This window comes from Streptomyces sp. NPDC047869 (genome assembly GCF_040704065.1).
In the GTDB taxonomy this organism is placed as follows: Bacteria; Actinomycetota; Actinomycetes; order Streptomycetales; family Streptomycetaceae; genus Streptomyces.
Genome location: NZ_JBEYRK010000011.1, coordinates 56,045 through 168,967, shown reverse-complemented (window position 1 = coordinate 168,967; position 112,923 = coordinate 56,045). Strand labels below are relative to the sequence as shown.

Below are 112,923 nucleotides of genomic sequence, written 5' to 3'. Positions count from 1 at the left end.
GCTCACCCACAGCGGAGCCCGGCTGCGCGACGATGTGAGCGAAGGCATCCTGATCCACGGCAGCGACACCGCGACTGCGGCCACGCTCGGCCTCCACGGGCAGGTCCCGCCGCGCACGGCGTTCCTGACCACGCTCATCTCGGCGGTGAACACCGCCCTGGCCATCAGCGCCACCGCCTCGCTCGCCAACTCCCCCGAGGACAAACCAAAGTGAACACGCAGTCCGGGGCCACTCCCCCGACCGAGACCGGCTTCGACTACGTCGTCGTCGGCGCCGGCGCCGGTGGCGGGCCGCTCGCGGCCAACCTCGCCGCCGCGGGCATGCGCACCCTCCTCCTCGACGCCGGCGGTGCGGAGGAGAACGACAGCTACCTGGTCCCCGCCTTCCACGCCGACGCCTCCGAGGACCCCGTCCAGTGCTGGAACTACTTCGTACGGCACTACGCCGACGAGCAGCGGCAACGGCGCGACAGCAAACTCGTACCGGACAGGGGCGTCCTCTACCCGCGTGCCGGGACAGTCGGCGGGTGCACCGCGCACCATGCGCTGATCACCGTCTACCCCTACAACCGGGACTGGGACGCCATCGCGGAGGACACCGGTGACGCGACCTGGCGGAGCACGGCCATGCGCCGGTACTTCGAACGGCTGGAGCGATGCACGTACCGCCCCCGGCCCAAGGAGCCGCCCGGCAACCCGCTGCTGGCCGCAGTCCTCCGGGCGCTGCCCTTCGTGTCGGACCGGTACCGCAACCGGGCCCGGCACGGGTTCGACGGCTGGCTGCCCACCGCACTCGCCGACCCCCGACTGGCCGTGCAGGACGAGCAGTTGCTGAAGGTCATCCTCTCCGCAGCGGAGGACACGCTCGCGGGTTTCCTCGACCGCCCGCTGTCCCCCCTCGAGGGCCTGGGCTCCCTCGTCGACCCCAACGACTGGCGGGTGCAGACCCAAGCGCTGCAAGGGCTGTGGCAGATCCCCGTCTCCACCGCCGACGGCCGCCGCAGCGCAGTACGCGAACGCGTCCAGGCCGTGCAGCGGAGCCATCCGGGGCAACTGGTGGTCCGCACCCACGCGTTGGCCGCACGGATCGTACTGGACGAGGGCAACGCGGCGACCGGAGTGGACTATCTGGACGCGGCGCACGCCTACCGGGCCGATCCCGGTGCCCGGCTGGCGTCCGGTACCCCGGCGCTGCGCCGGGTCGTCGCCTCACGCGAGGTGATCCTGGCCGCGGGAGCGTTCAACACACCGCAGTTGCTGATGCTTTCGGGCATCGGACCACCTGAGGAGCTGCACCGGCACGGCATCCCGGTGCGTGTCGGTCTGCACGGAGTGGGCGCCAATCTCCAGGACCGGTACGAAGTCGGCGTGGTCAGCCGGATGGACCGTGAGTTCCCCGTCATCAAGGACTGCTCCTTCCACGCTCCGCGGTCCGGCAGCGAACCGGACCGCTGCTACCGGGCCTGGCAGCAGGGCAAGGGCCTCTACACCACCAACGGCGCCGTCCTTGGCATCACCCGCAAGTCACGCCCCGACCTGGACGCCCCCGACCTGTTCATCTTCGGCGGCCCCTTCGACTTCCGGGGGTACCGCCCCGGCTACTCCCTAGACCTGACGCAGCACAAGGACCGGTTCACCTGGGCCATCCTCAAGAGCCGCACGCACAACAGCGGGGGCCGGGTCCGGTTGCGTTCCCCCGACCCCCGCGACACCCCACTGGTCAACTTCCACTACTTCACCGAGGGCACGGACAAGGAGGGCCTGGACCTCGAAGCGATGGCCGACGCCGTGGAGTTCGTGCGCGGGATGAACCGCAGGGCCGGCTCCGTGATCCAGAAGGAGCTGTGGCCCGGCGAGGACGTCGGCGATCGTGACGCCGTGCGCGAGTTCGTCCAGGACGAGGCCTGGGGCCACCACGCCTCGTGCACCTGCCGGATGGGACGCTCCGGCGATCCCACGGCGGTGGTCGACAGCAGCTTCCGGGTCCTCGGGGTGAACCGCCTGCGGATCGTCGACGCCTCGGTCTTCCCCCGCATTCCCGGGTTCTTCGTCGCCACGCCCATCTACATGATCAGCGAAAAGGCGAGCGACGTGATCCTCGGGGACGCGGCCGCCGCCTGACCCGTACGGACCTGCCCTCGCACGAGCGCGCACTCGACGCGCGCACGAACAGGAGCCACCCAAGGAGTACGCGATGAGCACGCACCGACGCGCCGCACGACGTTCCCCGGCCGGATACCGCACATCACTCCCCTGGCGGATCATCACCGGCGCCGCCCAGTACATCGACCGCCGCATCGGCTGGGACAAGCTTCCCGTCGCCGCGGGCCTGCTGACGCTCTTCGGACTGCGTGTCAGGCTCCGGCAGAAGAACCTTTACGACACCGGTGAGCTGCCCTCGGTCGACGGGCCCAAGCCCGCGCCGCCTTCCGCGGGCCACCGGGTCAACCGGACCGCCGACGGCAGCCACAACGACCTCGGCGACCCGCGCATGGGCATGGCGGGCACCCGGTTCGGCCGGAACATCCCGCTCGGGAACATCGCCCCGACCGCACCCGCGGACGTACTGTCCGCGCCCAGTCCGCGCGAGGTCAGCCGCACCCTGCTCACCCGCCATGAGCTCATCGCGGCCGAATCCGTGAACTCCCTGGTGTCCGCCTGGCTCCAGTTCATGATCCGTGACTGGTTCAGTCACGGCACGAGCCCTACGGACCGGCCCTGGGAGGTTCCCCTTCTCGACGACGACCCGTGGCCGGAACGCCCGATGAAGATCTTCCGGACCCCGGACGACCCGACCCGTGACCCGCAGGCGCCTCCCGGGACGCCCGACACCCGTGTCAACGTCTCCTCGCACTGGTGGGACGCCTCCCAGATCTACGGCAAGAACGAGGTCGAGCAGCACCAGTTGCGCACCGGGCGACTGGGCAAGCTGCACCTGTGGGACGACGAGCAGGCCCCCGTCCCCGCGGATCCCTCCCAGGACCCCACGCGCGTTCCCGGCTTCTGGCTGGGCCTCGCCATGATGCAGGACCTCTTCACCAGGGAGCACAACGCGATCTGCGACCACCTGCACGGCGCCTACCCCTCCTGGAGCGACGAGGAGCTGTTCCAGCGGGCCCGGCTCGTCAACGCAGCACTCCTCGCCAAGATCCACACCGTGGAGTGGACACCGGCCGTGATCAGCCACCCCACCACCGTCAAGGCACTCCGGGCCAACTGGTGGGGCGTCGCGGGCGAACGCGTCCACAACCTGTTCGGCCGGATCGGCGACAGCGAGGTCATCAGCGGCATTCCCGGCGGCAAGACCGACCACTACGGCGTCCCGTACGCCCTCACCGAGGAGTTCGTGGCGGTCTACCGGATGCACCCGCTGATCCGCGACGACTGGCATCTGCGCTCCCTCGCCGACGACACGACACTGCGCCAATGCACCCTGCGCGACATCTCGGGCCCGGGAGCGCTGAAGTTCCTGGAGACCACGCGGATGGCCGACCTGCTGTACAGCTTCGGCACGCTCCATCCAGGCCTGGTCACGCTGCACAACTTCCCCCGGTTCCTTCAGGAGTTCGAGCGGCCCGACGGCCATCTGCAGGACCTCGCCGCGACCGACATCCTGCGCTCCCGGGAGCTGGGGGTGCCCCGCTACAACGAGTTCCGGCGGCTGCTGCGGCTCAAGCCCGCCGAGAGCTTCACGGAGCTGGCGCACGACCCTGCGTGGGCCGAAGAGATCGGGCGGCTCTACGACGGCGACATCGAGAAGGTCGACCTGATGGTCGGGCTGTACGCGGAGAAGCTCCCGGCCGGATTCGCCTTCAGTGACACGGCGTTCCGCATCTTCATCCTGATGGCCTCGCGCCGGCTGAACAGCGACCGCTTCTTCACCACGTACTACACCCCCGAGGTCTACTCCAAGGCCGGCATGGCCTGGATCGACGACAACACCATGGTCACCGTCCTGCTGCGCCACCACCCCGAGCTGCGTACGGCACTGTCCGGGCTGACCAACGCCTTCGTGCCGTGGCACGACGCCGCGCGAAAGGACACCTGAGATGGCGGCCGTGGAAAGGCTCCGGCAGGAGCGCGCGCACCAAGTCGCCGCGGCCGCCCAGCGGTACCGCGAAACCGGCGACGAGCGCGAGGCCGTGGAACGGCAGCAGGACGCCGGCGTCCCCTTCCCGGACTCACGGCAGGCGCTCGCGGCGCGTGCCACGCGCCTGCTGGACCGGCACGCGGTGCCCGCCGCCATGGCCGTGGAGGCGGTGCGCGCGGAACCGCTGGCGGCGCCCGACGCCTACGAGCGCATCCTCGGTGTGTCGAAGGAACTGCAGGCGTGGAGCTTCCTTCCGCGCGGCGCCCGGGCGGCGCGTACCGTCGCCCGGATATCGACCCGGGAGAACGGCCGCGAACTGCCACTCGGCACCGGCTTCCTGGTGTCGCCGAGCCTGCTGATGACCAACCATCATGTGCTCCCCGACGCGGAGGCGGCCCGGCAGTGCTTCGTCGAGTTCGACGCCCAGGTGACCGTCGACAACACCCCGCAGCCCGCGACGCGGCTGGAGTTGATGCCGGACGGGTTCTTCGTGGCGGACCAGCGCCTGGACTACGCCCTGGTGCTGGTGGCACCGGGGCCGGACGGGCGGCCGCCGGGCGAGACGTTCGGCTGGAACCGGCTCAGCGTGCAGCCGGGCAAGCTGGTCATCGGCGAGCCGGTCAACGTGATCGGTCACCCGATGGGACGGCTGAAGGAGATCGCCGTCCGCGACAACATGCTGCAGGTCCGGCTCGACGACTTCCTCCAGTACAGGACCGACACCGAGCCCGGCAATTCGGGTTCCCCGGTCTTCAACGACCAGTGGGAGGTCGTCGCACTCCACCACAGCGGGGTGCCGAAGACCGATGAGCAGGGGCACGTCCTGCGCACGGACGGGCAGGTGTGGCAGCCGGGGGACGGCGACGACGCCGTCGACTGGGTGTCCAACGAGGGTGTGCGTGTCAGCTCCATCCTGCGGCACCTCGCGCGACTGCCGGCCGGCACGCGGTCGGGTCCGCTGGCGGAGATGGGTGCCGAGTCCGGGCTGGGGGTGGCGGAGTCCCTCGTTCCCGCTCCGGCGCCTGCGGCGGCCGCCCCCGGGCCGACCGCCGCGGCGGCAGTCACGCACACGGGCCTGCGCGCCCGGGACGGCGCGTTCGGCGGCGGACGTCATCTCGTGTTCCTGCACGGTCGCTCCCAGGAACACAAGGACCCGGAGGACCTGCGCCGCGAGTGGACGGCCGGACTCAATCAGGGACTCGTCCGCGCCGGGCTCCCGCCGGTCGACCCGGCCGACGCCTGGTTCCCCTACTACGGCGACCGGCTGGTGCGGATACTCGCCGCGCACGAGGCCGTTCCGCGGGTCACCGAGGCGGCGACGCTGTCCCCGGCCGAGGCCGTCGCTCCTGTCTCGCCCACCGCCCGAGCGGTGTACGAGGAGATGATCGGGGAGGCCGCCCACAGGTGGAATCTCCCCGAGGAGAGGCAGCCCGACCTCGAACGGATCGCCCTGGGCGACGTCGTCGGAGGTCTTCACCGGCAATTGGGCTGGCTGGCCGCGAGGAGCGACCTCGACGCATGGACGATCGCCCTGGTCCTGCGCGACGTCGCCGCGTATCTCGACGACCGGCCCGTCCGGGACGCGGTCCTGGACAGTGTGCTGGACACGCTGCCCGAGGAGGGCGAGGTGATCCTCGTCAGCCACAGCCTCGGCACGGTGGTCGGCATGGACCTCACCACACGGCTGTCCCCCGCCCTGCGCACCATCCACCTCACCACGGTGGGCAGTCCGCTGGGGCTGGACAGCGTGTACAAGAGGCTGCTCATCGGCGGGCCGAAGCGCCCCGACGTGGTGGCGGACTGGCTCAACGGGTGGTCGCCGTCCGACGCGGTGGCCATCGGCTGCCCGCTGGCGGACGAGTGGGCGGGCACGGTGACCGACGTCGCCGTCATCAACGCCCGCGACCGGGCCCACAACATCGCGGAGTACCTCTCCCACCCGGAGGTCGCCGGGGGGATCGGCAGCCATCTCGGGCTCATTGCGGGGTAGCTTCCGGAGGACCTGGCAGAGGTGCACCCGAGCGGGTGCACCTCTGCCAGGTCTCGGTCTACTACTGGCCGGCCGGGCAGACGCGGCTGGATAAGTAGTTCGGGAGATACTGCGAGCTTTCTTGAGAGGTGAGCCCGCGGTTGACGGCCTGGCAGACCTTCTTCATCAGGAAGGTCGGCTCGGGTACGACCGTGTTCCAGAGCCGTACGGTGCCGTCGTCACTGCCGGAAGCCAGAGTGCGGCCATCCGGACTGAACGCGACTGATGCCGCCGGGCCGGTATGACCCCTGAGCGTGCGCGCTCTACCTGTGGCCTTGTCGATCAACAACACATTGTCGCTGAAACTTCCGAAAGCATCCTGTACCGCATCACCCATCCGGCCCGCCTTGACCGGCCCGTCTCCCACGACGGTGGCCTCGACCAGAATCGCTCCGCCGCCGTCCAGCGGAATACGCGCCAGATGGGTCAAGTTCGCTCCGGGCATGCCTGGTTCAGGAGGAACGACCAGGGCGGAGCCCCAAGCCCCGCCCGATGTCGGACTCTAGTTCTTCACTCCGTTGATACCGCCCGCGAAGGCGACCAGTTCGGCCTTGGAGGCGAACTTGCACACGTTCGTGTCCAACGGCTTGTCGGTGTACTGGTGAAACAGCCACGCGCTCTGGATGCCGGGCTTGCCCGCGGTCACGCCGTACACGGCGATCCACAGGAAATCACCCGCGTTGCCGGTGGTGTCCCGGTGCCGCCAGAAGTCCCGGTTGCAGTACAGCCCGATCTTGTGGCTGGAGCCGCGCAGCCGCTTGACCTCTGCGATGAAGGCGTCCTTCTCCGCACAGGTCGCCGCGGTGCCGTCCGGGTTGGTCTCCCAGTCGACGACCATCAGGTCGTACTCGATGCTCGCGCTGCCTTGCGCGAAGTGGGCCGCCTGCTCCTTGATGTGCCCTGGGTGCAGGAAATGGTAGAAGCCGACGACGAGTCCCGCGGCGCGGGCGTGCGCGGCCTGTTCCTTCTGCTTGGGGTTGACGTAGGAACGTCCCTCAGTGCCCTTGATGAACGCGAAACTGGTGCCGGCGGTGGGGAAGTTCACGTTCTGGAAGGCGGATACGTCATAGCCTTTGATCATGATGGGGATCCTCCCGATGTGTTGATCCGGAGGGAGCAGCGAGGGGCGGCCACGCGGACGATGTCGTCCTGTCCGAGGGGGAACCCGTCAACGATCGCGGCGTCTCCGAGGCCGAGTTGATGAACTCCGGGGGTCCCTGGTGAGCGGACCGGGTCCTCAGGATGCTCTTCCGCGTAGGCGAGCCCGCTCGGGCCGGTGATCTCCACGGCCGCCACCGCGTGCTTGCCGTGGTGGTCGTGAGTGCTGCCGCTTCAGATGCCAGGCGTCCGCGCGCCGGTCCGGCACGGTGCGGTCCTCCACGGTCTCTTTCTCCACGATCTGACCAGTGGCCGGATCGTGCAACTTGCGGATGGCGGCCCCGGTGAGATGATGCCGCCGCGCCGAGTGTCTCTGCACAGCGGCATGACACGGCCACGCCTGGCTTCGGGGGCACCTTCAACTACTTGATGCGTCAACATACTTCGGCTGGACATCCGACCACCGAGGAGAGACGCTTGCACCAGCAAAGCATGCGGAAGGTCACCGTGTAATCGACCCGCGATCCCACAGACCTCGTCCTCGACGGGAAGTAGTGGCCTGGACAACGCGGGGCCGGGTGCCGTCCGGCCCCTTGCTCGACCCAGAAGAACGTGGCGCCCTGGAAGGTCCCCACGGCGTGCGGTGTTCGGAACGGTGTCGCCGGGGACAAGGCGCCAGGAGACCAGGAGAGGGGCGCAGGGGCATGCCCTCCCTCAAACATCTCGGACATCTCACCAGAGAGACGTACCGCATCGCTGTCTCCGAGCCGTTCACCCCCGCCCGGCAAGCTCGGCGGATCTGCCTGCTGTGGGGTCGGGCGTTGGGCGGTGTGAACAAGATCCTGCTCGTGATGACGGTCGCGTTCGCGGTTCTGGTCGTGCTGCGGGCGACAGGAGCCGATCACCTGCGCGGTCTGTCACCTGTCGACTGGGCGATCATTGGTCTGGGTGTGCTGCTGGTGATCGCCGTCCTGTGCCGTAGCCGGCCGGTGCGGATCCTGCCGTTCAAGAACCTCGCCGACGGAGCCGGGAACCAGCAGGCGGCCGCTGTCGCCGCGGGCTTCGCCGAGCTGCTGGACGACGAGGTCCGCCGCATCGTCGACCTGGTACGGCAGGAACCGTTCCGGACGCCCGCGGACGTGCTCAATCCGGCCGGCCGGCGGGGTGACATGGTACGGCGGTCGTCCGCACGGGTGGCGTTCAAGACCGGCATGACAGCCACCGGCCTGCCCGGAGACATCAAGCCGACCGAGGTCGGCACCATCACCCTGGGTCCACTGAAACTCGAGGTCGGCACGGTGCTCGCCTGTCTGGAGCGGATCTTCGGCACGACGTTGCAAGGATCGCTGGTGGAGGCGGACGGAGTGCTGCGTGTGGTCGCGAGTCAGTCGGGGCTGCGAGGCGGCCGTACCTGGTCGGCACAGATACGGGTCGACGGCGACACCCGCTCGCCGGACGGGCGCCTTGCCAGGGAGCTGGCGCACCGCATCGAACTCGACCGTCCCTGGGCCTCGGAGTCGGGTGCCGACGTCGAGAGCTTTCAACGGCTGGGGGACGGACTCGAGAGCTACCAGCGCTTCCAGCAGGAAGGCGCGCTCCAGGACCTCGACGAGGCGGAGGACCACTTCCGGGCGGCCCTCGCCCACAGTCCCGAGTACGCCGCGGCCTACCACAATCTCGGCCTGGTCTACCGGGAACAGCAGCGCGTCCGGACCGAGCTCCGCCTGACGGTGTCGGAGGCGGTGGGGGACGGGTCGATACGCATGTGGCAGAAGGCGGTCGACCTGGATCCCACCCTGGCCCCGGCCCGGGTCCAGTTGGCCCGGGCATTCCTCGACAAGGCCAGCCCACCGGGGGTGGCGGACGACAAGCGGGCCGACCTCCTGCAGCAGGCCGTCCAGTCCGCCCGCAGTGCGCTGGAGCAGCCTTCCGGTGCCCACTCCATGGAGAGCACGCTCGCCCGATACTGGCTCGGATACGCGCTACGGAAGCAGGGTGGCCAGCAGCATCCTGACGGCACGCGCCGGTCGGACGACATGACGTGGGAGGCGCTGGCCAGTTTCCGCCGTACGGAACAGGATCTGATCGACGAGCGTGCCCGAAGGCTGATGCGTGACGGGACCACGACTTCGGTTCGGCCATTGGCGGAGCGGATCGCCCAGGTCATCGGCCAGCAGGCCAAGTGCTGGGCCCAGCTCGCGGACGAAGCGGTCGGCTCGGACCGGCGGCGATACGTCGGCAAGGCGAAGAGCCGGGTCGGTACCGCGATCGGCTGGGCTCCCGGTCTGCCCGAGCTGCACGCCCTGCGCGGCAGCATTCTGCTGAGGTACGACCCGGGGGACGGCGCGTGGCACGCGTTCATGGAGGCCCTCCAGCGGGACCCGCAGAACCATCACATCACGCCTGGGGATCTCGATGTATTCACCGCCATGACCAGCGGAAGCAGCGAGGACTGCGCACTGGCCGCGGACCTGTTCGTGCTGGCCGCCCACCGGCGTCCGGACGATGCCATGGCCTGGCTCCTGCTCGCGTTGCTCGCATCCGAAGACCGCCACGCCCGCTCACTCGCGGGCAAGGGGCTGGCCCTGGACCCGGGCAGTGACGAGGTACGCAGAATGGTCGACGCCCAGTGGCCGGCCAACGGCACCGCCGACGGCACGAAACAGTTCACCCTGGTATGGGCGCAGGCCTGGGACGCCGCCCGTCGGGCGCAGCGCAGCGGCAACGCGACCCGTCTGCGTGAGGCACTCGGCGACATCGGCCGGCTCTGCGTCCAGCACGGCCGGACGCATCCCGAAGTCACCTATGTGTCCCGGGAGATCGGACTGCTGCACACATCACTGGCGTTGATGACGGATCCCTCCGGAGACCAGCGAGCGCAGTTCCGCCTGGCGATCCGTCACCTCACGCGGGCCGTCGCGCTCAAGCCGCCGCCCGGGGTGGAGGTGCCCCCGTTGTGGTACGTGGAACTCGCCGACGCGCACGCCGCCCTCGCGGACTCCCTGTCCGGCCGGAGGCGCGGCCACAAAGCCGCGGCCAGGGACAAGGTCGCCGCGGCGAAGAACTACGAAGAGGCGATCCGGAACTACAACGAGGCGATCAACAAGTCACCCAAGACGGTCCGTCCCCGATACCACACCGGGCGCGGGGGCCGGGAGCGGTTCACGGAGCTGACCGCCGAACCGCCGGACCTGTCCCCGCGAGCGCGTGCGGCGGCGGGCCGAGCGGCGGTGTACGCCAGTCAGGGGCGCGTGAACGACGCCATACACGACTGCCGCGACGCCCTGAAACTGGCGCCCCTTTATGCCTATCCGCGCTTCACACTGGCGGTTCTGTACCGGGAGCAGAGAGCCCAGTACGACCTGGCGCGGCAGACACTCCTCAGGTTGATCGAGCTCCTGCCGGCCGGTGAGGAGCGGGATCGTGGCCGCCTGGAGCTGGCACGCACGTACCGCATCCACGCCGAGGCATCGCCGGCCGACGACAGCGAACGGCTCCTGGACCTGGCCCTGGAAGGCTTGGGGAAGGCCACTCGCGAGGCCTCGCTGAGCAAGGATCTCGAGGCGGAGATCTACGAGGAGCTGGCTACCGTACTGAGTCTCCTGGGCCGTTCCAGGGAGGCCATCACCGCGCTGCGCTCCATCACTGACGCGCTCGACCGTACGCACCGCGTTCAGCACCATGAGCGCATCGCTCGCCTGATGGCCCGCGGTGAGCAACCGCTGGAGGTGGAGCGGGAACTGATCATGGCTCAAAGGGCCTGCCGTGACCGGCTGAGGCAGGCGCGTGGTACGGACGAGGAGCAGGTGCTGGACGCCGCGCTCGTCAGTCTGAAGGCCCAGCTCGCCATGTTCTACGCGGAGCAGGGCATCAAGCTCAGGAAGGCGCACCGGATGGCGAGGAATGCCCTGAGGACCGCCCCGAGCTCGCTGGACCCGGTCAGCCGGGCGTTGTGCGAGGACGCCCGCGGATGGGTCGCCTACCGGGAGGGAAGGGTCCGTAAGGCGGTCCGCAGCCTCGAGGACGCCGTGGAACACTCAGCCGGTGACGCGCGGGAATGGGCCCATCTCGCGCTCGCGCTCGAGGCACGCTCGACGTCCCTGCTGGGCCACAAGGAGAAACATCTCGACCGCGCGCGGGACATCTGGCAGCAGATCCTCGAGCAGTGTCCCCGGAGTCCCGCGGCCGAACAGGCCAGACAGCACCTGAACCTGCTGCCCGACCATCTGCACCGCCCGAGGCCGCTGGCGTCCCGCGGCCTGGGTGCGGGATGAGAGGCGGGTGTGCCGGAGTCCGCTGATCGTGCGCCGACGGGTGATCAGACCGCCAGGCGGCGGATCGCCACCACGGCCGCGTCGTCGCCGAGATGCCCGTGGACGTGGGCCAGCAGGTCGTCCCGGAGGCCGCGCAGGAGTTCGTCGGGGTCGTCCTTGGTCCACTCGGGCGCCCGTTCGGTGAACGGATAGAAGAGCCCTTCGGCGTCGCGTGCTTCGATGACGCCGTCCGTGTAGAGGAGCAGCAGGTCGCCCACCTCGAACGGGAAGGTCTGGACGTCGTAGGCGGCGATGCCGAAGGGTCCGCCGAGTCCGAGCGGAAGGTGGCTCGCCTCGGGCACGAGTGAGGTGATGTGAGTCCCCCGTACGAGCAGCGGCGGTGGGTGGCCGCAGTTGATGAGGTGGACGACCGGCTCGTGGTCGGGGATGTCGAGCAGGATGGCGGTGGCGAAGTCCTCGTCGGTGTCCTGCTCTTCCTGTGGTCGCCACTGGCTGGTGTCCCAGCGGAACGCGGCGTCGAGGTGGACGGCGAGGCGGGGCAGGGTGGCCTGCCGGTGGGCGGCCGCGCGGAAGGCGCCGAGCAGCAGGGCGGCGTTGCTGATCGCGGCCAGGCCGTTGCCGCGCACGTCTCCGATGAGGAGCCGGGTGCTGTGGTGGTCGGTCCGTGCGGCCGCGTACAGGTCTCCGCCCAGATCGGCTTCTTCCTCGGCGGGGATGTACAGGCCGGCGATCCGAAGCGGGCCGGTGCGGGCGGGCAGCGGCCGCAGAAGGACGCTCTGCGCCGCCTCGGCGACGGACCGCACCCGGTGCAACTGGCGCTCACGCCGGTCCCGCACCACGCAGATGCTGACACAGACGACGGAGACGACGATCAGGGCGGTGATCTGCGCCTGGATGTTGGCGGTGGGCAGGACCCCTCTCAGCACACCGATCAGCACCTGGGCCGCCACCGCGAGCACTCCCATCAGCGCTGTCACGCGGGCGCCGGCGAAGGCCACCGTGATCGCCGGTGCCGCCACCAGCAGCGGGCCGAGATGGATGTGCGGCGGGGCCAGCACGTCCACCACGCAGATGGTGACGATCAGCCCCAGCGGGATCACCAGCAGCGCGGGGGCGTGATCCCGCCACCGAGGACACCGGAAGTCCCGCCACGGTCGAGAGGCCATGCCTCAAGCCTTCCACTCGCCTCCGCATACCGGAATGCGGCACTCCGGGATCGCGGGAGACGGGAGGCCTGGTTTTCTCACGGGCCGCGACCGGGCCTTAGGCTGCCGGTCATGAATCCGGCCACGACCAACGGTGCGACCGCTGAGCCCACCATCCTGACCGCTGTGGAGCTGACGTCCGATCAGGAGCTGAAGGGCGGGTTCGCGGGAGCGGCCCACCAGATCCTGGCGGACCTGGTCAGCGAAGGTGCCGCGCTGGGCTGGGTTGAACCACCCTCGCGGGACGAGGTGGCGGAACTCCTCGGCCACGTCGTCTCGGCGGTGCGAGCCGGGGATGCGGCCCTGCGTGCCGCTTACCTCGGCCACCGGCTTGTCGGGTTGGGTTACTGGATCCGCTACGTCCGGCCGACCCATCGGCCGCACGCCGATCTGGAGAAGCTCGCGGTGGCTGCCGCTGCCCATGGTCGTGGTGTCGGTCGGGCGCTGACTGCCGGTCTGATCGATGACGCCCGGGCGGCGGGCATCGAGGTCCTCACTCTGGACGTCCGCGGTGACAACACCGGTGCCCTGCACCTCTACCAGTCGCTGGGTTTCACCGAGTACGGACGTCTGCCCGCCTTCGTCGCCGTGGGCGAACGCCGCTACGACAAGGTCTTCCACATGCTGGACCTCCGGCTGCGGCGGGGCTAGGCGGTCGGCGGCGGCCGGTCCCCGTCCACCTGATCCGGCGCGCGCACGACCCGCACCCCACCACCCACACCGCGATCACCCTCGCCTCCTACCTCTACCGCAACGCGACTAGCGCACCGCCTGCTTCACGAGCGCGGCGATCCGTGTCTCCACCTCGGGTGTCACCTCGGTCAGCGCGAACCCGGCCGCCCACATGGGGCCGTCGTCCAGCTTCGCCTGGTCGCTGAACCCGAGCGTCGCATAGCGTGCCTTGAACTTCTCCGCGCTCTGGAAGAAGCAGACCACCTTGCCGTCCAGCGCGTATGCCGGCATCCCGTACCAGAGCTTCGGAGCAAGGAGCGGGGCACTGGCCGTGACGACGGCGTGCAGGCGCTCGGCCATGGTCCGGTCCGGGTCCTGCATCTCGGCGATCTTCGCGAGCACGTCCCGCTCCGCCTCCGCCGCCTTGTCCGCTCGCGAACTCCGGCGTGCCGCCTTCTTCAGCTCTTGGGCGTGGTCCTTCATCGCGGCCCGCTCCTCGGCCGTGAACCCCTTGTGCGCGCTGCCCTCGGTGCCGCTCATGACTGTGTCCCCCGCAGGATCTCGACTTACGGATCTGGAGAGGGACCATATACCAGCCCACCGACACCGAACCGGGGCCAGCACAGCACGAGTTCCGGGGGTCCGGCTTCCGGTTTCAGTGCGCCGACATGCTCTACAGCGGAGTGGGCCTGATCATGGCGAACGGGGCGCCCTGCGGGTCGGCTACCGCCGTCATACGCCCGGCCATCATGTCGAACGGCGGGGCGAGCACCGTGCCGTTGCGCTTGACCAGGGCGTCCACCGTGGAGTCGACGTCGCCGATACTTCCCAGCCGCCCGGCTGCCCGCGGTGCGTCACCGGTGCAGGGACTCGGCGACGGCCGGGTCCTCGAGCACGGTGACACACCAGGCGAAGTGCTCGTCACCGCCGCCCGGCGCGAAGGCGTCGCTCGTGGCCATCGCATAGGCGGCCCGGTAAAGCAGGAGGTCGTCGACCGCGTAGCCGAACTCGTCGGCGAACCGCGTGGTGAGCTGCCGGGTGATCTCCGGGGCGTGCTCGGTGCCCGCCGGGAAGATGGCCGCGGCCACGGCGGCGTCGAACCGGGGGTCCCCGCCCGTGGACAGGAAGCCGTAGTCCACGAGGGCGAGCGGCCGCAGGTCGTCGTCCACCAGCACGGTCTCCGGGAAGACGTCACCGTGGACGACCGCCTCGTCGGTACGGGGCAGCGAGCGCAGCTTCCGAAGCAGCCGGGCGCGCGTGTCGTCGAAGTCGCGGACATGCGTGGAGAGCCGGTCCGCGCACCGGCTGACCCGCCGGCCCACCAGGTCCGCCAGGGCGGATCCGAAAGTGGCGTGGTCTTCCCACAGCGGGCGTTCCTCGTCCAGCACAGGAAGGTGCTTGACCTCGTCGACGTCATGGGCGTCCGCGAGGGCGCGCAGCACGCCGACCAGGCAGTCGACCGCTTCGGGCAGCACCTCGTCCGGGTCGTCGGTGCGGATCCTGCCCGCCAAGGGCTCGCCGGTCAGCTCCCGCTCCACGGTCATCGGGACACCGTCGATGTCCTCGACGGCGAGGATCTCCGGGGCGCCGAACGGCAGGTGCGCCGCGGCATCGGCGTAGAAACGCTGCATCCGCCGCAGTTCGGATCCCCGTCGGCGCTCCCACACCTTGGCCACCGTTCCGTCCCCGAGTCGGTAGACGGCTCCCTCCACCGCCGCCTCGACGGGCCCGGCGTCGGGATATCCGGCGTCGACGAAATGTCGTACGCGCCGGGCCGTGGTGTCCCGTATCGCATCGGACATCTCGTGCCTCCTTCCGCCCCCGGCGTGAACGACCAGCCGGTCGGCGGGGCCGACGCCGGGACCACCTCCCACGGTAGGCCCCTCGCCCGCACGGCACCCGGTGACGGAGGGCTGCCGGGCGCCGTGCGGTCCGCCACGCGTATACGGCGGAACAGTGCCGGCGGATCCTGCGTATCCGGGAGCCGACAGTGGCTGTTCCTTCGTACACTGGCGGCCGTCGCCCGCCGAGGGCCGCGCCCGGCCACTGCTCGGGGACTCGCCGACGGGAACCACGCACTGCGGCGTCCGTCGGCCGCAGCCCCCTACCGCTAATCCGGCCGTGCCCCGCCCGGGACGCAGGCCGAACTCGACCTTGCAGGATCGTGGGCGGAGCGGGAGGCGGCCCTTGACCAGGGCGCACGGCGAAGGGCCGCCCGGGGCCCCGCAGTCCTGTCGTAGCAGGGCGTTCCCACCTTACTGATCATTATGAGTTTGGCTCACAGGCTTGGCAGTGGGCTGGCGGGCGGCAGAGTTCCGCGGTCGTCGGATGATCTTGTGCCTGATGATCTGTGGGATCGTGTCGCTCCGCTGCTTCCGCCTCGCCCGCCGCGGCGTCGGCGGTACCGGGGTCGGCTGCCGGCGGATGGCCGTGCGGCTCTGCGCGAGATCGTCTACGTGCTGCGCACGGGCGTGACCTGGGCACACGTGCCGACCGAGACGATCGGCTGCAGTGGGGTGGGCTGCGGGGTGCATACGTGCGTCGGATCTGGGGCAGCGGCGAGACGCCTGATTCGTCGAGGAAGACGATCCAGGCACGTTTGTTCATCGCCCCTTTTTGATGCGCGGCCACTTATGGGCGCGGGCGATCTCGGACTCGTCCCGCTCCACCGCCCGGCGCTCCGGCCGCTGCAGGCTCCATCCCAGCCGACTGGCCAGCAGACGCCAGACCGACGCCCGCGACAGGACTACTCCCGTCACTCGCTCGACCACCAGCGGGGAATGGCACGCGTACCTCGGCGGGCAGCTCCCGGTGGAACCATACGACCATGCCCGCCACGAACGAGGCGTCCGAGGCCACCGCCTGCCCGTCGGCGCCGACGGGCAGGGCCGCCGGGAACATTTCCTCGACCATCCCGGGCGCCGCCCCCGACGACCGCTCCACCCGGTGTTCGCGCACGGTGGCCCACGGCCCGCAGGCGGGCGCACCGGCACCGGGTCCACCCCGTGGCGCTGGGGCAGGGGAGGAGGAAGGACCCGGGTCTGGCGTCGCATCACGGCCCAGCGTACGAGGTGCCGCGACGGCTCAGGGGTCAGGATTCCGTGCCGGACTCCTGCGGGAAGAAGGTGATCAGCGTGGCGGTGCCGTCCTTGTCGACTGTCCGGACCGCCGGCTCGGGAATGCCCTGCGTGGCGACGTCGATCTCCCTGGGGTGCCACACCAGGTGCCGCAGGACGACGGGGTAGCGCGGCGACCGTCCGCCGACGGAGACGGCCACCACGTCGTCCTTCGGGTCGTACACGATGCTGGCGAAGGGCAGCCGGTTGGCTTCGTACTGGTGCCCGACCTCGGGGTCCAGTACCTCGATGGTGACGAACTCCCCCTGGTGTTCCTCGGTCATCTGGTTGAGGGCGGTCTCCCAGGTGCTGCGGTCGAGCGTTTCGGTACCGGCCATCGTCGTTCCTCCTCCGGTGGCAATCTGCTCTCCCGACGGTAGCCGCAGCCCTGAGCGACTGCCTCGGCCTGACAGGTCGAGCCGTCCGGCCCTGCTGGACCTGCCTGGACGAGTCCGGGCCGAAGCCCCACGGGGCGGGCTCCGGTACGGGCGGAGCGGGGGCGGGCACGGCCTGCCGGACCCGCGTAAGCCGCCACGCGCCCCCGAGGACCACCCGTGACCAGCAGGAACAGCACGGTGAACCACCGGAAGTACCAGTGCCCGCCCACCGGGTCGTACACCGCGGCGCGTGGCCAGGTTGGCGGTCATGAGCAGGCGATACACCATCGCATAGGCGAGATACAGCATCACGATGCAGGTGGTGCCGATGGCCAGGAACGCCTCCGGCGAGGCGAAGTCGAGCAGCAGCAGAGCCGCCGCCAGGACGCCGACGACCAGGGCGGGCGTGCTGGGCATGCCGGTGCGCGGATTGACCCGGCCGAGTCCGTCGGGGCGTGGCGAGGCGGCCGCGTTTCCTGCAGACCCTGTCGACGGGCGGGCGCGCCGTGGTGCACTCCAGTAATGGACGCAAGCCCATTCACCTGTTCCACTGGTACGAGTACGGCGGGGCTTCGGACTTCGTTCGAAGGGCCCACGGACAGGAGCGGCACACCCCCAACGCCCTGAAGCCGGTGATGCATGTGGCGCGCGGCCAGGCTGCCGAGGGCGGCTCCGATCAGTCCCTGGAGAACATCGCCAGGCCGCTGACCGCCGAGGAAGCCGACGCGGCCTGGCGGGGCGAGTGGGCGCCCCAGCACGAACGGGTCCGCCTCCGCCCCGCGGACGTACGGCAGGCCGCGCGCGGGCGGGACCAGCGGATCGCCAACGACCGCACGGCCGCGCGGCGACTGGATCACCAGACCGCCGATGTGGACGCGGCCCTGGCCAGGGCCGCGGAGAGCCTGCGCCTGAATCCGCGGGGACGTCCGGCACCCGGCGCCAGGCTGGTCCTGCGCAGCGGTCTGGACGCCGTAGAGCACTGCGCCGTCGGCCCGCGTTCCCTGTGCTGGACCTTCGCCGACCTACGACTCATGAACGAACTCAGACGCCTGCGCGCCTCGCACACTGAGGACCGCCCGGAACCCCGGCGCCGACGCGACCGGACAACGCTGGGAGGTCTGCTGCGTTCGCTGCGGTCCGGCGAGCTGCGGGGGTCGTAGGGCGGTCGCATGGATCCGAGCAGGAGCTGGCCGTTCGGCCGCTCCGGACGATGAAGAACACATCGCGAGCCGGGAGGAACAATGCGGAACCGGACATTGAGCAAGATCGGCACACGGCTGTTGCGTCTGCGCCACGACTCGTCGCAGAGCTCACAGGACCGGGCGGCGCCGGCCGACTACGGACTGGACCACGGGCAGGTCGCCGAATTCGTCGCCGGCACGCTGGATGCGGAGGGCGAGGCGGCGCTCGCCCATCAGGTGGCGCGGCTGCTGCCCTTCCACTGGACCTGGCCCAACCGGGTCGCGGAGGCGATGTCGCAGATCATGGACCACTTCGGTGATCAGCGTGAGCTGATGGCCTGGCTGGATCGGCACCCCGGCCTGCCACGGCTGGTGGCCCGCCTGTACGTCTTCATGGGCCTCCTCGACTGGTACAGCGCGGTGCCCGCGGTCGTGACCGCGATGCGTGAGTACCGGGAGCGGACACCGTATCCGCCGGGCCTGGAGTCCTACCTGGTGCCTGCCACCGATGACGACACGCTCGCGAGCATTGCTTTCAAGGTCGAGAAACTGCTCGGCGAGGAGCGGACCCGGGAGGCCGTCGAACTGGCCCTGGCCACTGCGGCATGGCTGCAGCAGATCGCGCCGCGCGCGCGGGAACTCTCTCCTGAGGTCGGCGACTTGGACGAGCTGATGGGGCAGGCGCGGCAGGACATCCGGGCGGCAGCAGCCGACATCTGAACACGACAGTCGATAGGGCGGTGAACGGCATGACGGTGAAACTGAACGCGAGGGCGTTCAACCACGCAAAGAAACTGACCGAAGAGGGCCGGATCGTCCTGGACGACCGGGACGAGTGGAGCGAGCACCGGCCTTCGGCAGCGGACGAGAATGCCTACCTCGAGGAGCACGGATTCGCCGAGTACGCCAGGTGGTACCTGGGCATCGACGACGAGATGGGAGAGGAGACCAAGGGCCGGTACAAGTTCCCCTACGGCGATTTCGATCGTGTCCACCGCTGCGGTGTGCTCTCCGCCGAGGTACGCGCCGGACAGCAGAAATACGCGGACATCGAGAACGCCGCCGCGCACCTGCACGGAATGCTGGACGGCAGGCGGGCCGGGAACCGGTGACAGCGCCGAAAAAAGTGCACCCTCACCCGGCCCCCGGCGACGGATTGTCCAGTGACGCTAGGCGTCGTCGCCCCGCTCGCCCTCCGCCTGGGACGGCTCGCTCCGGGGGACGTCCGGGTGCTGTTCCGTTGCGGTGCGCTCGCCCCTCTCGTCCCGCTCGCCCTCGGCCTGCGAGGGTGTGCGCGAGTACCAGGCGTCGTAATCAGGGGCTCCGGATTTCATGACGGGCCTCCTTCGTCGCTTACGTCCATCCTCCCCTCTCACGCCATGGTGGAACACCTGCGGCCTCACCCGTGCGAGCGGCAATCCAGCGTCGTCCAGAGAGGCGATCCGCGGCCGGACAGCGCCCGCACCATCGGCCGTCGCCAGGTCGTCGGCGCCGACGCTGCTCCCGTCCCTCATCAGTCTTCCAGCTCTGCCCTCCCGGCCTGCCGCGAACGTGCTCAATCGGTCAGGCCAAGCGCCCCCGCTGCCTGAATCGCCAGCCAGACCTCGGCCAGGGCCCCCGTCGATGTCAGATCACGGTCGGCGAGAGCACCGAAACGGCGTAGCCGGTAGGCGAGGGTGTTGGGGTGTATGTGGAGCGCCGCCGCGGCCGTCTCGGTGCGGCGGTCGCGCTCCATCCAGGTGCGGGCGGAGACCAGCAGCTGCGAGTCATGGGTTTCGTCGTAGCGCAGGACCGCGCCAAGCACGTACTCGACCAGCGCGGTCAGGGCAGCGGGGTCATCGGGCAGCCACCGGCCCGTCGAGTCGTCGCCGTATCGGACGACGGCGCGACCCGACTCCACGGCCTTGGCGACCGCCCAGAGCGCCTCGCGCTGGGCGACCTTCAGCGCGGCACCCGGCAGGAAGGTGCGGCTGACCCCGGCTGCCCCGGCCGGCAGCTCCCCGACGGCCACCGCCAGCTCCGATGGCCCCAGGACGTAGCGGTCCTCGCCCCGGGTGAGCAGCAGATGGGGTTGGTCCTGCAGACAGGACAGCAGCGCCTCGTCGGTGGTGTGGCGCACCACGAGGAGTACGGTGTCGCCCTCGATGGCGTGCCGAGCGAGCCGGCGGCGCGCCACCTCCGGGTCGAGCGCCTCCTGCAGTAGTTCGGCCAGTGTCTCCGCGCCCTCGCGGCGCAGCGTCTCGCGCTCGTTGCGTATCATCGCCAGCCGCAGCGCCGCCACCGTGGCGATGTGCTGGACGACGGCGAGTCCCGCGGGCTGGGCGCCCTGACGCTCGTATGCGACCAGAAATCCCGCCGGGCCGCCGGGCGCGGGCACCGGGAGGACGAATCCGCCGGGGATCGTCGGCGGGGCGTCGGTGGAAGCGGGCAGGACAGCGGGATCCGGTACGGGAACGCCGGGCAGGAGCGGGTGGCCCTGCGGTGTGCAGAGATAGACGTCGTAACCCGACAGGCCTTCGAGACGGCGCAGAAGTGTCGGCGTGTCGAGATCCTCGGCGACCAGCCAGCGCAGCGCGCCGAAGACCTGGAGTTGCGCGCCCAGCCGGTGCCGGGCGTCCTCCTGGGCCGCGGCCGCGACTTCCTGGGCGACCGCGATGAACGGGACGGCGAGCGGCACTTCGAGGACCGGGAAGCCCCGCTCCTCCGCCGCCTGGAAGAACGCATCGTGCAGCGGGGGCATGTGCAGCTGCGCGGAGAGAGCGAGAGCGGATACCCCGGCGTCGTCCAGCCGCTCCACGTAGGCGCGCTGTCCGGCCGCAGTACGGGGGACCGCCAGCCCCGCCGTCATGATCACCTCGGCCCCCAGGAGCCAGGGCGTCGGATCGGCAAGCTCGCTTGCGTGCGCCCAGGAGACGGACCGGTCCAGACCGGCACTGCCGGCCTTCACGGAGAGCTGGAGCGCCGGGAAGGAGAGCAGATCGCCGACGGTGAGTTTGTTGCTTGCCACACAAAACAGCGTACGGCTCTGGGGCAAACACAATTGTCGCTGGTCATTCGCGGGCCGCACACTGTGCACCATCCCCCCTGCATGACCGGAAGGTGGAGCACCCATGACGACCTCGATAACCGAGATAGAGACCTATGGTGTCGAGCGGATCCCGGACAAGGACCGGACAGCCCGCCCGATCGATCTGTTCCGGCTCGCCTTCGGCGGTGCCAACACTTTCGCGACCTGTGTGCTGGGCGCCTTCCCGATCCTTTTCGGCCTCTCCTTCTGGCAGGGTCTCGCGGCGACCGTCCTCGGTCTCGTGGCAGGTGCGCTCCTACTGGCCCCGATGGCGCTGTTCGGCCCCGCCAACGGCACGAACAACGCTGTCTCCTCCTCCGCGCACCTGGGCGTGCACGGCCGGGTCGTCGGCTCGTTCCTCTCCCTGCTCACCGCCATCGCCTTCTTCTCGATCTCGGTGTGGTCCTCGGGGGACGCGCTCGTCGGCGGCGCGCACCGGCTCGTCCACGTCCCGGAGTCGGACGTGACCTACGGCATCGCGTACGCGATCTTCGCCGGGCTCGTCCTGGTCGTCTGCATCTACGGATTCCGGTTCATGCTGCTGGTCAACAAGATCGCGGTGCTGGCGGCGTCGGCCCTCTTCGTGCTCGGCGCCTTCGCCTTCGTGGGCGACTTCGACCCCGGTTACGCAGGATCCTTCGCCTCCACGGCCGACCCACTGTTCTGGCCTTCATTCATCGGCTCCGCGCTGATCGTGCTCTCCAACCCGGTCTCCTTCGGCGCGTTCCTCGGTGACTGGTCTCGCTACATCCCGGCCGGGGCGCCGCGCCGCCGGGTGATGGGGGCCGCGTTCCTGGCCCAGATCGCCACCCTGCTGCCGTTCCTCTTCGGCCTGGCCACCGCGTCGATCATCGCGTCGAAGGCCGAGAAGTACGTCGACCCTGCCGCCCCCAACTACGTGGGCGGACTGCTCGCGATCTCACCCGGCTGGTACTTCCTGCCGCTCTGCCTGATCGCCCTGATCGGCGGCCTCTCCACCGGCACGACGTCCCTGTACGGCACGGGGCTCGACTTCTCCAGCGTCTTTACGCGCTTCAGCCGCGTCCAGGCCACCTTCTTCATCGGTGCCCTGTCCATCGCGTTCATCTTCGCCGGCCGCTTCGCGCTCAACCTCGCGCAGTCCATCTCCACCTTCGCCACGCTGATCATCACCTGCACCGCACCGTGGATGATCGTCATGACGCTCGGCTATGTCACCCGGCGCGGCTGGTACGACGCGGAGGCTCTGCAGGTCTTCAACCGCCGTCAACGCGGCGGCCGCTACTGGTTCACGCACGGCTGGAACTGGCGCGGCATGTCCACCTGGCTCGTCTCCGCAGTCGTGGCGCTTCTCTTCACCAACCTGCCCGGCCAGTTCGTCGGCCCGCTCGGCGATCTCGCGGGCGGCACGGACATCTCGCTGCTGGTCGGCCTCACCCTCGCGATCGTGCTCTACCTCGCCCTGCTCGCTGTGTTCCCCGAACCGCGCGCCGTGTACGGACCGGCCGGACCCCGATTCGTGCGGGCGTCGGATGCCCCCGTGCCACCGATCACCGGCGACACCGGGGAGACCGTCACCGAGCCCGCCGTGGCCCACTGAGGCCTCGCCGTCACCTACCGTAACCGAACGCCTGGCGTTCCGGCCCCCGACCGCCGAACGCCCGTGACCAGGAGCCGTACATGAGCACCACTGCTGTCCAGGAGGTCCGGACCGCTGCGGACGCGCTTGTCGCCGCCTTCGCCGAGGGCCGTCTCGACGACTACTTCGGCGCCTTCGCCCCCGACGCGACCTTCGTCTTCCACACCACCCCGCAGCGGCTCGGCTCCACGGCCGAGTACCGGGCGCTGTGGCAGCAGTGGGTGGAACAGGACGGCTTCCGGATCCTCGGCTGCACTTCGTCCGCACAGCTGATCCAGCACTTCGGCGACACTGCCGTCTTCAGTCACGACGTCGAAACCCGGATCGCCACCCATACCAGCCAGGAGACGGTCCACGAACGGGAGACCATCGTCTTCACCCGCGCCGACGACGGCCGCTGGGTCGCCGTCCACGAGCACCTGTCCGCCCGTACCGCCGCCTGACCAGGGGACACGATCCATGAGCACCACCTTCCGCAACTACATCGACGGTGCGTTCGCGGACGCCTCGGACAGCCGCACGCTCGACGTGGTGGACCCCACCACTGGTGACGTCTACGCGACTTCCCCGCTCTCGGGGGCCGCGGACGTAGACGCTGCGATGGCGGCCGCGGCCTCGGCGTTCCCCATCTGGCGCGACACCACACCGTCCGTACGGCAGCGCGCACTGTTGAAGATCGCCGACGTGATGGAGGCACGGGCCGACGAACTGGTCGCCGCGGAGAGCCGGGACACCGGCAAGCCGCTCCACCTCACCCGCAGTGAGGAACTCGCCCCCGCAATCGACCAGATCCGCTTCTTCGCGGGCGCGGCGCGCATGCTGGAGGGCCGCTCGGCCGGCGAGTACATGGAGGGAATGACCTCCATCATCCGCCGCGAGCCGGTCGGTGTGTGCGCCCAGGTCGCGCCATGGAACTACCCTCTGCTGATGGCGGTGTGGAAGTTCGCCCCGGCGCTCGCGGCGGGCAACGCCGTGGTCCTCAAGCCCTCGGACACCACCCCGGCCTCCACGGTTCTGATCGCCGAGATCATCGGCGGTGTCCTGGAGGAGCTGGCACTGCCCCGCGGAATCTTCAACGTGGTCTGCGGTGACCGTGAGACCGGCCGTCTGATGGTGGAGCACCCGACCCCCGCGATGGCGTCCATCACCGGTTCTGTACGCGCCGGCATCCAGGTCGCCCAGAGCGCGGCCAAGGACGTCAAGCGGGTCCACCTGGAGCTCGGAGGCAAGGCCCCGGCAGTGATCTTCGAAGACGCCGATCTGGCGAAGGCGGTCGAGGACCTGGTCATCGGCGGCTTCTTCAACGCCGGGCAGGACTGCACGGCCGCTACCCGCGTCCTGGTCCACGAGTCGGTCCACGACGAGTTCGTCGCCGCCCTCGCCAAAGCGGCGGCCGACACCAGGACCGGGTTGCCGGACGACGAGGACGTGCTGTACGGACCGCTGAACAACGCGGGCCAGCTCGCCCAGGTCAGCGGTTTCATCGAGCGCCTCCCCGAGCATGCCAGGATCGAGGCGGGCGGCCACCGGGTCGGCGAGCAGGGCTACTTCTACGCCCCGACCGTGGTCTCCGGCCTCCGGCAGGACGACGAAATCATCCAGAACGAGGTCTTCGGCCCGGTCATCACCGTCCAGTCCTTCACGGACGAGGCCCAGGCCGTGCGGTACGCCAACGGCGTCGACTACGCGCTGGCCTCCTCGGTGTGGACCAAGGACCACGCGCGGGCGATGCGGATGTCGAAGAACCTCGACTTCGGCTGTGTGTGGATCAACACCCACATGGCCCTCGTCGCCGAGATGCCGCACGGCGGGTTCAAGAAGTCCGGCTATGGCAAAGACCTCTCCGCATACGGCTTCGAGGACTACACCCGGATCAAGCACGTCATGACGTCGCTCTGAGGTCCGGCAACTCGTCGGCCGCCCCGGGCTGTCCCGGGGCGGCCGAGGGGTCCACACCAGCGACCCCGACACCCGGCAACTCCTCGCCCGCCTCATGCCCGGCGCCGGATCGGGCGGTTATCCCGGACACCGGGCGGGCCATGTCCCGCTTCCGTTCGTGTCGGCCGATCGTGGGCGCCGACACCGGCACGTGCTGCCAAGGACGGGAAAAGGCAGCCTCCGCCGGAATCCGCTGACGAACTGCTGCCCCAGCGTCACGGAAAGGGCACCATTGAACGGGGCCAGACGGTGGCGGTCAGCGGCCGGTGACCGCGCCGCGGCGGCGAACCGCTGGTCGAGAGAGTCCCACCGCGCCTTCGGGCTCGCTACCGGCGTCCGGCCACGGCGGGGCGAGCAGCGTGGCCCCCGGCGCGGGCAGCCTCCAGGTCCTCGGCACGCCACTGCAGGATGCAAGCTGTGCAAGGCGGCCTGGTGCGATCGACCGTGCCGGCGTGGCGTGGGGTGTGTGCCCGCGACGGGCCCGGCAACCCAGGCCGGGCCATGGAGGTCGGGTCACCCGGCGCGCTGGGTTGTCTCCCCGGCCTGAGCGGGTACGGCGGGCAGGGAGACGGTGCAGGAGGCGCAGCGTCGGGCCTGGGCGGGTACGGGGCTGAGGCATTCGGGGCAGTCCCGTTTGGGGGCCTGGACGTCTTGGTGCGGGGCGAGGCGTTCGTGGAGCTTGTTGATCGGGAGCACGACCAGGAAGTACAGGGCGCTGGCGAGGAGGAGGAAGCTGATCGCCGCGTTGACGAAGGCGCCGTAGGGGAACTCGGTGGCGCCTACGGTGAAGGTCTTGCGGCTCATGTTGCCGGTGGCGCCGGTGGCCAGCCCGACGAGTGGGGTCAGGAAGGCGCTGACGAAGCCGTTCACCACGGCGGTGAACGCTGCCCCGATGACGATGCCGACGGCCAGGTCGACCACGTTGCCGCGCAGGATGAAGCTGCGGAAACCCTTCACCTTCTCACCCCTAAGAGGCTCTTGACGTCGACGGGCGGCACCGAAAGCGCGGTCAGCCCACCCACTTCACCTCGGATGCCCTGTCACCCCTCACGCATGCCGGCTCCGCCGCGGGGCGCGGTGATGTACTAGGCGGCCTTCTGCGACGCGGCCGCACCGGGATGCAGGTCGTCGAGGGTGAGCTGGTGTGCCGGGGGATCCGGCAGGAGGATCTGGCGGTTGACGTGCAGGTCGGTGCCGACGTGGAGAAGTTCGCCGGGCTCCAAAAGGCGCCAGTCGGGATGGTCGTCCATTCGCTCGCTGGCGACGACGACGGCGGGGTGCTCGGCGAGGGACGCCGAGTGAACGCGCATACGGCCGTGGCTGCCGCTGTGATCGAGATGCCGGCTGCCGTGCTGGCCGCCCGCCGGACGCTCGAGGACGTACAGCTCATGGGTGTCCGGGTAGCGCAGCGCCCACAGCTCCTGGGGTGTGATGAGGATCAGGTTCATGGCGAAGACGGGCAGGTTCGCGGCGATCCAGCGGGCGGCCTGCCGGATGCCCTCGGTGACGTCACCGCCGTTCCGCCGGGTCTCTCGGGTGATCAGGGCGAAGAAGCGCTCGGAGTCCGTGTCGCCGCTGACCAGCGACCGGTCCTCGTCCAGGTGGTCGTCGAGCGCTTCGAGGTCCTCGATCACGCCGTTGTGCGCGAAGAGCCGCCCGTCCTGCTCGAAGGGATGGGTGTTGCGGATGTCGAGGCTGCCGGTAGAGGCGTAGCGCACGTGGGCGATGAAGGTGGCGGACTCGTCCTCGCGGGCCTCCTCGGCGAAGGCGCGGTCGCGGTAGGCGGCGATGGGGGCCTTGTCGACGCACGGGGTGCCGTCGGCGGTGAAGCGGCCGAAGCCGGTGCCATCGGGGTCACGGCGCTCTGCCGGCTGAGGCTGTCGGGGGCGTCCAGCAGCCAGAAAGTGGCATGCGTACGGAGTGGAGCGCTGCTGAGGCCGAAAAGGCGGCACATGGTTTCCTCCGTAACGGCCCGCTTCTCACAGGATGCCGACCGGGTTTCCCCTCGACGATTCGCCATGCGTCCGGTGAACCTCGTCTCGCTCTGGCCCAGCCCCCCCCTCAGCATGGAACAGGGCGGGAGCGTCGGCGAGCGGGCCTGGGGCGGAAGTCCCACGGTCGGCCGGGACTCGTGTGTCTCAGCAAGGGTGATCGGCTGAGCGATGCGGTCTGTGTCGACGAGGCCCTCGGCTGTCCCAGGTGACGCCGCAGCTAACCCTAAAGTTGAGGGTGAGGGTAGGCGCTCGGGCGGCCCGGCGATGTCGGCGCAGGACCCGGCCATGACGGCGCAGGAGAAGTCCAAGGTGGCCGTCCGGGGCGAGTGGGGCGCGCATCGGGGGCGTGTGAGGCGTCCGGCACCGGGCGGGCCACCGCGCCGCGTACGGGAGTTGCGAGGTCAGCCGGTGTGGCCAGGATGTCCCTGGGTCAACTGCTTGTTCCAGGCCGGGGCGAAGACGGGAACCCGAGTTCGGCCAGGCGAAGACGGGCAGCCTTGACGTTCACGCCCGTGGCGCCGGTGGCCGTCTCGACCAGCTCGACCACGTAGTACAGGTGAGTGCCGATCAGGGCGTACCTGCTCCGGTTCGGGCACGGGGCGGTCCCTGGACGTCGACCACCTCGCCGAGAATGGAATGGTGGCAGGTGACGAGAGCGAGATCGCGCTGAGTACGCAAGACCTTCGTGAGGTCACCGCGTTCGCCGCGGCGTGCGCGGAAGTGATGCTCGAGGTTTTCGAGGCCGATCAGCCGGACGATTCGCGGCCGCGAGACGCTGTCGGTGCCGCGTGGGACTTCGCCCGGGGTGGTGAGCGAGGGAAGTCCCTGCGCGACACGGCGTGGGCGGCCCTCAGAGCAGCCAAGAGTGCGGACACCGCGGCTGCGCGCGAGGCGGCCTGGGCAGCGATGTCCGCGGCAGGCGCCGCCTACTTGCATCCGCTGGCCAAGGCCACCCAGGTCAAGCACATTCTCGGAGCAGGCGCTCACGCGGCCAGGGCAGTGGAACTCGTCGCCGGCCACGATCCGCGCATCGGCGCCGACCACGCCGAGAGAGCGGTGCGGCGCGCGACTCCGGTCGTCGTGGAAGTACTCAGGCGCTTCCCACCAGCGCCCGACGGCGGTGGCCGGGTTGGAGAATTGATGCGCGTGATGGACGCCGCCCTTCGGCCGTACACCCCCGCCGAATGACTTGCACCGCCCCCGCCACTCCCGACAGATGTGCCGAGCAGGACGCCGGCCACGGGGTTGAGCAGTCCGATGGTCCGGCGGTCCCCGCCGACAGGCGGCGAAGACCGGCGCGATGGGTTCACCGTCAAAGCGTTCGTACCGACCGGGCTGAAGCCGGACCCGGCTGTGGCCACCGGGGCTGCCGGTGGGTGTCGCCACGATCGAGAAGCGTTTCGAAGGCGAGGTCACCGGTCGCGCGGCGACCCTGTTCACCGCCGCCTTCGACCATACGACCGGCGTGGGCACCTATGTGGCCATGGAATCGTTCGAAGGCTCGCTGTGCGGCCGGGCCGGCGCCTTCAACTTCGTGCACTCGGCGACGACGTCCCGCAGCGATCGCACAGCGGAGTTCTTCACCATCGTGCCCACGAGCGGCACGGGAGAGCTGGCCGGGATCTCCGGTGCCGGAGGGCCGGCCGTCGACGCTGACGGAACGCACCGGATCTGGTTCGACTACGCGCTGGAAGCGGGTCGATGACGGGCGGGCCGGCGGCCCGAAGAGGCGACCGGCTGCCGGCAGCGCACGGCTGAGAGCCGTGCTTCGGAAGATCTCCCGCAGGACGGCTCGCCGGCCGGGGAGGCACGCGTAGCGGCCGACAGCGGCACGCGCCCACCCCGGCCGACGACCGGCGTCCTCACGAAGTTCCGGTCAGCTTCCGCCCGGCTCCCCATCGCTGCGCACGATCTCCTTCACCTTGGCCAGCGCGAACCCCCAGCCCTGCTCGACGGTCGGCTTGGCCGGAACGGCGATCTCGTCCGGATTGGTGAGGACGTCGAGCAGCACCGGGCCCGGGCTGCGGAAGGCGCGTCGCACGGCGCTCTCCACGTCGGCGGGATCCGTCACGCGGATGCCGGTGATGCCCATGGCCTCGGCGACGGCGGCGAAGTCGGGGTTGTCGAGCACCGTGCCGAACTCGGGCAGACCGGCCTGCTCCTGTTCGAGTTTCACCATGCCCAGCCGGCGGTTGTCGAAGACGACGAGTTTGACGGGGAGCCGGTACGTCTTCAGGGTCATGAGATCGCCGAGGAGCATGCTCAGTCCGCCGTCGCCGCAGAAGGCGACGACCTGTCGCTCACGGTCCAGGCACTGGGCACCCAGTGCCTGAGGCATGGCGTTGGCCATCGAGCCCAGGTTGTACGAGCCGATGAGGCGTCGCTCGCCCCGCATCTCGACGAAGCGCGAAAGCCACACCGTGGCCATGCCCGTGTCCGAGGTGAAGACGGCGTCGTCCGCCGCCACCCGGTCGACGGCCGCGGCCAGGGCCTCCGGCCGGATGTCGTGAGCGCGGTTGTCCAGCGCGGAGCGGATACGGCCCACGACACCCTTGTCGTGCGAGGGGTCGGCCAGCCGGGCCTGACCGGTGCGCCACTGGTCGAAGCGTTCACGCGCCTTCTCCAGGTGCGAGCGGTCGCGTGCGCCGTCGGACCCGGCGGGCGCGGCGGTGAGACGGTCCAGAAGGTCGCGTACGGTGGCGCCGGTGTCCCCCACCAGCCCGACGTCGACCGGTACGCGGCGTCCGATGTGGGTCGCCTCGGTGTCCACCTGGATCACGTTCCGGCCCTCGGGATACCAGTCCCGGTAAGGGAAGTCCGTGCCGAGCAGCAGGAGGGTGTCCGCCTCCTGAAGGGCCTCCGCCGCCGCGGGGTTGCCGATCAGGCCCGTCTGGCCCACCTGGAAGGGATTGCCGTCTCCCTCGAAACCGGCCTTGGCCTTCAGGGTGAGCACCATGGGTGCGGCCAGACGGTCGGCGAGGGTGAGAACGTCCTGCCGGGCGGCCCGGGCTCCCTCGCCGACGAGCAGGGTGACGCGCTCGGAGCGGTCGAGGAGTTCGGCGGCGCGGTGGACGGCGGACTCGTCCGGCCGGCTCACCGGAGCGTTCAGGGAGAACCGGGACGGCCGGTCGGCGGTCAGCTCCCGCTCGCCCAGGTCGCCCGGCACGGTGAGGACGGCGACGCCCTTGCGGCCCAGCGCGTGGCGCACCGCGGTCTCCAGCATCTGCGGCAGCTGGTCGGGCGAGGTGACCGTCGCCCGGAAGACGGCCACGTCGCTGAAGAGGGCGTCGTTGTCGACCTCCTGGAAGTAGTCGCTGCCGAGTTCGGCGAGCGGTACCTGGCCGGCGATGGCCAGGACCGGGGCGTGGCTCTTGGCCGCGTCGTACAGCCCGTTGAGGAGGTGGACGGAGCCGGGGCCGACGGTGCCCATGCACACGCCGAGGGTCTGGGTGAGCTGCGACTGGGCGCTGGCGGCGAAGGCGGCCGCCTCCTCGTGCCGGCACCCCACCCACTCCAGGCCGTCGGTGGTGCGGATGGCGTCCGTCAGCGGGTTGAGGGCGTCGCCGACGACGCCGAACACCTGGCGCACGCCGAGTTCGCTCAGCGCGTCCACGATCACTTGGGCAACGGTACGGGGCACGTGAGTCTCCTCCTGGTCACACGGTGAAACGATCGGGGTCGGCGGCGTTCCAGTCGGCCGCCCAGGAAGCCGGCGGCTCGGCGAGCAACTGCCCTGGCCCGAGCCACTCGTACAGCTCCGCGTAGGAGCGTTCGGTGAGGGGGTCGACGCGTCGGCGGAGCATGTGCGGGCGCAGCTCCGCGGGGTCGGTGACGCCCATGGACGCCATGATCTGCAGTGCGCCGGCCACGGTCGCCTCCTGGAAGCGCTGGACGCGCGGCGCCTTGTCACGGACGTCGAGGGCACGGGCCCGGCGCGGGTCCTGGGTCGTGACGCCGGTGGGGCAGGTGTTGGTGTGGCACCTCTGCGCCTGGATGCAGCCGACGGCGAACATCATGGCCCGCGCGGCGTTGCCGTAGTCGGCGCCCTGCACCATGCGCTTGACGAGGTCGGTACCCGTGGCGATCTTGCCGCTCGCGCCGATCCTGATCCGGTCGCGCAGCCCCGCCCCCACAAGGGCGTTGTGCACCGTGAGCAGGCCCTCGGTCAGCGGGGTGCCCACATGGTCGGCGAACTCCAGCGGCGCCGCGCCGGTCCCGCCCTCGGCGCCGTCCACGACGATGAAGTCGGGTGCCGTGCCCTCCTCCAGCATGGCCTTGCAGACGGCCAGGAACTGCCGGCGCGAGCCCACGCACAGTTTGAACCCGGCGGGCTTGCCACCGGACAGCTCACGCATGCGGGCGATGAAGCGCACGAGTTCACGCGGGGTGGAGAACACCCGGTGGTAAGGCGGAGAGATGACCGTTCGTCCCTCGGGAACGTCCCGGACCCGGGCGATCTCGGGATTCACCTTGGCTCCGGGCAGCACACCGCCGATGCCGGGCTTGGCACCCTGCGACAGTTTCAGGGACACACATCTGACGTGGTCGTGCGCGGCCTTGTCGGCGAACTCGGCGGCGTCGAAGTCGCCGTCGCGGGTTCGACAGCCGAAGTACCCGGTGCCGATCTCCCACACGAGGTCGCCGCCCGGACGCAGGTGGTACTCGGACAGTCCGCCCTCGCCGGTGTCCTGGGCGAACCCGCCCGCCGCGGCACCGCCGTTGAGAGCCAGGACCGCGTTGGCCGACAGCGAGCCGAAGCTCATCGCCGATACGTTCAGCAGGGCCATGTCGTACGGCCGGGCGCAGTCCGGCCCGCCGATCCGTACGCGGGGCGGGGACTTCGGCACCGGGCAAGGCGCCATCGACGGAACCAGGAACTCGTAACCGGGCTGGTACACGTCCCGTTCGGTGCCGTACGGCTCCTCCGCGTCGGTGCCCTTGGCACGCTCGTAGACGAGGCTGCGCACGTCCCGGTCGAACGGCCGCCCGTCGAAGTTCCGCTCGATGAAGTACTGCTGCAGCTCCGGGCGAATGCGCTCCATGAGAAAGCGGGCATGGCCGAGGACGGGATAGTTGCGCAACACCGAATGCCGGCGTTGCAGCACATCCGACGTGGCCAGCCCGCCCAGCAGGATCAGGGGCACGGCGGCGAACAGCCACCAGGGGGAGATCCAGGCCGCTGCCAGGGACGCGAGCACACCCGCGACGAGGGTCAGGACGACGATTGCGATGCGTATCACCACTTGCTCATTGCCGGGTGATCGCTCTCCAGTCCTGCGGCCGCGTCAAGAACCCGCCAAGCACGGCGAGCGGGCGTGCCGCGGGTGACCAGCGGAAGCAGGATGCTGGGCATGGCCGGGTCCGGCTGGGACGATGTCCCGGTGAACCACTTCTCCTGCTCGGCCGACGATCCTGGTCACGACCGGCAGCATCCCCCGGGGCCGGGGCGGGCCGAGCCCGGCCGGTGGCCGAAGCTGGAGGCCGCACTCGCTGTGGTCAATCGCGATCTGACGGCGACCCTGCCGGGACAGGACGCGCTGATACTGATGGCCGAACCGCCTTGGCAGCCCATGTCGCCCGGCGGAACCGACAGGGGTCAGGTCTACGTGGCGATGCCCGACGGCCGTTGGCACGGCAACGCGGTGAACCCGTGCGACGTGGAGGAGGGCGACCCGCCGGAGCCGGACGATGCGGCGACGATCCTGGCCGTGGTCGCGGAGGCGGCGCAGTCGACCATCATGGAGTTGCTCTGGCAGGTCTGGCCGATCTGCCCGGAACACAAGATCGGAACGCATGCTCGTGCCGCGGGGGCCGCTGAGGGCTGGTCGCGGGGTGAAGGGGACGCGGCCGGTCCCCCGGTGTGGTGGTGCCGAGGCACCAGGGACAGCGATGGCCACGACGTCTCCCCTGTGGGTGAGTTGGCGGGCACCCTGCCAGGAAAGCAGCGTCGCGCACTGCGGCGCAGGGAGCGTGCGGGAGACGGCCTGCGACAGCCGCGGGGCCGGACGAGTGAGCGCTGACCGGCCCGGTCCTGTCGCCAGTCGCGGGCGGTCGCGGAGTCGGGGGTCATCAATGCGGAGGCTGAGGGTATGCGTCAGTGGCCCCAGTCGTTCGTACGAAAGTGATGCCCTGCCATGGCCGAGACACGGGACGTCGTCGAGCTCATCCTTCAGGACCACCGGCGCATGGAGGACCTGTTCCGACTGATGCGAAGCGTCGAAGCCGACCGCGCCGCCGCACTCCATGAGTTCGCGGAGCTGCTGATCGCCCACGCGCTGGCCGAGGAGGCCAAGGTCTATCCGGCCCTGAAGAGGTACAAGAACATCGACGACGAGGAACTCGAGCACGGCGAGCACGAGCACGACGAAGGCAACAAGGCCCTCCTGGACCTCCTGGAGGTGGAGGAGGTCGGCTCCGAGGAGTGGGACTCCAAGCTGGAGGGGCTGGTGGAGGCCATCACTCACCACGCCGACGAGGAGGAGCGCACCATCCTCAACGGCGCGCGCGAGAACGTGGCGATGGAGCGGCGGGAGGAGCTGGGGGTGGCCTTCCTGGAGGAGCGCGAGCGTCAGCTGAAGGCGGATTGCGGCTCGGTCGACAACGTCAGGCGCGTCGTCAACTCCTGACCGTGTCCCAGCGCGGGGGTCCTGGCCCGGTGGCAGGCCCCCGGCGCGGGGGCCGCTGTCGAAGAGGCCGCCATCTGCGGGAGGGCGGTCCGTAAGTCGCGGTCCGTAGGTCGCGAGTGACCGCAACCCGTGTTCTTACCAGGTGGGAATGAATCCTCCGTCGATGACCATGTCGCTGCCGGTGATGTTGCGCGCCTGGTCACCGGCGAGAAACAGAACGAGGTCGGCGACTTCCGCCGGTGTGGAGAAGCGGCCGGTGGCAGTGGAGCCGGCCGCTTGGGCGATCACGTCGGCCGGGGTGATGCCGGCGGCTGCGGAGACTGTGGCCGCGACGCCGTCCTGGGCCAGCCACAGGTCGGTCTGCACCGGTCCGGGGCTGACGGTGTTGACGCGGATGCCCTTGGGCCCGACTTCCTTCGACAGCGCCTTGGAGAAGGCGACGACGGCGGCCTTGCCGGCGCTGTAGTCGATCACCAGAGGGTCGGGCAGGGTGGCGTTGACGGAGGCGACCGTGATGATCGAGCCTTGGCCGGCCTGGAGCATGAGCGGCAAGACCGCTCGGGTGACCCGTACGGCGCTGAGCAGGTTCAGATTCAGGATGTGCTGCCAGTCGGCGTCGGTCACCGACAGGAAGCCGCTGGTCCGCGCGGGCGCGGCGCCGACGTTGTTGACCAGGACGTCGACGCGTCCCTCGGCCTCGTGGACGAGCCGCTCCGCGTCCTGAGGATCGCTGAGGTCGACGGAGACCCAGGTGACCGCGCCGTCCTCGACAAGTGCCTCCAGCTCGGGCGTGGAGGTCCGGGAACCGGCGATGACCGTCGCCCCGGCCCGCGCCAGGGCCTCGACGATGGCCAGTCCGATACCTTTGCTGGCACCGCTCACCACGGCAGTGCGGCCGTGTAGTGGGCTGTTCATTGGCGCTCCTGGTTCTCACGCTGCCGATACGCACCGATGTTCGCTACCGCGTCCGGCGGTTTCACTGCTTCCAGCTTCCGCCGACCACCACGAACCGCGCATCAGCCGATCGCCTGCGGACTCCGCGGGTCAGGCCGCTCAAGCGGGTGCACGCCGGGTCCCCGCTCATCTGGACCGGATTCGGCCATATTGGTGAGGGCGCCACACAGGGTGACTCCCCCGGCATCGTGAAGTGCGGGCCGCCTTGCCCCCCCCAGGGGAATGGACCGCGGCGCCGAGTTGGCGCCCCAGCTCCACCAGCGAGCGGCCGCCACGGATGGCCAGGGGGGCGGCGGTGTGCCGATGCTGGCCCGCGAGATCCGGCACCTGGAGGCGGCGGTCGTGAACCTGGAGTCCTACGGCGGACACGAGACCGTGCTCTGCGAGGGCTACGCCCTGCTCGAGCGGTGCGAAGCCCTCAAGGAGGGCGCCGGGGCAGCGCGCGTGCACGAAGGAGTGATCACCCTCGGCTCGCACACCGCCCCCCGGCGGCCACTCCTTGATCGCTCATCACCGGTGTGCCGCCGCTCCGGCCCGGGCAACCCGGCAAGAACAATCACCCGATTAGCACATTAGCGGGCTTGTCGATCAATCGTGATCGTTCTTGAGCAGGCTTCTCCCACGGCGGGCCGGTGCGCATACGGTGCGTTCACGGGCGGGCCTGGAAACGGAGCCGGCCGCAGCCGATATCCAAGGGGAGGGCGCCGATGGCGACTGTGGAAGTGGCGTTGAAGGAAATGGTGACCGGGATCGAGGGGGCGCTGGGGGCGGCTGTCGTCGACTACACCAGCGGCATGGCCCTTGGCACGCTGGGCGGGGGCAAGGACCTGGACCTGACGGTCGCCGCCGCCGGGAACACTGACGTGATCCGTGCCAAGGTGCGCACCATGGAGCTCCTGGGACTCCAGAGCCAGATCGAGGACATCCTGATCACGCTGGGAGGGCAGTACCACCTCATCCGGCTGGTGACCGGCCGGGACGGGAACGGCCTGTTCCTCTACCTCGTGATCGACGGGGCCCGCTCGAACCTGGCCATGGCACGCCATCAGCTCAAGCGGATCGAAGAGCAACTCGAGGTGTAGGGCCTGCTCGAAACCGGGCTGACGCATGCCCATGAATTGAAGAATTCTTCAAGCCATCACATGGAGAGGACGACAATTCATGAACGGCAGCCGCCCGTACCGAGAAGGATGAAGAGGCAGGACTCATGGCGCGGCCGCGTCCCCGGTGGCACCGCCGCGCCATGAGAGGCCCCTAGGACAGGCGGGAAGAACGCTATGCAGGTTCCTCTTTACCAAGCCAAAGCAGAGTTCTTCCGCATGCTCGGGCACCCCACGCGCATCAGGGTCCTGGAACTGCTGCAGCACGGCCCGGTCCCCGTGAGGGACTTGCTCGCGGACATCGAGATCGAGCCCTCCAGCCTCTCCCAGCAGTTGGCCATCCTGCGCCGCTCCGGCATCGTGGTGTCCACGCGGGAGGGCTCCACCGTCACCTACGCGCTCGCCGGTGGCGATGTGGCCGAACTCCTGCGTGCGGCGCGCCGTATCCTCACCGAGCTGCTGGCCGGGCGGAACCAGCTCCTGGCCGAACTGCGGCAGACCGACACCTCCCCGCCAGGGGCGGCGACAGCGACCGAAGACTCGGTCACCGCGGGCACCCTCGGAGGTTCAGCGCGTCGATGAGTGCCTTGGTGACGTCCTCGGTGGAGGCGCTACCGCCGACGTCGCGGGTGAGGACGCCCGCGGCCGTGGCCGCCTCGATCGCCTTGTGGAGGCAGGCCGCCTGGTCGGACAGGCCGAAGTGCTCCAGCATCAGGGCCGCGCTGCCGACCGCGCCGATCGGGTTGGCCAGGCCCTGACCCGCGATGTTCGGGGCGGAGCCGTGGACCGGCTCGAACATGCTGGGGAAGCGGCGCTCGGGATTGAGGTTGGCGCTGGCGGCCAGGCCCAAGCTGCCGGCGAGCGCGCTGCCGAGGTCGGAGAGGATGTCGGCGTTGAGGTTGGAGGCGACGACGACCGAGAGGTCCTCGGGCTTCAGGACGAACTTCGCGGACATGGCGTCGACCAGGACGCTTTCGGTCCGCCCGTCCGGGTAGTCGGCGGCGACCCGCTTGAAGACGTCGTCCCACAGCACCATGCCGTACTGCTGGGCGTTGCTCTTGGTGACGGAGGAGACCTTCTTGTGTGCCCTGGTACGGGCCAGGTCGAAGGCGAAACGCATGATGCGTTCGCAGCCCACCTCCGTGAACAGGGCTCTCTGGGCGGCGACTTCACCACCCGGCCCTCGACCGCCGAGGTTGCGGCCGCCGAGGCCCGCGTACTCGCCCTCGCTGTTCTCCCGGACGACGACAGCCGGCCCGGTCGGCGGTCGTGGTGCAGCCGGGGTTGGCCGCCTTGTCGTTCTCCCTCGCCGGGTCCTCCCGGTAGAGGTAGTCGCCGACGTGCACCACGAGGTCGGGCCGCGTGCGGCCGGCGGCGGCCGCGATCCGCGGGAAGGGCCAGCCGGCCTGGTGGTTCGCGCAGTTCTGCACGGGACCCGTCGCGGGGACCTCGCACCCGGTGTCGCCGATACCGGGGCCGCTCCTCGCATGCTCATCGATGCCGCCGTGCCGTGCAGCGCCGACGAGGCGAACGGCTGACGGCTGACGGAGGTGCCGGCGCGGACCTCGTTCGACCGCCGTCACGCCAACCCCTGGCACGGGCAACCCAGTTCAGCGCGGGGCGACATGAGGGCCGACGCCGAGGGGTGCCCCGCCCCGGTTACGACGCCGGGCCGGTCGAGTGGCCGCGTCCCGGGGCCCACGCGGCGGCGGGAGGAACGTGCGAGCCGAAGGCATGCGCCGCGGCCTGCGGTATCGCCCGTGCCAGGTCGTGGTGTATGCGGTCGGCCTCTCCGCGGACCTCGGCTGGGACGTCGCCGCGCTCGGCGACGAGGCGGCTGTAGATGGGGGTGTCCTGGAACAAAGCGGGGTCTGCTCTCTTCATCTCGGTGGGTGGGCGGCGGATTCGCGCTCACAGCCGTCGGGCCTGGCCCAACTGGTTTATCACGTCCGTGAACTGCTGCCGCGCGGCCGACCGGTGGGAGGGACGACCGGCCTGCCGTCCGCGCGGCGCCCACGCGCTTCGTCGATCGCGGGTTCGTTCACCTGCCGCACACTCGTGACCACCGGCGTGCACGCTTCTCCCCCGGGTTCTCCCGATGCCGGGGCGCTTCGTCGGCCGGGGAGGTTCGATCAGTGACGGAGAGCGACCCGACGCCACCTGCGGTTACCCCATTGCGAAAAACTCGCGGGCAGGCTTGAATCTCCGCAATTCGTCCACATTAGGATTGTTTCGACGGAAGTAGATCGCTGGCGGTCCACGACCAATCGCATACAGCCCAGCGAGTAGCCGAGCGGTGAGCGGAGGCGACAGTCGGCCGTGGTGAACACCAGAAGCAGCGATGCGAACGGCATCGACTCGTCCATGCCCCGCGCGCACCGTCCGCCGCAGCAGGCGCAGGGACAGCGCACGCGGGCCGTGCGCTCCCTGGAGAGGCATCGCACCCGGATGGGGCTGCTCGACGCCGTGGACGAGGACCGACGCGATGCCGAGGTGCTGCTGACCGCGCTCCAGCAGGCGGTGGCCGAGGTGCACGGTCTGGGCGGCATGGTGCATCTCCCGGGCGGCGGCATGAGCGGCATCCTCTACCTCGTCGCCAACAGTGGCCTGCCGGAGTCGATGACCCGGCCCTGGCTGATCATCCCGGCACGGGGCGCGGCGCCGCCCAGCAGGGCCGCCCGTGAGAACACCACGATCCGGCAGGCCGACCTGGCCCCGCCCGACCCGGTGCCGGGCCGGGACCCCGCCGCCCTGTGGCCTTCCCGGGTCCCCGCCGGCATCGCCCATCTCGCCGTTCCCATTCCGGGCGGCAATCGGCGACGCGGCGCGCTCTCGGTCCTCTTCGCCGTGGGCGACGAGCCCGGCGCGGCGGAATGCGCGTTCCTCGACGAGGTGGCTGCCTGGATGTCCGCGAGGCTCAGGGCGTCCGGCATCCTCAATCCGTCCCCCGGCCTGCTGCGGGCCCTGGAGGACGGGCCCGTGTCGGCGGAACAGTCTCCATGGGACGCGGAAGGGGCGCCCTGCGTCACGTACACGTGGGACCTGCGTACCGGCGGGCTGGCTTCCGACCGACCGATCGAGGAGGTGCTGCCCGGCATCGATCCCGAGGTGGCGGTCGGTGGCATAGAGGCGTGGGCGGCGCTGATCCACCCGGACGACCTGCCGGGGGCGGTGACCGGCTTCGACATGGGCATCCAGCTCCGCGGCGGCTTCCAGGACGAGTACCGGATCCGGCGCCAGGACGGCACCTACCTCTGGATCGAGGCTCGTGCCCGGACGGTCACCGACGAGGCGGGGACCCCGGTGAAAGTGATCGGCACCCTCCGGGACAGCAGCGAGACGCACACCGCCGCCGCGTCGGTGGGACGGGCGCTGCGGCACATGCGCGACGGCTTCGTCTCGCTGGACACCGACTGGCGCGTCGGCTTTCTCAATCAGGCCGCCGAGCGGCTCTTCGGCGCCGCCGGAGAGGTGGCCGGAGCGTTGCTCTGGGACATCCCCGCGCTGCATGCCGTGCCGGGACTGGAAGAACGGTGCCGGGCGACGGTGGCCGAGGGCGAACCGACCGGGTTCGACGTGCCGGGGCCGGACGGGACGTCCTGGTACCACCTGCGGCTGGTGCCGGTGCCGGAAGGTGTCACGCTCTACATCACCGACACCACCGAGCGGCATCAGCGCGACGTCGAGCGGGCCGACGCGGAACGGGCGGCCGCGGAACGGGCGGCCCTGGTGCAGCGGGTCACGCGGGAGCTGGCCGAGGCCGCCACGGCCCAGGACGTGATGGCGGCAGTGGCCGAAGGTGTGATGACCCCTCTCGGGGCCAGCGGGCTCATCATGCTCGGCGTGGTCGGCGACCGGCTCACCGTGGTCGGCTCCCGCGGATATTCCGAGCGCTTCACCCGCCTGCTGGACGGCAGGTGGACAGCGGGGGACACGACGAACCCGGTGGGGTACGCCCTGCACACCCGCGCTCCACTGTGCATCTCCTCCGCCGAGGAGATGCTGAAGGACTACCCGGCGACCAGGAAGCTGGTCCGGGAAGGAGGCAAAGAGACGTGGGCCTTCCTGCCGCTGGCCGTGTCGGGGCGCGATATCGGCGCGGCGGTGATCTCCTTCGGCCGGCCGCGGGCTCTGGACGACGACGAGAAGACGCTGCTGACGGCGCTCAGCGGGCTGGTCGCGCAGGCACTGGAACGTGCCGGGCTCTACGACGAGGCGACGACCCGGGCCCGTACCCTGCAGCGCAGCCTGCTGCCGCAGGCGCTGCCCGAGCTGCCCGAGGTGACGACGGCGGCGCGCTACCAGCCTGCCAAACAGGGGGCCGACGTCGGCGGCGACTGGTATGACGTGATCCCACTTTCCGCGGCCCGGGTGGCGCTGGTGATCGGCGACGTCATGGGCCACGGTATGGCCGAGGCCGCCACGATGGGCGGGCTCCGCACGGCCGTGCGGACCCTCTCGGAGCTGGAGCTGCCGCCCGACGAGATCCTCGGTCACCTCAACGACATCGTCGGCGACCTGGGTACCGATGCCTTCGCGACCTGCCTGTACGGCATCTACGACCCGGTGACCCGGCGTCTGTCGTACGCCAGCGCCGGTCATCCGCCGCCGGCGGTGGCCCACCCCGATGGCACCGTGACCTTCCTCCCCGTGGCCCCGGACCCGCCGCTGGGGGTGGCCGCTCCCCCGTTCGAGGCCCTGGAGACCCTGCTGCCCGCCGACAGCCTGCTCGCCCTCTACAGCGACGGCCTGGTCGAGAGCAAGGAGAGGGACGTCGTCTTCGGCATGCGCCACCTCGCGGAGCTCCTCTCGCAGTCCATGCACACCAGGTCGGTCTCGCTCGCGGACGCGCCCGATCTGGATGCCCTCTGCGCCACGCTGACCTCTGCCCTTCTCCCCGCCCAGAGCGCGCTGTGCGATGACGCCGCCTTGCTGCTGGCCCGCACCCACCCGCTGACCCCGGAGAACGTCAGCGAGTGGCCGTTGCCGGAGGACCCGATGGCCGCCGGCCAGGCCCGTGAACTGGTCCGCGCACAGCTCACGGACTGGGGTCTGGCCGATGAGGACCTCGTCATGACCACCGAACTCCTGGTCAGCGAGCTGGTCGGGAACGTCGTCCGGCACGCCTGCGGCCCCATCCGGCTGCGCATGCTCCGCAGCCGCACGCTGACCTGCGAGGTCTCCGACGCCAGCCCGACGACACCGCACATCCGCCACGCCTCCGCCACCGACGAGGGCGGGCGCGGCCTGCAGCTCATCTCCGCGCTCTGTCAGCGCTGGGGCACCCGCCACACCCGGACCGGCAAGTCCATCTGGACCGAACAGCCGCTCCCCACGGGTTCAAGCTGATCCGGAGACTCCGGGACGCGGCGCTCCGGCGCTCCGGCGCTCGGTTTCGGTTACCTGGATGTCTCGAGGCAGTTGAGCAGGCGGTGTTCGTCCGGGGTGAACCGGGGGCCGTCGAGTCGCGGACGCCGCGGGCCGACGAGAGCCGTCAGGAGCACGCTCGGTCTGACGAGGGAAGCGGGCGGTGCCTTCGAACGGAACTCCTCCTGACAGCAGCAGGGCGCGGAGGATGCGGCGGCAAGGGGTGTCGTCCATACTCTCTCGGAGTCGGGAGGCAGAGGTACGCGCGGAAGGGTCGGTCTTCGTGGCTGAGCGTGCCGTGGTGAGACGGATCAGCGCCGTCGTCGTGTCCCTGATCGTGCTCATGACCGCGGCGGGGCCGGTGAGGGCGTGGCCGCAGCCGGGCACGGCCCTTTCCGTGGGGGTGTCCCGGTCGTCCCCACCGGTCGACTACGCCCCCGTCACCGGAACGGTCAGGGGCAGGGTGGGCGACACCGTCGTGGTCCGCCTCGGTGTGGCGAACCTGGGCCCCGGTTCCACGGACGGCGGAGCCCTCGGCTCCTTCGCCGTGGTGCCGCCACCCGGGACCACGATCACGTCCATTCCCTGGGAAGGGGACGACGACGATCGCAGGTACTCCTGCCGGCCACCGGAGGACAAGGACAACTACTTCTTCCTGTGCGACCTGTCGGAGCTGCCCGTCCCGGAGCCCGGTTCCTCCAGCACCATCGGTTTCCACATCCGCATCGACAAGCGGATCCCCGGCGCCAAGGGCTCCGTCACCGTGTACGGCCCGAACGACCCCGTGCCCGGCAACAACCGTGACGCGATCCCCGTCGAGGCGGCACCCGCACCGCTCTGGCGGTGGCAGCACCCGCTCTGGCGGTGGCAGCACTGGGTGCCGGCGGCAGGGGGAATGGCCCTTGTGACCACGGCGGGCGGTTTGTTCGTCAGGAGGCGGCGGCAGGGCAGCCCTGGGGAGCACAGGGTCTGAGGGCCGACGAGGCCGGCGACCGGACGGCCGCGCCAGGTGTCCGTGATGCCCGCGCCCAGGAACGGGGACGGCGTCCCCACGTGGGAAAACCCTTGGTCAGCGCCGGTGTGCCTGTGGTAGACCAGAGGCTCCGCCGCGACCGTCCCGGAGTTCTTCATGCGCCGCCTCGCCGTCTTCCTCGCCTCGTCCGACGGACACGACCCGGCACACGCCGAACTGGCCGCCGGCGTCGGCACGGAGCTGGCCCGGCGCGGGATCGGTCTCGTCTACGGCGGTGGCCGGCGCGGGCTGATGGGCGTGCTGGCGGACAGCGTGCTGCAGGCGGGTGGCGAGGTCATCGGCGTCATGCCCCGCAGCATGGTCGAGCGGGAGTGGGCGCACGAGAAGGTGACGGAGCTCCTCCTGTGTGACTCGATGCACGAGCGCAAGGCGATCATGGCCGAGCATGCCGACGCCTTCATCGCCCTGCCCGGCGGGCTCGGCACCCTGGAGGAGATATTCGAGGTGTGGTCGTGGCGCCAGCTCGGCTTCCACACCAAGCCGGTCGGTTTCCTCGACGCCGGAGGCTTCTGGACGCCGCTCCTCGGCGCCCTGCGCGGCATCGCCGACTCCGGTTTCCTCCCCGCGTCCACACTCGACGACCTCGCCATCGCTCCCGACCTGTCCGGTCTGCTGGATGTGCTGGAGGAGCGGCTGCGCGGGGCCCCGCGGCCCGCGCGCGGAAAGCAGGAACGCCGTTCGGTCCGCGAGGCAGGAGACTGACCGGCCCGGGCAACACCACGACAGAGAGCCTCGAAGGAGCCCGCTTGAACGTCACCGCCTTCACCGTGTCCCTCACCGTTGCCGACGTGGACGCCTCCCGTGAATTCCTGTGCACCCATCTCGGTTACCGGCAGGCGATGGCCGCCGACGGTTTCGCGTCCTTGTCCCGCGACGACGCGGCCGCCGACATCGTGTTGCTCCGCCAGGGCATCGAAGTACTGCCGGCCGAACAGCGCGACCGCCATGCCACCGGCCTGATCCTCGCTCTCACCGTCACCGGCATCGAGGCCCAGGAACGGCGCCTGCGAAACGCCGGCGTGCCCATCACCATGCCGCTGCGCGAAGAGCCCTGGGGTGAGCGGCTGTTCCAAGTGACCGACCCCAACGGCATCGTCATCCAGCTCGTCGAGTGGGCCACACCCCATGCCGGAGATCCCGTCACGTAGCCGGACGTCCGCCCGCACCACGGCGGGCGCCGGCGCGCGGATCGAGTAAGGGCGGAGGCAATCCCCGCGAGCGCCGGTCCCGTACCTATTTCACCGGAGGCAATCCCTCACCGGGGAGTGACTCCGGTCCGAGCCCGACCGGAGGGCTTAGGGCCGGAGTGCACGTACCCATCCCTGTGCGTGTGCTGAACGGCTTTCCCCATCCCGCGTGTACGAATGCTTCGGGACCGGTCTGCGCGATAGGTCAAGCATCCTCGGCCAGCTGTCCGCGGAGGCCGAAGCCGTGCTTCGACTCACGGCCGCCGGTGCCCGTCTGGAGTCGCCATGAACTCCGTCTCCACCACCGACATCGCTCTGAGAGGGCTGGGAGCGTGCTGTGCGGTCGGCAACGCCGTGCTGCACGTTCTTCTCGTCCCGGATCACCTTGAGGAGAAGTTCTATATCGGGCTGCTGTTCGCCGTCGGCAGTGCCGGCATGCTCTTCGTGGCGGCCGCGCTCGTGGTCGGGAAACGCCCCATGGCCGCATGGCTGACAGGAGTGGCCGTCAGCCTCGGCATGATCATCGGATTTGGTCTGTCGCGCACCGTCGGTCTGCCCGACGGCTATTACGAGCCCGGCTGGGAGCCGCCGTACGGCCCGCTCTCCCTGATCGTCGAGGGCCTGTTCGTTCTCGCGTTCCTCACCTGGCTGGGAACCGGGTCAACGGCGGGCGTCGCCCAGACGCCAGCACACAAGGCGGTCACCGGGCGGACGGCACCCGCGCGCGTGACGGAGAGGAAGTGAGCGCCGAAGCCCTTCCGCCTCGGGACGCAGCCGAAGCCGACCCTGGGCCGCCGGGTGGCCGCCAGGTCACGGCAGCGTCCAGAAGCGGACCGTGACCAAGTAGAAGACGGCGGCCCAGAAGGTCAGCGCGACCGCGACGATGCCGAGGCCCCGCAGGTTGGCCTTTGCCGCGGGTTCGTCCGGTGAGGGCCGCAGCCAGCGGCCGAGCAGGGGGTTCACGTAGTAGGGCATGGTCAGGAAGCTCATGGCGAAGCTCGACAGCAGGTTGCCCACGAGCAGGCCGATCCAGAGCGGCAGGTGGAGCGGGAACAGCGCGAGCGTCAGGAGCACGACGGTCGGGTACAGGCCGACCCAGACGGCGAGGGAGGTCCTGGTCTCGGAGGGCGGCGGTGGTGCCTCCTTGCCGTTGCCCTCGAAGGCGAACCAGCTGCCGAACGAGTTGTCGATCGTGTGGAGTCTGAAGTCCTTGAACTTCTCGCCCCGGCCAGGATCTCCTGCCGCTGCGGCGACGTCAGCCAGGCGTCGAGGTGTTCGGCGGTGTCGTAGCGGTACAGCGTGGTCCACTCCTCCTGGAGGCCCTCGATGGGCCGGAAGAGTTCGGTCCCGCGAAACCCCTCGAACTTGGTTTCCTCCTGGACCATGTGGTGCTGCCATTCGAGGAAGTCCTCGACCTGGTCCGGGTGGACGCGGTGGGTGACCACCACGGTGACCAGCGGATCCAGTGTCTGGGTGCCGCTGCTGACCACCTGCTGGGTCGCCGGGCCGTCGAAGTACTTGGCGCCGACGTCGAGATACGTCTGCCTGGTCGCGCTGTTGATCCAGGCCTGCAGGTGGGCCACCGAGTCGAAGCGGTACACGACGACCCAGTCCGGTTGCAGCGCCGTCGGCGGGGAGATCTCGGCGCCGAGGAAGCCAGGGTAGTAGGCGGCCGCGGCGTTGAGGTTCTCCTGCCAGGACTCGTACTCCTCTTCAACCCCTGGCAGGATCTTCTGGCCGATGATCGCCGTCGCCGCGGCGGCCACGTTCCTCTCGGTGTCCATGGTGGCTCAACCTGCCGACACCGACTGCTCCGCGGGGAGCCGGCCGTAAACGCGTTCCGGAGTCAGCGGCAACGCGCGGTAGCGGACGCCCGTGGCGTCGTGCACCGCGTTCGCGAGCGCGGGGGCCACCGGGTTGACGCAGCACTCCGCCATGCCCTTCGCACGCATGGGGCCCACCGAGTCGGCCGTGCCCACCAGGAGGATTTCGGTGCGGGGGACGTCGGCGTAGGCGGGGATGCGGTAGTTCCGGAGGTTGGGGTTGACGATGACGCCGTTGTCGTCGACGTGATGGTTCTCGGTCAGTGCGAAGCCGATGCCTTGTGCGACACCGCCCTCGATCTGTCCACGGACCTGCGCCGGGTTGATGATCACCCCGGCGTCCGCCGCGTGCACGCTGTACAGGATGCGTATCTCACCCGTCACGCGGTGCACCGCGACCTGGAATCCCTGCGTGTTGGAGGTGACGCTCCGGGGCGAGCCGTACGCCTTGCGTGCCGCGGTGAACCGGATGCCACGCGCCCGGGCCAGCGCGACGAGTTCGGCCAGCGACATCCGCCGGTCGCCCCAGAGGACACCGTCGTCGTCCATGGTGCACATCACGACATGGACGCCCGTGTGTGCCGCGGCGAACTCCAGGATGCGGTCGCGCACGGCGTTGGCCGCCCGGAGGACCGCGTTGCCCGCCACGAAGAGGCCCGCGCTCGCGAAGGCACCGGTGTCGAATCCGGTACGGTCGGTGTCGGACTGCACCAGCCGGATGCGCGAGGGCGTCGTGCCCAGCTGGTTGGCCGCGATCTGGACGTGGGCGGTGGAGGTGCCCTCCCCGAACTCGACGGTTCCGACGGCCAGTTCGTAGAGGAGATCGTCGCCCAGCGTGACCCAGGCCTCGGAGAGGTGGTCTGTCGGGGGTGCGGTTTCGTGCAGCGAACTCGCCACGCCGGTTCCGACGAACCACTCGGGGCCTGGAGGCGGCCGGTCGGCGGTACGGGCCAGGGCTTCGCCCACCAGGTCGACGCACTTGGCGAGTCCGTCCTCGGTGAAGATCACGTCGTCGGGCCCGTCGTCCATGGCGACCAGGGGCTCGCCCGGCCGCACGATGTTGCGCCGGCGCAGCTCCAGCGGATCGAGGCGAGGTGGAGGGCCCGGGCCAGTTCGTCCATCGCCGACTCCACGGCGAACGCCGGCTGCGTCATCCCGTAACCGCGCAGCGCCCCGCTCGGCACGGTGTTGGTGTAGACGGAGTACGCGTCGTACTTCTTGTTGGGGCAGCGGTAGATCATGACGGCGGCTCCGCCCGCGTACGCCGTTTCACCGCCGTGGTTGCCGTAGGCGCCCGTGTTCGACACGTTGCGCACCTGGAAGGCGGTGAGCGTGCCGTCGGCCTTCGCCCCGAGCTTGACCGTGAGGGTCATCGGATGCCGCGGCGAGGCCGTGGTGAACTCCTCCTCACGGGTGTACTCCAGGCAGGTGGGCCGCCCGGTGTCCAGGGTGGCGAGCGCGACCAGGTCCTCCGCGATCACCTCCTGCTTGCCGCCGAACCCGCCGCCGACGCGCTTGCAGAACACCCTGACCTGGTCCGGGCGCAGCGCGAACAGGTACTCCAGTTTGACCTTCGCGATCGACGGTGACTGCGAACTGGTGCGGACGTGCAGCCGGCCGTCCTCCATCCAGGCGATCGACCCGTGGGTCTCCAGATGCGCGTGCTGCACCCGCGGCGAGAAGTACGTGCCTTCGTGGATCACGTCTGCCTCGGCGAAGCCCGCGTCGACGTCGCCGATGTGCCCGTGGAGTTCGAGCAGGATGTTGTGGACCGGGTCGCGGACGAACGGATCGTCGGAGCCGTGCAGTTGGGGCGCGCTGTCGGCCATCGCCGTCTCGGGGTCGAACACCGCCGACAGCACCTCGTACTCGACCGCGAGACGCCGGCAGCCCTCCTCGGCCGCGCCGACCGTGTCGGCCAGGACCGCGGCGACGCGCTGGCCGGCGAAGCGGACCGTGTCGTCGAGGATGTAGGTGTCGTCCGGGTCGACCAGGTGGTCGGTGTGGATGGCCGTGGTGAAGCGTCTGCGGGGCACGTCCTGCCAGGTGTAGACCCGGTGCACGCCGGGGACCGCGAGGGCCGCGCTCTTGTCGATCGAACGGATCCGGGCGTGCGCGTGGGGCGAGTGCAGCACTTTGAGGTGCAGCATGCCGTCGATCCGCGTGTCCATGGTGAACTCGGCGTGCCCGGTCACCACGTCGTGGCCCGCGGGCGCGCCGACGCTCGTCCCGACCGCCTTGCCGGGGGCCGCCCTCTCCACCGCGCCGACACCCTTCACGGCGTCCTCGATCGCCCGGTATCCGGTGCAGCGGCAGAGGTTGCCCTTCAAAGCCCGTGGCAGGTCGGCCTTCTGCTCCTCACTGAAGGTCGCCGACGTCATGATCATCCCGGCAGTGCAGAAACCGCACTGGAATCCCGGGGCGTCCTCGAACTGCCGCTGCATCGGGTGCAAGGCGCCCGGCCGTCCGAGGCCTTCGATCGTGGTCACTTCGCGGCCGTCCGCGCGGAAGGCGGGGGTGATGCAACTGTGCACCGGCGCGCCGTCCAGCCACACCGTGCAGGCGCCGCAGTCTCCGGCGTCGCAGCCCTTCTTGACGCCGAAATGGCCGAGTTCGCGCAGGAAGGTGCGCAGGCACTGGCCGGGGGCCGGTTCCCGGTCGAACTCCCTGCCGTTCACGAGGTAGCTCATGCGAGGTCCCCAGCCGTAAGTTCGCGGCAGATCTCTTCGGCGAAGTGCCGTGCCAGATGCCGACGGTGGTCGGGAGTCCCGTTGGGATCGGCGTACCAGAGGTCGTCGGGCACGGCGTCGATGCTCTGCCGCACGGTCCGGGCATCGGGCAGGGAGTCGAAGGCGATGCGGACCGGCCGCGTGGTGCCGGCGGTGATGGTGAGCAACAGGTCGCTTCCTCCCAGCCGTTGGGTGCCGACGAGGAACACCGTCGAACGACCGAGCCGCGTCAGCGTGAAGCGGCGATGCGCGGTGCGTTTGCGCAGCGCGTGCTCCGGGACGGTGACGCGCCTGAGGATCTCCCCGGGGGCGAGGATGTTGCGGTGGTCGCCCGTGACGAAGTCGAGGGCGTCGACGAAACGCACGGAACCGTCGGGCGCCCACAGCTCGTACCGCGCCTCCAGCGCGACCGTCAGCGTGATCATCGGTCCGGCGGGCAGGGACATGCAGATGTTTCCGCCGACGGTCGCCGTGTTCCAGACCTTGAACGAGGACAGGAACGCCTCACAGCTCTTCCGGAAGAGGATTCCGGCGGTCCAGACCGTCGGCAACGGAAAGGCGTACAGGTCGCGGATGGTGCACGTGGCGCCGATCTCCAGACCCTCGTCCGTCCGGACAAGAGGTTCCCAGGGCAACGCCGTGAGGTCGACCAGCCGTCGCAGGTCCGGCTGCTCCACGGAATAGAGCCATGTCCCGCCCGCGAGCCAGGCGTCGCCCTCATGCCAGTCCAGGCCTGGCCGCTCGGAGGGTCGCCGGACTACTTCGGTGATGGTGTTGAGGTCCATGAGAACCGACCCACAGGAGGACGTGCCTACGGGAGGACGACTGTCCCGTGACGCCTGCCGGCGTTGGTCTCACGCCGACCGGGCAGGCGTGAGCCGCCGTGCCGTACCGGTCGGGCGGCTGAGCGGCGAGAAGCCGGCTGACGCAGACCGTGAACGCGCATACACTTCCGCCACATTTTATCGCAGCGGGCTGATGCGGGCCTGGGGGCGCAGGAGCCGCCCCGGGGTGTCGGCGCGGCTCCCCGTCAGGGCGGTCAGGACAGGGCCAGGACGCAGAACTCGTGGCCCTCCGGGTCGGCCAGGCACGTCCACGGTACGTCGCCCTTGCCGACGTCGAGGTCGGTGGCACCGAGGGCACGCAGCCGGGCCACCTCCGCCGCTTCGTCGTCACCGGGGTACGGCAGCAGGTCGAGATGGACGCGGTCCGGCACGGTCTTCGCGCCGGGCGTGCGGATGAACTCGAGATACGGGCCGGTGCCCCTGGCGGATCGCAACACCGCGTTGTCGCCGGTCACCTCGTGCAAGATCCAGTCCACCGCCTCGCCCCAGAAGCGAGCCATGGACCGTGGATCCGCGCAGTCGACCACCACCGCGGCGATCGGCCCGGTGTCCCGGTAGATCTCGCGGGGCTCCAGCACGCAGAACTCGTTGCCCTCGGGGTCGGCGAGGACCGTCCACGGCACATCGCCCTGACCCACGTGGGCGGGCGTGGCACCGAGAGCCTCGAGACGCGCGACCAGTTCCGCCTGATGCGCGGCGGAGGTGGTGGCGAGATCGAGGTGCATACGGTTCTTGGTCATCGTCTTGGGTTCCGGGACGGGAACGAGATCGATGCAGACGGCGACGGGATCCGGCCAGACGAGGCCGCCACCGGGTCCGACGTACGTCGTCACACCGGGGCTGTAGGCATTCCAGCCGAGCGCCTCCGCCCAGAACCGGCCGACCGCCAGGCCGTCGCGGGCCTTCATGTTCACCTGAACGGGTCGCAGCGCCATACCGGCGATCCTATGCACCCACCCGCACCCCGCTCCGCGACGACGTCCGCGGGTACGGGAAGGGCTGCCGCACCCGACCGGAGCGGGCACAGCTTGTCGGGTGAAGGGTGCGGTCGGTGCCAGGACACGACGCCGACCGTACCGGTGTGCCGAGCCGTCCGGCTCAGGGCGAGTCAGGCGTGTGCGTGGCGCGGCCCACTCGTCCGCCGGGAAGTGGCGTGCCGCGTGGAGCCCGCCGGGCTCGTGGCCTGGAGGCGCTGCAGCCACAGGGTGGCCGCCGCCAGGAGGCCGGCGAAGATGACGAGGAGGAGGGCGGAGACCCACATCTGCCGGCTCCCGGGCGACTGCCAGCCCGTCCAGGCGGTCGACGCGGCCCACAGCAGGGCGCCCACCGCGTAGAAGGCGCGGATCCGGCGCAGTTGTCGCACGGCCCGCAGGGACATGAGATCAGTTGTCGATGCCATGCCGGCCCGTGTACCCCGCCGGACGCCTTTCAGCGCTCCGGGATCGCACTGCCGCTCCCCCTGCCCCGGGTCCTGCTGCTCGGTGTCTCCTTCGACGTCACCGAGCAGGGCCCGACGTGCCGACGCCGTCCACGGGATGTGCGATGCCCGAATCGGTGGCAGGAGGACGAACTCGGTTGCCCAGTCTGCCTCTCGCCCCCTTATGGACACCTCATCAGGCGGCGTGCTCTCATGCTGGGTGCGTGATTTCCATCGTTGAAAGAGCAGGCGGCTCTTTCTGAAGAGGCCGCATGCCCCGGTACTTCCGCACCTCGCCCTCCGGGAACAGACGCGCCCCGCTCAGTGCCGTCGGAGCCACGACGTGCGCGGGACGGGTGAGCCGCCCGGCCGACACGAGAACGGAGTTGCGTATGCCAGCCCCATGGACAAGGCGCCGGCCGAGATCGACGCAGCGGCTGGCGGGGGGCGTCGTCGCCCTCGTCACGACCGCCGCGATGGCGCTGACCCACACCGGCGCGGCGGCGGCAGGAGTCGCGCCGCGTGCTCACATCCCGACCGTCTCGTCGGGGGACGCCCGCTTCGAGATTCTCTCGTCGACCCTGATCCGCACCGAGTACGCGGGAGACCGAAAATTCACCGACGCGGCCACGTTCAACGCGATCGGCCGCAGCGCATTCACACCGGCTGCCTACACCAGCACCACGTCCGACGGCTGGCTCACCATCAGGACGAGCGCCATGACCCTGCGCTACCGGGTCGGCTCCGGACCGTTCGACGCGCAGAACCTCTCCGTACAGCTGACGGCGGGCGGCACACCGGTGACCGCCACCCCGTGGCACCGCCTGACCTGCACACCAGGCGCGTTGTGCGAAGCCGAGAGCCTTCAGCTCAGCGGCGTCTCCGTGGCCTCGGACCACAGCGGCCACACCGGGACCGGCTTCGCGGCGGGTTTCGAGAGCACCGGCAGCTCGGTGTCCGCTGACATCGATGTCACCACCGCCGGGTCCTATGAGTTGGGCCTGCGGTACGCCAACTCCCGTGGCGGTGACGGCCGGACCGAACCCCGCACGCTCACCCTGTCCGTGGACGGCGGCGCGCGGCAGACGGTGACTCTGCCGACCACGGCCGACTGGGACACGTGGGGCCTGGTCACCAAGAGCCTTCAACTCGGCGCGGGACACCACACCCTCGCACTGACCCGGACCGCCTCGGACTCCGGTGACATCAACCTGGACAGCGTGGCACTCGGACGGCCGGGCGACCCCTACCCGCCGCGCTCGGCAACCGCGATCCCGGACTGCCGTTTCGGCGTGAGCTGCGAGGCGGAGGCCGCGCGGATCGGCGGCACGGCGGTCAGTGCCACGGACCACGCGGGATACGCGGGTACCGGCTTCGTCGCCGAACTCGACCAGGGGGCGAGCTTGTCGGCCCATGTGGTCGGCGTGCCCGCCGACGGCGTCTACACCCTGCGGGTGCGGTACGCCAACGGCACGGGCGGCGACGGCCGGCACGAGGACCGCACCGCCACCGTCGGCGCGGGCGGCGCCACCGGCACCCTGACGTTCCCGGCGACGAAGGACTGGGACGACTGGCGGACGGCCTCCGTACCCGTGACCCTCAAGGCGGGCGCGAATGACATCACCCTCGGCTGCCCGGACCCGGCGAGTTGTCACGTCAACGCGGACACCGTCTCCGTGGCCCGCCCGGAGACGGCCGCGCCCCCGCCTCATGTCGCGCTCGGCGGGTACCGGCGGGGCCTGGACGGAGTGAACGGCGGTTCTCCCGTCGTGACCACGCCCGGCCTGCTCAACAAGGACGGGTGGTATCTCCTGGACGACACGCCGTCGGCCCTGTACGACACCGCGACGCGCAAGGTCACACAGCGGCCCGGCCACGGTGGCGCTCCCTACCAGGACGGCTATGTCTTCGGCTTCGGACATGACTACAAGCAGGCGCTGGCGGACCTGGCCGCCTTGACCGGGCCGCCCGCTCTGCTGCCTCAGTGGGCCTACGGCGTCTGGTACTCCGAGTACATCGACCGCACCGCGGCCGACTACAAGGACAGGATCCTGCCGGCGTTCCGGTCCGAGGGCGTTCCGCTGGACGTCCTGGTCACCGACACGGACTTCAAGGCCGTGAACGACTGGAGCGGCTGGGAAATGGATCCCGCCAAGTTCCCCGATCCCCAGGGCTTCTTCGACTGGTCGGCCGCCCAGGGACTGCACAACACGCTCAACGTGCATCCCAGCATCCTGGCCTCCGACCCCCAGTTCGCCCAGGCGCAGGCCACGGCCAAGGGCAGGTTGACGAAGGGCGGCTGTGCCTCGGGCGCCGGCGTGCAAGGCAACTGCTACACCTTCGACTTCGGCGACCCCGACCAGCTCAAGGCGTACATGGACCTGCATCGCACGATGGATCAGCAGGGCAACGACTTCTGGTGGCTGGACTGGTGCTGCGACGCGTCGCAGTCCTCCCTGCCGGGCGTGACCCCGGACGCGTGGATCAACCAGCAGTACGCCGCCGCCAACCCCGGCGACCGGGGCTTCGTCCTGTCCCGGGCCTACGGCTCACTGCAGGCCGGCGGGTACAGCGGCCAGCAGGCGCTGCCGACCGGGCCGTGGGCGGACAAGCGCACGACCGTCCACTTCACCGGCGACACGTCCTCCACGTGGGGCGTGCTGAGGCAGGAGGTCGGCTACACGCCGGGCGAGTCCGCCGCGACCGGGATGGCCGCCATCACACACGACATCGGCGGCCACAACGACACGACGGGACTGACGGGTTCGGAGACGTACACGGACGGCGGCAGGCTCCGCACCACGTACAAGCTGCCCGACGACCTGTACGCACGCTGGGTCCAGTTCGGCACGTTCCAGCCGATCGACCGCCTGCACAGCAATCACAGCGACAGGCTGCCCTGGCAGTACGGGACGGCAGCACGCAGGTCGGCCGACAGGTTCCTCAACCTCCGCGAGAATCTGGTGCCTTACACCTACTCACTCGCCGAGGAGGCCCACCGCACCGGCGTGCCGATCGTCCGCCCCACCTATGTCGAGTACCCGGACGAGCCGCAGGCGTACGCCTTCGCGGACAGCGAGTACTTCTACGGCTCGGACATGCTGGTCGCCCCGGTGACCACGCCGGGTGACTCCGCCACCACGCCGGTGTGGTTCCCGCCCGGCCGGTGGACCGACTACTTCACCGGAAAGACGTATTCCGGCGGGGCCACTCACGACGTCACCACCGATCTGGGTTCGATGCCGGTGTTCGTCAAGGCCGGCGGCATCCTGCCCACGCGCACGCATGACGTCACGCACAACGAGCACAGCGCCCTGACCGACGTCACGCTGACCATCGCCACCGGCGCCTCGGGCTCGTACAGCCTCTACGAGGACGACGGCGCCACCGCGCCGAAGAGCGCGACGACGACGATCCGCTACCGGCAGACCGGGTCGCGCCACACCGTGTCGATCAGCCCGGTGAAGGGGTCGTATCCGGGCCACGTCGGCAAGCGCCGGTGGACACTGACACTCCTGGCGGCCGAGGCACCCGCCGAGGTGGCCGCCGACGGGGCGAAGCTCTCCCCCGACGCATACCGCTGGGACGCCGGGACCGGGAAGCTGACCATCACGCTCCCGCGGCGCGGCGTGCACCGCCCCGTCACCGTCACCTACCAGTAGGACGGCCACCTGCCGGTAGGACGGCGCGGCCGGCCCGGCCCGCGGCCGCCCGCGGAGCGCCGCGACTCGCGCTCCGGGGCGGCCGTACCGCATTCGCAGGTCAAGGGTGCCCCTTGTCGCCGACGGCAGGCGGCGGGGGCTTGCCGAAGGTGACGGAGACCTTCTCGAAGCCCTTGAAGGACTCGGCGGTCGCGTAGGAGCGATAGGCGCGCAGGTCGCCCTTGGCGAGGTGGACGTGGTCGGTGAAGGGCGTGGCCAGGCTGCGCGGCCACAGCCGCAGGAAGCGCACGGCGATGATCTCGGCCGTGGCCAGGTAGACCACGGCGGCCAGATAGACCCAGGCGAGCAGACCCAGCACGATGCCGAACATCCCGTAGGTCGCCGTGGCGCCCCGAAGCACGTGGCCGACGTAGTAGGAACCGCCCCACTGGAGCACCTGCCAGGCGCACGCGGCTCCCAGCGCGGGGCCGTACATCAGGCGCAGCGGAGGCCGGCACCGGGTCATGATGCGGTAGCTCAGCAGCAGAAGCGCCGCGTTGACCGCGATACCCGCGACGCCGACGACGACCCGGATGCCGACAGCCAGGCTCGCTCCGAAGATGCCCGCGGCGGATTCCGCGGCGGACAGCGCCGTCGTCAGGCCGAGGCCGACCGCGAGCAGCAGGAGGAAGCCCAGGCCCTTCACCCGTGAGCGCAGGGGGTCGGGACGTGCGTGTCTCGGCACGGCGAAGATCTTGTTCAGGCCGTGCTGGACCGCCTGCGCCACCCCCAAGGCGCCGTAGACGCTGCCGACCACGCCGACCGCGACCGCGGCGCCGCTGCCGTGGAACGAGTGCACGTTCTGCCCGAGCTGGTCGCCGATCACGGGAAACTCACCGAGCGCGGAGTGGAGTACGGAGTGCTGCAGCCCCGGATTGCCGTGCAGGGCACCGCTGAGGATCGCGACGAGGAGCAGCAGCAGCGGGAACAGGGAGACGAAGCCGTAGTACGTCAGCAGCGCGGCGAGGTACGTGGCCTGGTCGTCGAAGAACTTGTACACGACCGCGAGCGGCATGCCCGCCCGCCGATGCCGTCGCTGATATCGGTCCAGCCGGGCCAGCACGTCCATGTGCCCTCCCACACCTCGGGCGGGTCCCCGTACCTCGCGGGACGCCGCAGCATCCCTGTGCCCCCGCCCGCGGGATCCCACACCGTCCGCGCCCGGCTCTCGTGCGGGCACGGAGCTCGCGGGGCGGCGGTCCGGCGCCCGGCCGTGTTCCGCCGCCCGGTGACCGCGTGCCCGCGTGCCCGCGCCGCGCGCGGGAGCGCGCGTGCACGGGCACGCCGGGCCGCCGCAGTGCCGGCGCGGCCCGCTGGCTTCTGCCGGTGCGGCCTACTGATTCGGCTTGGCCGCGCTGATGTCCCCGAGTGCCGACTCGGCATCGCGTTCGATCGCCACGTCGCCGAGCGACACGATGCCGACGGGGTGGCCCTGTTCCATGACCGGGAGGCGGCGGATGGAGTGCTCGCGCATCAGCTCCACCGCGTGATCGAGGTCCTCGTCAGGGGTCACCGTGATCACATCGTCACTGCAGGCGGACGCGACTGTCCTTTGTTCCTGGTCGCCGCCCTCCGCGAGGGCGCGGACCACGAGGTCGCGGTCGCTGACGAGACCGCGCAGCTCGTCGTCCTCGATGATCAGCACGGCCCCGATGTCCTCGTCGCGCATCTTCTTGGCCACGGCCGTCACCGACGCCTGCGGCTTCACCGTGACCAGCCGGCTGGTCATGATGTCTCGTACATGCTGAGTCATGACTCCTCCCTCTCGCGCCTGGATCCGGCGCGAACTGAGCTACCTCGGCCGGGTACCCGGCGCCCGCCGTGCGGCACCCGCCCCGAGCCCCGATCCGTGCGGTGACGTGGCGGTGACACCGGCGGGTCCGTCCACGTCAGAGGGGTGTCGCTCAGGCCGTCGGCGGGCCGTCGTCGTAGACGAGGAGACCGTCGTCCCGGAGGCGCACCCCCTGGGTCGGGGTGTGCGTGGTGAGGCGTCCGTCGTGCATCAGGTGGAGGACGCGCGCGCCGCGGGCCAGCACGGCGAAGTCGGCGATCAGTCGCCGGTGGCAGCGCCACCAGACCGCCTCGCTGCACATCACCGCGGTCCGTGACTCGCCTGCCTGCCGCATCAGATCGTCCATCGCGGTGACGAAGCCGGGGCTGCGGGTGTGGGCGGCGTAGCCGCGGAACGAGTCATTGCGCCAGATGGTGTCGGGCGAGTCGGGTGCGGGCCTGCGCCACCCGCCCAGCCGTTGCTCCCACCGGTAGGCGATGTGCGCCTCGGGCAGCCACTCGGCCATGCGCTGCCGCGACAACTCCGGATCGCGGCGGCTGCCGGGGGCGGTTCTGACGTCCACCACGGCAGTGACACCGGCTCGCTGGAGGAGATCGGTCAGCGCGGTCCGGTCGGCCGTGCTGTGGCCGAACGTGATCAGCTCGGGCCCGGGCCCCGGAGGCCCGCTGCCGGAGTGCGCCTCTTCGTCATTCATCGCTCATGCCGTTCACCCGCTCCGGCCCGCTTCGGCTGCGGTCGCGCGAGCCCGCGCGACTCGGTTCGCCGAGTACCCGGGACCGGGCCGGTGGCCGTACCGGTGGGACGGTCCGCGGAGGTCCCCGCTCCGGGGGCCGGGAAGCCCCGATCGCAGGGCCGATCGACGGCTCCGACGCAGGCACGACACGAGGTCGTCGCGACCACTCCCGCGACAACACCCTGCAGGCCACCGCGAAGCGCACCGGTCACACCGGTGGCAGCGCCACGAGCAAGCCGGTCCACATCGCCTGACCGGCGCCACGTGGACCGGCCGAGCGCGATGGAGCGCCGCGAGCCCCGGCTGTCCGTTCCGGACGCCGGGGCGTCGCCGTCCGACGGCGGTCTTGTCCATGGTCACCCGAGGTCGTTCCAGAACGCGCAGTGGCGGCGGGAGCGCACCGTGCTGGTCGGGACGATGTGGTCCGGTGCCAGGGACAGCACCGTCTGCCGGGGCCAGGGCGGTGAGGACGGGCCGTTCGGGTCGCCGGTGCGGACGAAGCGGGTCCAGTAGTCGATCATGGTGTCGGCCAGCCGGTGCTGTGCCGGGGTCAGGTCGCGGGGGCGGCCGCCCAGGTCGAACAGGTACGGCAGTTCGCTCGCGTGCGGTGCGCCGAGCGGGAACGGCGGCGTGCCCTGGGTGAGCGGCGGAGCGTGCTCGTCGGCGAACTCGTAGCTCCAGACGGGAACATGGGCGGCCAGGAGGCTCTCGGCGCGCGCGGTCGGGCAGGCGAAGTCCGCGTCGCCGATGACCGCCCCGAACACCGGGCCGCCGTCTGTGCGGTGCACCGGGTACTCGTGGGCGATCGCCTCCGCCTGCCCCGGTCCGGGGAAGAAGGCGGCCAGGACGTCTGGCCAGGTGCCGGGAGTGACGGGATTGCCGGCCTGGATGATTCCGGCGGCCCAGCCGTTGCCCTCGTCGTGATTGTCGCCGATCAGCACGGGGACGTGGCGGAAGCGGCCGGCGGCGATCGCCAGCGCCGGGTCGCTGGGCAGCAACGGGGTTGTGTGAGCCGGTTGTTGATCGGTGTCCTGGGCTGCGAGGAGACGGGAGACGTCGAGGCGCCGTAGGCAGGCCATCACGTCGCGGGCGGAGCCGCAGCCGGCCTCGGCCGCGAAGTCCGCGCCCGCGGCGCGCGCTGTGGACGGGGGAACGGAGGAGGGCGCGAAGGGCCGGTCCGGGCGGCCGGTGCACGGGCCGCTGCCGATGATCGCCCGGTCGAAGAGGCCCGCGGCGGCAGGCGATGCGAGCTGGGCGCAGACGCTGTACCCGCCCGCCGATTCGCCGGCCAGTGTCACGTTGTCCGCGTCGCCGCCGAAGGCGCCGATCTCTGCGCGGACCCAGCGCAGCGCCGCCTGCTGGTCGGCCAGGCCGAAGGTGCCGGAGCCCGGCAGCCCGTCGTGTGCGAGGAAACCAAGCGCCCCGAGACGGTAGTTGACGGTGACGACCACGACGTCGCCGCGGGTGGCCATGCGGTGGGCGTCGTAGGAGCTGCCCGCTCCGGTGGTGAAGCCGCCGCCGTGCAGCCACACGATCACCGGCCGGGGACGCGCCGGTCCGGCGCCGTCGGGCGTGGTGACGTTCAGGTGGAGACAGTCCTCGTCGGTGCTGCCGCCGGGCACCTCGCCGGCCGGCTGCGGGCAGGCGCTCGCGGCCCGGGTGGCGTCCCTTGTCCCGGGCCAGTGAGCCGCGCGATGCGGCGGTGCCCAGCGCAGCCTGCCGACCGGGGGCGCCGCGTAGGGGATGCCTTCGAAGGTGCGGTAGCCGTCGTGGGCGGCGCCCCGCACCAGGCCGTCGTGGGTGCGGACCGTCGTGACGGAGGGCTGGTGCCGCTCCGTCGTGATGGCGGCGGGCCGGGCCGACTGCGTCATGGCTGCGGGCCGTAAGCGCTCCGTCGTGGTGGCGGCAGACCGGTCGGGCGGCGTCATGGCTGCGGGCCGTGACCGCTCCGTCGTGGTGGCGGCGGGCCAGGCGGACTGCGTCGGTGGTGCCGCGGGGGACCAGGCCGTCGCGAGGACGGCGGTCAGGGTGCAGCCCAGGCTGGTCAGGACGCGGTGCATGCTCATCGTCTCCCCTCCGGGCAGGTCAGCTCCCGCCCATGCCGCCCTGTGCGGCGATCATGGTCATCGGCAGTGCGCGTACCGCTTTCTCGAGACCGGGGGCGAGAGCCGCAAGGCGCCCCGTGCAGGCGTCGATACGGGCCCGGCAGGTCTTGTGGTCATGCCGGGAGACGACCGCGCGGACGCCGCCCGCCGCGGCGAGCGCCAGCAGCGCGGCATCGGCAACGGGGATCTCCCCTACGGGCCCGGTCCCGTGCAGCGCCGCGGACACACGGGCGCGCAGCGCGGCGGGCGCGGCGCGGTCCGTCACGGTCAGCCGTCGGGTGCCGAACGGGGTGCGCGGCTCCTTCACGGTGAGGAGTCCCGCCGCGGCGAGCCGGTCCTCCACCTCCGTCAGGGTCCGCTTGCGGTCGCTGCGCATGAGGTGCCTCCAGCCGTGGGCGCCGGCGGCGGCCTGGCGCAGCACGCCGTCCAGGACGGGGTCGCCGGTCGGCTCGGGCCCGGACACGGTGACCCTGCCGTCCTCCTCTCCCAGCCGGCCGCGCGAGGCCAGGTCGATCAGGGCGGCGGCACGGACCAGCAACTGCGTCCGGGGCCGGTCGTAGGAGGCCTGGGCCGCATCGTCGTGGGCGAGCAGATACATCAGGGAGGGCAGGTCGTCGATCACACCTCGACGCTACGGCCGGCCGCACCGCCCGCGGATCGGCCATGGGAGCGGTCCGGCACTGGGACCCCGGGAGGATCGCGGCCCGGTCTCCTCCCTGAGGAGGAGACCCTCGGAGGAGGAGAAGCGCCATGAGGAGACGAGCGGCGTGAGAAGGAAGGACAGCGGCGGTCAGGGGCGGCGCGGTCGCACCAAACCGTGGTCGTAGGCGGCGACGACGGCCTGGACGCGGTCGCGCAGGCCCAGTTTGCGCAGCACCGCGGTGACGTGGTTCTTGACGGTCGCCTCCGACAGGCCCAGCCGAGCGGCGATCTCCGCGTTCGACAGCGCCTGCCCGATCAGGGTGAGCACCTCCCGCTCGCGGCCGGACAGATCGCGCAGGGAGGGCGGCGGCGCCGGGTCGGGTGTGGTGCGCAGGTACCGGTCCAGGACACGGCTCAGTACGGCCGGCGCCAGCAGCGCGTCGCCGCGCGCGGTCAGGCGGATCGCGTCGACGAGCTCGGCGGGACGCATGTCCTTCAGCAGGAAGCCGCTCGCCCCCGCCCGCAGGGCGGCGACCACGTTCGCGTCCACGTCCCAGGTCGTCAGCACCAGTACCCGCGCCCGGCTGCCGCACTCCACGATCTGCCGGGTCGCCTCGATGCCGTCCACGACGGGCATGCGTACGTCCATGAGCACGACGTCGGGTGACAGTTCCCGTGTCAGCCGCACCGCCTCCTGCCCGTCGGACGCCTCACCGGCCACCTCGAGGTCGTCCCGGGCGTCGATGATCATGCGGAATCCGGTTCGGACCAGGACCTGGTCGTCGGCCACCACCACGCGCACCGTCATGAACCCTCCCCCACCGGCAGCCGCGCCGCCACCCGGAACCCGCCCCCGGGCGACGGGCCGGTACGCAACGTACCGCCCACGAGCCGCGCCCGCTCCTCCATCCCCACCAGACCGCGTCCGGCCCCGGCCGACGCGGAACCCGTATGCCGCGCACGGCCGTTGTCCACCACCGTGACCTCCACACACGCTCCCGCGGCCGTCAGGCGCACCCTCACCTCGTCGGCGCCGGCCGCGTGGCGCAGCGTGTTGGTCAAGGCCTCCTGGACGATCCGGTACGCCGCCAGGTCCACCGCGGCCGGCAGCCCGTCAATGGCGCCCTCGCGGTCCACGTGCACGGTCATCCCCGTGGCACGCACGCTGTCGGCCAGCTCGTCCAGCCGCGCGAGCGAGGGCCGCTGTTCCCGATGCGCGCCGTGCTCGTCCTCCCCCGCTTCGGGCCGGAACGCACGCAGCAGCAGGCGCAGTTCACCGAGGGCCGAGCGGGCGCTCGTCTCGATGGCCCGGAGCGCCTGACGCGCCTGGTCCGGTCGTTCGGCGAACACGTCGGCGGCGGCGCCCGCCTGAACGACCATCACCGACAGGGTGTGTGCCACCACATCGTGCACCTCCCGTGCGATCCGGGCGCGCTCCTCCACCACGGCCCGGCGCGTCTCCGCCCGCGTCCGAGCCCGCTGCGCCCTGCGCCACTGCCCCGTCATCCACGCCAGGACCACCGTCAGCAGATAGACCGCCAGACCAGTGGCTCCACCCGCCCCGAAAGCCAGCGGCGCGGGCACGCACATCGCCGCCAGCGCCCCCACCGACACCCGCCGCGGCCCGGTGGCCGACAGCACGCACAAGGTCGCCTGCGCCGCCAGCAGCGCCCCCGTCAGGGACACCGCGGGCAGCAGTGCCCACACCGCGAGCCCGGACGCCGCGTTCACGGCCAGCACGCGGGCCGGGGCGCGGACCTGCCATCTCAGGGCGCAGGCCTGCACGAGGACGAGGGCCGCCGCGGCAGGCAGGCGCCGGCCGTGGTCCGCACCGGCCACGAGCACCGATGTACCGACGACGGCCAGCACCAGAGCGGCCGGCCCCCACCACAGCGCCCGGGCCGCCCGGGGCGTCGACTCACCCCGCAACTCCCGCATCGACGCTTCGTCCGGCCGCCCGGTCCCGCTGTGCACATCCCGACGATAGCCAGCCACGCGGGCCGGCCCGCGAATCCGGCGATTCCGGCTTCCGCGTCGCGGCAACCCTTGCAGGCTAACGCCGTTAGCCGTACGATCGCATCGCGGCTAACGGCGTTAGCCGATGAGGACCACCGGCACTGTAAGACCTAGGAGGCAGCAGCCATGACCGCTACGGCCACCCCTTCCGCGCCGCGCTCCACACTCACCGTTCTGCGTCGCTCCGCCTGGCTGGCAAGTGCCCTGTTCTGGTCGGCCTTCGCTGTCGTGGAGGGCATGCGCCACGGCCCGCTCGCCGGCGGCCTCGCCCTGCTCTTCCTGGTGGTGCCGGACCTGACGTTCCTGGTCGCCCTGGGTGACACCCCCCGCATGGCCAAGGGGCAGCTGACCCCGCGCGCGGTGCCGTACTACAACGCCATGCACCGCGCTCTGATCCCACTCGCGCTGATGGCCGCCTACACGGCCCTGCCGATCGACTGGCCGCCCGCCTTCGCGGCCCTCTGCGGCTGGATCGCGCACATCTCATACGATCGCGCCTTCGGCTACGGGCTCCGCACCGAGGAGGGCTTCCCGCGTGGCTGACCGAACGACGGCAGACGGGCCGACGGTCCGACGGCTCACCCCGAGGGCCCGGCAGATCGCGGCGGTCGCCCGGGGGCTCCTGGAGGAGTCCGGCCCCGCCCTGCTCACCATGCGCGCCCTCGCCGACCGCCTCGGCATCAAGGCGCCGTCCCTCTACAAACACTTCCCCGACAAGCACGCCGTCGAGGTGGAGCTGATCTCGCAGCTCCTCACCGAGACGGCCGAGGCACTGGAGGCCGCCGAGGCCCGCGCTCCCGGCTCCCTGGCGGCGCTCGCCGACGCCTACCGCGACTACGCCCTCGCCCACCCCCACCTGTACTGCCTCGCCACCGAACACCCCCTGCCCCGCACCGAACTTCCCGCGGCCTTGGAGGACCGAGCCGCCCTGCCCCTGCTCCGCGCGTGCGGCGACGACCTCGGCCTGGCCCGAGCCATCTGGGCGTTCGCCCACGGCATGGTGACCCTGGAGATCCACGGCCGCTTTCCTCCCGAAGCCGACCTGGACACGGCGTGGAAGCGGGGTCTGAAAGCACTGCGCCCCTGACATGACGGGGCCCGGAACATCCCCCGGCCGAGAACACCCGTCTACGCGCTTCGCGGCCGTCGGGAGGCCGTCTTCTTCGTGGCCGCCTTCTTGGCCGCGGCCTTCTTGGCCGGCTGCTTCTCGGCCGCCTGCTTCCTGGCCGACTGCTTCTTGGCGGCCGGCGCCTTCTTCGGTTTTGGCAGCCTGTGCACCTCGGCGGGGCCGGCGTCCTCGCCGCGAGACGCCTTCGCCTTCTGCACCGACTCGCTCAGCGCCGCCATCAGGTCGAGCACCTGGGCCGGGGCTTCCGGCTCCGGCGCCTCGGGCAGCGGCTTCTCCTCCCGTTTCGCCTCGATGATCTGCGCCATGGCCTCGGTGTAGCGATCCTGGAACTCCTCCCCCTCGAGGTCCTCACGGGTCATGGTCTCCATCAGCGCGAGCGCACCCTCGATCTCCTCGTCCGACACCTCCACCGGTGGCGGAAGCAGCTCCTTCGGGGAGCGGATCTCGTCGGGCCAGCGCATGGCATGGAGAACCAGGACGTCGCCCTTCACCCGGAGCAGGCCGAGCCGCTCACGCCCGGACCACGCGTACTTCGCGACCGCCACCTTCGACGAACGGCCGAGCGCCTGGACGAGCAGCTTGTACGGCTTGGCCGCGACCTTGCCGGCCGGTTGAAGGTAGTAGCCCTCGCCGATCCGGATCGGGTCGATGGAGGCGAGCGGCACGAAGGCGTCGATCTCGATCGCCTTCGCCGTCGGCAGGGGCAGATTGCGCAGATCCTCTTCGGTGATGGGGATGACCTGCGTCTTGGTCAGCTCGTAGCCCTTGCCGATCTCGTCCTGGGAGACCTCCCGGTCCTCGAGCTCGCAGATCTTGCGGTAGCGGACCCGCCCCATGTCCGTCGTGTGGAACTGGTGGAACCGGATCGAGTGGTCCTCCGTCGCGCTGACCACGTTGATCGGCACGGTGACCAGACCGAACGAGATGGCACCGGACCAGATGGTTCGGGGCATGCCACACCTCCGCAGTAGCCCCGAGCCAACCAGTGGCCGACCGGCCACCAACCTGAGACGGGCTGGTCAGCCTGTGCACTCTCTCGAGTGCGTCGGACGTGAGGCGGACCTCCCAAGGACAGTCTCCTGGCAACGCGCCTCGTCAGCCACCGGTCGGCAGCCGTGGGCAGCCTGCCGCGACTCGCTCAGTTCGCTGTGGAGGGTTCCGTGGCGTCGGCATCGCGGGTGGCGGCCCAGGACGCGAGGAGGCGCAGTCCCTCTTCGGAGTGTGAGGCGGGTTCGGCGGTGTAGACGGTGAGCGTGAGACCGGGTTCGGCGGCCATCTCCAGCCCTTCGTAGGCGAGTGTGAGGTCGCCGACGGCGTGGTGCCGGAAGCGTTTGGTGCCGGTGCCATGGTGGCGGACGTTGTGGGCACCCCAGCGGGTGCGGAAGTCATCGCTTCGGGTGGAGAGCTCGCCGACGAGGTCGTGCAGGCCCTTGTCGTGGGGGTTGCGGCCGGCTTCGGTGCGCAGGATCGACACCGCGACGTCGGCGGCTTGGTCCCAGTCGGGGTAGAAGCGGCGGGAGGCGGGGTCGAGGAAGTTGAAGCGGGCGAGGTTGGCCTGGTTGTGGGGGGTGGCGTAGACGTCGTCGTAGAACGCGCGGGCGAGCTGGTTCGTGGCGAGGAGGTCCATGCGCCCGTTGCGGACGAAGGCCGGGCCGGCGGTGATGGCGTCCAGGACCCATTGCAGGCTGCGGTGTGCCTTCCACTGGTGGGTACGCCGCCGGGGGCGGGTGAGGGCGTCGGAGCCGTCTGCCGCGTGGGCGAGGTTGAGCAGGTGGGCGCGTTCCGCGTCGTCGAGGTCCAGGGCGCGGGCGAGGGCTTCGAGGACGGCCGGGGAGGCGCCGGCGAGGTTGCCGCGTTCGAGTTTGGAGTAGTACTCCACGCTCATGTCGGCCAGTGCGGCGACCTCGCTCCTGCGCAGGCCGGGCACCCGGCGCCGGCTGCCGGAGGGCAGGCCCGCCCGCTCGGGGGTGATCTTGGCTCGCCGCGAGGTCAGGAACTCGCGGACCTCTGCTCGGTTGTCCACGCCTTCGACGGTACGTCCCGCGCGCGGCGGAAGGGATGTACTGGCAGTACACCCCTTGACCGTGCCTCGCTCCCCGCGCCAGGAGCGGGTTACCTGGATGACGTGGTGCTTGTCGCCCGACCGTCAGCCGGTCAGGACGGGTGCCACTGGCTCTGCACTCGGCGACGGCCGCTCCCCCTCGGTATGTCGCCCCGGACGCGAAGGAACCCCTTCTCATGCGCGGCGCAATGATCTACGCCCCCGGCGACATCCGTTTCGAGACCCTGGACGACCCCAAGATCCTCAACCCGACCGACGCGATCATCCGCACCGCCGTGACCTGCGTGTGCGGCTCGGACCTGTGGCCCTACCGCGGCCTGGAGCCGACCGATGAGCCGCATCCGATGGGCCACGAGTACGTCGGCTTCGTCGAGGAGGTCGGCTCCGAGGTCACCTCGGTCAGGCCGGGTCAGTTCGTGATCGGCTCGTTCGCCACCTCGGACAACACCTGCGCGAACTGCCGGAACGGCTTCCAGTCGAACTGCCTGCACCGGGAGTTCATGTCGACCTGCCAGGCCGACCACGTTCGCATCCCCAACGCCCAGGGCACCCTGGTCGCCACCGACGGCATCCCGGACGAGGAACTGTGGGCCGGGCTGCTGGCGGTCTCCGACGTGATGGGCACCGGCTGGTGGGCCGCGGATGCCGCCGAGGTGAAGCCCGGCTCGACCGCCGTGGTGGTCGGAGACGGTGCCGTCGGCCTGTGCGCGGTGATCGCCGCCAAGGAAATGGGCGCGGAGCGCATCATCGCGATGTCCCGTCACGAGAGCCGGCAGCGGCTGGCCCGTGAGTTCGGTGCCACCGATGTCGTCGCCGAGCGCGGCACGGAAGGCGTCGAGCGGATCAAGGAGCTGACCGGCGGGATCGGCGCCGACAGTGTGCTGGAGTGCGTCGGCACCGGCGAGGCCATGCGGCAGGCCCTGCACTCCGCCCGGCCGGGCGGCAACGTCGGCTTCGTCGGCGTCCCCCACGACGTCGCCGTCGACGGCCAGGAGCTGTTCTTCTCCCACGTCGGGCTGCGCGGCGGCCCCGCCCCCGTCCGCCGCTACCTGCCCGACCTCATCGACCGCGTCCAGACCGGCGCGATCGACCCGGGCAAGGTCTTCGACCTCGCCCTGCCCCTGGACCAGGTCGCCGAGGGGTACCGGGCGATGGACGAGCGCCGTGCCATCAAGGCGCTCCTGAAGCCCTGACCGGGGCGACTCACACCGGTTCGAGCAGCGCTGTTCTGCCCGGGACGCGGGTGCTCGGGCGCGGCACGCCGCTGCTCGTCAACGGCGTGCCGCGCTGTCCGCCCGCGCCCCGGCCGGGCCGGTACCTCGACCGCTCGACCACCACCTCGGCGTCGCCCTGGACAACGGGCTCAGCGTCGAAGAGCTGTCCGAGGCCATCACCCATCTCGCCTTCTACGCCGGCTGGCCCAACGCCATGACCGCTGTCACCAGACTGAAGAAGATCGCCGACGAACGCGACACCACCTCCCCCTGACTCCACACCGCCCAGCACCCTCACCTGACAAGGACGACGAACATGGAGCACATCACCTCCACCCCGACGGCCAAGGCACCGGCCGAGCGGTTCACCGGCGACGTCTACCTGAACATGATCGAGGCTCCCACCCCACCTGCCCGCCTCGCCTCGGCCCTGGTCCGTTTCACCCCCGGCGCCCGCACCAACTGGCACTCCCACGCCAACGGCCAGACCCTCTACGTCACCGACGGCGTCGGCCTGGTCGGCACCCGCGACGGCAACGTGGTACGCGTCAGCGCCGGCCACACCCTCAAGTGCCCCGCGGGCGAGGAGCACTGGCACGGCGCCACCGACACCACACTCATGGCGCACATCGCGATGGTCGTCGGCGATGCCCACGGAGACGGCACGACCTGGCTGGAACCCGTCACCGACGAGCAGTACGCCAACGCGCTCGACAGCACGAACGGCACCTGAGACAGGAGCATGGCCATCGGGTGAGACAGGAGCATGGCCATCGGGGGCGGGCCGCACCCCACCGGGCCGGACCGGCAGTGCTCCCACCGGGTGTGTGGACGGGCGACGACGCCTTCGAGGGGTGAAGCTGAGAGCGTGAGCATCAAGAGCGAGCGTCCGGTGAGTGCCGAACAGATCAATGCGGCGTTGAGCGCTCTGGGAGCCGAACCGACGGCGGATCCAGAAGCGCGGCGCGATGAGCCGCGGGAACCCGATCGCCTGCGACTGCTGGGCCATCTGCTGGCCAAGGCGGAGTGGGAGATCACCGCCGCGACGCGGCTGTCCGAGGAGGGGGAGATCGAGGACGTCCTCGACACGATGCTCGGCTGGGCGGAGCATCTGGGCCATGATCCCGGCGTTGCCGTCAACATCCTGACGAACAGACTGCAGCGCACCGCCATCCAGGTCTCGGAATCCGAGGCGGAGGAGACGCCCCCGGGCCAGGAGGCGTCCTTCGCGGCCGCGATGACGGCCCTGTACACCCTCAGCGCCCAATTGCACGCCGACCGCGGTGACGTCGAGGGAACCAGGCGGGCCCTGAGCGGGGCGGAGGAAGCGCTCATCGACACGATGCAGGGCATGCACGATCTGCGGGTGGCCATCGGGGACGCGGCCGGAGAGGACGAGGACTCGGAGGACTGATACCGGGCGCGCACTTCCCGGGTCACCACGTGCCGTCCCGGCACTTACCATGAGCCACTACCGGGGAGTAACCGCGTCTGCGCGGGCCGATCGCCAGTTGGGAGTACCGCTTCGAGCCGATCAGCGAAGGTACGCGCGTCACGGAGACCTGGACCGACGACCGGCGCGCCTGGCCCGCCTTCGCGGCCAACGCCTTCGACCGGGTCGTCGCAGCGGGCAGCACCTTCGCGACCTTCCAGGCCCGCAACATCCATGTGACGCTGCGGAACCTCAGGCGGGAGCCGGAAGCGGCCGCGGAGTAGCGCCGCGGCGCCACACCCCGGGGCCCGACCGCCGGGTCGCCGGCCGGCGCGCTACGACGACCGGACGCCCTCGTCGCCCCAACGCGCTGTGGGAGCGGGCGACTTCACCGTGGCGCCGGACCCGGCGTCCACGTGGCCCCGGGCGTCGGCGGCGGTGAGTGCCAGGATGCGCCGCGGCTGCTCCTGCAGGCCGGACAGTTCCAGTGTTCCGCCTTCCGCTTCGGTGTGCCGGTGCAGGCGTTGCAGCAGACTCAGGCCGCTGGCGTCCATGAACGACACACCGGCCAGGTCCAGGCACAGGGTGCGGTTGCGGATGCTCACCGTGTCGGTGACCTGCGTGATACGCGGGCAGGTATCGAAGTCCAGTTCGCCCGCCACGGTGAGCATGACGCGGTTGTGATGACTGCTGACGTGCACGTCGAAAGTCGGCATGGTGGAACCACCGTTCGGGATCAAAGCCCATCACGGTCGGCTCCCACTGCGGGAAGTAGGCCGTCAAGCGCGCGGCATGTGCCGCTCACAGCCGAGCGAGACCACCCGCACCATCCACCGGCCACTCGGATCTCATCACCACACGGCGGCGCGGGGTCTCCCACCAGACCAGGCTGGCTCTCCTTGAAGGGTGTCACATCCACGCCCGCTCCGGGAGACACCCCGGCACACCCGGGCTCCGGCCGCGCTCGGCCGCGCACCGTGCGATGCCCGCGGCAATCAGGGACGTTTGTTCGGGCACATACGGAACACACGATGAACTAACAAGTTCTTTATGAGACGAAGCGGAGACGTACATGGGCATCATCGCGTGGATCATCATCGGGCTGCTCGCCGGCGCCATCGCCAAGGCCCTGATGCCGGGCAAGGACCCCGGCGGCATCATCGTCACCATGCTCATCGGCATCGTCGGCGGTCTGCTCGGCGGCTGGCTCGGCAAGGTCATCTTCGGAGTCGACTCCATCGACGGATTCTTCGACCTCTCCACCTGGATCGCGGCGATCGTCGGCTCCCTCATCCTGCTCGTTCTGTACCGCCTCGTCACCGGCAACCGGCGCTCGCACCGGCACGCGTGACACCGCACAGCCGGACACAGCGGATCGGCTCCCTCCCATCACGGGAGGGAGCCGATCGCCTTTTTGTGTCGCCCCACGAGCGGATGGAGTGTCGCGGCCGTGGGCGGGAAGCCACCTTCGCCCGCGGCGCGTCACAGCGTCGCGGTCGTCCCCTCGCCGGAGGCACTGGCCGCGAGCCACTGGTCCCATCCCAGGTTGAAGTCGGCGTACCCGTTGTCGGCCGGGGCCTTGGCACGGGCCGAGCCGGTGATGGTGACCGGGTCGCCCTGCTTGACCTGGCCGTAGAACCACTTGGCGTCCGACATCGACAGGTGGACACAGCCGTGCGAGCCGCGCGCGCTGCCGCTGCCCGGATTGGGGTCGCCGGTCGAGTAGTGCACGTACGTGCCCGACTGGGTGAGGTGGACGTCCCACGGCAGCGTCAGGTCGTAGTAGTTGGCGCTGCCCTTGTCACAGCTGATGCCGACGCTGCAGGAAGTCATATGGACCTTCTCCTGCTTGTCGATGACGGCCATGGTGCCGTTCCACGTCGGATACTGAGCGCTGCCCGCGTTGATCGAGAGAGTGCGTACCGGCTTGCCGTTCCTGGTCACCTTCATGGTGTGACCGGTCACCGACACATCCGCGCGTACGTCGTCGCCGACCGTGAACGTGTGCGTGTAGCCGTGTACGCCGTAGCGGCCGTTGCCGTTGCTGACGCCCTGCATGTCGGCGTCGATCTTCACCTTCGTGCCGGACGGCCAGTACGTCTTCGGCCGCCAGTCGGCGCGCTTGTCGCCGAACCAGTGCCAGGCGCCGGCCACCGGCTGCGAGGCACTCACCTTCATGTGCTTCTCCACCGTGGCCCGAGCCTTCTCCGCGACCGGGTTCGTGAAGACCACCGAGATCGGCATGGCCACGCCGACCGTGGACCCCGTCTGCGGAGTGATCGTCTCCAGCAGCATCGGGGGCCCCTTGGGCTTCGCCGGTGACGGAGAGGCGCTCACACCGTGCTTGCCGGGCGCCTTCGCGTCGTCCCCGCCGGCCTCGTCACCGCCGGTTCCGCCACAGGCGCTCACGCCCACCAGCATCACGCCCGTGACGACCGCGATCCCTATGCCGCTCTTGCCCCGTCCCACGACCTGCCCCACTCTCTCGTCATTCGGCCCCGACAGGCCCAACGCCCTGTCAGACAGGGAGGGCGCGGGCCGCAGTTGCGTGTATCGCGTAAAGCGTGTTCCAAAACTCGTGGCACAACGCCCTTGAGGCACCGGGCGGCTCACGGCACGGGACCGCTCGGCCCGGTCGGCGCCGGGGGGCGCGTCATCGACAGGGCGTGCCAGGAGTGGCGCATACGGTGATCCTTCGGGGGCACACGAGTCCCCGGAGAAGGATCGGCTTCCTTCCCGTTGTGGCGCCGCCCGTCGGGTGTGCGCGTACGGATGTCACGGGCCCCGGGTGACGACCCGTCCGTCGAGAGAGGTGGTCGCTGTGCTGTTGCCTGCGGAGAAGGAACTGCGTGCGGTGCTGGCTCGCTTCGCCGACGCGCGCTTCCGCCACGACCTGCAGCCCACCGGCCACTCGAGCCGAGAGCTGGAAGACACGTCCGGCATGCTGTGCCTCCTCACCGGCACCCGGTCGGTGGACAAGGCCCTCACCGCCGCCGACGCTCTTCTGGAACGGTGGCGGGCGGACCGCCGTGCGGGGACGAGGACGACCCAGTCGCTGGCCGCGTGAGCCGCCGGTCCGCCGGACGGGCCGAAAGCGCGCATCATGGAGGTCATGCGATCGCGACCTGTGCTGGTCTACGACGGTGACTGCGGCTTCTGCACGGCCTCCGTGACTCTCGCACGGAGATGGATCGGGCCGCGCTGCGACATCACGGCACGCCAGTGGGCCGACCTGGAGGCGCTGGGCGTGACCCAGGAGCGGGCCGAGTACGAGGCCCTGTGGGTCACCCCGGACGGAACGGTGTACGGCGGCGCGCGGGCGGTCGCCAAACTGCTGTCCAGCGCACGCGGCGGCTGGCCCGTCGTGGGGGCGGTACTGCAGCTGGCGCCGGCACGCCGGCTCGCCCACGGCGTCTACCGGGCCATCGCCCACAACCGTCATCGGCTGCCCGGCAGCACGCCGGCCTGCTCCCTTCCCGCCGGCCGGGGGCCGGGCAGGAGCTGAGCGGGAACAGGCCGGCGGCGCGCGCTCCGGCACGCGGCCCGGCTGTGCCTGATGGGCCGCGTGCCGAACCTTTCCAGCAACTCGTTCACCTGCCGAGAGCGGCCTCGGCGCACACGTCGGTGACAGGCAAGTGGCGCCCGCGTGCACCGGAGTTGTGCGACCGGCGCCGCGCCCCGGCTTCGGTTCGTCCGGTATGCGAGCCGAGTCCGATTGTCAGTGGCGGGTGAGACGGTAGGTGCATCGAGTCGGAAAGAGGGGGAGCTGCCATGTCCGGCAACCAGAACTACATCAACCACGTAGCCCTTGTACTGGATGCCAGTTCGTCCATGTCGCACCTGAGCCGCAAGGTCGTCGAAGTCGCCGATCAGCAGATCGCGTACCTCGCCCGCCGGTCGAGGGAGCTGGACCAGGAAACGCGCGTCACGGTGTACGTCTTCGCGGACAAGGTGGAGTGCGTCATCTACGACAAGGACGTGCTGCGGATGCCGTCGCTCAAGCAGCTGTACCGGGTCGGTGGGATGACGGCGCTGCTGGCGGCCGCGCTGAAGTCACAGCGGGAGCTGGCCCAGACGGCGCAACTGTACGGCGACCACAGCTTCCTGACGTTCGTCCTCACCGACGGGCAGGAGAACGCGAGTCATCGCTGTCCGGACGCCGCCTCCAAGGATCCGCGTGAACTGGTCCAAGCCGTGGCCGAGATGATGCGGACACAGCAGGACAACTGGACGCTGGCCGTCCTCGTGCCCGACCAGATGGGCAAGCGCGAGGCCATGCAGTGCGGTTTCCCGAAGGACAACATAGCCATCTGGGACGCGACGAGCACCCAGGGCCTCGAGGAGGCCGGGCAGGTCATCAGGCAGGCCACCGAGAACTTCATGGTGGGCCGCTCGCAAGGCATCCGGGGATCGCGGGCCGTGTTCTCCACGGGCGCCCAGGCGGTCAACAAGAAGACGATCAAGGCGGCCGGCCTCACTCCGGTTCAGCCGTCGGAGTACCAGCTGATCCCGGTGGCCCGCCACGCGGGCATCCGGGAGTGGGTCATCGAGTGCGGGCACGACTACCGTACCGGTGGCGCCTTCTACCAGCTGAGCAAGTCGGAGAAGATCCAGGCGCAGAAGCAGATCGCGGTGCTGGAGAAGAAGACGGACCGGGTGTACACCGGGCCCGAGGCCCGCGCCCTGCTCGGCCTGCCGGACGTGGAGATACGCGTCAAGCCGGACCACAACGACGACTACACGATCTTCGTGCAGAGCACCAGCGTGAACCGCAAGCTCGTGCCGAACACGCGCCTTCTGCTGATGCTCTGACACTCGATCCGGCTCGCCCCGCTCCGGGCCGCCTCGACGAGCCTGCGGTGCGAGCCGTCAGTCACGCCCGCGACCCGCACCCCTGATCGTCAGAGCGCGGCCTGGTCCTTGGGGTTCGGCTTCCAGTCCTGGGCGAGGAGTCCGAGCAGCACCTCGTCCAGGAACTCGCCCATCACCCAGGCCGAGGAGCGCAGCACGCCCTCGCGGACGAAGCCGTTGCGCTCGGCGGAGCGCAGCATCGCGGTGTTGTCCGACAGCGTCTCGATCTGCAGGCGCCGCAGCCCGCGCACGATGAAGCCGTAGTGGCACAGCGCCGCCACCACGTCGCTGCCGTAGCCCTTGCCGCGGCAGGACGGCAGCAGCCCCAGACCGATGTGAGCGGACCGGTTGTGGTTGTCGATGCCCCACAGCGTCGCGGTGCCGACCAGTGTGCCGCCCTGCAGCTCCACCACGGAGAACGGCACGCTTCCCTGTTGTGTGTCGTCCACCACGAGCCGCGGGTCCTTCGAGCCGGGCGTGATCGGACGCCACGGCCCGCCTTCCGCTCGCGAGGCGTTCACCACGTCGTCGTAGAGCTCGGCCCGCAGGACCGGGATGTCGTCCTCGTGCCGGGCCCTGAGCCCGACCTTGTCGCCCCTAAGCATGCGAGCTTCCTATCCGCCCGGCCCGGCCGACGGCAAACCATTAAGCAGTCGTCCCGGTCGGCGGCCGGTCCGCCGGGCGGCGGGGGCGTGCGGGGACTTGTCGTGCGCCGTCGGGTCTGGTTGGGTACCACCTCCACCGGCACGTCGGGCGTGCGCGGCGGATGTGGAGTGGAGCGAGCTACGTGCACAGGACGGAACGGCAGGACGGGTCGTGGACCTTGCCCGAGGGGCTGGGGCAGGCGATCCGGGGCACTGCCGGAGAGATAGCAGCGCTGGTGCGGAGCGCGGGCGATACGGCGCTTGCCGTGCCGGGATCGGAGTGGACCGTCGGTGAGGTCGCCGCGCACCTGGCCGTGGCGAACGAGCTGATGGCCGATCTGGCGGCCGGGCGGGAGCGCCCCTACGGTGACGGAACACCTCAGAGTCTCGCCGCCGCCAACGCCGAGTCCCTGGCCGTCTTCACGGAGCGCCGGGCGGAACCGCTCGCGCGGATGATCACGGAGCAGTGCGAGAGGTTCCTGGACGCCCTGTCGTGCTCCGTGGCCGACGGCGAGGCGCCGGCCACGCCCTTGGGCCTGATGAGCCGGTCCGTTCTCGCGTCGTACCTGCTCACGCATATGCTCGGCCACGGGTACGACCTGGCTCGCGCCCTGGGGCGCCCGCACATGGTCGACCCGGCGCGGGTGAGCCTTTGCATGCCGTTCATGCTCTCGGTCATGCCGCGTGTCGCCGACCCCGAGGCCACGGCCGGGTTCGAGGCCCGCTACCGGATCCGGTTGCGTGGAGGTGAGGCGTTCGGCGTGTCGCTGGCCGATGGTGCCGTGCGGGTGACGCAGGACCCGTCGCCGCAGCGTGTGGACTGCACCATTCTGCTCGACCCCGTCGCCTTCCTGCTCATCGCGCTCGGCCGGCTCAGTCCGTGGCGAGCCATCGCCCGGGGACAGGTCCTCGCCTGGGGCCGCCGGCCCTGGCTCGGCCCCCGCTTCCCCACGCTGTTCACCGCGCCCTGAACCGCTCCCCTCCCCCGACGGTCCGAGGCAGTAGCGGCCGGCGCCGAGACGCTTACGGCACGCACCCGCCAGGACTCACGGGGTCAGAGGGGCTGGATCCGTGTGCGCAGGAGGCAGAATTCGTTGCCTTCCGGGTCGGCCAGGACGTGCCAGCTCTCGGTGCCGGTCTGACCGACGTCGGCGGGCTCGGCCCCGAGAGCGAGCAACCGCTCCAACTCGGTGTCCTGGTCACGGTCGGTGGCGCTCACGTCGATGTGCAGTGGCAGTTTCCCGGTCCGCGGGTCGTCGCTGGGGCTGACGACGAGGATGGGCTGCGGGCCCCCGAAACCGGCGTCGGGCGGCCCGATCGCGATGCTTCCGTCGTCCTCCCGGCCGAGTTCGACGTAGCCGAGGACCTCGCTCCAGAACGCGGCGAGACGCTCGGGGTCCGCGGCGTCGAGGACCAGCTCACTGATGCGGCATGCCATGCCCGTCAGTGTAGGTGGAGCGCCTGGCCGCGGCCGCGGTATTGCCGGCCGGGTCGATCAGCGGTGCTCAGTACGCGGAGTTGACGTTGTCGATGGAACCGTAGCGGTGCGCGGCGTAGTTGGCGGCCGCGGTGATGTTCGCGACCGGGTCGGTGACGCTGTTGGCGGTGCCTTCGACGTGGTAGGCCTTGAAGGTGGGGTCGATCACCTGGAGCAGGCCCTTGGACGGGATCCCGTTCTGGGCGTTGACGTCCCAGTTGTTCTGGGCGTTGGGGTTGCCGCTGGACTCGCGCATGATGTTGCGGTGCAGGCCCTCGTAGCTGCCCGGGATGCCCTTCTCCTTCATGATGGCCAGCGACTGCTTGATCCAGCCGTCGAGGTTCCCGGCGCTGCCGGTGGAACCCTTGGCGTCGGCGTGGCTGTCGCTGGAGGCAGCCGAGACGCTGTGGGCGGTCTTCGGCGCCTCGGCGGCCTGCGCGGAGGCCGGCATCAGCGTGAGGGCCACGGTCGCGGCGCCGGTCGTGGCCATGCCGGTCAGAGCGAGGGTGCGCAGGCGGGCAAGGCGGCGGTTGGCGGTGATCGCGGTCATGTGAAAGGGACTCCTGGGAGACGTCTGAGTGGCGCCGGCCGGGTGCCGGTCACGATGCGGGCTTCGGTACCAGGGCCCGTACTGCGCTACGCAGCGGGCAGGCCCGGCGGTGATCACCCGGTCGCCCCGCGGCTCGCCGGGCAACGACCAACATGTTTAGCGGCCCGACGAAACCATGCAAGAGTGTGACCTACTACCCAAGGGCGTAGACATTCCACATATCGGACTTCTCGCGGCTCAAGGCCCGCGTTCGCTCCGGACCGCTTCTACGATCCTGCATAGGACGTGACATGGCTCCTATGGGCCGTATCACCCGTTTTCGCGCGGATCGGGCTCCGTGCCCGGCCATGTGAGACCCACGCCGACGCCGCCCTCGCGCCGGAACGGATCGCGGATCCGGGTGGAGGATGGCTGCCGCCCGCCGCACCGCGCGGGGAAGCTCACGGCGCCCCTCCCCCACGTGCGGGCCGTCAGCGGCGGAGCGTGTCCCGGGGCTCTGACCACGCTCCGCCCGTCGTCACCGGGTCACTGGCCGACTCGTCCGTCGACGCACTCGCGCAGCAGGTCGGCGTGTCCGCAGTGGCGGGCGTACTCGTCGATCCTGTGCACCAACAGTTCCCGGACGGCGATCCCGTCCTTCCCGACACGCTCGCCCAGATCCTCGTGCTCGGCCAGCGCGGCATCGGTCGCGGCCTGCTCGCGCTCGAGGTCGGCGTGGGCCGCGTCGACCACGGCCTGTTCGGCGACGGCTCCGAGGAAGTCCGCGTCCCTCCCGCCGTACAGCTTCGGCAGCGGTTCGTCGTCGCCGAGCCAGTTGCGCCAGTCCCGTTCCACCTCGGCGAGGTGGCGGAGCAGGCCGAGCAGCGACATCGTCGACGGCGGGACCGACCTGCGGGCCAGTTGTTCCGGGTCCAGGCCCTCGCACTTCATCCGCAGGGTCATGCGGTAGTTCGTCAAGTAGTCCTGAAGTGTGGCGAGTTCGCCGTCCGGACTGTTGCCGTTGTCGCGGGGGTCGTCGTCCGGGTCGGCCCACATGTCGGGGTAGACGGTCGCCTGGGTCCATCGTGCGGGTTGATCGCTCATGCGTTGCATGGTGCTGACCGACGGCCCAGGTCCGCCACCGGGTTTCGGATTCGCGCCCAGGGCAGCCTCGGGCCGCGTGCCGGCGCCGGTCAGCCGGGGGTCCGCGTCAGGGGCGGATCAGCGGCACGTCAGGGGGTCCTGCCAGTGTTGTTCTCGTGAACGGGCCGGGAGGAACACCGGACCGGGAACGAGGAGAGGTGCCCGGAGTGGTTGATCGGGGACCAGCGAGCACGCTCATGGTCGGGCCCCTGCGGGGGTCCACGCAGGTTCGAATCCTGCCCTCTCCGCCGCAGGGGCCACCACCCCGGCCCGCCCGGTACGGGGGTCGGCCGGGGATCAGACGACCGTGAGGACGATCTTGCCCGTGGTCCGGCCCCGCTCGCCGATCTCGTGCGCCTTCGCGGCGTCCGCCAGCGGCAGGACCGTCTCCACCACAGGCTTCAGCGCGCCCCGCTCCACCAGGGCGGCGATCTCGCGCAGGCCCAGGTGGTCCGGTTCCACCAGCATCCACACCGCCCGAACCCCGTCCTGGGTCGCGGGTACGTCGTCGGGGCCGGGCAGGGTGATCAGCCGGCCGCCGGGCCGTAGCACCTTCACCGAGCGCTCGGCGGTCTCCCCGCCCAGTCCGTCGAGCACCACGTCGACATCGCTGACGACGTCCTCGAACCGCACCGCGCGGTAGTCGATCACCTCGTCCGCGCCAAGCGTCCGGACCAGGTCGTGCTTGTCCGCGCCGGCGGTGCCGACGACATGCGCGCCGCGGGCCTTGGCGATCTGCACCGCGAAGTGGCCGACGCCGCCGCCCGCCGCGTGCACCAGCACCCGCTCGCCCGGGCGCACGTTCGCCGTGTCCACCAGGGCCTGCCAGGCGGTCAGCGCGGCCAGCGGCAGGGCGGCCGCCTCCACGTGCGTGAGGTTGGCCGGCTTGGGGGCGAAATGCCGGGCCGGTGCCACCACGTGGTCGGCATAGGCTCCCGCCTGGCGCGGGAAGAGCGGCATTCCGAAGACCTCGTCCCCGGGACGCCACATCCCCACGCCCGGGCCGACGGCCTCGACGACGCCGGACACGTCCCAGCCGACGGCGGGAACGGTGCCCCAGTCGATGAGGGCTCCGCCGGCGCGGGTCTTCCAGTCCACCGGGTTCACTCCGGCCGCGTGCACCCGCACCAGGACCTCGTTCAGTCCCGGCTCGGGGCGCTCGACCTCACGCTGGACCAGGTTCTCGGGTCCGCCCCACCGTTCCACAACCACCGCTCGCATGCCGTCCGCCTCGTCTTCCGTCTCGAAATCCACACGTCACCGGGGCTCCCCCGGCGCTACGCGGTCCACCATCCGGGAGACGGGCCCGCCACGGTGTTGGCCGTCTGGCCACTGTGTGACAGGATCTGGCCATGGGTGACATGCGAGCGTCGAGGACGACGGGGACACCGGATCGGGCGGTGGACGCGCCGCCTCGCCGGCACCGGATCGCGGTGCTCGCCCTGCCCGGGGTACCGCCCTTCGAACTGGGCATCCCCTCCCGTGTGTTCGGCAGCGTGGCGGACGCCGAGGGCCGCCCGCTCTACGACGTCACCGTCTGCACCGCCGACGGTGCGCCGGTGCTCAGTGACGCGGGCTTCACCGTGCAGCCCGCGGCCGGGCCCGAGGCCGTGGCCGCCGCGGACACCGTGATCGTCCCGCCCACGCACGCCATGCCCGAGCTGGGCCGCGGCGGCCCGCTGCCTCCGGAGGTGACGGCGGCCATCGCCGGGATCCGGCCCGGCACCCGCCTGGTGTCCATCTGCACCGGCTCCTACGTACTGGCCGCGGCCGGGCTGCTCGACGGCCGGCCGGCGACAACCCACTGGAACCTGGCGCCGGAGTTCCGCCGCGCCTACCCGAAGGTCAGGGTGGACGAGGATGTGCTGTTCGTCGACGACGGCGACGTGCTGACCTCGGCGGGCGTGGCCGCGGGCGTCGACCTGTGCCTGCACATGATCCGCCGCGACCATGGCGCGGCCCTCGCCAACCGGGCCGCCCGCATGTGCGTCGTTCCGCCGTGGCGGGACGGCGGACAGGCCCAGTACATCGACCGGCCGGTCCCCGAACCCACCCTGGCCAGCACGACCGCCACCCGCGCCTGGGCGTTGGAGCACCTCGACGAGCCGCTGACCCTCCTCCAGCTCGCCGGACACGCCCGGATGAGCCTGCGCACCTTCACCCGGCGGTTCCGCGACGAGGTCGGCATGACCCCGGTGCAATGGCTCACCGCCCAACGGCTGGAACTGGCCAAGCAGTTGCTGGAGACCACCGATCTGTCCATCGACCTGGTCGCGCACCGGGCCGGCTTCGGCTCCGCGAACTCCCTGCGCGCGCACATGCGCACCACGTTCGGCGTCTCCCCCGCCGCCTACCGGCGCGCCTTCAGCCCCAACGACCTCGCCGGGGCCCTGTGACGCTCAGCCGGTCCCCGCGCGGACCACGGACACGACGAGGCCGCGCTGGCCGCCCTGAGACGCACGACGGGCGCCCAGCCCGCCGGGCCTCCCGCGCCGACGACCGCACCGGCCGACTCCGCGCCTTCGGGAGCCTGGCCCTCGTCCCGTCCGAACCGCGCGTCTTTGACGGCGAGTTCCAGCAGCCGTGCGCGCGGATCATGTGCCGGCAGGGCCACTTCCTCGACGTCCACGCCGGTGTCCGGGATCAGCTCCGCCGCGGCCACGCCATCCGCCTGCGCCAGGCCTCACCGACCCCCGCCGCGCCCCTCCGCCTGATGGCCCGTCGCCCCGGGGCTCGCGCACCCGCCGGTCGATGGGACGGCGTTGCGCACGCCGTCCAGGGCCGGCCGCGTCTAGCCTCGGCGCGTGGGGCAGCCGGAGCAGCGCGCAGAGGGCGCGGGACCGTTCGTCACCAGGCGGACGTGGCACCGTCCCGGCGGCGAGACCGTGGTGTGGGAGTCGCGGGCCGCACGGCGGCGCGGAACCGTCGTCGTCCGGCCGCCCGGTGCCGCACATAGCCGCCGAGCCCCCGCGGACGCCGTGTCCGTCGGCCGGCTGCGCAGGCTCAACGCCATCACGGCGACCGCCTTCGTCATCGGCGGAGCCCTCTTCTCGGTGGGCGCGGGCGTCGCCCAGTTCGGCTCCGGTGACGCCCTCGAGTGCGCCTCGGTCTACTTCGCCGGTGGTCTGTTCTTCAACACCGGCGGCTACGTGTCGCTGCTCCAGGTGATCAACGCGCCGGTCCACACCGAGGGCCGGCTGACCACGCGCCGCTGGCGGTGGTGGAGCTACGAGCCGATGCGGGTGGACTGGCTGGGCGCGTTCGTCCTGTTCGCCGGCACGCTCGTGTTCGCCGTCAACCTGATCGACTCCTTCCTGCGGGGCCTGAGCGTTCCGCAGATCAACCGGTTGATCTGGGTGCCCGACGTGATCGGCTGCGTGCTCTTCCTGGTCTCCGGGCATCTGGGCTTCACCGAGATCTGCCACCGCGGCCGCCCCTGCGCCCACCCACGCGATCTGGGCTGGTGGATCGTCGCCGTGAACCAGCTAGGCTCGATCCTGTTCATGGTCTCCGCGCTCGCCGCCTTCACCCGACCGGCCACCGGCGGCCTCGTCAACGCCGGCATCGCCAACTGGGGCACGCTCACCGGCGCCCTGTGCTTCTCCGTCGCCGGCCTCCTCCAGCTCCGCGAACGCCCCTGACGGGCCCGGGCCGACCACTGCGTGCGCTGGTCCGCTGCGCGCGGTCACCGGGTGCCGGGGGCCAAGGCCGAGATCCACGGCCGGTTTTTCATCATCAGCGGCGGACAGGGGGTACAAGAGACACACAGGGGCCTCGCACGCGCGTCCAGAAAACGGCACGTAGGCTCACAACCCGACGAGCTGGAGGCGAGGACATGGGGCGGCCGGAGAGCACAGAAACCCGCCATGAGCGGTTTCGGACGGTGTCTTCCTCCCGGCTGGTCCGCGCCCTGGAGGCCATCGGTGCCGGCGCCTACGCCGTCGACGAACAGGGCCGTATCGTCGCCGTCAACACCCGTGCCGGGCACCTGCTCGGCCGGAGCGCCCAGGATCTGATCGGTCAGGACGCCCACGACCTGCTGCACCGCGGGCCACAGGGACAGCGACTGCCCGCCGCACAGTGCAGCATGCGGGAGGCGTTCCACTCCGGGCACCCGGCACACGGCCTCATCGACTACTTCGCGCACGCCGACGGCTCCGTGCTGCCCATCTCCTGGTCGATCACGCCTTACGACATCGGGAGCGAAGCGAGCGGCACCCTCGTGGTGTTCCACATACTCGAACGACCGCACCCGGCCGGCGCGCACCCCGGCGAGGCAGCCCAAACACTCACCGACCTGGAGCGACTGGCTCTCCTCGCCGAGACCACCACCCAGCTGACCTCCACCCTCGACGTCGACGAGGCGCTGCGCCGGCTGGTGGACCTGGTCCTGCCCCGGCTGGCGGACTGGGCCGTCATCGACCTGATCACCGAGCGTGACGAGGTGCGGCGTGCCGTCGTGGTGCAGGCCGACGGCGGCGCACTGATCCGTCACGAGGAGCTCCAGGGACCGATGCCGCCGGTACCGGAGACGTCCCCCATGCCCCTGTCCCGGGCCCTGCGGGGTGTCGCCTCGACGCTCGCCGGCCCGGAGACCTATCGCGGCGACCCGGACTCCGGCATCGCGGTCGAACAGCGCCGTCTGTTCGACGCCACCGGCATCCGCTCCGCCGCCATCGCGCCCATCCGCAGTACCCGGGACGTCCTGGGCGCACTGACGCTGGGCCGCGCCGGGCAGCCGGACGACTTCACCGTCACCGACCTCACCCTGCTGGAGGACATCGCCCGGCGCACCGGCCTCGCCCTGGACAACGCGCGCCTCTACCAGCGGCAGCGCGCGATCGCCGAGACCATGCAGAACCATCTGCTGCCCCAGATGCCGCGCGTGCCCGACCTCCAGATGACGGTGCGCTACCTGCCCGCCCCGGACGCCTCGCAGGTCGGCGGTGACTGGTACGACGCGTTCGCCCTCTCCGACGGTGCCACCGCGCTGGCCATCGGCGACGTCGTGGGCCACGATCTGGAGGCCGCCGCCGGCATGGCGCAGCTGCGCAACATGCTCCGCGCCTACGCCTGGTCCCAGCAGAAGCCGCCCAGCAGGATCGTCTCCCGGCTCGACGAGGCGATCATGCCCATCACCGACGTCGCAATGGCGACGCTCATCTTCGCCCGGCTGACCCGGACCGGCGGCGGCCGCTGGGAGCTGTCCTGGACGAACGCCGGTCACCCTCCACCTCTGCTCATCACCCACGACGGCCTGACCGAGTACCTCACCGACGGGCACGGCATTCTGCTCGGCACCGGCGCCGGCGCCGGCCGGCCCGACGCCACGATCACGCTGCCGCCGGACAGCACCCTGCTGCTCTACACCGACGGCCTCATCGAAGCACCCGGCCGCACCCTCGACGAGGGCATGAACGAGTTGCGCCAGCACGCCGCCGCCCTGGCCCACCGCCCGCTGACCTCCTTCACCGATCAGCTTCTGCAGCGCGTGCGGCCACCCGGCCTCGACGACGTGGCCCTCCTCGTCCTGCGCACACCGCCGGGCCCCCACCCGGACAACGCGTAGGCGCGGCCCCCGCGGCCTCGCCGCGCGGAGGCACACCCCGGGACCGCCCGCGCTGCGCGCGACGCGTACCGTGCGAGCGGGCGGGGACGCGCACAGGGCGGGGAAGGACGCCAGGTCACCAGCCGGTTCGCGGTGCCGCCCCGCCCGGGGCAGCCGTCGCCCGCCACGCCGCTCCCACCGGCCCCGCCGTGAAAGGACCTCGTGCTCACCTCCTACGCCGCCCACTTCGACACCCCGGCCGGGTACCTGGACTTCGCACGGTTCGGCCCGCCCTCGCGCGATGCCGTGGCCGCCACCGCACGCGCGATGGACGAGGCCGCGCAGGCGGGCCACACCACCGTGGACGATCTGATGCGCGCGGAGGAGACGGCACGCCGGGCCGCCGCCCGTCTGGCGGGGAGCGACGCCGAGCGCACCGTGCTGCTGCCGAACGCGTCCACCGGTCTGTTCCACGCCGCTCTCGGCGTCCGGGACGGCGTGGTCCTAGTGCCGCGGACCGACTTCCCGGCGAACCACTACCCGTGGCGGCGTACCGCCGAGCTGGGCCGGGCCACGCCCCGCTGGCTGGACCCGGAGCCCGGCGAAGGGGTCACCGCCGACCTGGTCCGCGCCGCCCTCACCGACGACGTGGTCGCGGTGTCCGTCAGCGCCGTCGACTTCCGCACCGGTTTCCGTGCCGATCTGGCGGCGCTGCGCGAGGCGATCGGGCCCGGCCGGCTGCTCATCGTGGACGCCATCCAGGCGTTCGGTGTGACCGAGATGGCCTGGGAGGCGGCAGACGTGGTGGTCGCGGGTGGCCAGAAGTGGCTGCGGGCCGGCTGGGCCACGGGCTTCGCGACGCTGTCCGACCGGGCCCTGGACATGTTGGAGCCGGTTCTGACCGGCTGGACGGGCGTGCGGGACGCGGGCGTGTTCGACGGCGTGGAGCATGCGCCCGCCCTCTCCGCGCAGCGATGGTCCATCACGAATCTCAGTCCCGTGACGGCCGCCGCGTTCGCCGCCGCCCTGGACCTCGTCGAGCGGCACACCGTCACCGCGATCGAGGCGGCCATCGCCGCGCGGATCACCGAACTCACCGAGGTGATCCACCGCTACCGGGGCCGGGTCCTGTCCCCCACCGACCCCGCCCGGCGCGCGGGCGTCCTCTCCTTCACCGTGCCCGGCCACGATCCGTCGCGCGTCGCGAAGGCGCTGCACGCCGAGGGCATCGCGCTCACCTGCCGGGAGGACTCGCTCCGGCTCTCGCCGCACGCCTCCACCCCGCCGGAGGTGTCCGAGCGGCTCGCCGCCGCGCTCTCCGCACTGCCGCACCAGCGGTCCTGACACCGGCCGGCCGGATGCCGGGGGCAAGGGCCGGTGTGCCCTGGGCCCAGGCATCGCAGGCCGGGTCACGGGGCACCCGAGTGAAGGAAACGGGGAGGTGCGCGTGGTGGGCGATGACGGCTTGGGCCTGGACGAGGTGTTGCGGGCGGCGGAGGATGCCGCCCCGGGCGAGTCGGTGGACGTGGTGGCCCGGAACCTGGAGAAGCGGTTCTCGGCGGCACAGGTGTCCTTCCTGCTCGTCGACATGCTCGGCCGGGAAGCCGTGCGGCTGCCCAGAGCCGGTACGGCGGCTCAGGCGCCCGGCGAGCCGGAGAGGATGGAGCTGGCGGGCAGCGTCTACGACCGGGTGCTGCGCTCCCAGCGGCTGCACCAGGAGGACGACGGCATGGTCGGCTGCCGGTTGGTGGCGCCGGTGACGAACCGCGGCGACTGCGTCGGCGTGCTGGAGATGGTGGTGCCGCAGGCGGACGACACGGTCCGCGACGCGGTGACGCGGGCGGCGCACGCGCTCGCGTACATCGTGGTGACCGACCGGCGCTTCACCGACCTCTATCACTCGGGGCGGCGCACCACCACCATGAGCCTGGCGGCGGAGATCCAGCACCAGCTGCTGCCGTCGGCACCCTGCTGCGAGGCGGCCCACTTCACCCTGGCGGGTGGTCTGGCTCCGGCCGACGACATCGGTGGCGACACCTACGACTACGCGCTGGACCAGGATGTTCTCCATGTGTCGATCACGGACGCGATGGGTCACGACACGGCCTCGGCGCTGCTGGCCACGCTGACCGTCAACGCCCTGCGCGGGGCGCGCCGCGCCGGCCGCGGCCTCCTCGACCAGGCGTATGCGGCGCACCATGCGATCGCCGCCAACACCCGCGGCATGACCACCGGCCAGTTGCTCCGCGTCGAGCTGGAATCCGGCGCCTGCGAGCTGGTGAACGCGGGCCACCCCTGGCCGCTGCGGCTGCGCGGCGGCCGGGTCGAGGAACTGCGTCTCAAGGTCAACCTGCCGTTCGGGGTGCCCGCTCGGGTCGCCTACGAGGTGCAGCGGTGCCGCCTCGAGCCGGGTGATCGTCTGGTGCTGATCACCGACGGCATGCAGGACCGCGGGGCCGCCGCGATCGATCTGCCCGCCCTCATCAGGGACACCGCCGACGAACACCCCCGCGAGGTGGTCCGGTGCCTGACCACGGCGGCCATCGACGCGTGCGGGGGGACGCTGGCGGACGACGCCACCACCCTGGTGCTGGACTGGCACGGCAGCCGGTCGGGACTGCGCACCACCAACGGCGGCTCCAACATCGGCACCGGGTGACCGCGCGACGCGGGCCGCGCGACGGCACGGGTCAGGCCGGCGAGCCGGGGCCGGCCGGGATGTGGACGGTCATGATCAGACGGCAGGTCCCGGTGCCCGCGCCGCGGTAGGTGTGGGCGGTGTCCCCGTCGAAGGTGGCGGTCTGTCCGGCTTCGACGGGGTGCTCGGTGCCGTCGACGATCAGGGTCATCCGGCCGGCGGTGACGCTGACGGTCTCCACGACGCCGGCCTGGTGCGGGTGGCTGGTGTACTCCTCGCCCGGCTCCAGGTTCCAGCGCCAGACCTCCACCGGGGCCGGGCCCGCGGTGGTCAGCATCAGCCGGGCCTCGCTGCCCCGAGGGCCGGTCCACAGGGGGGTGAGAGCGCCCTCGGACACGACGCGCACGCGCCCCTCGGTCCGGCCCTCCATCAGGGCGGAGACGGAGACGCCGAGGGTGTCGGCCAGCCGCACGAGGGTGGCGAAGTTCGGGTTGCCCTGCGCCTTCTCCAGGGCGACGAGGGCACCCTTGCTCACCTGGGCGCGCCGGCCGAGTTCGTCCAGCGAGAGTCCAGCGCGGGCGCGGGCCGCCCGGACGTTGCGCGCGAGCGTCCGCAGGGCCGCCTCGGTCTCCGCCATCCGTTCACCATCCTTGCCAGTGGACCACTGGAATGCACCGCCCGGTCGTTCGGTTGACACCATCCGGTCGGTTCGCTGTACGGTTCAGTCGTTCCATTGATAGTAAGGGATGCACCGTGATCGCTCTGCTGCTTGCCCTGGGCAGCTCCCTCGCCTACGGCTGCGCCGACTTCCTCGGCGGCCTCGGCGCCCGCAAGGCCCACGTCCTGCGCACCGTCATGGTCGCCGCTCCCGCCTCTCTCGCGGTGGAGCTGCTGCTGTGGCCCGTCCTCGGTGCCTCGTTCGGCGCCGGTGCCCTCGCCTGGGGGGCCGCCTCCGGGGTCGCCTCGGCCGCCGCGTTCGCGCTGCTGTACAGGACGCTGGCGATCGGCCCGATGAGCGTGCTGTCGCCGGTGACCGCGCTGGTGTCCGCCGCGCTGCCGGTCGCCGTGGGGCTGCTCCAGGGCGAGCACCTGACGCCGGCCGGGCTGGCCGGCCTGCCGCTCGCGCTCGTCGCCGTCGTCCTGGTGAGCGCCGGACACGGTGCCCGCTCCGCGCGGATCTCCCGGACGGCACTGCTGCCGGCCTTCGGGGCGGGCGCCGCCATCGCGCTCCAGCTGGTCTTCCTGCACCAGGCGCCCGCGGACAGTGGCGTGGCCCCGCTGATCGTGGGCCGGGCGGTGACCTCGGCCGTCACCCTGGGCGCGGCCTGGATGCTGCGCCGCAGACTGGGCGCGGAGCGGCCCGCGTACGCGATGTCCGCGGCCGCGGGGGTGCTGGACTCGCTGGCGAATCTGCTGTTCCTGCTCGCCGTCCGCAGCGGAGACCTCACCGTCGTCGCCGTGACGACCGCCCTGTACCCGGCCGGCACGGTCCTGCTCGCCCGTGGTGTGCTCGCCGAACGCATCCACCGCGGCCAGCTCGTCGGCCTGGGCACCGCCGCCGTCGCCGTCGGCCTCCTCGCCCTCACCTGATCCGCCGCCACTCCCCCTCACAAGGAGAACCGCATGTTCATCCAGCCCTGGGACGCCTCCCTGGACGACACCGAGTGGCAGAGCTGGATCGCCGGCGGCCACGACTTCGGCCAGCTCAGCGTCAACGGGCTGCCAGGCCGGCCGCCCGCCGTCGTCCCCACCCACTTCACCACCGACGACGGCCGGCTGCTGATACACCTCGCCCGGCCCAACCCGGTCTGGGAGGCCATCGAGCACGACCCGAACGTCACCTTCACCGTGTTCGGCGACTACGCCTTCATCCCCGGACCCTGGCGCGCCAGGACCGGCACCGCGCCCACCGACGGCGTACCGACCAGCTACTACGCGGCCGTGCAGTTCTCCTGCCGCGCCCGCGTAATCGACGACCCCGAGGCCAAGGCAGAGCTGCTGCGCCGCCAGATGGCGCACTTCCAGCCCGAGGGCGATCATGCCCCGATCGACCCCGACCGGCCGCCCTACGGGCGCATGCTGCCCGGCATCCGCGGCCTGGAACTGGAAGTCGTCGGCGTGCGGGCCAAGTTCAAGTACGACGACCACAAACCCGTCGAGCACCGCACGGCCGTCGCCGGTCGTCTCACCGAGCGCGGTCAGGGCCTCGACGCGTCCACCGCACAGCAGCAGCTGCGCCGCCTGGACCGCATCGGACCCTGGAAGCGCTGACCTCCCGCCCCAGCACGCGCGCGAAAAGGATCCCCCTCATGACCGTCTTCCGTATCAGCGCCGCCGTCTCCGACGCCTTCCCCGACACCCTCATCGCCGTGGTCACCGCCGCCGGCCTGCGCGGCCACGAACCCTGGCCCGACACCGCCGCGGCCCTGGAGGCCCTGGAGCGGCAACTCGCCGACGGCAGCTGGCAGCCCGCCGACGAGCAGGACCCCCGCATCGACGCCTGGCACACCGCCTACCGCTCCTTCGGCACCAACCCCCGCCGCATCCGCCCCAGCGTCGACGCCCTCGGCCGCCGCCTCGCCAAGAAGGGCAGCCTGCCGCGCATCAACCCTGCCGTCGACTCCTACAACGCCGTCTCCGTCCGCCACGGCCTGCCCGCCGGCGCCTTCGACCTCGAGCACGTCACGGGCGAGGTCGACATCCGGCACGCCGACGGCAGCGAGGAGTTCACCCCCCTCGGCGAACCCGGCACCATCGAGAATCCCAAGCCCGGCGAGATCATCTACGCCGACGCCACCGGCGTCCTGACCCGCCACTGGAACCACCGCGACGCCCACCGGACCCGGGTCACCGAGGACTCCGGCCGGGTCGCCTTCGTCCTGGAGACCCTCCACGCCACCCGCGACGGCCACCTCCTCAAGGCCGCGGCCGACGAACTGCAGGGTCTCCTCGTCCCGCGCGCCGAGGGGACCGCCGTCCACTTCCTCAGCCCGGCTCAGCCCCGCGTCGACGTCTGAGGCGTCGGCCGCGGCGGCCGCGGCGGCCGGCGTCCGGTCCCGGCGCCGCCTTCCGCCGGCGACAAGGCCGGCGCGTCACTCGTGGGCCTCGAGGAGTTGGCGGGTGCGGTGCAGCAGGGCCTGGCGCACCGCGTCCGGCGCGAGGACCCGGAGCGGTGTGCCGAGGCCGAGGAGATAGCGGGCGAGGCCGTCCGCGTCCGGACCGCCCATGTCGACCAGGGTCGCGTCGGGGCCGTCCGGGCGGTGGGTGCCGATCGTCGCGGGGATGAGCCGTAGCGCCGCGTCCATGGGCAGGGGGAGACGGATGGTCGCCGAGAGCGGGTAGGGGCCGTTCGCGATGTTGCGGGAGACCAGACGTGCCGGGTCGGGCGGGTCCGTGAGGTCCGCCGGCCGGCCGGTGGGCTGCAGCCGGCCGACCCGGTCGGCCCGGAACGTCCGCCACTCGGCGCGCGCCACGTCCCGGGCGACGAAGTACCAGCGGCGTCCGGTGCACACGAGACGGTACGGGTCGACCTCGCGGAGCGTCGCCCGCCCCTGCGCGTCGGTGTACGACAGCCGGGCACGCTCTCCCCGCCGGCAGGCGACCGCCAACTCCAGCAGCAGGCCCGTCCTGATCCGCGGTCCGTCGGCCGTGGGAAGGCTGACGAACGCGTCGTCCAGGTCACCGAGCCGTTCCGCGATCCGCCGGGGCAGCACCTGGCGCAGCTTCAGCAGAGCGGAGAGTGCGGCCTGGTCACCGCCCATGGCGTTGCTCTGGGCCGCCTCCCGCAGGCCGGCCGCCACGGCAAGTGCCTCCTCGTCGTCGAGGATCAGCGGCGGCACCCGGGAACCGGCGTGGAGGCGGTAGCCGCCCCAGGGGCCGGCCTCGGAGTCCACGGTGTAGCCGAGCTCGCGCAGCCGGGCGACGTCCCGGCGGACCGTGCGGTCCGTGACCTCCATGCGCTCGGCCAGTTCGGCGCAGGTCCATGACGGCCGGGAGGACAGCAGGGACAGCAGCCGCAGCAGACGGGCGGAGGAGCTGATCACCCGGGGAAGTTTTCCACACCACGCCACAACCCGGACCGTAACTGTCCGGGTCAGGTCCTAGCGTTCCCCTCATGAGCACGGACACCACTTCCGCACCCGCGTTCCGCTACGCCGCCGTCACCTTCGACTGCGCCGACCCCGCCGAAATGGCCCGTTTCTACGGCGAGTTGCTCGGCATGTCGGTCCACTACTCCAGCGACGACTTCATCCTGCTGGGCAGGGAGGGCACGACCGGCCTCGCCTTCAACCGCCTGGCCGACTACCGCCCGCCCACCTGGCCGGACCCGACCCAGGAGAAGCAGGCCCACATCGAACTGGGCGTGGACGACCTGGACGTCGCCGAGAAGCGACTGCTCGATCTGGGCGCCACCAAGCCCGGCTTCCAGCCGCAGCCCGAACGCTGGCGCGTGCTGCTGGACCCGGCCGGCCACCCGTTCTGCATCACGACCCTGGTCTGACACGTCCTCGTGGCTCACCGTCGTCGCGGCCGGCGTCCTCGCCGTGCCGCGTGCCGGTGACCGGGCACCGCCTGTCAGCGGACGCGGCCGGTGTTGAGCCGGGCGGCCTGGCGCGTCAGGTGGTCGCGCTCGGCGAGGTTGGGTGCCTTGCGGGCCGCCTCGGCGTACAGCCGTGCCGCCGTCGCCAGGTCGCCGTCGCGTTCGTGCAGGTACGCCGCCACCGCGGTGTGCCGGGGCAGCGAATCGTCCAGCGCCGCGAGCGCCGCCAGCCCGGCGCGCGGTCCGTCGGCCTCGCCCACGGCGACGGCGCGGTTCAGCCGGACGACGGGGCTGTCGGTCAGGCGCGCGAGTTCGTCGTACCACTCGACGATCTGCACCCAGTCGGTCTCCTGGGCGGTGGGCGCGTCGGCGTGCAGCGCCGCGATGGCGGCCTGGGCCTGGAACTCGCCCAGCCGGTCACGGGCGAGGGCGGCCTGAAGGACTTCGACGCCCTCGGCGATCGAGGCGGTGTCCCACCGGCGGCGGTCCTGCTCGGCGAGCGGGACCAGGCTGCCGTCGGGCGCGGTCCGGGCGGCGCGCCGGGCGTGGTGGAGCAGCATGAGCGCGAGCAGTCCCGCCACCTCGGGGTGGTCGATCCGGGCCGCGAGCTGCCGGGTGAGGCGGATGGCCTCGGCCGCGAGGTCGATGTCGCCCGAGTAGCCCTCGTTGAAGACCAGGTAGAGGACGCGCAGCACGGTGGTGACATCACCGGGCCGGTCGAACCGCACACCTCGCACGGTGCGTTTGGCCCGGCTGATGCGCTGCGCCATGGTCGCCTCCGGCACCAGATAGGCCTCGGCGATCTGGCGGGTGGTCAGGCCGCCGACGGCGCGCAGTGTGAGCGCGGCCGCCGACGCCGGTGACAGCGAGGGGTGGGCGCACAGGAAGTAGAGCTGGAGCGTGTCGTCCGCCGCGGACACCGGCCCGGGCGGCGGCTCCTCGTCGATCCGGTCCTCGCGCCGGCGGCGGGCGGAATCCGCCCGCGTCGCGTCGAGGAACCGGCGCCAGGCCACGGTGACCAGCCAGCCCTTCGCATCCCCCGGCGGGCCGGCCGGCCACGTCCGCACCGCCTCGACCAGTGCGTCCTGGACAGCGTCCTCGGCCGCCGCGAAATCGGCTCCGCGGCGGACGAGGACGGCGATGACGCTCGGGGTGAGGCTTCTCAGCAGCGCCTCGTCCATCGGTCGGGTCACTCCGTGATGGTGGGCGGCGCCGCCAGAAAGGGGCGCACCTCGAGCCACTCGTGGATCGGCTTCCCGCCCGCGCCCGGGGCGGCCGACAGTTCCCCGGCCAGCTCGACGGCGCGCTCGCGGCTGTCCACGTCGATCACCATCCAGCCGGCGATGAGGTCCTTGGTCTCGGCGAACGGCCCGTCGGTGACCGGCGGCCGCCCTTCGCCGTCGTAGCGGACCCACATTCCCTCGGGCGCCAGCGCCTGGCCGTCGACGAACTCCCCGGTCCCTTCGAGCCGGGCCGCGAAGTCGCGCATGTACTGCACGTGCGCGGAGATCTCCTGCGGCGTCCACTGGTCCATCGGCACGCAGTTGACGGCTTCCGGAGCGCCTCGGTAGTGCTTGAGCAGCAAGTACTTCGCCATCGTGTGACTCCTCCGTACTGGTGCGACCCATTGTGGCCGCCTTCACCTCGGGGACGTAGCCGGCCACGGGTTCTCGACATCGTCGCGCGAAGTTTTTTCTCCACGCCGTCCGCCGCCGTCCGCCGCCCGTCACCGAGGCCGCTGAACCCGGTCCCACGTCTGCGCGACGTGGCCGACGTGAGCGGCGACGTCGTGGTAGGTTCGGCGCCGTCGTGCGCCACTGCGAACCGAGGAGGTGAGACCGATCAACGCTTCGACAGGTCGGGACTCCCTCTCTCGCACGGTCCAGGGAGTGCCCGCGTAAGGCATTCCGAAAGGCCAAGGCCATGCGCTTCACTTCCGAGACGTCGTCCGACGGCGTTGCCGAACGACTTTTCCACCTCGATGAGATCCCCGGCGTGCTGTGGACGCCGGAAGGTGCCACAGGTACTCGTCCCCTCGTCCTGATCGGGCACGGCGGCGGCCGGCACAAAAAGGATCCCGACGTCATGGCCCTGGCACGCCGCTTCGTGACCGAGTGTGGTTACGCGGTGGTGGCGGTCGACGCACCCGGCCATGGCGACCGTCCCGTGCACGCGGAGTACGACCGGCTCGCGACCGAGAACCAGGCGCGCGCCGAAGCCGGCGAGGAACTGGCCCCGCTGATCGCCGGCTTCCATGCGCTCGTGGCCCGCCAGACCGTGCCGGAATGGCGGGCCGCGCTCGACGCCGTGCAGGCTCTCGCATACGTCGGCCGCGGGCCGGTGGGCTACTGGGGGGTGTCGCTGGGCTGCGGGCTCGGCGTTCCCTTCGTCGCCGCCGAACCCCGGGTCCGCGCGGCGGTGCTGGGCCTGGGCGGAGCCTCGGCATCGGCGGAGGTCGCCGCGCGGATCACCGTTCCGGTGGAGTTCCTGCTGCAGTGGGACGACGAGCGGGTGCCACGTGCGGCGAGTCTGGCACTGTTCGACGCCCTGGCGTCGGCGGAGAAGACACTGCACGCCAACCCCGGCAAGCACGGAGATCTCCCGGCGTTCGAACTGGACAATTCCCTGCGGTTCTTCGCCCGGCACCTGAACTGACGCCGCCGGTCGACGGGGCATTGGGGCGGATCGCCCGTGCCCCGTCGATATCGGCTTGCGCGATTCCGTCATGCGGGTCAGTGTCGCTCGACACCCGAAGAAGGCGGAGCAGATGACCAGGCAATCCCATCCCGTTGACCACGAACTCGTCCAGGCCGCAGCGCATGTCGCCGGTACGCGCTGCCGGGGCGACAACCACACCATGGCAGCCGCGGCCCGGGCCCGCGACGGCCGGATCGTCACCGCGGTCAACGCCTACCACTTCACCGGGGGACCCTGCGCCGAGCTGGTCGTCATCGGTGCGGCGGCCGCCCAGGGCGCATATGAGCTGGAGACCATGGTGGCCGTGGGCGACCGGGGCCGAGGAGTCGTTCCTCCGTGCGGCCGCTGCCGTCAGGTTCTGCTCGACTACTTCCCCGCGCTCCGGGTCATCGTCGGCAACGGCGACGGCATCCGGGCGGTTCCCGTCTCGGATCTGCTGCCGGAGAGCTACGTCTGGGCCGACCACCAGCTCGACGCCGAGTGAACCGGTGCGGCGCCGGGTGAACCGGCACGGGCCGCACACCGTTGACGGTGGAGGTCAGGGGCGCGTCAGCTTCCCGTCAGCGGTCTCCGGCAGTCTCTTACTTGTGAACGGCACGGGACGACACCCAGCCGGTCAAGGGAGAGGTGCCCGGAGTGGTTGATCGGGGACCAGCGAGCTCGCCTCACGGTCGGGCCTCCTCGGAGGCCCACGCAGGTTCGAATCCTGCCCTCTCCGCAACGCGCGGCCGTCCGGCAGGAACGGACACGGCGCAGGGCCCGTCACGGATGTGACGGGCCCTGCGATCCTCGCGGGGCGAGATGTCAGCGGTTGGTGAGCATGCCCTCGCGGAGCCGGGCGAGGGTGCGTGAGAGCAGGCGCGAGACATGCATCTGCGAGACTCCCAGCCGTTCACCGATCTGGGCCTGCGTGAGTTCCTCCACGAACCGCATGTGGATGATCTGCCGGTCCCGCTCGCCGAGCCCGGCGATCAGCGGGGCCAGGGCATGGAAGTCCTCCACCAGCTCCAGTGCCGCGTCCTCGGTGCCGATGAAGTCCTCCAGCGCGGCCTCACCGTCCGCGCTGCCGTTGATCGTGGCGTCGAGGGAGGAGGAGTTGTAGCCGTTCGCGGCCAGCCGGGCCTCGCGCACCTCCTCCTCGGACAGGCTCATCAGCTCCGCCAGTTCCTTGGCCGACGGCATGCGGCCCAGGCGGCTCTGCAGTTCCTCTGTGGCGCGGGCCAGTTGCACCCGGGCCTCCTGCAGACGCCGGGGCACGTGGACGGCCCAGGTGGTGTCGCGGAAGAATCGTTTGATCTCGCCCACGATGTAGGGGATGGCGAACGAGGTGAACTCCGCCTCCCGCGAGAGCTCGAACCGGTCGATCGCCTTGATCAGGCCGATCATGCCGACCTGGACGATGTCCTCCATCTCCTCCGCGCCCCGGCTCCGGAACCGGCCGGCCGCGAAGCGGACCAAGGACATGTTCATCTCGATCAACGTATTACGGGCGTACTGATACTCGGGCGTGCCCTCTTCCAGCACCGCCAGCTGATGGAAGAACAACCTGGACAGCTCGCGGGCATCCTTGGGGGCCACCCGGGAGGGGTCGGCGACCTCCGGCAGCTCCGCCGACCGCGTTCCCGTCGCCACCATGCTCGTGGACGTCATGCTTCCCCTCCCGAGTTCCAGACCGCCGCTGCTGTCTTCACCACCGCTGCTGCGTAGTGGCCGGCGGCCGATGACGCAGCGCGTACCCCCTCATCCTGCACCCACGCCTGCTGTAAGCACCAATCTGCCGAAGCCGTGGTGTGCGGTGCGCCGGGGGCGCGGGAGGCGCGCGCGCCGGCCGGGTGCGGAAGGCAGCGGACGGGTGCGGACCTTCTCAGGCTCGCGGCACGTCAGCAGCGCGTGGAATGCCGATCCGAGCCACAGGGAAGGGACCGCCCATGACCGAAAGCCTCGACGAGACGGGTCAACGCGGCCCAGAGCCGCGGCCGGATCTCGTGCGGCCCTCGGCGCCGTTCCTGCCCGCCGGCAGTGAGATCCGGCAGGCGTTCATCTGCCAGAGCGCGCCCAACTTCTTCTTCGTCGTCACCTACCTCACCGGCCTGACGATGCTGACCAACACGTACCGGTGCCTCGCGTCACCAAGGACGCCATCTACGTCCTGGACAGCAGCAAGCTGTCCGGCGGCGCGAGCCCAGAGCGCCTGGCCGGCACCATGCCGCGCGACACCCGGCTCGGCCCGGTCACCGGCCGCTGGGGGCAGGTGGACATCCTCGGTCGGCGTCATTGGGTCCACACGCGTTTCCACGACCAGATCGCCGCCGCCGACCGGGAGGCCGGGTTCGCCCGATAAGGCACAGGACAGGGGCAGTTCCGTCTGACGCTGTGACGCGTTGGCAGATGCCCCTGAGCTATGCGAGATCACGGTCCGATGCCGACCGCGTCCACCGCCGCAACCCGCCGTACCCCGGCGCCGTTTGCCCGCACGTGTATGACGAACACCTTTTCACCAACGGCACCTCCCGTCTTCTGGGTTCCTACTGGCTGGAGTCCCCCGACTGGCGGCCTCAGAAGCCCTGCTGCAGCTTCACCCCGCCCCCGCAGCGGCGTGGGGTGAGCGGGGTGCGCCTGGCCCGGACCGCGCTCACCGTGGCCGCGTACGCCCTCATCCTCACCGCACTCGCCCTCACCGCCACCGGCTGACCGGTCGCGTCATCCACTCGGGGTCGCCGAACAGCGAGAGGCCGTGGCGGCCGCGGAAGCGGCGGGCGTGTACGGCGGTGACCGCGGCGGCCAGGGCGAGCAGCAGCAGGGACTGGAGCCGGGCCAGCAGTGGCACGGTGTCGGTGGGCAGCGTGAGTGCGGTGAGTATGCCGAGTCCGCCGTCCAGCAGCTGCTCGGCTCCCCAGAGCAGGGTGAGAACGCGCAGGGACTGACGGAAGCCGGCGTGGTTCTGCCACGCCACGCTCCGCGCCCGGGCGACTTCTCCCCTGTGCAGGCGCTGTCCCAGTTGGAAGGCCGGCGGTCTTCGGGTGAACCCGCTGCCGAGCACCCAGCCGCCGACCACGAGGGACAGCGCCGCGTCCTTGCACAGCAGGAGCCGGGTGCCGCCACCCATGAGGGACGCCACGGCGGCAGTGGCCAGGAGGATCGTGAAGAACAGGTCAACGCCGTCGATCCGGTGCCGGCGCACCGCGCCGGACAGCAGGTGCAGTGCGGGTGGTGCGCCGCTCAGCAGCAGCGCCGACCCCTGGCCGGCCCCGAGAACCCGGGCCGCGTAGTAGACGACGAGCGGGAGGACGAGGTCGACGGCGAGCGTCAGCAGCGGAGCACAGGGCACCCCTTTTCGGCCCGCGCGCCGGTCTCCGGTGGGCTTGCCGGCCGTGCTTGAGCTTCGTTCGTGTTCTGTCGTCGTCCGTGCCATGGCTGCCCGTCCCTCCTCGCCCGCCGCGGGCGCCGCGCCGTGCGGTGCGTCTGCCGTGCCCGGCTGTCCTGAGCCGCGGCCGGACGGCACCGGCCCACGGAGCAACGCTAGGTGCGGGTCGGTAGGAGGCGGATCGGAGCAGGGGTGGAGAGCCGGGGGGAGAAGGGCTGGAGATTTGGGGAGGCGTTCTCCACCGGCCGCACTGCACCCCAGGGTGGAGACCCGCTCCTTCGGCCGGCTGGTGGCCCCGGTCGAGGGGTGTGCCGCCATGACGTGCATCCGCCGCCCGGCGGCCCCGGAAAGTGATTCATGGACGGTCGGCCGAGACAGGTCGACACCGCCCCATGCCTTCGACGGGAGACGCTCATGCACGACGACGGCCGGTACGGACGGCATGCCCGCGGCCGCGGCTGAACGGGGACGCGCCGTGCACTGGCTCTTCGGCGACCAGCTCGGGCCGCACTTCCTCGCCCTCGGCGACGACGGCCCGGGGCGGGACACACCGCTGCTGATGATCGAATCCCGGTCGGTGTTCCGGCGCCGGCGCTTCCACCGGGCCAAGGCGCACCTGGTGCTCTCCGCCATGCGCCACCGGGCCGCCGAGCTCGGCGACCGGGCGACGTACGTACGGGCCGGCACCTACCGGGAGGGACTGGAGCGCGCGGCGGGCGATCGTCCGGTCACCGTCCATCACCCGACGTCCTTCGCCGCCGCACGGCTGGTGCGCTCGCTTCCCCAGGTCACCGTGGGCCCCGCGCGGGGCTTCCTGGTCCCGATGGAGGACTTCGCGGCGTGGGCGGACGGGCACGGCGGAAAACGTCTGCGCCAGGAGGACTTCTACCGGTGGGTGCGCCGCGGACACGACCTGCTGATGGACGGCGACGCCCCTGCCGGCGATCAGTGGAACTACGATCACGACAACCGGCGGCCGCCGCCCCACGACGCGTCGTCACTTCCGGTCCCGGCGCCCTACCGCCCCCGGGAGGACGAGATCGACGACGAGGTCCGCCACGACCTCGACCGCTGGGAGAAGGACGGTGACGTGTCCTTCGTCGGAAGGGACGGGCCCCGGTCGTTCCCCGCGACCCGCGCCGAGGCGCGCGCCGCACTGAAACGCTTCCTCTCCCACCGGCTCGGCACCTTCGGGCCCTACGAGGACGCCGTGCTCGCCGCCGACCCGGTGATGAGTCACAGCCTGCTGTCCTCCTCGCTCAACCTGGGCCTCCTCGACCCGGCCGAATGCGTCGAGCGCGCCGAGGCGGAGTGGCGCGCCGGGCGGGCGCCGCTCGGCAGCGTGGAGGGGTTCGTCCGGCAGATCGCCGGGTGGCGCGAGTACGTGTGGCAGCTCTACTGGTACTTCGGCGAGGAGTACCGGCATTCCAACGTCCTGCGTCACACCGCCCCGCTGCCGGAGTGGTGGAACGAGCTGGACGCCGACGCGGTCGGGGCACGCTGTCTGCACACGGTCCTGGCGCAGGTACGGGACACGGGGTGGACCCACCACATCCCCCGGCTGATGATCCTCGGCAGCCACGCCCTGCAGCGGGGCTGGGACCCCGCTGCGGTCACGGACTGGTTCCACCGGTGCTTCGTGGACGGCTACGACTGGGTCATGGTGCCCAACGTCGTCGGTATGTCCCAGTACGCGGACGGCGGCCGGATGACGACCAAGCCCTACACCTCGGGCGGCTCGTACGTGAACCGCATGAGCGACCTGTGCGGACCGTGCCGCTACCGGCCGGGCGAGCGGACCGGTGAGCGCGCCTGCCCTTACACCGCCGGCTACTGGGCCTTCCTGGACCGGCACCGGGAACGGCTCGGCCACAACCAGCGGATCTCACAGCCCGTGCGGCAGTTGGAGCGGCTCGCCGACCTCGCCGAGGTACGCCGGCAGGAACGCGCGCGGGGTGACGCGCCGCCCTGAGTGCGGCGCGTCGGTCAACGCGCCGGCTCGCGGTCACGCGCGCTCCGCCGCGGTACGGCGCGCCGCGGACGACGCCGAGGCACATCGGTCAGTTTTCGAGAAGCCTCGGCAGCCAGGTTTTCCCTAGTGTCGAAGACATGACCTCCATCGACTCCGTCACTCTCGAGGTGGCCGACGCCGCGGCCGCCGCCCGCTACTGCTCCACCGCCTTCGGGCTCGACTCCTCGCGGGTACGCCTGCGCGCCTGCGAGGAGCCGACGAGCGGCTTCCGCGGCTTCACGCTGTCGCTCGTGGTGTCGCAGCCGGGCAATGTCGACGCCCTCATCGGCGCGGCCCTCGACGCCGGCGCCACCACCCTCAAGCCCGCCTCGAAGTCGCTGTGGGGCTACGGCGGCGTGGTCCAGGACCCGGACGGGACGGTCTGGAAGATCGCCACGTCGGCGAAGAAGGACACTGGCCCGGCCACCCGCGACTTCGACCAGCTCGTGCTCCTGCTGGGCGTCGAGGACGTGAAGGCCAGTAAGCGGTTCTATGCCGAGCGGGGTCTCACGGTGGGCAAGAGCTTCGGCGGCACGTACGTCGAGTTCGCCGCCGCACCGGGATCCGTCAAGCTGGCTCTGTACAAGCGCCGAGCGCTCGCCAAGGACGCGGGGCTGCCCGCCGACGGCAGCGGATCGCACCGACTCGTGCTCTCCGGCGCCGCCGGCCCGTTCAGCGACCCCGACGGATTCGTCTGGGAAGCCACGGCCCCTCTGACGGCCACCGCCTGAGGCGAACGTCCTCCGCCCCCGGAGCGGAGGCAGAGGCCGGTTCAGGGGGTGACCGCGCTCATGAGCACAGACACGGGTCCGTGCCGAAACCCAGGCCGGTGATGTCTCTGTCCCGCAGCGCCCCGCTGTAGGCCTGCACCTCGTCGACGGCACCGTGCAGGTACTCGCCCCAGCCGTCGGCGGTGAGCCCGCGTCCCACCTGGAGCGGGCCGCCGCTGCGCCAGCCGTTCGCGAAGCCGGCGGTCTGCGCGTCGCCGGCCATGCCGTCCAGGTAGAGCCGGATCGTGTCGGCCGCGTCGTCGTACACCACCGCGAGGCGGTGACCCTGGCCCTCGCCGCCGTCGGCCATCTCGAACTGGGAGACGACCGTCTCCGCCGCCCCCGTCTCGTCCTTGACTGGCATCACCAGCTGCCAGGCGTGCCGGGACGGCTGGTAGCGCACCTTGAAGGCGTCGGTGTGCTCGCCCGCCTGCGAGAGCACGGTCATCGGGTGGTCCGGCTCGGCGTCCGCCAGGCGTACCACGGCGGCGATGGTGAAGCTGTCCGCGGTGTCCACGACCGGCTGCCGCGTGGCGGCGTAGGCCGTCCGGCCGTCCAGCCGGAGGTCGCCGTCGCCCTGGAGGGCGTAGGGGACGTCGGGGCAGTCCGGGTCCAGCTCGGGCAGACAGGAACCGTCCGGCCCGCGGTGGATCACCGCTCCCCCGCCGAGGGTCAACGGCTGTCCGCCGTTCTGCTCGGGGCTGGCGGCGTCCGACGCGGTCTCCAGCGACCAGTGACCGAGCAGGGTCGGCTTGCGGTGGCCGAGGCGGTCGGCCTCGTCGGGCACCACGACGCGGTCATAGGCGCGGACGTCTCCGATGTCGCCCTTCCAGGGCCGCAGGCCGTGTGCCTGGCCGATCCGGAAGGCGCCGGACGGCTGAGCGGGTGCGGTCCTCACCTTCGTACCGGTTGCCCGGCCGTTGACGAAGAGCTGTGCCTGGCCGGTCTCGGCGTCGTACAGGCCGAGAACGTGAGCCCATTCACCGGTCTCGGGGACACCGCCCGAGACCTCCCGGCCCCCCACGGTGAAGGACCAGACGGGGCCCGCTTCCCGGCTGCGCAGAGCGAGTGCCACGCCCGTGGAGCCGTCCGTGTTCTGGCTCAGCACCGCCATGTCCTGGTCCGTGCGCCCGGGCCTCACCCAGGCGCCGAACGCGAAGGTCTTGCTCGTGTCGGCCGCCGGGGCGTCAGGGGTGAGGAACGCCTGGTGGCCGCCGTTGAGGTGGGCCGTGGCGGTGAGGCCGGTGCCGGCCGGGGCTTCGCCGCCGAACGTGACCCCCGCGCCGGCCCGCGCGTCGGTCCCGGACTCGGCGGCGGCACTCCTGGAGCCCGCCGCGTCGTCGAGTTCCCACTGGGCGACGGGGGCGTGGCCCGACTTGACGTTGAAGTCGTACGTCGACTGGCCGCTGCTGCGCCCGGCGCGGTCGACGGCACGGACGGTCAGCGTCTCGGGGCCGGAGCTGAGCGGGAGATAGGGGATGGTCACCGCGCCGCCCGGCTGATCCGCCTGGACGGTTCCGTGCGGGCCGCGGATGAAGTCGTAGACGTAGGCGACGACGTCGTCGGAGGGCGAGTCCATGGTGAAGTGGCCGTACACGCCGACTCCGTCCACCCAGAACACATCCGAGGACCGGGGGTAGTCGGGTGAGGTGATCGTCGCCTTCTCCGGGCTCACGTCGTCGTACACGAACTCGCAGGCGGTGCCTTCCTCGCCCGCCGAGCTCCAGGGGGACGCGGTCTGGCCGTCCTTGGCCCGGACGTGCCAGGACACGACCGTGTCCGGTGGGATGTCGGCCGGCAGTTGCAGCGCGAACGGGCTGCCCGAGAGCTTCGGCGTCGTCGTGTAGGTCCGGCGCTGCTCGGCGCCGCCGGTGTCCGTCCACCAGACCTCGAACTCACCGCTGACCTGGCCGCCGTCGGGGTCGTACAACACCGCGCCCAGTTGCGGGGCCGCCGCGACGTAGGCCCGCGCGTCCTTCCCGGCGGCGCACGCCCTGCTGTTGGTGTGCAGGTCCTCCACGAGCGGTTGTGCGGGCGGCACGCCGGTCGCCGCCCAGGACGTTCCCGGTACCGCCAGGACCGTCGCGGCGACGAGCGCCCCCACCGCGGCCGGTCTCAGGCGGTTCCGTCTCTGTCTGCTGTGTACGCGCACGGTTCGGCTCTCTCCCCGGTCGAGTCCGACGATCTTTGTCGCGCCGCAGGCTAGCAACGGCCACTGACGACGCCGAACCGATTTCCCGCCAGGCCGGGGGCAGTTGCCCGCTCGTACACACACGTGGGGCCCGGCCGTCGCGGCCGGGCCCCGTCCACGTTTCAGGCGTGGCGTGTTCTATGCGCGGGGACGCTCGTCTACCAGCGGTACCAGCGTCCCTTGCGGCCGCCGCTGCCCGCGGGCCGGACCACGAAGCCCAGCAGCCACACGACCAGCACGATCACCGCTATCCACCACAGTGCCTTCAGGGCGAAACCCGCACCGAAGAGAATCAGGGCCAGCAGAAGAACCAGAAGCAGGGGAACCATAGTTATCAACCTCCTGGCCACCGGATGCCCTTGGTTCACCTGTACAAGCACACGAATTGGCTGGTTTTTCCCATGGGATGAAGGGCATGTGCGCGTGTTGCGACTTTTCCCGGGGCGGTTCGCGACCGGGCCGCCACCAGTGGGCTCACGCCGGTTCGGGCTGCGGTTCCGGCTTCGCGACCGGCACCGGAACGGGATCCCAGAGCCTGGTGGTGCGTACGTAACCGTGGATCACCGAGGCCATCGCGAGAATGAGGAGCGGTCCGAACACCCACGGATACCTGGCCATTTCGACCGGCAGCCAGCGATAGGAAACGAGAAGCGCGGCGAAGACCGTCGTGCCGTGGACAACGAGCCGGGTCCCCGCGCGGTCCCAGCCGCGTTCGAGGGAGCGCAGGGCCGCCTCGATGGTGAGCGTGAACACGACGCCGGCGACGAGATCCGCGCCGTAGTGGTAGCCGAATCCCAGCGTCGCGGTCAGCGTGGCGATCAGCCAGAAGGTGCCCGCGAAGCGCAGCACGCGGGGACCCTTGCGGGAGTGGAGGAAGATGGCGGTGGCCCACGCGGTGTGCAGGCTGGGCATGCAGTTGCGCGGGGTGATCCCGTCGAACGGCATGTCGTGCGGTCCGGAGATCGGCGTCGCGGTGTCCGGCCACAGGTCGGCCACCGCCCAGTGCCCGCCGTCGGCGCTGTAGGCGAAGACCGGTCCGACCACCGGGAAGACCATGTAGACGGCGGGGCCGAGGAGACCGATGACCAGGAAGGTGCGCACCAGATGGTGGCGCGGGAAGCGCCGCTCGGCCGCCACGTTGCGCAGCTGGTACATCGTGACGACGACGGCGGCGACCGCGAGCTGGGCGTAGACGTAGTCGAGCGCGTGGGCGCCGACCGGTCCCGTGGCGCGGACGAGCCGGCCCACCAGCCAGGACGGGTCGCCCAGCGCGTGGTCGGCGGTGGCCACGTACTGGTCGAGCACCGTCGGGCGGGTCTTGGACGTGATGACCAGCCAGGTGTCGCCCGTCTTGCGGCCGGCCACGAGCAGCAGACCCAGCCCGACGCCCTTGAGCAGCAGGGCACGTTCGGGGCCGGTGCGGCGCGTGACGGCGATGACCGCACAGCCGAGGAGCACCCACAGCGCGCCGTTGCCGAAGGGGTGTCCTTCGGTCAGGTCGGCGCCCGCCGTCCACCGCACCAGCAGGATGACGGCGTCGATGCCGATCGCGGTGCACATCGCGATGATCCGTTGCCGCCAGGTGAGCACGACCATCATCAGCGCCATGCTGGCGTACAACAGGAAGCCCGACTTGGGCGGGAATATCACCTCTCGCGCTTGATTGGTGATCGGCCCCGCCAGTCCGTAGTGGCGCGCGGCGATTTCGAGCGCGATGAGGAACCCGAGGGTCACCACGCCTGCCGCGACCCACAGGATCGTCCGCGGTTCGCGCCACGGGACGGACTTGACTCTGCTGTTTATTCGCGAAAACACCCGCGATGGTATAGGTATCAACTTCTCGGCCGATTTGTTGGTCTTCAGGTGAGTGGGTCGCTATTCGTGCCGGATGGCATGTTCTTCCGGTGCGGAACGGGCGTTCGGGACGCTCGTCTTGAGCCGGATCATGCTATCGGAGCGGTGCGGGTGGATTTGAGCGATAAGCGGCCGAACTGACACCGGTTCCGGCATGGCCGGGCAGGTCACTCCGCGTGGTGGTCTCGCCGGCCGAGGTCACGGAACGTCAATCACGCCCAAGGAAAAGGGCATTCGGACCGGCGGATGACGCGGTGGATCCCGGCACCGGCGAGCAGCGGAGGGACGATATGGATACCCTCACATCAGGCACGTTCCCTGATCCAAAGCTACGCGCCCGGGAGAAGACTCGGTGGCAGCAGACGATGCCGGCGCCCGACCGGCCGGAGCCCCGGAGCTCCTCCGGCATGCCCGCGGGTGCCGCGAGTCGCGTGACGTACGCGTCGCGCCCCTGGTCCCCACCGTCCCGTACGGCCCTGCCGCGGTCGGCGGCGCGGCACCGTCGCCGATCGCCGTGGACTGCCGATGAGTTCTCCGGCCCGGCTTCGCCGGTGGCACAGGCTGCGCAGGCGCGACAGGGAGATGCGTCAGCTCGCGGCGACCCTCATCGACCCCATTCGGGAGAGGCTCAGGGCCACCACCGGAGCGGGCGAAGGCCCTCCCGGTGACGGGGCGGTCCTGCATCCCGAGGACCTGTTCGATGCCCTGGTCGAGTCCGCCAGGCAGTGGCGCGGCGACCGCAGGCTGGAGGTGCACCGTGTGCCCATCCCCCGCGAGTTCAAGGCGACGGGGATGTGGCTGGAGCGCACGGACAGGGACGACGTCATCATCGAGCAGGGCGCCGAGGTCTGGCACCAGGCGCAGATACTCGGTCACGAGTTGTGGCACATGCGGCAGCGCGACGGCTTCGGCGTCCAGCAGCCGGCCGCCGGGGGTTGCGGCCCCCTGGAAGCAGGCCATGCGCACGGCACCCAGCCCGCCGCCGCGCGTTCCCGTTTCGACGACGATCCGGAGAAAGAGGCCGAGTTGTTCGGAATCCGGGTCGGCCAGCAGATGCGGGCGCTGATGGAGCGGGACGTCATCACCGGCGAGACGGCCCGCCGTATCGCCGACGCTCTCAACTATCGGGGAAACCGGAAATGAGCGGGGCGATAAATTACATCAGCTGCGGTCTGCTGTGGGTCGGCCTACTGGCCAAGCTGCCGGATCTGATCCGGCACCGCGGCGAACTCTCCCAGCGCGCCATCAACGGGGTCCTGGCCTTCGCGTCGCTGTGCTTCCTGTTCGGGGCGCCTCCCTCGGTCGGGGTGATCAACCGGGTCAGCGGAGTGCCCAACCTGGCCGCCCCGCTCACCTACGTCTCGGTCACCGCGTACAGCGCTTCGCTGCTGATCCTGATCGCCTGCTGGCGCGGCGGCCCGGCGGTGCGGCGGACGACACGACGCTGGATGTACGGCTACGCGGCCGTTCTCGCCGGTATCGCCGCCCTGTTCGCGCTGGGGACGACACCGCGGGAACGGCGCACCGACTTCGACACGTACTACGCGACGACGCCCTGGATCGCCGAGATGGTCGTCCTGTACCTGGTCGCCCACCTGGCCGCCGTGACGGTCAGCGCCCTGTGGGCGCTTCGCTGGGCCTTCGAGGCGGAGGTGCGCAAGCGGCCCTGGCTGCGGGCCAGTCTGCTGACGATCGGCACCGGCACGGTGATCACCGCCGGGTACAGCGTCTCGAAGCTGATCGCCGTCGTCGCGCGGTGGTCGGGCCGGGACTGGCCGGTGCTCGCCACGTCCGTGCCGCCCGTCTGCGCCGGTCTGGGGGCACTGCTGACGGTGGCCGGGGTCCTGCTGCCGATGGCCGGCTACCACCTGTCGGCGTGGCGCGACTTCTTCCGGCTCGCGTCCCTGGACGCAGCCCTGGACCCCGTCCTCCGCGACCGTGCCCTGCGAGTGGAGCGGCCCCGCTCCCCCTTCCTGTGGGGCACCTGGCGCCGGAGCACCATCCTCAACGGTCTCCACGCGCTCGAGACGCTCTTCGACACCCGGCTCTTCGACGAGGTCCATGACGCGGAGCTCACGAGGACGGGCGACCGGGAGAGGGCCGTGTCCGCGGCGTGGGCCGCCACCATAGCGGCGGCCGCGCAGCGAAGTGCCCAGCCCGTACTCGAACCCGTCGGCGCGCCCACCCGGCTGTCGCACCCCCGCGACTCCGAGGCCCTGGTCCTGATCGCCGACGCCCTGAAGAAGTCCGCGCGCGTGACGCGGACGGCCACCCACATCACACGCGGGGCCGGACCGGCCCGGCCCCGCGTGTGACGACGACATCGCCCATCCCCCCATTCTCACCCGTCCCCCCACACAGCAAGAGGACCTGAACGGAGTCCCCCACCCCATGAGTCTTGTCGTGTATACGGCGGCTTTCCTTCTGGCCCTGGCCGCCATGCTGCTTCGCCGACCACGCACGACTCCCCGCTCACCGCTGACCGTCGCCACCCGGGCCACCACGTTCCTCGCCGCCGTCTGCTTCGTCTGGGCGGCCCCGGTGACCCTCGCGGCGGTCAACCACGCCACCGGCATCCCCAATGTCGGCGCCCCGCTCACCTACGGCTCGATCTCCGCCTTCAGCTGCTCGCTGATCATCCTGCTGATCCACTGGAGAGGCGGACCCCAGGAGCGGATACGGCGCATGGTCAGGATGACGGTCGCGGTCTACGGGACGCTCGTCGTCGCCATCGTCGTGCTGTTCGCCCTCGCGGACGCGCGCACGGAGCGGCTCACCGATCTGGACACCTACTACGCGAACACCCCGTACATGAGGGAGATGATCACTCTCTACCTGGTGGGGCACCTGACGAGCACCATCGTGCTGAGCGCCGTGTGCCTGAAGTGGGCGCGTGACGAGGTCACCGGCCTGCTACGGATCGGGCTCAGGCTGATCCTCGCGGGTCTGCTGGTCGACACCCTGGGGTTCACGCTCACCAAGGTCATCGCGGTCGCCGCGCGCTGGCTCGGGTACGACCTGGACGTCCTGTCGACCACCGTGGCGCCCCCCGCCGCCGCCCTCGGTGCCCTGATCTACTCCGCCGGCTTCGTCCTGCCGCGCCTCGCGTCCGCCGCCGCGGCGGAGCGGCAGAGCCTGGCCACCTACCGCGCGCTGAAGCCTCTGTGGCCGGCGGTGAAGGACGTGGCGACGGCACCGAGGGCGGAACCGACCTGGTGGCAGTTGTGGTGGCAACTGCCGAGCTACCGCCTCTACCTGCTCGAGGCGAACATCCGTGACGCCCTGCTGCAGCTCACGGCGCACTTCGACCAGCGGGTCGGCCACACCGCGTACGCGGCGGCCGTCCAGCGCGGCGAGCGGCAGGACAGGGCACGTGCCGCATCGGAGGAGGCGATGATCATGGATGGGTTACGCCGTGTGTCGGGCAAGGGCGCCGGGCCCGCCGATCCACCGGAGAAGTTCCGCATCACCATCGATCTGGTTGAGCTGGCGAACACCGTGCACCGCCTCCACAAGGCGGCGCCGGAGCGAATAGGCACCCAGTGACGCCGTTTCACGACCATTACGAGGAGAGCCCGTTGCCGCACAAAGCTGTCGTGATCGGGGCCGGTACGGCCGGACTGGTGGCCGCAGCAGCGCTGTCCCTGGCGGAACCCACGCTGCAGGTCCATGTGCTCGACCGGGACGAGCTGCCCCAAGGACCCGACAACCGGCGTGGCGTCCCGCAGGGACGGCACGCCCATCTGCTCATGGCCGGCGGCCTGTCCGCGATGGAGGCGCTGTTCCCCCTCAGCGTGCGCGACCGCCTGCTGAAGGCGGGGGCGCACGAGATCGCGCTCGGCAACGGGATGCTGGCCCTCACTCCGGACGGCGGCTGGTTCCACCGGTGGAAGCGCAGCGGCCCGCACATGATCACCTGCACCCGCGCGCTGACCGACTGGGTCCTGCGGCAGATCCTCCTCGAGACCCGGGCCAACGTGTCCGTCCATCAGGCGAGCGTCGAGGGGTTCCTCGGTGACGCCCGGCAGGTCCGCGGTGTCCGTCTCGGCCAGGAGGCGGAGCACGGGCTGGGCCGCGAGCTGGCGGCGGACATCGTCGTCGACGCGAGCGGCCGCGGCTCGGGCAGCCTCGCCTGGCTGGCCGGCATCGGCATCACCGGCGTCGAGGAGAAGAAGATCGACTCCGGTCTCACCAACGCCACCCGGATCTACCGGACCCCGCCGGGTGCCGAATCGTTCCCGCTGACCTTGGTGCAGGCGAACCCGTACGACGGCCGGCCCGGCCGCAGCGCCATGGTCCTGCCCATCGAGGGCAACCGGTGGATGGTCAGCGCGGCCGGCACCCGGGGCGGTGAACCGCCCCGCGACCCCGAGGGCTTCCTGCGTTACGCCCTCGACCTGCCGCACCCCATCATCGGCCACCTCATCTCCGGTGCCGAGCCCCTCACCGACGTGGCGGTCAGCCGGGGCAACAGCACGGACAACAACCGCCGGTACTTCGAGAAGGCCGGCCAGTGGCCCGAGCGGCTGATCGTCCTCGGCGACGCCCTGGCGACCTTCAACCCGGCCTACGGACAGGGCATGTCGGTGGCGGCGCTGGGCGCCCAGGTCCTGGCCCAGGAAGTCCAGCGGCACGGCCTCACCGGCACCGGCCTGTCCCGGCGCGTCCTGCGTGGTGCGGCCCGCCATGTCGACACGGCCTGGTCGACCGCCGTCGGCGTGGACGTCCTCTACCCGGGCGTCCTCGGCGCCCAGCCGAAAGCCGCCGACCGGGCCGCCGCCTGGTACACGAACCGGCTGACCCGAGCCGCGACCGGGACCTACGAAGCGGCCTCGGCGCTGTGGGACGTCACCAGCCTCACCGCGCCCGCCACCCGCGCGCTGCGGCCCAGGGCCCTGCTCGCGGCCCTCACCGGGCCGGCCCTCCCCCGGACGCTGGAGCCCCCGCTGCAGCCCTCGGAGCGGCGGATACTCGACCAGCTCACCGGCGCCGCGCGCCGGCCGACCGAATACCGGCCCAGTCACACCTCATGACCGGCCCCCACCCCGCGCCGGGGGGCGCCCGCCCGCGGTCCCGGAGATCTCAACGGACGGTGTGCCGGTCGCCGCGGGGTGCCAATCGTGCATGCCGGCCACGGGGGCAGTGCACGAGCCGCTCGTCGAGCCCCAGCCCGCGCACCTCGGCCAGGAAGTCCTCCAGCGGGGAGCGGAAGACCGTGTAGTCGTCGTAATGCACGGGCAGGACGTGCCGGTAGTCCAGGCGCCGGGCGAGCTCGGCCCCCTGGGCGCCGTCCATGGTGACCACGAAGCCCCCGGGGAGCTGGGTGCCGCCCAGGTGGAGTACGGCCAGGTCGGCGGCGGGGAAACGCCGGGCGATTTCCTCCAGGCCGTCGTACAGGAGGGTGTCGCCCGAGATGTACAGCCGCACCTCTACCGGGCCGCCGGCGGGGCCGAATTCCAGCATGCTGCCCATGACGGGCGGCAGCAGACCGCGCAGCACGGGCCGCAGGGCGTGGCGACCGGGCAGGGAGGTCACCCGGACCTGTGCGCCGCCCCGCTCCAGGACGCAGCTCTCCCAGGTGCGCAGGCCTCCCGCCCTGCCGAACCCCTGGAAGGTGCGCAGCCGGCGTGCGGCGTGCGGCGTGGTGACGATGGGCACCGACCGGTCGAGGTGGCTCCTGGCCCTGCGGTCCCAGTGGTCCCCGTGCAGGTGGGAGAGGACGACGCCGTCCAGGCGGGGCAGGTCCGCCGCGTCCAGGGCCGGCTCGGTGAGCCTGCGGCTGACCAGCCCGTACCCCAGATGTGCCCGCTCGCCGCGGTGCAGGAAGTTCGGGTCCGTCAGCAGTGCCAGGCCGCGGTATCGCAGCACGACCGTCGCGTTGCCGATGAAATGAAGGTCAACCGCATCGTCCATGTCGTCCATGGCTGTCCTCACCCGACGAGCCGAGCCCGTCTGTCCCGTCCAAGCCCTCTTCCACCGGCCCCGGGTTCCCATCGGCTCCCCGAGGCACACTATGGATCGGTGTCCGACGTCGGCGACAGCGGGTGACGACCGCGTCGCGACGACGCCTCGGCATGCCTGCGACCGTCCACTGACGCCGGCGAGGGCAGGTCAGCGGGTCGCGTACCACGCCAGGGTGTTCGCCGTGCCGGTGCAGGTGACGACGAAGCAGGCGGCCATGGCGTGGCGCCGGATCAGGGTCCGGCGCAGTTCGCGGTAACGGGCCTCGTATTCGCCGCGCAGGCGTTTGGCACGGTCGGCCGTGGCCTGGAGCGCCTGGCGTGTCAGGCCGAGGCGTTGCTCGGTGTAGTGCTGGGTGAGGTCCTCGGCCTGGCCGGTGGTGAGCCAGGGCAGGCGGGCGCAGAGCGCCTCGGCCTCACGCTGGGCCTGCTCCAGTTCCGCGCGCAGGAGCAGGTAGCCCTCGACCTCGTTGGCGAGCGAGCCGTCCTGGTCGCCCCGGGGGGCGCCAGGACGGTTCGGCGATGTCACCGCTGGCCGCCCTCTGGCTCGACCACGTCACGCCGGCCGACATTGGCCTCGTGTTCGAGCTGGGCCACCTCGGGGTGGTGCAGGTCGAACGCCGGGGACTCGCTGCGGACCCGCGGCAGGGTGTAGAAGTTGTGCCGCGGCGGCGGGCAGGACGTCGCCCACTCCAGCGAGCGGCCGTAGCCCCACGGGTCGTCCACGCCGACCGGCTTGCCGTACCTGGCCGTCCTCCAGACGTTGTAGAGGAACGGCAGCATCGACAGGCCCAGCAGGAACGAGCTGATGCTCGAGATCGTGTTGAGGGCGGTGAAGCCGTCGGCCGCCAGGTAGTCGGCGTAGCGGCGCGGCATGCCCTCGGCGCCCAGCCAGTGCTGGACCAGGAAGGTGCCGTGGAAGCCGACGAACAGGGTCCAGAAGGTGATCTTCCCCAGGCGCTCGTCCAGCAGCTTGCCCGTGAACTTCGGCCACCAGAAGTGGAAGCCCGCGAACATCGCGAAGACGACCGTTCCGAAGACCACGTAGTGGAAGTGGGCCACCACGAAGTACGAGTCGGACACGTGGAAGTCCATGGGCGGTGAGGCGAGGATGACGCCGGTCAGACCGCCGAAGAGGAAGGTGACGAGAAAGCCCACCGCCCACAGCATCGGCGTCTCGAAGGACAGGGAGCCCTGCCACATGGTGCCGATCCAGTTGAAGAACTTCACACCGGTCGGCACGGCGATCAGGAACGTCATGAAGGAGAAGAACGGCAGCAGTACCGCACCGGTGACGAACATGTGGTGTGCCCACACCGTCACCGACAGGCCGGCGATCGCGATGGTCGCGGCCACCAGGCCCATGTAGCCGAAGACCGGCTTGCGGGAGAACACCGGGAGGATCTCGGTGACGATGCCGAAGAACGGCAGGGCGATGATGTAGACCTCTGGATGGCCGAAGAACCAGAAGAGGTGCTGCCACAGGATGGGGCCGCCGTTGGCCGCGTCGTACACATGGGCACCGAAGATGCGGTCCGCGGCCAGGGCGAACAGCGCGGCCGCCAGCACGGGGAAGGCGAACAGGACCAGGACGGCGGTCAGCAGCACGTTCCACGTGAAGATCGGCATGCGGAACATGGTCATGCCCGGGGCGCGCATGCAGATGATCGTGGTGATGAAGTTGACCGCGCCCAGGATGGTGCCGAAGCCGGAGAAGGCGAGACCCAGGATCCACAGGTTCGCACCCAGGCCCGGCGACCGGACCGCGTCCGACAGCGGGCTGTAGGCGAACCAGCCGAAGTCGGCGGCGCCCTGCGGCGTGAGGAAACCGCCCACCGCGATGAGCGAGCCGAACAGGTAGAGCCAGTAGGCGAACATGTTCAGCCGCGGGAACGCCACATCCGGGGCGCCGATCTGCAGCGGCATGATCCAGTTGGTGAATCCGGCGAACAGCGGGGTGGCGAACATCAGCAGCATCACGGTGCCGTGCATCGTGAAGAGCTGGTTGTACTGCTCGTTCGAGACGATCTGCAGGCCGGGCCGGGCCAGCTCGGCCCGGATGATCAGCGCCATCACCCCGCCGGCCAGGAAGAACAGGAACGACGTCGACAGATACAGCGTGCCGATCGTCTTGTGGTCGGTGGTCGTCAGCCATCTGACCACCACGTTGCCGGGCTGCTTGCGTCTGACCGGCAGCTCGTTCTCGTACGAGTCCTCGGCCGCCGCTGCTCCGGGAGGTTCGTTGAGGATGCTCACAGGTTGGATGCTCCCGATGTCGCGGTTCGCGTTGCCAGTCGGCCCCCATCCTCGCCGCGACAAACGTGGGAATTCGCCTTGACCGGCCGAATACACGGCCAATGGGATGACATTCGCCCTCTAAGGGAGTATGTCCGCCGTACGCGCGTTGCCGTGAGAACGCGGCGGACGCCCGGGCCCCCCGGGCATCGGACCAGGTCACCGAGGGCCTGCTGATAGCCTTCGGCGACCGTGACCGAGCAGGACAGGTCAGCGCACCCGGACCTTGGAAGAGATGTTGACCTCGCGCACAGCAGTCATCCTGCGCATCGGCCGCCGGTTCCACCTGATGCCGCATGTCCGCTGACCTGCGCCCTGCCCGGCGACCGGGCCGCATCCGCGGCGGCCTGCGCGGGCCGGCCCGCGACTGGTGGCCGGCCCTGCGCCGGACACCGGTGACGATGTGGAACGACGACCTCACCGACTACGCCGCCGCGCTGACCTACTACGCGATTTTGGCGGTCCTGCCGTCCCTGCTGGTCACCGTCCTCGCCTTCGGTCTGGTCAGCCCCAGCACCGCCGCGGAGTTCATCGCCCACGTCACGCACTACGCGCCCGGCCAGTCGGGCGCCGAGCTCCACGGCGTGCTCGCCGGTGTGCTCAGGCGGCACTCCACGACCTGGACGCTGATGGCGGCGGGCGCCGTCAGCGCGCTGTGGTCGGCCTGCAGTTACCTGGCCGTCTTCCGCCGCGCCCTGCACGGCATGTACCGCATCCCCGACAGCCGCTCACCCTGGCGCAAGGCGCACCGCATCGTGGCGACCGCCCTGGTCCTGCTGGCTCTGCTCGTCGTCAGCGCCCTGGTGCTGATGCTGTCCGCGCCCGTCGCCGAACTCCTCGGCCGCCTGCTGCGCCTCGGCGGCACCGCGCAGCTCATCTGGGGCATCGCCCGCTGGCCGCTGCTGCTGTGTCTGGTGGCCGTGCTGGTCGTCGTGGTCTTCCACACCGGTCCCGCACCGGCCCGCCGAAGCCGCCACAGCCTGCCCGGCGGGGCCCTGGCCGCCGCGCTGTGGCTGACCGCCTCGGCCGGCTTCGCCCTGTACGCCGATGTGCTGGGCACCTACAGCCGGCTGTACGGCTCCCTCGCCGGCATCGTCGTCTTCCTCATCTGGCTCTGGCTGTCCAACCTCGCGCTGCTCGCCGGCGCGCAGTTCACCGCCGAACTCCACAAGGCGCAGGCCACCGGCCCCCTCCTGGGCGGCGACGCCTCCCGGGCCTGAACGCCGCACGGGTCCGCGACGCGTCACTCGTTCACGACATCCCGTTGCCGTTCTCCCGGCGGGGCCCAACACCGGGGCACGCCTGTCCCCCGCGGGGCCCGAGCCCTGACCGAGGAGCAGCTCGACACGGTCGGCCTCTCGCAGTATCCGTTGCTCCGCGACCTCCGGCGGAACCGCTCACCACCCCGGGGCAGGGCGTCAGTCGACGGGGGCGCCGAACCACTCGGGCAGCCGGCCGGCCAGATCCCGCTGGTCCTCGCCGGCCCAGGCCACGTGACCGTCGGGGCGCAGCAGCACCGCGGGGACGTCCAGCTCCTCGCTCACATCGACGACATGGTCGACCCGGTCCGCCCACCCGGCGACGGACAGCCGGCCGGTCTGGTCGAGCAGCAGCCCGCGTCCCGCGTGCATCAACGAGTACAGACGCCCTCGCTTCAGCCGCAGGTCCCGCAGCCGCCGGCCGAGCAGCCGATGTCCGTCACCGAAGTCGTACCGGATCCCGATGGCGGTGATCTTCTCCATCAGGCGGCGGTTAACCTCCTCGATGTCCATCAGTTCCGACATCAGCCGGCGCACCGCCCGGGCACCCGGCTCGGTGGACATCAGCTCCATCTGCGCGCGGGTGTTGTCCAGTACTTCGGCGGCCACCGGGTGCCGTTCGGTGTGGTAGCTGTCCAGCAGCCCTTCCGGTGCCCAGCCGTTCACCTCGGCGGCGAGCTTCCAGCCGAGGTTGAAGGCGTCCTGGATACCGAGGTTGAGGCCCTGCCCGCCGGTCGGCGGGTGGATGTGCGCTGCGTCGCCCGCCAGCAGTACCCGGCCGGTGCGATAGCGCTCGGCCAGCCGGGTGGCGTCGCCGAAGCGGGAGAGCCGGCGCGGTGAGTGCACGCCGAAGTCCGTGCCGGCGAAGGCGCGCAGTTGCCGTCTGAAGTCATCGAGGGTCGGCGGTTTCGAGCGGTCCTCGGCCACCCCGTCGGCGGGTACGACGACGCGGTACGCCCCGTCCCCGAGGGGCATCGCACCGAACCGCGTCTGTGTCCTGCGGACCTCGGCCACCACGGCGGCCAGCGTCTCCGGGGACACCGCCACCTCCATCTCTCCCAGCAGGGTCTCGGCCCTGGCGGGCTCGCCCGGGAAGCCGACACCGAGCAGCTTGCGCACCGTGCTGCGGCCGCCGTCGCAGCCGACGAGATAGCGTGAGCGCAGCCTTGTGCCGTCGGCCAGTTCGGCGGTCACCCCGTCGTCGTCCTGGGTCAGACCGACCAGTTCGCGGCCGCGCCGGATCTCGGTGCCCGCGTCGATGGCGTGCGCGGTCAGCAGGCGTTCGGTGTCCGTCTGCGGGATACCCAGGACGTAGGAGTGCGCGGTGTCCAGCCGGTCGGGCCAGGAGGTGCCCAGGCCCGCGAAGAAGCCGCCGGTCTCGAACTTCCTGCCGAGCGCGAGGAACCGCTCCAGCAGGCCGCGCTGGTCCATCACCTCGATGCTGCGCACGTGCAGACCGAGCGCGCGGACGAACGCGACCGGCTCCGGCTCCTTCTCCAGTACGAGCACCCGCACACCGTGCAGCCGTAGTTCGGCGGCCAGCATCAGGCCGGTCGGGCCGGCGCCCGAGATGATCACGTCGGTCATCAAGTCCCCCATGTTCGCGCAGCTCATGCCTTCGGCCGGGAATTCTGCGGCAGACAGGGGGCCTTGCCGCAAGGCCCCCTGTGCGCTATACGTTGAGAGTGGCAAGGAGCGCGATGACCTCCTTGCCTATTCCTTTTGCCGGCCGCCGCGGACGGTGTTCCTTCCCGGTCATGGAATGCGGGCTGTCGTCCGGCCTTCGTCGACACCCTTGACGCGTACACGTACAGCACAAAGAATGGGCGCGCTGTGCGATCTGACAACGTTGTCTGACCCCGGGAGGCGTACGCGCCCATGAGTGGGACTCATCCGCGCACGAGTTGGAGCCGAAGCCTACGCGGCGCGGGCACGATGGTCGCGGCGGCCGCGCTGATCGGCGCCGCCCTCGCCGCGCCCACGGCCCAGGCGGCCGCCGCACCGGACGGCCGACTGACCGATCTCGTCAATCCGTTCATCGGCACCCAGAACGAGGGCAACACCTACCCCGGCGCGGCCGTGCCCTTCGGGATGGTGCAACTGTCCCCGGACACCGGGCACAACACCGGTTACGACTACGCCCAGAACCACATCAGGGGCTTCTCGCTCGTCCATCTCTCGGGCGTCGGCTGCGGCCTGGGCGGTGACCTGCCCGTCCTGCCGACCACCGGCGACGTCACATCGACCGACTACGCCAAGTACCAGGCCGAGTTCAGCCACGACACGGAGCAGGCAAGCCCCGGGTACTACAAGGTCGGGCTGAAGACCGGCATCGAAGCGGAGCTGACGGCGACCGCGCGCACCGGTGTGCAGCGCTACACCTTCCCCGCCACCGACAAGGCCAACGTACTGCTCAACGCCGGTCAGTCGCTGCACCGGACGCTCTCCACCAAGGTCGAGGTCCTGGACGACCACACCGTGCGCACGGCGATCAACGGCAGCGGGTTCTGCCAGGACACCAAGCCGTACACGGTGTACACCATCACCCGGTTCGACCGCCCGTTCACCGCGTTCGGCACCTGGGAC

At 70.9% G+C, this 112,923-nt stretch carries 105 protein-coding genes and 11 pseudogenes (2 of these 116 only partly in view); 61 read left to right on the top strand and 55 right to left on the bottom strand.

Translation table 11 applies throughout. The features are described from left to right. The 4 genes from AB0924_RS17035 to AB0924_RS17020 all read left to right on the top strand — a co-directional run. Nucleotides 1-214, top strand: partial view of a hypothetical protein gene (locus AB0924_RS17035; RefSeq protein WP_366911803.1) — the 3' portion only. 200 nt of this gene lie to the left of the window's left edge; the window shows 214 of its 414 coding nt (coding positions 201-414); its start codon lies beyond the left edge, outside the window; its stop codon occupies nt 212-214. Further along, entirely contained in the window at nt 211-2,121 is a 1,911-nt protein-coding gene (locus AB0924_RS17030; protein WP_366911802.1) for a GMC oxidoreductase, read from the top strand. Before AB0924_RS17035 ends, AB0924_RS17030 begins: the two co-directional genes overlap by 4 nt. A gap of 73 nt (nt 2,122-2,194) precedes the next feature. Further along, complete coding sequence (locus AB0924_RS17025) at nt 2,195-4,048, top strand: peroxidase family protein (RefSeq protein ID WP_366911801.1); 1,854 nt, start codon at nt 2,195-2,197, stop codon at nt 4,046-4,048. Between the two features lies 1 nt (nt 4,049). Beyond that, nucleotides 4,050-6,080 (top strand): serine protease, encoded by a 2,031-nt coding sequence (locus tag AB0924_RS17020; protein ID WP_366911800.1) that lies wholly within the window; start codon nt 4,050-4,052, stop codon nt 6,078-6,080. A gap of 61 nt (nt 6,081-6,141) precedes the next feature. Here AB0924_RS17020 and AB0924_RS17015 read toward each other — a convergent pair whose 3' ends face one another. Both AB0924_RS17015 and AB0924_RS17010 read right to left on the bottom strand, forming a co-directional pair. Further along, a complete protein-coding gene (locus AB0924_RS17015; protein ID WP_366911799.1) occupies nt 6,142-6,549 on the bottom strand; it encodes a WD40 repeat domain-containing protein in 408 nt (135 codons plus the stop codon). A gap of 72 nt (nt 6,550-6,621) precedes the next feature. Beyond that, a complete protein-coding gene (locus AB0924_RS17010) occupies nt 6,622-7,200 on the bottom strand; it encodes a glycoside hydrolase family 25 protein (protein WP_366911798.1) in 579 nt (192 codons plus the stop codon). Between the two features lie 721 nt (nt 7,201-7,921). Here AB0924_RS17010 and AB0924_RS17005 point away from each other — a divergent pair. Continuing rightward, entirely contained in the window at nt 7,922-11,491 is a 3,570-nt protein-coding gene (locus AB0924_RS17005) for a hypothetical protein (RefSeq protein ID WP_366911797.1), read from the top strand. Between the two features lie 44 nt (nt 11,492-11,535). Here AB0924_RS17005 and AB0924_RS17000 read toward each other — a convergent pair whose 3' ends face one another. Continuing rightward, nucleotides 11,536-12,657 carry a PP2C family protein-serine/threonine phosphatase gene (locus tag AB0924_RS17000; protein ID WP_358938650.1) on the bottom strand — a complete coding sequence of 374 codons (1,122 nt, stop codon included), beginning with the start codon at nt 12,655-12,657 and terminating at the stop codon, nt 11,536-11,538. 111 nt (nt 12,658-12,768) lie between these two features. Between AB0924_RS17000 and AB0924_RS16995 the strand changes: the two genes are divergently transcribed. Then, complete coding sequence (locus AB0924_RS16995; RefSeq protein WP_366911796.1) at nt 12,769-13,347, top strand: N-acetyltransferase; 579 nt, start codon at nt 12,769-12,771, stop codon at nt 13,345-13,347. Nucleotides 13,348-13,455: 108 nt separating this feature from the next. Here the strand turns inward: AB0924_RS16995 and AB0924_RS16990 are convergent, their stop codons facing one another. The 3 genes and pseudogenes from AB0924_RS16990 to AB0924_RS16980 form a co-directional block, all read right to left on the bottom strand. Beyond that, nucleotides 13,456-13,908 carry a DUF1801 domain-containing protein gene (locus AB0924_RS16990; protein ID WP_366911795.1) on the bottom strand — a complete coding sequence of 151 codons (453 nt, stop codon included), beginning with the start codon at nt 13,906-13,908 and terminating at the stop codon, nt 13,456-13,458. Nucleotides 13,909-14,041: 133 nt separating this feature from the next. Next, nucleotides 14,042-14,191 (bottom strand): annotated as a pseudogene (locus AB0924_RS16985) (VOC family protein); the annotation flags it as partial. A 31-nt stretch (nt 14,192-14,222) separates the two neighbouring features. Next, nucleotides 14,223-15,170 carry a phosphotransferase gene (locus AB0924_RS16980; protein ID WP_366911794.1) on the bottom strand — a complete coding sequence of 316 codons (948 nt, stop codon included), beginning with the start codon at nt 15,168-15,170 and terminating at the stop codon, nt 14,223-14,225. Between the two features lie 465 nt (nt 15,171-15,635). Here AB0924_RS16980 and AB0924_RS16975 point away from each other — a divergent pair. Then, a pseudogene (locus AB0924_RS16975) lies at nt 15,636-15,893 on the top strand (transposase); the annotation flags it as partial. A 78-nt stretch (nt 15,894-15,971) separates the two neighbouring features. Here AB0924_RS16975 and AB0924_RS16970 read toward each other — a convergent pair. The 4 genes and pseudogenes from AB0924_RS16970 to AB0924_RS16955 all read right to left on the bottom strand — a co-directional run. Further along, the gene (locus AB0924_RS16970; RefSeq protein ID WP_366911793.1) at nt 15,972-16,127 is read right to left on the bottom strand and encodes a winged helix-turn-helix domain-containing protein; all 156 of its coding nucleotides are present in this window, start codon (nt 16,125-16,127) and stop codon (nt 15,972-15,974) included. Nucleotides 16,128-16,143: 16 nt separating this feature from the next. Further along, nucleotides 16,144-16,421: pseudogene (locus AB0924_RS16965) on the bottom strand (pseudouridylate synthase); the annotation flags it as partial. A 38-nt stretch (nt 16,422-16,459) separates the two neighbouring features. Next, nucleotides 16,460-16,822: a DUF5335 family protein gene (locus AB0924_RS16960; protein ID WP_358938673.1), complete on the bottom strand. Its 363-nt coding sequence runs from the start codon at nt 16,820-16,822 to the stop codon at nt 16,460-16,462. Nucleotides 16,823-17,046: 224 nt separating this feature from the next. Beyond that, nucleotides 17,047-17,299, bottom strand: a pseudogene (locus AB0924_RS16955) (amino acid permease); the annotation flags it as partial. A gap of 17 nt (nt 17,300-17,316) precedes the next feature. Here AB0924_RS16955 and AB0924_RS16950 point away from each other — a divergent pair. From AB0924_RS16950 to AB0924_RS16940, 3 genes are all read left to right on the top strand, one after another. Further along, nucleotides 17,317-18,021, top strand: coding sequence for a DUF6461 domain-containing protein (locus AB0924_RS16950; protein WP_366911792.1), 705 nt, complete (start codon nt 17,317-17,319; stop codon nt 18,019-18,021). 96 nt (nt 18,022-18,117) lie between these two features. Next, entirely contained in the window at nt 18,118-18,762 is a 645-nt protein-coding gene (locus AB0924_RS16945; protein WP_366911791.1) for a hypothetical protein, read from the top strand. A gap of 29 nt (nt 18,763-18,791) precedes the next feature. Further along, entirely contained in the window at nt 18,792-19,154 is a 363-nt protein-coding gene (locus AB0924_RS16940; protein ID WP_366911790.1) for a hypothetical protein, read from the top strand. Nucleotides 19,155-19,211: 57 nt separating this feature from the next. Here the strand turns inward: AB0924_RS16940 and AB0924_RS16935 are convergent, their stop codons facing one another. Then, a complete protein-coding gene (locus tag AB0924_RS16935) occupies nt 19,212-19,376 on the bottom strand; it encodes a hypothetical protein (protein ID WP_358933873.1) in 165 nt (54 codons plus the stop codon). 221 nt (nt 19,377-19,597) lie between these two features. Next, on the bottom strand, nt 19,598-21,049 hold the full coding sequence (locus AB0924_RS16930; RefSeq protein WP_366911789.1) for a PucR family transcriptional regulator ligand-binding domain-containing protein: 1,452 nt from the start codon (nt 21,047-21,049) through the stop codon (nt 19,598-19,600). 103 nt (nt 21,050-21,152) lie between these two features. On the opposite strand from AB0924_RS16930, the gene AB0924_RS16925 reads away from it, so the two are divergent. The 3 genes from AB0924_RS16925 to AB0924_RS16915 all read left to right on the top strand — a co-directional run bounded on the left by AB0924_RS16925 (nt 21,153) and on the right by AB0924_RS16915 (nt 24,626). Then, on the top strand, nt 21,153-22,688 hold the full coding sequence (locus tag AB0924_RS16925; protein ID WP_366911788.1) for a cytosine permease: 1,536 nt from the start codon (nt 21,153-21,155) through the stop codon (nt 22,686-22,688). 80 nt (nt 22,689-22,768) lie between these two features. After that, the gene (locus tag AB0924_RS16920; protein ID WP_366911787.1) at nt 22,769-23,170 is read left to right on the top strand and encodes a nuclear transport factor 2 family protein; all 402 of its coding nucleotides are present in this window, start codon (nt 22,769-22,771) and stop codon (nt 23,168-23,170) included. A gap of 16 nt (nt 23,171-23,186) precedes the next feature. Next, nucleotides 23,187-24,626, top strand: a complete 1,440-nt coding sequence (locus AB0924_RS16915) for a gamma-aminobutyraldehyde dehydrogenase (protein ID WP_358933865.1) — start codon at nt 23,187-23,189, stop codon at nt 24,624-24,626. A 552-nt stretch (nt 24,627-25,178) separates the two neighbouring features. On the opposite strand, the gene mscL is transcribed toward AB0924_RS16915, so the two are convergent. Both mscL and AB0924_RS16905 read right to left on the bottom strand, forming a co-directional pair. Beyond that, nucleotides 25,179-25,622: a large conductance mechanosensitive channel protein MscL gene (gene mscL / locus AB0924_RS16910; RefSeq protein WP_358933863.1), complete on the bottom strand. Its 444-nt coding sequence runs from the start codon at nt 25,620-25,622 to the stop codon at nt 25,179-25,181. Between the two features lie 128 nt (nt 25,623-25,750). Continuing rightward, a pseudogene (locus AB0924_RS16905) lies at nt 25,751-26,619 on the bottom strand (class II glutamine amidotransferase). 676 nt (nt 26,620-27,295) lie between these two features. On the opposite strand from AB0924_RS16905, the gene AB0924_RS16900 reads away from it, so the two are divergent. Together AB0924_RS16900 and AB0924_RS16895 are read left to right on the top strand one after the other, a co-directional pair. Beyond that, entirely contained in the window at nt 27,296-27,847 is a 552-nt protein-coding gene (locus AB0924_RS16900; protein ID WP_366911786.1) for a putative immunity protein, read from the top strand. A 69-nt stretch (nt 27,848-27,916) separates the two neighbouring features. After that, nucleotides 27,917-28,364, top strand: a pseudogene (locus AB0924_RS16895) (DUF3224 domain-containing protein). A gap of 171 nt (nt 28,365-28,535) precedes the next feature. Here the strand turns inward: AB0924_RS16895 and AB0924_RS16890 are convergent. Continuing rightward, nucleotides 28,536-30,299, bottom strand: a complete 1,764-nt coding sequence (locus tag AB0924_RS16890; protein WP_358933856.1) for a thiamine pyrophosphate-dependent enzyme — start codon at nt 30,297-30,299, stop codon at nt 28,536-28,538. Between the two features lie 16 nt (nt 30,300-30,315). Next, nucleotides 30,316-31,899, bottom strand: a complete 1,584-nt coding sequence (locus AB0924_RS16885) for an FMN-binding glutamate synthase family protein (RefSeq protein ID WP_366911785.1) — start codon at nt 31,897-31,899, stop codon at nt 30,316-30,318. Nucleotides 31,900-32,001: 102 nt separating this feature from the next. On the opposite strand from AB0924_RS16885, the gene AB0924_RS16880 reads away from it, so the two are divergent. Continuing rightward, on the top strand, nt 32,002-32,679 hold the full coding sequence (locus AB0924_RS16880) for a hypothetical protein (RefSeq protein ID WP_366911784.1): 678 nt from the start codon (nt 32,002-32,004) through the stop codon (nt 32,677-32,679). Nucleotides 32,680-32,793: 114 nt separating this feature from the next. Further along, complete coding sequence (locus AB0924_RS16875; RefSeq protein WP_358933850.1) at nt 32,794-33,285, top strand: hemerythrin domain-containing protein; 492 nt, start codon at nt 32,794-32,796, stop codon at nt 33,283-33,285. A 135-nt stretch (nt 33,286-33,420) separates the two neighbouring features. Here the strand turns inward: AB0924_RS16875 and AB0924_RS16870 are convergent, their stop codons facing one another. After that, nucleotides 33,421-34,200, bottom strand: a complete 780-nt coding sequence (locus AB0924_RS16870; protein WP_366911783.1) for an oxidoreductase — start codon at nt 34,198-34,200, stop codon at nt 33,421-33,423. A 336-nt stretch (nt 34,201-34,536) separates the two neighbouring features. Here AB0924_RS16870 and AB0924_RS16865 point away from each other — a divergent pair, with 336 nt between their 5' ends. The 3 genes from AB0924_RS16865 to AB0924_RS16855 all read left to right on the top strand — a co-directional run bounded on the left by AB0924_RS16865 (nt 34,537) and on the right by AB0924_RS16855 (nt 35,921). Further along, nucleotides 34,537-34,815: a hypothetical protein gene (locus AB0924_RS16865; RefSeq protein WP_366911782.1), complete on the top strand. Its 279-nt coding sequence runs from the start codon at nt 34,537-34,539 to the stop codon at nt 34,813-34,815. A 131-nt stretch (nt 34,816-34,946) separates the two neighbouring features. Continuing rightward, complete coding sequence (locus tag AB0924_RS16860) at nt 34,947-35,321, top strand: hypothetical protein (RefSeq protein ID WP_358933844.1); 375 nt, start codon at nt 34,947-34,949, stop codon at nt 35,319-35,321. 195 nt (nt 35,322-35,516) lie between these two features. Further along, nucleotides 35,517-35,921: a metalloregulator ArsR/SmtB family transcription factor gene (locus AB0924_RS16855; RefSeq protein ID WP_366911781.1), complete on the top strand. Its 405-nt coding sequence runs from the start codon at nt 35,517-35,519 to the stop codon at nt 35,919-35,921. Here the strand turns inward: AB0924_RS16855 and AB0924_RS16850 are convergent. Both AB0924_RS16850 and AB0924_RS16845 read right to left on the bottom strand, forming a co-directional pair. Continuing rightward, a complete protein-coding gene (locus tag AB0924_RS16850) occupies nt 35,884-36,828 on the bottom strand; it encodes an isocitrate/isopropylmalate family dehydrogenase (protein WP_366911849.1) in 945 nt (314 codons plus the stop codon). The genes AB0924_RS16855 and AB0924_RS16850 overlap by 38 nt on opposite strands. A 170-nt stretch (nt 36,829-36,998) precedes the next feature. Further along, nucleotides 36,999-37,202, bottom strand: a complete 204-nt coding sequence (locus AB0924_RS16845; RefSeq protein WP_359551680.1) for a hypothetical protein — start codon at nt 37,200-37,202, stop codon at nt 36,999-37,001. A gap of 459 nt (nt 37,203-37,661) precedes the next feature. On the opposite strand from AB0924_RS16845, the gene AB0924_RS16840 reads away from it, so the two are divergent. From AB0924_RS16840 to AB0924_RS16820, 5 genes are all read left to right on the top strand, one after another. Continuing rightward, complete coding sequence (locus AB0924_RS16840; protein ID WP_366911780.1) at nt 37,662-40,688, top strand: SpoIIE family protein phosphatase; 3,027 nt, start codon at nt 37,662-37,664, stop codon at nt 40,686-40,688. A 301-nt stretch (nt 40,689-40,989) separates the two neighbouring features. Then, the gene (locus AB0924_RS16835; protein WP_366911779.1) at nt 40,990-41,679 is read left to right on the top strand and encodes a hypothetical protein; all 690 of its coding nucleotides are present in this window, start codon (nt 40,990-40,992) and stop codon (nt 41,677-41,679) included. A 156-nt stretch (nt 41,680-41,835) separates the two neighbouring features. Then, entirely contained in the window at nt 41,836-42,441 is a 606-nt protein-coding gene (locus tag AB0924_RS16830) for a TIGR00730 family Rossman fold protein (RefSeq protein ID WP_358933836.1), read from the top strand. A 44-nt stretch (nt 42,442-42,485) separates the two neighbouring features. Continuing rightward, entirely contained in the window at nt 42,486-42,887 is a 402-nt protein-coding gene (locus AB0924_RS16825; protein ID WP_366911778.1) for a VOC family protein, read from the top strand. A gap of 324 nt (nt 42,888-43,211) precedes the next feature. After that, entirely contained in the window at nt 43,212-43,670 is a 459-nt protein-coding gene (locus AB0924_RS16820; protein ID WP_358933832.1) for a hypothetical protein, read from the top strand. 66 nt (nt 43,671-43,736) lie between these two features. On the opposite strand, the gene AB0924_RS16815 is transcribed toward AB0924_RS16820, so the two are convergent. The 6 genes and pseudogenes from AB0924_RS16815 to AB0924_RS16790 form a co-directional block, all read right to left on the bottom strand. After that, complete coding sequence (locus AB0924_RS16815; RefSeq protein ID WP_366911777.1) at nt 43,737-44,000, bottom strand: hypothetical protein; 264 nt, start codon at nt 43,998-44,000, stop codon at nt 43,737-43,739. Next, nucleotides 43,991-44,710, bottom strand: a complete 720-nt coding sequence (locus AB0924_RS16810) for an antibiotic biosynthesis monooxygenase (protein WP_366911776.1) — start codon at nt 44,708-44,710, stop codon at nt 43,991-43,993. Before AB0924_RS16810 ends, AB0924_RS16815 begins: the two co-directional genes overlap by 10 nt. Nucleotides 44,711-44,716: 6 nt before the next feature. Continuing rightward, a pseudogene (locus AB0924_RS16805) lies at nt 44,717-47,439 on the bottom strand (molybdopterin cofactor-binding domain-containing protein). Continuing rightward, nucleotides 47,436-48,263, bottom strand: coding sequence for an FAD binding domain-containing protein (locus AB0924_RS16800; protein WP_366911775.1), 828 nt, complete (start codon nt 48,261-48,263; stop codon nt 47,436-47,438). Before AB0924_RS16800 ends, AB0924_RS16805 begins: the two are co-directional and overlap by 4 nt. Before the next feature lie 254 nt (nt 48,264-48,517). Continuing rightward, the gene (locus tag AB0924_RS16795; RefSeq protein ID WP_366911774.1) at nt 48,518-49,258 is read right to left on the bottom strand and encodes a VOC family protein; all 741 of its coding nucleotides are present in this window, start codon (nt 49,256-49,258) and stop codon (nt 48,518-48,520) included. 173 nt (nt 49,259-49,431) lie between these two features. Continuing rightward, nucleotides 49,432-49,722, bottom strand: coding sequence for a hypothetical protein (locus AB0924_RS16790; protein WP_358933822.1), 291 nt, complete (start codon nt 49,720-49,722; stop codon nt 49,432-49,434). A 494-nt stretch (nt 49,723-50,216) separates the two neighbouring features. Between AB0924_RS16790 and AB0924_RS16785 the strand changes: the two genes are divergently transcribed. Beyond that, nucleotides 50,217-53,402 (top strand): TIM-barrel domain-containing protein, encoded by a 3,186-nt coding sequence (locus AB0924_RS16785; RefSeq protein ID WP_366911773.1) that lies wholly within the window; start codon nt 50,217-50,219, stop codon nt 53,400-53,402. A 100-nt stretch (nt 53,403-53,502) separates the two neighbouring features. On the opposite strand, the gene AB0924_RS16780 is transcribed toward AB0924_RS16785, so the two are convergent. From AB0924_RS16780 to AB0924_RS16750, 7 genes are all read right to left on the bottom strand, one after another. After that, nucleotides 53,503-54,510 (bottom strand): YihY/virulence factor BrkB family protein, encoded by a 1,008-nt coding sequence (locus AB0924_RS16780; RefSeq protein ID WP_358933817.1) that lies wholly within the window; start codon nt 54,508-54,510, stop codon nt 53,503-53,505. Nucleotides 54,511-54,774: 264 nt separating this feature from the next. Continuing rightward, the gene (locus AB0924_RS16775; RefSeq protein WP_366911772.1) at nt 54,775-55,194 is read right to left on the bottom strand and encodes a CBS domain-containing protein; all 420 of its coding nucleotides are present in this window, start codon (nt 55,192-55,194) and stop codon (nt 54,775-54,777) included. Nucleotides 55,195-55,345: 151 nt separating this feature from the next. Beyond that, nucleotides 55,346-55,927 carry a DUF488 domain-containing protein gene (locus tag AB0924_RS16770; RefSeq protein ID WP_366911771.1) on the bottom strand — a complete coding sequence of 194 codons (582 nt, stop codon included), beginning with the start codon at nt 55,925-55,927 and terminating at the stop codon, nt 55,346-55,348. A 395-nt stretch (nt 55,928-56,322) separates the two neighbouring features. Beyond that, on the bottom strand, nt 56,323-58,032 hold the full coding sequence (locus AB0924_RS16765) for a carboxylesterase family protein (protein ID WP_366911770.1): 1,710 nt from the start codon (nt 58,030-58,032) through the stop codon (nt 56,323-56,325). 19 nt (nt 58,033-58,051) lie between these two features. Beyond that, complete coding sequence (locus AB0924_RS16760; RefSeq protein ID WP_358933811.1) at nt 58,052-58,693, bottom strand: GPP34 family phosphoprotein; 642 nt, start codon at nt 58,691-58,693, stop codon at nt 58,052-58,054. Between the two features lie 168 nt (nt 58,694-58,861). Beyond that, a complete protein-coding gene (locus AB0924_RS16755; protein WP_366911769.1) occupies nt 58,862-59,521 on the bottom strand; it encodes a response regulator transcription factor in 660 nt (219 codons plus the stop codon). Beyond that, nucleotides 59,518-60,687 carry a sensor histidine kinase gene (locus tag AB0924_RS16750; protein WP_366911768.1) on the bottom strand — a complete coding sequence of 390 codons (1,170 nt, stop codon included), beginning with the start codon at nt 60,685-60,687 and terminating at the stop codon, nt 59,518-59,520. The genes AB0924_RS16755 and AB0924_RS16750 overlap by 4 nt, the downstream gene beginning before the upstream one ends. Nucleotides 60,688-60,855: 168 nt before the next feature. Here AB0924_RS16750 and AB0924_RS16745 point away from each other — a divergent pair, with 168 nt between their 5' ends. After that, nucleotides 60,856-61,272 carry a DUF4260 family protein gene (locus tag AB0924_RS16745; RefSeq protein ID WP_366911767.1) on the top strand — a complete coding sequence of 139 codons (417 nt, stop codon included), beginning with the start codon at nt 60,856-60,858 and terminating at the stop codon, nt 61,270-61,272. Further along, nucleotides 61,265-61,816 carry a TetR/AcrR family transcriptional regulator gene (locus AB0924_RS16740; protein ID WP_366911766.1) on the top strand — a complete coding sequence of 184 codons (552 nt, stop codon included), beginning with the start codon at nt 61,265-61,267 and terminating at the stop codon, nt 61,814-61,816. The genes AB0924_RS16745 and AB0924_RS16740 overlap by 8 nt, the downstream gene beginning before the upstream one ends. Nucleotides 61,817-61,857: 41 nt before the next feature. Here AB0924_RS16740 and AB0924_RS16735 read toward each other — a convergent pair whose 3' ends face one another. Continuing rightward, nucleotides 61,858-62,811 carry a Ku protein gene (locus AB0924_RS16735; protein ID WP_358933800.1) on the bottom strand — a complete coding sequence of 318 codons (954 nt, stop codon included), beginning with the start codon at nt 62,809-62,811 and terminating at the stop codon, nt 61,858-61,860. A gap of 185 nt (nt 62,812-62,996) precedes the next feature. Further along, nucleotides 62,997-63,881, bottom strand: a complete 885-nt coding sequence (locus AB0924_RS16730; protein ID WP_366911765.1) for a helix-turn-helix transcriptional regulator — start codon at nt 63,879-63,881, stop codon at nt 62,997-62,999. A gap of 215 nt (nt 63,882-64,096) precedes the next feature. Here AB0924_RS16730 and AB0924_RS16725 point away from each other — a divergent pair, with 215 nt between their 5' ends. Further along, nucleotides 64,097-65,113 (top strand): zinc-dependent alcohol dehydrogenase family protein, encoded by a 1,017-nt coding sequence (locus AB0924_RS16725; RefSeq protein ID WP_366911764.1) that lies wholly within the window; start codon nt 64,097-64,099, stop codon nt 65,111-65,113. A gap of 10 nt (nt 65,114-65,123) precedes the next feature. Here the strand turns inward: AB0924_RS16725 and AB0924_RS16720 are convergent, their stop codons facing one another. Then, a complete protein-coding gene (locus tag AB0924_RS16720) occupies nt 65,124-65,318 on the bottom strand; it encodes a hypothetical protein (RefSeq protein WP_366911763.1) in 195 nt (64 codons plus the stop codon). Here AB0924_RS16720 and AB0924_RS16715 point away from each other — a divergent pair. The 4 genes and pseudogenes from AB0924_RS16715 to AB0924_RS16700 all read left to right on the top strand — a co-directional run. Next, nucleotides 65,247-65,408, top strand: a pseudogene (locus tag AB0924_RS16715) (carboxymuconolactone decarboxylase family protein); the annotation flags it as partial. The gene AB0924_RS16720 and the pseudogene AB0924_RS16715 sit on opposite strands and share 72 nt — an antisense overlap. A gap of 42 nt (nt 65,409-65,450) precedes the next feature. Continuing rightward, entirely contained in the window at nt 65,451-65,867 is a 417-nt protein-coding gene (locus AB0924_RS16710; RefSeq protein WP_358933792.1) for a cupin domain-containing protein, read from the top strand. Nucleotides 65,868-66,002: 135 nt separating this feature from the next. Next, on the top strand, nt 66,003-66,548 hold the full coding sequence (locus AB0924_RS16705) for a hypothetical protein (protein WP_358933790.1): 546 nt from the start codon (nt 66,003-66,005) through the stop codon (nt 66,546-66,548). Nucleotides 66,549-66,619: 71 nt separating this feature from the next. Next, a pseudogene (locus AB0924_RS16700) lies at nt 66,620-66,850 on the top strand (SRPBCC family protein); the annotation flags it as partial. A 51-nt stretch (nt 66,851-66,901) separates the two neighbouring features. Here AB0924_RS16700 and AB0924_RS16695 read toward each other — a convergent pair. Continuing rightward, nucleotides 66,902-67,282 (bottom strand): STAS domain-containing protein, encoded by a 381-nt coding sequence (locus AB0924_RS16695; RefSeq protein ID WP_366911762.1) that lies wholly within the window; start codon nt 67,280-67,282, stop codon nt 66,902-66,904. 356 nt (nt 67,283-67,638) lie between these two features. On the opposite strand from AB0924_RS16695, the gene AB0924_RS16690 reads away from it, so the two are divergent. Continuing rightward, nucleotides 67,639-67,917: a GlsB/YeaQ/YmgE family stress response membrane protein gene (locus AB0924_RS16690; RefSeq protein WP_351663322.1), complete on the top strand. Its 279-nt coding sequence runs from the start codon at nt 67,639-67,641 to the stop codon at nt 67,915-67,917. Between the two features lie 131 nt (nt 67,918-68,048). Here the strand turns inward: AB0924_RS16690 and AB0924_RS16685 are convergent, their stop codons facing one another. Continuing rightward, nucleotides 68,049-68,987, bottom strand: coding sequence for a L,D-transpeptidase (locus AB0924_RS16685; RefSeq protein ID WP_366911848.1), 939 nt, complete (start codon nt 68,985-68,987; stop codon nt 68,049-68,051). A gap of 400 nt (nt 68,988-69,387) precedes the next feature. Between AB0924_RS16685 and AB0924_RS16680 the strand changes: the two genes are divergently transcribed. The 3 genes from AB0924_RS16680 (at nt 69,388) to AB0924_RS16670 (ending at nt 71,378) form a co-directional block, all read left to right on the top strand. Continuing rightward, nucleotides 69,388-69,633, top strand: coding sequence for a DUF5133 domain-containing protein (locus tag AB0924_RS16680; RefSeq protein ID WP_366911761.1), 246 nt, complete (start codon nt 69,388-69,390; stop codon nt 69,631-69,633). Between the two features lie 45 nt (nt 69,634-69,678). Beyond that, the gene (locus AB0924_RS16675; RefSeq protein ID WP_366911760.1) at nt 69,679-70,071 is read left to right on the top strand and encodes a DUF393 domain-containing protein; all 393 of its coding nucleotides are present in this window, start codon (nt 69,679-69,681) and stop codon (nt 70,069-70,071) included. Nucleotides 70,072-70,337: 266 nt separating this feature from the next. Then, nucleotides 70,338-71,378: a vWA domain-containing protein gene (locus tag AB0924_RS16670; RefSeq protein WP_358933781.1), complete on the top strand. Its 1,041-nt coding sequence runs from the start codon at nt 70,338-70,340 to the stop codon at nt 71,376-71,378. An 89-nt stretch (nt 71,379-71,467) separates the two neighbouring features. On the opposite strand, the gene AB0924_RS16665 is transcribed toward AB0924_RS16670, so the two are convergent. Then, entirely contained in the window at nt 71,468-72,022 is a 555-nt protein-coding gene (locus AB0924_RS16665; RefSeq protein ID WP_358933779.1) for a GNAT family protein, read from the bottom strand. Between the two features lie 161 nt (nt 72,023-72,183). Between AB0924_RS16665 and AB0924_RS16660 the strand changes: the two genes are divergently transcribed. Next, nucleotides 72,184-73,032 carry a maleylpyruvate isomerase family mycothiol-dependent enzyme gene (locus tag AB0924_RS16660; RefSeq protein WP_366911759.1) on the top strand — a complete coding sequence of 283 codons (849 nt, stop codon included), beginning with the start codon at nt 72,184-72,186 and terminating at the stop codon, nt 73,030-73,032. Nucleotides 73,033-73,115: 83 nt separating this feature from the next. Here AB0924_RS16660 and AB0924_RS16655 read toward each other — a convergent pair whose 3' ends face one another. From AB0924_RS16655 to AB0924_RS16645, 3 genes are all read right to left on the bottom strand, one after another. Continuing rightward, on the bottom strand, nt 73,116-73,499 hold the full coding sequence (locus tag AB0924_RS16655) for a VOC family protein (RefSeq protein ID WP_358933775.1): 384 nt from the start codon (nt 73,497-73,499) through the stop codon (nt 73,116-73,118). 67 nt (nt 73,500-73,566) lie between these two features. Next, the gene (locus AB0924_RS16650) at nt 73,567-74,088 is read right to left on the bottom strand and encodes a transglycosylase SLT domain-containing protein (protein ID WP_366911758.1); all 522 of its coding nucleotides are present in this window, start codon (nt 74,086-74,088) and stop codon (nt 73,567-73,569) included. A gap of 525 nt (nt 74,089-74,613) precedes the next feature. Continuing rightward, the gene (locus AB0924_RS16645) at nt 74,614-75,180 is read right to left on the bottom strand and encodes a DinB family protein (protein ID WP_366911757.1); all 567 of its coding nucleotides are present in this window, start codon (nt 75,178-75,180) and stop codon (nt 74,614-74,616) included. A 182-nt stretch (nt 75,181-75,362) separates the two neighbouring features. Between AB0924_RS16645 and AB0924_RS16640 the strand changes: the two are divergent. After that, a pseudogene (locus AB0924_RS16640) lies at nt 75,363-75,458 on the top strand. Between the two features lie 49 nt (nt 75,459-75,507). Here the strand turns inward: AB0924_RS16640 and AB0924_RS16635 are convergent. Next, the gene (locus tag AB0924_RS16635) at nt 75,508-76,431 is read right to left on the bottom strand and encodes an NADP-dependent oxidoreductase (protein ID WP_366911756.1); all 924 of its coding nucleotides are present in this window, start codon (nt 76,429-76,431) and stop codon (nt 75,508-75,510) included. A 140-nt stretch (nt 76,432-76,571) separates the two neighbouring features. Here AB0924_RS16635 and AB0924_RS16630 point away from each other — a divergent pair, with 140 nt between their 5' ends. The 5 genes from AB0924_RS16630 (at nt 76,572) to AB0924_RS16610 (ending at nt 83,417) form a co-directional block, all read left to right on the top strand. Beyond that, the gene (locus tag AB0924_RS16630) at nt 76,572-77,606 is read left to right on the top strand and encodes a helix-turn-helix domain-containing protein (protein WP_366911847.1); all 1,035 of its coding nucleotides are present in this window, start codon (nt 76,572-76,574) and stop codon (nt 77,604-77,606) included. Between the two features lie 408 nt (nt 77,607-78,014). Then, the gene (locus AB0924_RS16625) at nt 78,015-78,851 is read left to right on the top strand and encodes a hypothetical protein (RefSeq protein WP_366911755.1); all 837 of its coding nucleotides are present in this window, start codon (nt 78,015-78,017) and stop codon (nt 78,849-78,851) included. A 194-nt stretch (nt 78,852-79,045) separates the two neighbouring features. Continuing rightward, a complete protein-coding gene (locus AB0924_RS16620) occupies nt 79,046-80,779 on the top strand; it encodes a SpoIIE family protein phosphatase (protein ID WP_366911754.1) in 1,734 nt (577 codons plus the stop codon). Nucleotides 80,780-80,980: 201 nt separating this feature from the next. Continuing rightward, entirely contained in the window at nt 80,981-82,102 is a 1,122-nt protein-coding gene (locus tag AB0924_RS16615; RefSeq protein WP_366911753.1) for an aminotransferase class V-fold PLP-dependent enzyme, read from the top strand. 103 nt (nt 82,103-82,205) lie between these two features. Next, nucleotides 82,206-83,417 carry a PP2C family protein-serine/threonine phosphatase gene (locus AB0924_RS16610; RefSeq protein WP_358933758.1) on the top strand — a complete coding sequence of 404 codons (1,212 nt, stop codon included), beginning with the start codon at nt 82,206-82,208 and terminating at the stop codon, nt 83,415-83,417. Between the two features lie 31 nt (nt 83,418-83,448). On the opposite strand, the gene AB0924_RS16605 is transcribed toward AB0924_RS16610, so the two are convergent. Beyond that, nucleotides 83,449-84,033 carry an XRE family transcriptional regulator gene (locus tag AB0924_RS16605; protein WP_358933756.1) on the bottom strand — a complete coding sequence of 195 codons (585 nt, stop codon included), beginning with the start codon at nt 84,031-84,033 and terminating at the stop codon, nt 83,449-83,451. A 116-nt stretch (nt 84,034-84,149) separates the two neighbouring features. Here AB0924_RS16605 and AB0924_RS16600 point away from each other — a divergent pair, with 116 nt between their 5' ends. The 3 genes from AB0924_RS16600 to AB0924_RS16590 are packed head-to-tail and all read left to right on the top strand — an operon-like array spanning nt 84,150 to nt 86,413. Next, nucleotides 84,150-84,986 carry a DMT family transporter gene (locus tag AB0924_RS16600; RefSeq protein WP_366911752.1) on the top strand — a complete coding sequence of 279 codons (837 nt, stop codon included), beginning with the start codon at nt 84,150-84,152 and terminating at the stop codon, nt 84,984-84,986. A gap of 33 nt (nt 84,987-85,019) precedes the next feature. Then, entirely contained in the window at nt 85,020-85,667 is a 648-nt protein-coding gene (locus AB0924_RS16595) for an FMN-binding negative transcriptional regulator (protein ID WP_366911751.1), read from the top strand. Nucleotides 85,668-85,705: 38 nt separating this feature from the next. Beyond that, on the top strand, nt 85,706-86,413 hold the full coding sequence (locus tag AB0924_RS16590; RefSeq protein ID WP_366911750.1) for a phenylalanine--tRNA ligase beta subunit-related protein: 708 nt from the start codon (nt 85,706-85,708) through the stop codon (nt 86,411-86,413). A gap of 75 nt (nt 86,414-86,488) precedes the next feature. On the opposite strand, the gene AB0924_RS16585 is transcribed toward AB0924_RS16590, so the two are convergent. Beyond that, on the bottom strand, nt 86,489-87,439 hold the full coding sequence (locus AB0924_RS16585) for a YafY family protein (protein ID WP_366911749.1): 951 nt from the start codon (nt 87,437-87,439) through the stop codon (nt 86,489-86,491). A gap of 71 nt (nt 87,440-87,510) precedes the next feature. Between AB0924_RS16585 and AB0924_RS16580 the strand changes: the two genes are divergently transcribed. Beyond that, nucleotides 87,511-87,897, top strand: coding sequence for a VOC family protein (locus tag AB0924_RS16580; RefSeq protein WP_366911748.1), 387 nt, complete (start codon nt 87,511-87,513; stop codon nt 87,895-87,897). A gap of 74 nt (nt 87,898-87,971) precedes the next feature. Here AB0924_RS16580 and AB0924_RS16575 read toward each other — a convergent pair whose 3' ends face one another. Both AB0924_RS16575 and AB0924_RS16570 read right to left on the bottom strand, forming a co-directional pair. Then, nucleotides 87,972-89,117 carry a DUF6596 domain-containing protein gene (locus tag AB0924_RS16575; RefSeq protein ID WP_366911846.1) on the bottom strand — a complete coding sequence of 382 codons (1,146 nt, stop codon included), beginning with the start codon at nt 89,115-89,117 and terminating at the stop codon, nt 87,972-87,974. 8 nt (nt 89,118-89,125) lie between these two features. Then, complete coding sequence (locus AB0924_RS16570; protein WP_358933744.1) at nt 89,126-89,533, bottom strand: YciI family protein; 408 nt, start codon at nt 89,531-89,533, stop codon at nt 89,126-89,128. Nucleotides 89,534-89,859: 326 nt separating this feature from the next. Between AB0924_RS16570 and AB0924_RS16565 the strand changes: the two genes are divergently transcribed. The 3 genes and pseudogenes from AB0924_RS16565 to AB0924_RS16555 all read left to right on the top strand — a co-directional run bounded on the left by AB0924_RS16565 (nt 89,860) and on the right by AB0924_RS16555 (nt 91,351). After that, nucleotides 89,860-90,591 carry an alpha/beta hydrolase gene (locus tag AB0924_RS16565; protein WP_358933742.1) on the top strand — a complete coding sequence of 244 codons (732 nt, stop codon included), beginning with the start codon at nt 89,860-89,862 and terminating at the stop codon, nt 90,589-90,591. 112 nt (nt 90,592-90,703) lie between these two features. After that, nucleotides 90,704-91,117: a cytidine deaminase gene (locus AB0924_RS16560; RefSeq protein ID WP_358933740.1), complete on the top strand. Its 414-nt coding sequence runs from the start codon at nt 90,704-90,706 to the stop codon at nt 91,115-91,117. Nucleotides 91,118-91,254: 137 nt separating this feature from the next. Continuing rightward, nucleotides 91,255-91,351: pseudogene (locus AB0924_RS16555) on the top strand. An 86-nt stretch (nt 91,352-91,437) separates the two neighbouring features. Here AB0924_RS16555 and AB0924_RS16550 read toward each other — a convergent pair. Beyond that, on the bottom strand, nt 91,438-92,283 hold the full coding sequence (locus AB0924_RS16550; protein WP_358933738.1) for an RNA polymerase sigma factor SigF: 846 nt from the start codon (nt 92,281-92,283) through the stop codon (nt 91,438-91,440). 466 nt (nt 92,284-92,749) lie between these two features. Between AB0924_RS16550 and AB0924_RS16545 the strand changes: the two genes are divergently transcribed. After that, complete coding sequence (locus AB0924_RS16545; protein ID WP_366911747.1) at nt 92,750-92,974, top strand: hypothetical protein; 225 nt, start codon at nt 92,750-92,752, stop codon at nt 92,972-92,974. 134 nt (nt 92,975-93,108) lie between these two features. After that, complete coding sequence (locus tag AB0924_RS16540; RefSeq protein ID WP_358933734.1) at nt 93,109-93,324, top strand: hypothetical protein; 216 nt, start codon at nt 93,109-93,111, stop codon at nt 93,322-93,324. On the opposite strand, the gene AB0924_RS16535 is transcribed toward AB0924_RS16540, so the two are convergent. Continuing rightward, nucleotides 93,308-93,961 (bottom strand): VC0807 family protein, encoded by a 654-nt coding sequence (locus tag AB0924_RS16535; protein ID WP_366911746.1) that lies wholly within the window; start codon nt 93,959-93,961, stop codon nt 93,308-93,310. The two genes, AB0924_RS16540 and AB0924_RS16535, sit on opposite strands and share 17 nt — an antisense overlap. Nucleotides 93,962-94,472: 511 nt before the next feature. Between AB0924_RS16535 and AB0924_RS16530 the strand changes: the two genes are divergently transcribed. Next, entirely contained in the window at nt 94,473-95,969 is a 1,497-nt protein-coding gene (locus AB0924_RS16530) for a cryptochrome/photolyase family protein (RefSeq protein ID WP_366911745.1), read from the top strand. A gap of 137 nt (nt 95,970-96,106) precedes the next feature. Further along, complete coding sequence (locus tag AB0924_RS16525; RefSeq protein ID WP_366911744.1) at nt 96,107-96,739, top strand: glyoxalase; 633 nt, start codon at nt 96,107-96,109, stop codon at nt 96,737-96,739. Nucleotides 96,740-96,797: 58 nt separating this feature from the next. On the opposite strand, the gene AB0924_RS16520 is transcribed toward AB0924_RS16525, so the two are convergent. From AB0924_RS16520 to AB0924_RS16510, 3 genes are all read right to left on the bottom strand, one after another. Then, nucleotides 96,798-98,882: a LamG domain-containing protein gene (locus tag AB0924_RS16520; RefSeq protein ID WP_366911743.1), complete on the bottom strand. Its 2,085-nt coding sequence runs from the start codon at nt 98,880-98,882 to the stop codon at nt 96,798-96,800. A gap of 245 nt (nt 98,883-99,127) precedes the next feature. Further along, the gene (locus tag AB0924_RS16515) at nt 99,128-99,298 is read right to left on the bottom strand and encodes a hydrophobic protein (protein WP_199209256.1); all 171 of its coding nucleotides are present in this window, start codon (nt 99,296-99,298) and stop codon (nt 99,128-99,130) included. Nucleotides 99,299-99,443: 145 nt separating this feature from the next. Beyond that, the gene (locus tag AB0924_RS16510; RefSeq protein ID WP_358933879.1) at nt 99,444-100,727 is read right to left on the bottom strand and encodes a phosphatase PAP2 family protein; all 1,284 of its coding nucleotides are present in this window, start codon (nt 100,725-100,727) and stop codon (nt 99,444-99,446) included. Between the two features lie 678 nt (nt 100,728-101,405). Between AB0924_RS16510 and AB0924_RS16505 the strand changes: the two genes are divergently transcribed. From AB0924_RS16505 to AB0924_RS16490, 4 genes are all read left to right on the top strand, one after another. Further along, on the top strand, nt 101,406-101,966 hold the full coding sequence (locus AB0924_RS16505; protein ID WP_358933723.1) for a toxin: 561 nt from the start codon (nt 101,406-101,408) through the stop codon (nt 101,964-101,966). Further along, nucleotides 101,963-103,138 (top strand): hypothetical protein, encoded by a 1,176-nt coding sequence (locus AB0924_RS16500; RefSeq protein ID WP_358933721.1) that lies wholly within the window; start codon nt 101,963-101,965, stop codon nt 103,136-103,138. Before AB0924_RS16505 ends, AB0924_RS16500 begins: the two co-directional genes overlap by 4 nt. A gap of 76 nt (nt 103,139-103,214) precedes the next feature. Beyond that, complete coding sequence (locus tag AB0924_RS16495) at nt 103,215-104,369, top strand: MAB_1171c family putative transporter (protein WP_358933719.1); 1,155 nt, start codon at nt 103,215-103,217, stop codon at nt 104,367-104,369. 32 nt (nt 104,370-104,401) lie between these two features. Next, the gene (locus AB0924_RS16490; protein WP_366911742.1) at nt 104,402-105,856 is read left to right on the top strand and encodes an FAD-dependent monooxygenase; all 1,455 of its coding nucleotides are present in this window, start codon (nt 104,402-104,404) and stop codon (nt 105,854-105,856) included. Between the two features lie 49 nt (nt 105,857-105,905). Here the strand turns inward: AB0924_RS16490 and AB0924_RS16485 are convergent, their stop codons facing one another. The 3 genes from AB0924_RS16485 to ctaD all read right to left on the bottom strand — a co-directional run bounded on the left by AB0924_RS16485 (nt 105,906) and on the right by ctaD (nt 109,039). Beyond that, nucleotides 105,906-106,745, bottom strand: a complete 840-nt coding sequence (locus AB0924_RS16485; protein ID WP_366911741.1) for an MBL fold metallo-hydrolase — start codon at nt 106,743-106,745, stop codon at nt 105,906-105,908. Nucleotides 106,746-106,934: 189 nt separating this feature from the next. Continuing rightward, nucleotides 106,935-107,312, bottom strand: a complete 378-nt coding sequence (locus AB0924_RS16480; RefSeq protein WP_358933714.1) for a hypothetical protein — start codon at nt 107,310-107,312, stop codon at nt 106,935-106,937. Then, nucleotides 107,309-109,039, bottom strand: coding sequence for a cytochrome c oxidase subunit I (gene ctaD, locus AB0924_RS16475; RefSeq protein WP_358933712.1), 1,731 nt, complete (start codon nt 109,037-109,039; stop codon nt 107,309-107,311). The genes AB0924_RS16480 and ctaD overlap by 4 nt, the downstream gene beginning before the upstream one ends. A gap of 335 nt (nt 109,040-109,374) precedes the next feature. Between ctaD and AB0924_RS16470 the strand changes: the two genes are divergently transcribed. Beyond that, nucleotides 109,375-110,298, top strand: coding sequence for a YihY/virulence factor BrkB family protein (locus AB0924_RS16470; RefSeq protein WP_358933710.1), 924 nt, complete (start codon nt 109,375-109,377; stop codon nt 110,296-110,298). Between the two features lie 198 nt (nt 110,299-110,496). On the opposite strand, the gene rox is transcribed toward AB0924_RS16470, so the two are convergent. Next, the gene (gene rox, locus AB0924_RS16465) at nt 110,497-111,924 is read right to left on the bottom strand and encodes a rifampin monooxygenase (RefSeq protein WP_366911740.1); all 1,428 of its coding nucleotides are present in this window, start codon (nt 111,922-111,924) and stop codon (nt 110,497-110,499) included. A 348-nt stretch (nt 111,925-112,272) separates the two neighbouring features. On the opposite strand from rox, the gene AB0924_RS16460 reads away from it, so the two are divergent. Then, nucleotides 112,273-112,923 carry the 5' portion of a GH92 family glycosyl hydrolase gene (locus AB0924_RS16460; protein ID WP_366911845.1) on the top strand. Its footprint extends 1,641 nt past the window's final position, so only the first 651 of its 2,292 coding nucleotides appear in the window; its start codon is at nt 112,273-112,275; its stop codon lies beyond the right edge, outside the window.

Bases quoted from the DNA above. Each gene is read 5' to 3' on its own strand.
- AB0924_RS16755 (WP_366911769.1), bottom strand. From the start codon at position 59,521: ATGACGGTGCGCGTGGTGGTGGCCGACGACCAGGTCCTGGTCCGAACC.
- AB0924_RS16770 (WP_366911771.1), bottom strand. From the start codon at position 55,927: ATGAATGACGAAGAGGCGCACTCCGGCAGCGGGCCTCCGGGGCCCGGG.
- AB0924_RS17000 (WP_358938650.1), bottom strand. From the start codon at position 12,657: ATGGCCTCTCGACCGTGGCGGGACTTCCGGTGTCCTCGGTGGCGGGAT.
- AB0924_RS16505 (WP_358933723.1), top strand. From the start codon at position 101,406: ATGCGTCAGCTCGCGGCGACCCTCATCGACCCCATTCGGGAGAGGCTC.
- AB0924_RS16735 (WP_358933800.1), bottom strand. From the start codon at position 62,811: ATGCCCCGAACCATCTGGTCCGGTGCCATCTCGTTCGGTCTGGTCACC.
- AB0924_RS16785 (WP_366911773.1), top strand. From the start codon at position 50,217: ATGGCGCTGACCCACACCGGCGCGGCGGCGGCAGGAGTCGCGCCGCGT.
- AB0924_RS16920 (WP_366911787.1), top strand. From the start codon at position 22,769: ATGAGCACCACTGCTGTCCAGGAGGTCCGGACCGCTGCGGACGCGCTT.
- AB0924_RS16795 (WP_366911774.1), bottom strand. From the start codon at position 49,258: ATGGCGCTGCGACCCGTTCAGGTGAACATGAAGGCCCGCGACGGCCTG.
- AB0924_RS16575 (WP_366911846.1), bottom strand. From the start codon at position 89,117: ATGGACGAGGCGCTGCTGAGAAGCCTCACCCCGAGCGTCATCGCCGTC.
- AB0924_RS17020 (WP_366911800.1), top strand. From the start codon at position 4,050: ATGGCGGCCGTGGAAAGGCTCCGGCAGGAGCGCGCGCACCAAGTCGCC.
- AB0924_RS16745 (WP_366911767.1), top strand. From the start codon at position 60,856: ATGACCGCTACGGCCACCCCTTCCGCGCCGCGCTCCACACTCACCGTT.
- AB0924_RS16710 (WP_358933792.1), top strand. From the start codon at position 65,451: ATGGAGCACATCACCTCCACCCCGACGGCCAAGGCACCGGCCGAGCGG.
- AB0924_RS16875 (WP_358933850.1), top strand. From the start codon at position 32,794: ATGGCCGAGACACGGGACGTCGTCGAGCTCATCCTTCAGGACCACCGG.
- AB0924_RS16645 (WP_366911757.1), bottom strand. From the start codon at position 75,180: ATGCAACGCATGAGCGATCAACCCGCACGATGGACCCAGGCGACCGTC.
- AB0924_RS17005 (WP_366911797.1), top strand. From the start codon at position 7,922: ATGCCCTCCCTCAAACATCTCGGACATCTCACCAGAGAGACGTACCGC.
- AB0924_RS16810 (WP_366911776.1), bottom strand. From the start codon at position 44,710: ATGGACACCGAGAGGAACGTGGCCGCCGCGGCGACGGCGATCATCGGC.
- AB0924_RS16565 (WP_358933742.1), top strand. From the start codon at position 89,860: ATGCGCTTCACTTCCGAGACGTCGTCCGACGGCGTTGCCGAACGACTT.
- AB0924_RS17025 (WP_366911801.1), top strand. From the start codon at position 2,195: ATGAGCACGCACCGACGCGCCGCACGACGTTCCCCGGCCGGATACCGC.
- AB0924_RS16900 (WP_366911786.1), top strand. From the start codon at position 27,296: ATGGTGGCAGGTGACGAGAGCGAGATCGCGCTGAGTACGCAAGACCTT.
- AB0924_RS16665 (WP_358933779.1), bottom strand. From the start codon at position 72,022: ATGCTTAGGGGCGACAAGGTCGGGCTCAGGGCCCGGCACGAGGACGAC.
- AB0924_RS16775 (WP_366911772.1), bottom strand. From the start codon at position 55,194: ATGACTCAGCATGTACGAGACATCATGACCAGCCGGCTGGTCACGGTG.
- AB0924_RS16990 (WP_366911795.1), bottom strand. From the start codon at position 13,908: ATGAGCGGCACCGAGGGCAGCGCGCACAAGGGGTTCACGGCCGAGGAG.
- AB0924_RS16850 (WP_366911849.1), bottom strand. From the start codon at position 36,828: ATGCGAGGAGCGGCCCCGGTATCGGCGACACCGGGTGCGAGGTCCCCG.
- AB0924_RS16725 (WP_366911764.1), top strand. From the start codon at position 64,097: ATGCGCGGCGCAATGATCTACGCCCCCGGCGACATCCGTTTCGAGACC.
- AB0924_RS17010 (WP_366911798.1), bottom strand. From the start codon at position 7,200: ATGATCAAAGGCTATGACGTATCCGCCTTCCAGAACGTGAACTTCCCC.
- AB0924_RS16940 (WP_366911790.1), top strand. From the start codon at position 18,792: ATGACGGTGAAACTGAACGCGAGGGCGTTCAACCACGCAAAGAAACTG.
- AB0924_RS16720 (WP_366911763.1), bottom strand. From the start codon at position 65,318: ATGGGTGATGGCCTCGGACAGCTCTTCGACGCTGAGCCCGTTGTCCAG.
- AB0924_RS16935 (WP_358933873.1), bottom strand. From the start codon at position 19,376: ATGAAATCCGGAGCCCCTGATTACGACGCCTGGTACTCGCGCACACCC.
- AB0924_RS16580 (WP_366911748.1), top strand. From the start codon at position 87,511: ATGAGCACGGACACCACTTCCGCACCCGCGTTCCGCTACGCCGCCGTC.
- AB0924_RS16605 (WP_358933756.1), bottom strand. From the start codon at position 84,033: ATGGCGGAGACCGAGGCGGCCCTGCGGACGCTCGCGCGCAACGTCCGG.
- AB0924_RS16485 (WP_366911741.1), bottom strand. From the start codon at position 106,745: ATGGACGACATGGACGATGCGGTTGACCTTCATTTCATCGGCAACGCG.
- AB0924_RS16870 (WP_366911783.1), bottom strand. From the start codon at position 34,200: ATGAACAGCCCACTACACGGCCGCACTGCCGTGGTGAGCGGTGCCAGC.
- AB0924_RS16765 (WP_366911770.1), bottom strand. From the start codon at position 58,032: ATGAGCATGCACCGCGTCCTGACCAGCCTGGGCTGCACCCTGACCGCC.
- AB0924_RS16880 (WP_366911784.1), top strand. From the start codon at position 32,002: ATGCTGGGCATGGCCGGGTCCGGCTGGGACGATGTCCCGGTGAACCAC.
- AB0924_RS16995 (WP_366911796.1), top strand. From the start codon at position 12,769: ATGAATCCGGCCACGACCAACGGTGCGACCGCTGAGCCCACCATCCTG.
- AB0924_RS16630 (WP_366911847.1), top strand. From the start codon at position 76,572: ATGCGAGCGTCGAGGACGACGGGGACACCGGATCGGGCGGTGGACGCG.
- AB0924_RS16830 (WP_358933836.1), top strand. From the start codon at position 41,836: ATGCGCCGCCTCGCCGTCTTCCTCGCCTCGTCCGACGGACACGACCCG.
- AB0924_RS16915 (WP_358933865.1), top strand. From the start codon at position 23,187: ATGAGCACCACCTTCCGCAACTACATCGACGGTGCGTTCGCGGACGCC.
- AB0924_RS16595 (WP_366911751.1), top strand. From the start codon at position 85,020: ATGTTCATCCAGCCCTGGGACGCCTCCCTGGACGACACCGAGTGGCAG.
- AB0924_RS16660 (WP_366911759.1), top strand. From the start codon at position 72,184: ATGTGGAGTGGAGCGAGCTACGTGCACAGGACGGAACGGCAGGACGGG.
- AB0924_RS16960 (WP_358938673.1), bottom strand. From the start codon at position 16,822: ATGGCCGGTACCGAAACGCTCGACCGCAGCACCTGGGAGACCGCCCTC.
- AB0924_RS16980 (WP_366911794.1), bottom strand. From the start codon at position 15,170: ATGTCCGATGCGATACGGGACACCACGGCCCGGCGCGTACGACATTTC.
- AB0924_RS16685 (WP_366911848.1), bottom strand. From the start codon at position 68,987: ATGCTGGTGGGCGTGAGCGCCTGTGGCGGAACCGGCGGTGACGAGGCC.
- AB0924_RS16855 (WP_366911781.1), top strand. From the start codon at position 35,517: ATGCAGGTTCCTCTTTACCAAGCCAAAGCAGAGTTCTTCCGCATGCTC.
- AB0924_RS16820 (WP_358933832.1), top strand. From the start codon at position 43,212: ATGAACTCCGTCTCCACCACCGACATCGCTCTGAGAGGGCTGGGAGCG.
- AB0924_RS16570 (WP_358933744.1), bottom strand. From the start codon at position 89,533: ATGGCGAAGTACTTGCTGCTCAAGCACTACCGAGGCGCTCCGGAAGCC.
- rox (WP_366911740.1), bottom strand. From the start codon at position 111,924: ATGACCGACGTGATCATCTCGGGCGCCGGCCCGACCGGCCTGATGCTG.
- AB0924_RS16780 (WP_358933817.1), bottom strand. From the start codon at position 54,510: ATGGACGTGCTGGCCCGGCTGGACCGATATCAGCGACGGCATCGGCGG.
- AB0924_RS16925 (WP_366911788.1), top strand. From the start codon at position 21,153: ATGACGACCTCGATAACCGAGATAGAGACCTATGGTGTCGAGCGGATC.
- AB0924_RS16495 (WP_358933719.1), top strand. From the start codon at position 103,215: ATGAGTCTTGTCGTGTATACGGCGGCTTTCCTTCTGGCCCTGGCCGCC.
- AB0924_RS16860 (WP_358933844.1), top strand. From the start codon at position 34,947: ATGGCGACTGTGGAAGTGGCGTTGAAGGAAATGGTGACCGGGATCGAG.
- AB0924_RS16560 (WP_358933740.1), top strand. From the start codon at position 90,704: ATGACCAGGCAATCCCATCCCGTTGACCACGAACTCGTCCAGGCCGCA.
- AB0924_RS16590 (WP_366911750.1), top strand. From the start codon at position 85,706: ATGACCGTCTTCCGTATCAGCGCCGCCGTCTCCGACGCCTTCCCCGAC.
- AB0924_RS16525 (WP_366911744.1), top strand. From the start codon at position 96,107: ATGACCTCCATCGACTCCGTCACTCTCGAGGTGGCCGACGCCGCGGCC.
- AB0924_RS16695 (WP_366911762.1), bottom strand. From the start codon at position 67,282: ATGCCGACTTTCGACGTGCACGTCAGCAGTCATCACAACCGCGTCATG.
- AB0924_RS16690 (WP_351663322.1), top strand. From the start codon at position 67,639: ATGGGCATCATCGCGTGGATCATCATCGGGCTGCTCGCCGGCGCCATC.
- AB0924_RS16800 (WP_366911775.1), bottom strand. From the start codon at position 48,263: ATGGACCTCAACACCATCACCGAAGTAGTCCGGCGACCCTCCGAGCGG.
- AB0924_RS16670 (WP_358933781.1), top strand. From the start codon at position 70,338: ATGTCCGGCAACCAGAACTACATCAACCACGTAGCCCTTGTACTGGAT.
- AB0924_RS16515 (WP_199209256.1), bottom strand. From the start codon at position 99,298: ATGGTTCCCCTGCTTCTGGTTCTTCTGCTGGCCCTGATTCTCTTCGGT.
- AB0924_RS16500 (WP_358933721.1), top strand. From the start codon at position 101,963: ATGAGCGGGGCGATAAATTACATCAGCTGCGGTCTGCTGTGGGTCGGC.
- AB0924_RS16550 (WP_358933738.1), bottom strand. From the start codon at position 92,283: ATGACGTCCACGAGCATGGTGGCGACGGGAACGCGGTCGGCGGAGCTG.
- AB0924_RS16790 (WP_358933822.1), bottom strand. From the start codon at position 49,722: ATGGCATCGACAACTGATCTCATGTCCCTGCGGGCCGTGCGACAACTG.
- AB0924_RS16655 (WP_358933775.1), bottom strand. From the start codon at position 73,499: ATGGCATGCCGCATCAGTGAGCTGGTCCTCGACGCCGCGGACCCCGAG.
- AB0924_RS16635 (WP_366911756.1), bottom strand. From the start codon at position 76,431: ATGCGAGCGGTGGTTGTGGAACGGTGGGGCGGACCCGAGAACCTGGTC.
- AB0924_RS16650 (WP_366911758.1), bottom strand. From the start codon at position 74,088: ATGACCGCGATCACCGCCAACCGCCGCCTTGCCCGCCTGCGCACCCTC.
- AB0924_RS16620 (WP_366911754.1), top strand. From the start codon at position 79,046: ATGGGGCGGCCGGAGAGCACAGAAACCCGCCATGAGCGGTTTCGGACG.
- AB0924_RS16470 (WP_358933710.1), top strand. From the start codon at position 109,375: ATGTCCGCTGACCTGCGCCCTGCCCGGCGACCGGGCCGCATCCGCGGC.
- AB0924_RS16675 (WP_366911760.1), top strand. From the start codon at position 69,679: ATGCGATCGCGACCTGTGCTGGTCTACGACGGTGACTGCGGCTTCTGC.